99 protein-coding genes, 1 other RNA gene and 4 pseudogenes (2 of these 104 only partly in view) are annotated in these 112114 nt (G+C 70.1%); 57 read left to right on the forward strand and 47 right to left on the reverse strand.

The window, feature by feature from the left end; all coding sequences use genetic code 11:
• Together ACZ7OO_RS08670 and ACZ7OO_RS08675 are read left to right on the forward strand one after the other, a co-directional pair.
• On the forward strand, positions 1 to 218 hold the 3' end of the coding sequence (locus ACZ7OO_RS08670) for an MFS transporter (RefSeq protein ID WP_471502879.1). Its footprint begins 1054 nt before the window's first position; the window shows 218 of its 1272 coding nt (coding positions 1055-1272); its start codon lies off the left edge, out of view; its stop codon occupies positions 216 to 218.
• Positions 215 to 1234: a TolB family protein gene (locus ACZ7OO_RS08675; protein ID WP_471502881.1), complete on the forward strand. Its 1020-nt coding sequence runs from the start codon at positions 215 to 217 to the stop codon at positions 1232 to 1234. Before ACZ7OO_RS08670 ends, ACZ7OO_RS08675 begins: the two co-directional genes overlap by 4 nt.
• 75 nt (positions 1235 to 1309) lie before the next feature.
• Here the strand turns inward: ACZ7OO_RS08675 and ACZ7OO_RS08680 are convergent, their stop codons facing one another.
• Positions 1310 to 2671 (reverse strand): glutamine synthetase family protein, encoded by a 1362-nt coding sequence (locus ACZ7OO_RS08680; RefSeq protein ID WP_352223282.1) that lies wholly within the window; start codon positions 2669 to 2671, stop codon positions 1310 to 1312.
• Between the two features lie 417 nt (positions 2672 to 3088).
• Here ACZ7OO_RS08680 and ACZ7OO_RS08685 point away from each other — a divergent pair, with 417 nt between their 5' ends.
• From ACZ7OO_RS08685 to ACZ7OO_RS08695, 3 genes are all read left to right on the forward strand, one after another.
• Positions 3089 to 3751: a DUF3105 domain-containing protein gene (locus tag ACZ7OO_RS08685; protein WP_471502883.1), complete on the forward strand. Its 663-nt coding sequence runs from the start codon at positions 3089 to 3091 to the stop codon at positions 3749 to 3751.
• Positions 3751 to 4374 carry a DUF305 domain-containing protein gene (locus tag ACZ7OO_RS08690; protein ID WP_471502885.1) on the forward strand — a complete coding sequence of 208 codons (624 nt, stop codon included), beginning with the start codon at positions 3751 to 3753 and terminating at the stop codon, positions 4372 to 4374. Before ACZ7OO_RS08685 ends, ACZ7OO_RS08690 begins: the two co-directional genes overlap by 1 nt.
• A 324-nt stretch (positions 4375 to 4698) precedes the next feature.
• Positions 4699 to 6606, forward strand: a complete 1908-nt coding sequence (locus ACZ7OO_RS08695) for a S53 family peptidase (RefSeq protein ID WP_471503396.1) — start codon at positions 4699 to 4701, stop codon at positions 6604 to 6606.
• Positions 6607 to 6762: 156 nt separating this feature from the next.
• Here the strand turns inward: ACZ7OO_RS08695 and ACZ7OO_RS08700 are convergent, their stop codons facing one another.
• The 3 genes from ACZ7OO_RS08700 to ACZ7OO_RS08710 all read right to left on the reverse strand — a co-directional run bounded on the left by ACZ7OO_RS08700 (position 6763) and on the right by ACZ7OO_RS08710 (position 8776).
• Positions 6763 to 7578: an SAM-dependent methyltransferase gene (locus tag ACZ7OO_RS08700; protein ID WP_471502887.1), complete on the reverse strand. Its 816-nt coding sequence runs from the start codon at positions 7576 to 7578 to the stop codon at positions 6763 to 6765.
• An 83-nt stretch (positions 7579 to 7661) separates the two neighbouring features.
• On the reverse strand, positions 7662 to 7880 hold the full coding sequence (locus tag ACZ7OO_RS08705) for a DUF397 domain-containing protein (RefSeq protein WP_471503398.1): 219 nt from the start codon (positions 7878 to 7880) through the stop codon (positions 7662 to 7664).
• A 29-nt stretch (positions 7881 to 7909) separates the two neighbouring features.
• Positions 7910 to 8776 (reverse strand): helix-turn-helix domain-containing protein, encoded by an 867-nt coding sequence (locus tag ACZ7OO_RS08710; RefSeq protein WP_471502889.1) that lies wholly within the window; start codon positions 8774 to 8776, stop codon positions 7910 to 7912.
• Positions 8777 to 9139: 363 nt separating this feature from the next.
• Here ACZ7OO_RS08710 and ACZ7OO_RS08715 point away from each other — a divergent pair, with 363 nt between their 5' ends.
• The gene (locus ACZ7OO_RS08715; protein WP_471502891.1) at positions 9140 to 9544 is read left to right on the forward strand and encodes an ATP-binding protein; all 405 of its coding nucleotides are present in this window, start codon (positions 9140 to 9142) and stop codon (positions 9542 to 9544) included.
• Between the two features lie 84 nt (positions 9545 to 9628).
• A complete protein-coding gene (locus ACZ7OO_RS08720; RefSeq protein ID WP_471502893.1) occupies positions 9629 to 10009 on the forward strand; it encodes a hypothetical protein in 381 nt (126 codons plus the stop codon).
• Positions 10010 to 10120: 111 nt separating this feature from the next.
• Here the strand turns inward: ACZ7OO_RS08720 and ACZ7OO_RS08725 are convergent, their stop codons facing one another.
• The 4 genes from ACZ7OO_RS08725 to ACZ7OO_RS08740 all read right to left on the reverse strand — a co-directional run bounded on the left by ACZ7OO_RS08725 (position 10121) and on the right by ACZ7OO_RS08740 (position 15084).
• Positions 10121 to 11344 (reverse strand): MFS transporter, encoded by a 1224-nt coding sequence (locus ACZ7OO_RS08725; RefSeq protein ID WP_471502895.1) that lies wholly within the window; start codon positions 11342 to 11344, stop codon positions 10121 to 10123.
• Positions 11345 to 11497: 153 nt separating this feature from the next.
• Positions 11498 to 12550, reverse strand: a complete 1053-nt coding sequence (locus ACZ7OO_RS08730) for an endonuclease/exonuclease/phosphatase family protein (RefSeq protein WP_471502897.1) — start codon at positions 12548 to 12550, stop codon at positions 11498 to 11500.
• 197 nt (positions 12551 to 12747) lie between these two features.
• Complete coding sequence (locus tag ACZ7OO_RS08735) at positions 12748 to 13401, reverse strand: TetR/AcrR family transcriptional regulator (protein WP_471502899.1); 654 nt, start codon at positions 13399 to 13401, stop codon at positions 12748 to 12750.
• 84 nt (positions 13402 to 13485) lie between these two features.
• Complete coding sequence (locus ACZ7OO_RS08740; protein ID WP_471502901.1) at positions 13486 to 15084, reverse strand: MFS transporter; 1599 nt, start codon at positions 15082 to 15084, stop codon at positions 13486 to 13488.
• 232 nt (positions 15085 to 15316) lie between these two features.
• Here ACZ7OO_RS08740 and panB point away from each other — a divergent pair, with 232 nt between their 5' ends.
• On the forward strand, positions 15317 to 16192 hold the full coding sequence (gene panB / locus ACZ7OO_RS08745; protein WP_471502903.1) for a 3-methyl-2-oxobutanoate hydroxymethyltransferase: 876 nt from the start codon (positions 15317 to 15319) through the stop codon (positions 16190 to 16192).
• A gap of 119 nt (positions 16193 to 16311) precedes the next feature.
• Here panB and ACZ7OO_RS08750 read toward each other — a convergent pair whose 3' ends face one another.
• Positions 16312 to 16854 carry a GNAT family N-acetyltransferase gene (locus ACZ7OO_RS08750; RefSeq protein ID WP_471502905.1) on the reverse strand — a complete coding sequence of 181 codons (543 nt, stop codon included), beginning with the start codon at positions 16852 to 16854 and terminating at the stop codon, positions 16312 to 16314.
• Positions 16855 to 16949: 95 nt separating this feature from the next.
• Here ACZ7OO_RS08750 and ACZ7OO_RS08755 point away from each other — a divergent pair, with 95 nt between their 5' ends.
• Both ACZ7OO_RS08755 and ACZ7OO_RS08760 read left to right on the forward strand, forming a co-directional pair.
• Complete coding sequence (locus tag ACZ7OO_RS08755; protein WP_471502907.1) at positions 16950 to 17957, forward strand: ATP-binding cassette domain-containing protein; 1008 nt, start codon at positions 16950 to 16952, stop codon at positions 17955 to 17957.
• Positions 17954 to 18766, forward strand: coding sequence for an ABC transporter permease (locus ACZ7OO_RS08760; protein ID WP_471502909.1), 813 nt, complete (start codon positions 17954 to 17956; stop codon positions 18764 to 18766). Before ACZ7OO_RS08755 ends, ACZ7OO_RS08760 begins: the two co-directional genes overlap by 4 nt.
• Before the next feature lie 16 nt (positions 18767 to 18782).
• On the opposite strand, the gene ACZ7OO_RS08765 is transcribed toward ACZ7OO_RS08760, so the two are convergent.
• Together ACZ7OO_RS08765 and ACZ7OO_RS08770 are read right to left on the reverse strand one after the other, a co-directional pair.
• Positions 18783 to 22049 carry an AfsR/SARP family transcriptional regulator gene (locus ACZ7OO_RS08765; protein ID WP_471502911.1) on the reverse strand — a complete coding sequence of 1089 codons (3267 nt, stop codon included), beginning with the start codon at positions 22047 to 22049 and terminating at the stop codon, positions 18783 to 18785.
• Between the two features lie 35 nt (positions 22050 to 22084).
• A complete protein-coding gene (locus ACZ7OO_RS08770; RefSeq protein ID WP_471502913.1) occupies positions 22085 to 22264 on the reverse strand; it encodes a hypothetical protein in 180 nt (59 codons plus the stop codon).
• A gap of 348 nt (positions 22265 to 22612) precedes the next feature.
• On the opposite strand from ACZ7OO_RS08770, the gene ACZ7OO_RS08775 reads away from it, so the two are divergent.
• Entirely contained in the window at positions 22613 to 23413 is an 801-nt protein-coding gene (locus ACZ7OO_RS08775; protein ID WP_471502915.1) for a site-2 protease family protein, read from the forward strand.
• Between the two features lie 3 nt (positions 23414 to 23416).
• Here the strand turns inward: ACZ7OO_RS08775 and ACZ7OO_RS08780 are convergent, their stop codons facing one another.
• Together ACZ7OO_RS08780 and map are read right to left on the reverse strand one after the other, a co-directional pair.
• Complete coding sequence (locus ACZ7OO_RS08780) at positions 23417 to 24064, reverse strand: biliverdin-producing heme oxygenase (protein WP_471502917.1); 648 nt, start codon at positions 24062 to 24064, stop codon at positions 23417 to 23419.
• 154 nt (positions 24065 to 24218) lie between these two features.
• Positions 24219 to 25076, reverse strand: coding sequence for a type I methionyl aminopeptidase (gene map, locus ACZ7OO_RS08785; RefSeq protein ID WP_471502919.1), 858 nt, complete (start codon positions 25074 to 25076; stop codon positions 24219 to 24221).
• 58 nt (positions 25077 to 25134) lie between these two features.
• Here map and ACZ7OO_RS08790 point away from each other — a divergent pair, with 58 nt between their 5' ends.
• A complete protein-coding gene (locus tag ACZ7OO_RS08790) occupies positions 25135 to 25368 on the forward strand; it encodes a hypothetical protein (RefSeq protein ID WP_471502921.1) in 234 nt (77 codons plus the stop codon).
• A 16-nt stretch (positions 25369 to 25384) separates the two neighbouring features.
• On the opposite strand, the gene ACZ7OO_RS08795 is transcribed toward ACZ7OO_RS08790, so the two are convergent.
• Both ACZ7OO_RS08795 and ACZ7OO_RS08800 read right to left on the reverse strand, forming a co-directional pair.
• A complete protein-coding gene (locus tag ACZ7OO_RS08795; RefSeq protein ID WP_471502923.1) occupies positions 25385 to 26653 on the reverse strand; it encodes an MFS transporter in 1269 nt (422 codons plus the stop codon).
• 247 nt (positions 26654 to 26900) lie between these two features.
• Complete coding sequence (locus tag ACZ7OO_RS08800) at positions 26901 to 27500, reverse strand: hypothetical protein (protein WP_471502925.1); 600 nt, start codon at positions 27498 to 27500, stop codon at positions 26901 to 26903.
• Between the two features lie 80 nt (positions 27501 to 27580).
• Between ACZ7OO_RS08800 and ACZ7OO_RS08805 the strand changes: the two genes are divergently transcribed.
• From ACZ7OO_RS08805 to ACZ7OO_RS08815, 3 genes are all read left to right on the forward strand, one after another.
• Positions 27581 to 28660, forward strand: coding sequence for a sialidase family protein (locus ACZ7OO_RS08805; RefSeq protein WP_471502927.1), 1080 nt, complete (start codon positions 27581 to 27583; stop codon positions 28658 to 28660).
• A gap of 37 nt (positions 28661 to 28697) precedes the next feature.
• Positions 28698 to 29426 carry an NADPH-dependent F420 reductase gene (gene npdG, locus ACZ7OO_RS08810; protein ID WP_471502929.1) on the forward strand — a complete coding sequence of 243 codons (729 nt, stop codon included), beginning with the start codon at positions 28698 to 28700 and terminating at the stop codon, positions 29424 to 29426.
• A gap of 67 nt (positions 29427 to 29493) precedes the next feature.
• Positions 29494 to 29676: a hypothetical protein gene (locus ACZ7OO_RS08815; RefSeq protein WP_352225409.1), complete on the forward strand. Its 183-nt coding sequence runs from the start codon at positions 29494 to 29496 to the stop codon at positions 29674 to 29676.
• On the opposite strand, the gene ACZ7OO_RS08820 is transcribed toward ACZ7OO_RS08815, so the two are convergent.
• Positions 29669 to 30337 (reverse strand): PhzF family phenazine biosynthesis protein, encoded by a 669-nt coding sequence (locus tag ACZ7OO_RS08820; RefSeq protein ID WP_471502931.1) that lies wholly within the window; start codon positions 30335 to 30337, stop codon positions 29669 to 29671. The genes ACZ7OO_RS08815 and ACZ7OO_RS08820 overlap by 8 nt on opposite strands.
• A 130-nt stretch (positions 30338 to 30467) precedes the next feature.
• Here ACZ7OO_RS08820 and efeO point away from each other — a divergent pair, with 130 nt between their 5' ends.
• The 4 genes from efeO to ACZ7OO_RS08840 are packed head-to-tail and all read left to right on the forward strand — an operon-like array spanning position 30468 to position 34699.
• On the forward strand, positions 30468 to 31604 hold the full coding sequence (efeO, locus tag ACZ7OO_RS08825) for an iron uptake system protein EfeO (protein WP_471502933.1): 1137 nt from the start codon (positions 30468 to 30470) through the stop codon (positions 31602 to 31604).
• A 10-nt stretch (positions 31605 to 31614) separates the two neighbouring features.
• On the forward strand, positions 31615 to 32853 hold the full coding sequence (efeB, locus tag ACZ7OO_RS08830) for an iron uptake transporter deferrochelatase/peroxidase subunit (protein WP_471502935.1): 1239 nt from the start codon (positions 31615 to 31617) through the stop codon (positions 32851 to 32853).
• Between the two features lie 3 nt (positions 32854 to 32856).
• A complete protein-coding gene (gene efeU, locus ACZ7OO_RS08835) occupies positions 32857 to 33750 on the forward strand; it encodes an iron uptake transporter permease EfeU (protein WP_471502937.1) in 894 nt (297 codons plus the stop codon).
• Entirely contained in the window at positions 33689 to 34699 is a 1011-nt protein-coding gene (locus ACZ7OO_RS08840) for an SCO2278 family lipoprotein (protein ID WP_471502939.1), read from the forward strand. Before efeU ends, ACZ7OO_RS08840 begins: the two co-directional genes overlap by 62 nt.
• On the opposite strand, the gene ACZ7OO_RS08845 is transcribed toward ACZ7OO_RS08840, so the two are convergent.
• The 4 genes from ACZ7OO_RS08845 to ACZ7OO_RS08860 all read right to left on the reverse strand — a co-directional run bounded on the left by ACZ7OO_RS08845 (position 34696) and on the right by ACZ7OO_RS08860 (position 39130).
• Positions 34696 to 35439, reverse strand: coding sequence for a bifunctional DNA primase/polymerase (locus ACZ7OO_RS08845; protein ID WP_471502941.1), 744 nt, complete (start codon positions 35437 to 35439; stop codon positions 34696 to 34698). The two genes, ACZ7OO_RS08840 and ACZ7OO_RS08845, sit on opposite strands and share 4 nt — an antisense overlap.
• A 92-nt stretch (positions 35440 to 35531) precedes the next feature.
• Complete coding sequence (locus ACZ7OO_RS08850) at positions 35532 to 36518, reverse strand: small ribosomal subunit Rsm22 family protein (protein ID WP_471502943.1); 987 nt, start codon at positions 36516 to 36518, stop codon at positions 35532 to 35534.
• Positions 36519 to 36641: 123 nt separating this feature from the next.
• A complete protein-coding gene (locus tag ACZ7OO_RS08855) occupies positions 36642 to 37784 on the reverse strand; it encodes a serine hydrolase domain-containing protein (protein ID WP_471503400.1) in 1143 nt (380 codons plus the stop codon).
• Positions 37781 to 39130, reverse strand: a complete 1350-nt coding sequence (locus ACZ7OO_RS08860) for a multidrug effflux MFS transporter (protein ID WP_471503402.1) — start codon at positions 39128 to 39130, stop codon at positions 37781 to 37783. Before ACZ7OO_RS08860 ends, ACZ7OO_RS08855 begins: the two co-directional genes overlap by 4 nt.
• Before the next feature lie 144 nt (positions 39131 to 39274).
• Here ACZ7OO_RS08860 and ACZ7OO_RS08865 point away from each other — a divergent pair, with 144 nt between their 5' ends.
• Positions 39275 to 40273 (forward strand): Gfo/Idh/MocA family protein, encoded by a 999-nt coding sequence (locus tag ACZ7OO_RS08865; protein ID WP_471502945.1) that lies wholly within the window; start codon positions 39275 to 39277, stop codon positions 40271 to 40273.
• 247 nt (positions 40274 to 40520) lie between these two features.
• On the forward strand, positions 40521 to 41279 hold the full coding sequence (locus ACZ7OO_RS08870; RefSeq protein WP_471502947.1) for an SDR family oxidoreductase: 759 nt from the start codon (positions 40521 to 40523) through the stop codon (positions 41277 to 41279).
• 237 nt (positions 41280 to 41516) lie between these two features.
• Here ACZ7OO_RS08870 and ACZ7OO_RS08875 read toward each other — a convergent pair whose 3' ends face one another.
• Positions 41517 to 42695 (reverse strand): D-alanyl-D-alanine carboxypeptidase family protein, encoded by a 1179-nt coding sequence (locus ACZ7OO_RS08875; protein WP_471502949.1) that lies wholly within the window; start codon positions 42693 to 42695, stop codon positions 41517 to 41519.
• Positions 42696 to 42894: 199 nt separating this feature from the next.
• Here ACZ7OO_RS08875 and ACZ7OO_RS08880 point away from each other — a divergent pair, with 199 nt between their 5' ends.
• Both ACZ7OO_RS08880 and ACZ7OO_RS08885 read left to right on the forward strand, forming a co-directional pair.
• The gene (locus tag ACZ7OO_RS08880; RefSeq protein ID WP_471502951.1) at positions 42895 to 44358 is read left to right on the forward strand and encodes an ABC transporter permease; all 1464 of its coding nucleotides are present in this window, start codon (positions 42895 to 42897) and stop codon (positions 44356 to 44358) included.
• Positions 44359 to 44444: 86 nt separating this feature from the next.
• Positions 44445 to 45116, forward strand: a pseudogene (locus ACZ7OO_RS08885) (ABC transporter ATP-binding protein); the annotation flags it as partial.
• 258 nt (positions 45117 to 45374) lie between these two features.
• On the opposite strand, the gene ACZ7OO_RS08890 reads toward ACZ7OO_RS08885, so the two are convergent.
• Both ACZ7OO_RS08890 and ACZ7OO_RS08895 read right to left on the reverse strand, forming a co-directional pair.
• Entirely contained in the window at positions 45375 to 46361 is a 987-nt protein-coding gene (locus ACZ7OO_RS08890; protein WP_471502953.1) for an aldo/keto reductase, read from the reverse strand.
• Positions 46362 to 46452: 91 nt separating this feature from the next.
• Complete coding sequence (locus ACZ7OO_RS08895; RefSeq protein WP_471502955.1) at positions 46453 to 46779, reverse strand: nuclear transport factor 2 family protein; 327 nt, start codon at positions 46777 to 46779, stop codon at positions 46453 to 46455.
• Positions 46780 to 46898: 119 nt separating this feature from the next.
• Here ACZ7OO_RS08895 and ACZ7OO_RS08900 point away from each other — a divergent pair, with 119 nt between their 5' ends.
• The 6 genes from ACZ7OO_RS08900 (at position 46899) to ACZ7OO_RS08925 (ending at position 50085) form a co-directional block, all read left to right on the forward strand.
• Positions 46899 to 47444: a DoxX family membrane protein gene (locus ACZ7OO_RS08900; protein ID WP_471502957.1), complete on the forward strand. Its 546-nt coding sequence runs from the start codon at positions 46899 to 46901 to the stop codon at positions 47442 to 47444.
• Positions 47445 to 47499: 55 nt separating this feature from the next.
• Entirely contained in the window at positions 47500 to 47841 is a 342-nt protein-coding gene (locus tag ACZ7OO_RS08905) for a MazG-like family protein (RefSeq protein WP_471502959.1), read from the forward strand.
• A 157-nt stretch (positions 47842 to 47998) separates the two neighbouring features.
• Complete coding sequence (locus ACZ7OO_RS08910) at positions 47999 to 48457, forward strand: hypothetical protein (RefSeq protein WP_471503404.1); 459 nt, start codon at positions 47999 to 48001, stop codon at positions 48455 to 48457.
• Between the two features lie 7 nt (positions 48458 to 48464).
• Entirely contained in the window at positions 48465 to 48701 is a 237-nt protein-coding gene (locus tag ACZ7OO_RS08915) for a hypothetical protein (protein ID WP_471502961.1), read from the forward strand.
• A 285-nt stretch (positions 48702 to 48986) separates the two neighbouring features.
• Positions 48987 to 49619 (forward strand): DUF1345 domain-containing protein, encoded by a 633-nt coding sequence (locus ACZ7OO_RS08920; protein WP_471502963.1) that lies wholly within the window; start codon positions 48987 to 48989, stop codon positions 49617 to 49619.
• Positions 49620 to 49824: 205 nt separating this feature from the next.
• On the forward strand, positions 49825 to 50085 hold the full coding sequence (locus ACZ7OO_RS08925; protein WP_471502965.1) for a hypothetical protein: 261 nt from the start codon (positions 49825 to 49827) through the stop codon (positions 50083 to 50085).
• Between the two features lie 106 nt (positions 50086 to 50191).
• Here ACZ7OO_RS08925 and ACZ7OO_RS08930 read toward each other — a convergent pair whose 3' ends face one another.
• Both ACZ7OO_RS08930 and ACZ7OO_RS08935 read right to left on the reverse strand, forming a co-directional pair.
• Positions 50192 to 50512: a hypothetical protein gene (locus tag ACZ7OO_RS08930; RefSeq protein WP_471502967.1), complete on the reverse strand. Its 321-nt coding sequence runs from the start codon at positions 50510 to 50512 to the stop codon at positions 50192 to 50194.
• Between the two features lie 194 nt (positions 50513 to 50706).
• Entirely contained in the window at positions 50707 to 56910 is a 6204-nt protein-coding gene (locus ACZ7OO_RS08935; RefSeq protein WP_471503406.1) for a DNRLRE domain-containing protein, read from the reverse strand.
• Positions 56911 to 57461: 551 nt separating this feature from the next.
• Between ACZ7OO_RS08935 and ACZ7OO_RS08940 the strand changes: the two genes are divergently transcribed.
• Positions 57462 to 59684 carry an N-acetylmuramoyl-L-alanine amidase gene (locus ACZ7OO_RS08940; RefSeq protein WP_471502969.1) on the forward strand — a complete coding sequence of 741 codons (2223 nt, stop codon included), beginning with the start codon at positions 57462 to 57464 and terminating at the stop codon, positions 59682 to 59684.
• A gap of 435 nt (positions 59685 to 60119) precedes the next feature.
• Here the strand turns inward: ACZ7OO_RS08940 and ACZ7OO_RS08945 are convergent, their stop codons facing one another.
• Both ACZ7OO_RS08945 and ACZ7OO_RS08950 read right to left on the reverse strand, forming a co-directional pair.
• On the reverse strand, positions 60120 to 60311 hold the full coding sequence (locus tag ACZ7OO_RS08945) for a hypothetical protein (protein WP_471502971.1): 192 nt from the start codon (positions 60309 to 60311) through the stop codon (positions 60120 to 60122).
• A gap of 679 nt (positions 60312 to 60990) precedes the next feature.
• On the reverse strand, positions 60991 to 61236 hold the full coding sequence (locus tag ACZ7OO_RS08950) for a hypothetical protein (protein ID WP_471502973.1): 246 nt from the start codon (positions 61234 to 61236) through the stop codon (positions 60991 to 60993).
• A 62-nt stretch (positions 61237 to 61298) separates the two neighbouring features.
• Here ACZ7OO_RS08950 and ACZ7OO_RS08955 point away from each other — a divergent pair, with 62 nt between their 5' ends.
• Positions 61299 to 61649 carry an antitoxin VbhA family protein gene (locus ACZ7OO_RS08955; RefSeq protein WP_392402499.1) on the forward strand — a complete coding sequence of 117 codons (351 nt, stop codon included), beginning with the start codon at positions 61299 to 61301 and terminating at the stop codon, positions 61647 to 61649.
• Positions 61646 to 62218, forward strand: a complete 573-nt coding sequence (locus ACZ7OO_RS08960; RefSeq protein ID WP_471502975.1) for a Fic/DOC family protein — start codon at positions 61646 to 61648, stop codon at positions 62216 to 62218. Before ACZ7OO_RS08955 ends, ACZ7OO_RS08960 begins: the two co-directional genes overlap by 4 nt.
• Positions 62219 to 62351: 133 nt before the next feature.
• Here the strand turns inward: ACZ7OO_RS08960 and ACZ7OO_RS08965 are convergent, their stop codons facing one another.
• Complete coding sequence (locus ACZ7OO_RS08965) at positions 62352 to 64046, reverse strand: TIGR04141 family sporadically distributed protein (protein ID WP_471502977.1); 1695 nt, start codon at positions 64044 to 64046, stop codon at positions 62352 to 62354.
• 190 nt (positions 64047 to 64236) lie between these two features.
• Between ACZ7OO_RS08965 and ACZ7OO_RS08970 the strand changes: the two genes are divergently transcribed.
• The 7 genes from ACZ7OO_RS08970 (at position 64237) to ACZ7OO_RS09000 (ending at position 74800) form a co-directional block, all read left to right on the forward strand.
• A complete protein-coding gene (locus tag ACZ7OO_RS08970; RefSeq protein WP_471502979.1) occupies positions 64237 to 66360 on the forward strand; it encodes an N-6 DNA methylase in 2124 nt (707 codons plus the stop codon).
• A gap of 78 nt (positions 66361 to 66438) precedes the next feature.
• Positions 66439 to 68505: a type I restriction-modification system subunit M gene (locus tag ACZ7OO_RS08975; protein WP_471502981.1), complete on the forward strand. Its 2067-nt coding sequence runs from the start codon at positions 66439 to 66441 to the stop codon at positions 68503 to 68505.
• A 374-nt stretch (positions 68506 to 68879) separates the two neighbouring features.
• Entirely contained in the window at positions 68880 to 69728 is an 849-nt protein-coding gene (locus ACZ7OO_RS08980) for a restriction endonuclease subunit S domain-containing protein (protein WP_471502983.1), read from the forward strand.
• A 7-nt stretch (positions 69729 to 69735) separates the two neighbouring features.
• Complete coding sequence (locus ACZ7OO_RS08985; RefSeq protein ID WP_471502985.1) at positions 69736 to 70839, forward strand: AAA family ATPase; 1104 nt, start codon at positions 69736 to 69738, stop codon at positions 70837 to 70839.
• Positions 70836 to 70979, forward strand: a complete 144-nt coding sequence (locus tag ACZ7OO_RS08990; protein ID WP_471502987.1) for a hypothetical protein — start codon at positions 70836 to 70838, stop codon at positions 70977 to 70979. Before ACZ7OO_RS08985 ends, ACZ7OO_RS08990 begins: the two co-directional genes overlap by 4 nt.
• A complete protein-coding gene (locus ACZ7OO_RS08995; RefSeq protein ID WP_471502989.1) occupies positions 70976 to 71590 on the forward strand; it encodes a DUF4276 family protein in 615 nt (204 codons plus the stop codon). The genes ACZ7OO_RS08990 and ACZ7OO_RS08995 overlap by 4 nt, the downstream gene beginning before the upstream one ends.
• A gap of 6 nt (positions 71591 to 71596) precedes the next feature.
• A complete protein-coding gene (locus ACZ7OO_RS09000; protein ID WP_471502991.1) occupies positions 71597 to 74800 on the forward strand; it encodes a type I restriction endonuclease subunit R in 3204 nt (1067 codons plus the stop codon).
• A gap of 44 nt (positions 74801 to 74844) precedes the next feature.
• On the opposite strand, the gene ACZ7OO_RS09005 is transcribed toward ACZ7OO_RS09000, so the two are convergent.
• Positions 74845 to 75258, reverse strand: a complete 414-nt coding sequence (locus ACZ7OO_RS09005; protein ID WP_471502993.1) for an ATP-binding protein — start codon at positions 75256 to 75258, stop codon at positions 74845 to 74847.
• Between the two features lie 252 nt (positions 75259 to 75510).
• Between ACZ7OO_RS09005 and ACZ7OO_RS09010 the strand changes: the two genes are divergently transcribed.
• The 3 genes from ACZ7OO_RS09010 to ACZ7OO_RS09020 all read left to right on the forward strand — a co-directional run bounded on the left by ACZ7OO_RS09010 (position 75511) and on the right by ACZ7OO_RS09020 (position 78259).
• Complete coding sequence (locus tag ACZ7OO_RS09010) at positions 75511 to 76359, forward strand: helix-turn-helix domain-containing protein (protein ID WP_471502995.1); 849 nt, start codon at positions 75511 to 75513, stop codon at positions 76357 to 76359.
• Between the two features lie 12 nt (positions 76360 to 76371).
• Positions 76372 to 76563, forward strand: a complete 192-nt coding sequence (locus ACZ7OO_RS09015) for a hypothetical protein (protein ID WP_471502997.1) — start codon at positions 76372 to 76374, stop codon at positions 76561 to 76563.
• Between the two features lie 79 nt (positions 76564 to 76642).
• Positions 76643 to 78259, forward strand: a complete 1617-nt coding sequence (locus ACZ7OO_RS09020; RefSeq protein ID WP_471502999.1) for a serine/threonine-protein kinase — start codon at positions 76643 to 76645, stop codon at positions 78257 to 78259.
• A gap of 27 nt (positions 78260 to 78286) precedes the next feature.
• Here ACZ7OO_RS09020 and ACZ7OO_RS09025 read toward each other — a convergent pair whose 3' ends face one another.
• The 6 genes and pseudogenes from ACZ7OO_RS09025 to ACZ7OO_RS09050 all read right to left on the reverse strand — a co-directional run bounded on the left by ACZ7OO_RS09025 (position 78287) and on the right by ACZ7OO_RS09050 (position 84969).
• Positions 78287 to 80398 carry an AIPR family protein gene (locus ACZ7OO_RS09025; RefSeq protein WP_471503001.1) on the reverse strand — a complete coding sequence of 704 codons (2112 nt, stop codon included), beginning with the start codon at positions 80396 to 80398 and terminating at the stop codon, positions 78287 to 78289.
• Between the two features lie 23 nt (positions 80399 to 80421).
• Positions 80422 to 81786: a hypothetical protein gene (locus ACZ7OO_RS09030; RefSeq protein ID WP_471503002.1), complete on the reverse strand. Its 1365-nt coding sequence runs from the start codon at positions 81784 to 81786 to the stop codon at positions 80422 to 80424.
• Positions 81787 to 82258: 472 nt separating this feature from the next.
• An RNA gene (rnpB, locus tag ACZ7OO_RS09035) (RNase P RNA component class A) lies at positions 82259 to 82664 on the reverse strand.
• Positions 82665 to 82682: 18 nt separating this feature from the next.
• Positions 82683 to 83645 (reverse strand): DMT family transporter, encoded by a 963-nt coding sequence (locus ACZ7OO_RS09040; RefSeq protein WP_471503004.1) that lies wholly within the window; start codon positions 83643 to 83645, stop codon positions 82683 to 82685.
• A 16-nt stretch (positions 83646 to 83661) separates the two neighbouring features.
• The gene (locus ACZ7OO_RS09045) at positions 83662 to 84492 is read right to left on the reverse strand and encodes an AraC family transcriptional regulator (protein ID WP_471503006.1); all 831 of its coding nucleotides are present in this window, start codon (positions 84490 to 84492) and stop codon (positions 83662 to 83664) included.
• A gap of 38 nt (positions 84493 to 84530) precedes the next feature.
• Positions 84531 to 84969: pseudogene (locus tag ACZ7OO_RS09050) on the reverse strand (helix-turn-helix domain-containing protein).
• An 86-nt stretch (positions 84970 to 85055) separates the two neighbouring features.
• Here ACZ7OO_RS09050 and ACZ7OO_RS09055 point away from each other — a divergent pair.
• Together ACZ7OO_RS09055 and ACZ7OO_RS09060 are read left to right on the forward strand one after the other, a co-directional pair.
• Positions 85056 to 86208 (forward strand): annotated as a pseudogene (locus tag ACZ7OO_RS09055) (FAD-dependent monooxygenase); the annotation flags it as partial.
• 53 nt (positions 86209 to 86261) lie between these two features.
• Positions 86262 to 86480: pseudogene (locus tag ACZ7OO_RS09060) on the forward strand (MerR family transcriptional regulator); the annotation flags it as partial.
• A 63-nt stretch (positions 86481 to 86543) separates the two neighbouring features.
• On the opposite strand, the gene ACZ7OO_RS09065 reads toward ACZ7OO_RS09060, so the two are convergent.
• Positions 86544 to 87980 (reverse strand): RNB domain-containing ribonuclease, encoded by a 1437-nt coding sequence (locus ACZ7OO_RS09065; RefSeq protein ID WP_471503008.1) that lies wholly within the window; start codon positions 87978 to 87980, stop codon positions 86544 to 86546.
• A 100-nt stretch (positions 87981 to 88080) separates the two neighbouring features.
• Between ACZ7OO_RS09065 and yaaA the strand changes: the two genes are divergently transcribed.
• Entirely contained in the window at positions 88081 to 88863 is a 783-nt protein-coding gene (yaaA, locus tag ACZ7OO_RS09070) for a peroxide stress protein YaaA (RefSeq protein WP_471503010.1), read from the forward strand.
• A gap of 72 nt (positions 88864 to 88935) precedes the next feature.
• The gene (locus ACZ7OO_RS09075; protein WP_471503012.1) at positions 88936 to 89586 is read left to right on the forward strand and encodes a bifunctional 4-hydroxy-2-oxoglutarate aldolase/2-dehydro-3-deoxy-phosphogluconate aldolase; all 651 of its coding nucleotides are present in this window, start codon (positions 88936 to 88938) and stop codon (positions 89584 to 89586) included.
• Here ACZ7OO_RS09075 and ACZ7OO_RS09080 read toward each other — a convergent pair.
• The 3 genes from ACZ7OO_RS09080 to ACZ7OO_RS09090 are packed head-to-tail and all read right to left on the reverse strand — an operon-like array spanning position 89558 to position 92436.
• A complete protein-coding gene (locus ACZ7OO_RS09080; RefSeq protein WP_471503014.1) occupies positions 89558 to 90832 on the reverse strand; it encodes a bifunctional RNase H/acid phosphatase in 1275 nt (424 codons plus the stop codon). The two genes, ACZ7OO_RS09075 and ACZ7OO_RS09080, sit on opposite strands and share 29 nt — an antisense overlap.
• 24 nt (positions 90833 to 90856) lie before the next feature.
• Entirely contained in the window at positions 90857 to 91600 is a 744-nt protein-coding gene (locus ACZ7OO_RS09085; RefSeq protein WP_471503408.1) for a zinc ribbon domain-containing protein, read from the reverse strand.
• Positions 91597 to 92436, reverse strand: coding sequence for a Nif3-like dinuclear metal center hexameric protein (locus tag ACZ7OO_RS09090; RefSeq protein ID WP_471503016.1), 840 nt, complete (start codon positions 92434 to 92436; stop codon positions 91597 to 91599). Before ACZ7OO_RS09090 ends, ACZ7OO_RS09085 begins: the two co-directional genes overlap by 4 nt.
• Before the next feature lie 187 nt (positions 92437 to 92623).
• On the opposite strand from ACZ7OO_RS09090, the gene ACZ7OO_RS09095 reads away from it, so the two are divergent.
• Positions 92624 to 93904, forward strand: coding sequence for a hypothetical protein (locus tag ACZ7OO_RS09095; RefSeq protein ID WP_471503018.1), 1281 nt, complete (start codon positions 92624 to 92626; stop codon positions 93902 to 93904).
• A gap of 117 nt (positions 93905 to 94021) precedes the next feature.
• Positions 94022 to 94174 (forward strand): hypothetical protein, encoded by a 153-nt coding sequence (locus tag ACZ7OO_RS09100; protein ID WP_352218582.1) that lies wholly within the window; start codon positions 94022 to 94024, stop codon positions 94172 to 94174.
• 99 nt (positions 94175 to 94273) lie between these two features.
• Here ACZ7OO_RS09100 and ACZ7OO_RS09105 read toward each other — a convergent pair whose 3' ends face one another.
• The 3 genes from ACZ7OO_RS09105 to ACZ7OO_RS09115 are packed head-to-tail and all read right to left on the reverse strand — an operon-like array spanning position 94274 to position 97275.
• The gene (locus tag ACZ7OO_RS09105; protein ID WP_471503020.1) at positions 94274 to 95278 is read right to left on the reverse strand and encodes a 3-oxoacyl-ACP reductase; all 1005 of its coding nucleotides are present in this window, start codon (positions 95276 to 95278) and stop codon (positions 94274 to 94276) included.
• 11 nt (positions 95279 to 95289) lie between these two features.
• Positions 95290 to 96366 carry a Zn-dependent alcohol dehydrogenase gene (locus tag ACZ7OO_RS09110; RefSeq protein ID WP_471503022.1) on the reverse strand — a complete coding sequence of 359 codons (1077 nt, stop codon included), beginning with the start codon at positions 96364 to 96366 and terminating at the stop codon, positions 95290 to 95292.
• 51 nt (positions 96367 to 96417) lie between these two features.
• Positions 96418 to 97275 (reverse strand): MaoC/PaaZ C-terminal domain-containing protein, encoded by an 858-nt coding sequence (locus tag ACZ7OO_RS09115; protein ID WP_471503024.1) that lies wholly within the window; start codon positions 97273 to 97275, stop codon positions 96418 to 96420.
• 250 nt (positions 97276 to 97525) lie between these two features.
• Here ACZ7OO_RS09115 and ACZ7OO_RS09120 point away from each other — a divergent pair, with 250 nt between their 5' ends.
• The 3 genes from ACZ7OO_RS09120 to ACZ7OO_RS09130 are packed head-to-tail and all read left to right on the forward strand — an operon-like array spanning position 97526 to position 100544.
• On the forward strand, positions 97526 to 98533 hold the full coding sequence (locus ACZ7OO_RS09120) for an ABC transporter ATP-binding protein (RefSeq protein ID WP_471503026.1): 1008 nt from the start codon (positions 97526 to 97528) through the stop codon (positions 98531 to 98533).
• On the forward strand, positions 98533 to 99249 hold the full coding sequence (locus ACZ7OO_RS09125) for an ABC transporter permease (protein ID WP_471503028.1): 717 nt from the start codon (positions 98533 to 98535) through the stop codon (positions 99247 to 99249). The genes ACZ7OO_RS09120 and ACZ7OO_RS09125 overlap by 1 nt, the downstream gene beginning before the upstream one ends.
• 17 nt (positions 99250 to 99266) lie before the next feature.
• Positions 99267 to 100544 (forward strand): sensor histidine kinase, encoded by a 1278-nt coding sequence (locus ACZ7OO_RS09130; protein ID WP_471503030.1) that lies wholly within the window; start codon positions 99267 to 99269, stop codon positions 100542 to 100544.
• On the opposite strand, the gene ACZ7OO_RS09135 is transcribed toward ACZ7OO_RS09130, so the two are convergent.
• Positions 100522 to 102075, reverse strand: coding sequence for an alpha-L-arabinofuranosidase B (locus ACZ7OO_RS09135; protein ID WP_471503410.1), 1554 nt, complete (start codon positions 102073 to 102075; stop codon positions 100522 to 100524). The genes ACZ7OO_RS09130 and ACZ7OO_RS09135 overlap by 23 nt on opposite strands.
• A gap of 275 nt (positions 102076 to 102350) precedes the next feature.
• On the opposite strand from ACZ7OO_RS09135, the gene ACZ7OO_RS09140 reads away from it, so the two are divergent.
• Positions 102351 to 102983, forward strand: a complete 633-nt coding sequence (locus ACZ7OO_RS09140) for a response regulator (protein ID WP_471503412.1) — start codon at positions 102351 to 102353, stop codon at positions 102981 to 102983.
• Positions 102984 to 103008: 25 nt separating this feature from the next.
• On the opposite strand, the gene ACZ7OO_RS09145 is transcribed toward ACZ7OO_RS09140, so the two are convergent.
• From ACZ7OO_RS09145 to ACZ7OO_RS09160, 4 genes are all read right to left on the reverse strand, one after another.
• Entirely contained in the window at positions 103009 to 103830 is an 822-nt protein-coding gene (locus ACZ7OO_RS09145; RefSeq protein WP_471503032.1) for a hypothetical protein, read from the reverse strand.
• Complete coding sequence (locus ACZ7OO_RS09150; protein WP_471503034.1) at positions 103830 to 104369, reverse strand: SigE family RNA polymerase sigma factor; 540 nt, start codon at positions 104367 to 104369, stop codon at positions 103830 to 103832. Before ACZ7OO_RS09150 ends, ACZ7OO_RS09145 begins: the two co-directional genes overlap by 1 nt.
• A gap of 51 nt (positions 104370 to 104420) precedes the next feature.
• Entirely contained in the window at positions 104421 to 105056 is a 636-nt protein-coding gene (locus ACZ7OO_RS09155) for an MFS transporter (protein WP_471503036.1), read from the reverse strand.
• Positions 105057 to 105194: 138 nt separating this feature from the next.
• Positions 105195 to 106442: a lipid-transfer protein gene (locus ACZ7OO_RS09160; RefSeq protein ID WP_471503038.1), complete on the reverse strand. Its 1248-nt coding sequence runs from the start codon at positions 106440 to 106442 to the stop codon at positions 105195 to 105197.
• A 167-nt stretch (positions 106443 to 106609) separates the two neighbouring features.
• Here ACZ7OO_RS09160 and ACZ7OO_RS09165 point away from each other — a divergent pair, with 167 nt between their 5' ends.
• The 5 genes from ACZ7OO_RS09165 to ACZ7OO_RS09185 all read left to right on the forward strand — a co-directional run.
• On the forward strand, positions 106610 to 108364 hold the full coding sequence (locus ACZ7OO_RS09165; RefSeq protein WP_471503040.1) for an MFS transporter: 1755 nt from the start codon (positions 106610 to 106612) through the stop codon (positions 108362 to 108364).
• A 189-nt stretch (positions 108365 to 108553) separates the two neighbouring features.
• Positions 108554 to 109207, forward strand: a complete 654-nt coding sequence (locus ACZ7OO_RS09170) for a class I SAM-dependent methyltransferase (protein WP_471503042.1) — start codon at positions 108554 to 108556, stop codon at positions 109205 to 109207.
• A gap of 22 nt (positions 109208 to 109229) precedes the next feature.
• On the forward strand, positions 109230 to 110147 hold the full coding sequence (locus tag ACZ7OO_RS09175; protein ID WP_471503044.1) for an N-acetylmuramoyl-L-alanine amidase: 918 nt from the start codon (positions 109230 to 109232) through the stop codon (positions 110145 to 110147).
• Positions 110148 to 110291: 144 nt separating this feature from the next.
• Positions 110292 to 111095 (forward strand): hypothetical protein, encoded by an 804-nt coding sequence (locus ACZ7OO_RS09180; RefSeq protein ID WP_471503046.1) that lies wholly within the window; start codon positions 110292 to 110294, stop codon positions 111093 to 111095.
• A 104-nt stretch (positions 111096 to 111199) separates the two neighbouring features.
• Positions 111200 to 112114, forward strand: the 5' portion of a protein-coding gene (locus ACZ7OO_RS09185; RefSeq protein WP_471503048.1) for an LLM class F420-dependent oxidoreductase. Its footprint extends 96 nt past the window's final position; the window shows 915 of its 1011 coding nt (coding positions 1-915); it begins with the start codon at positions 111200 to 111202; its stop codon lies beyond the right edge, outside the window.

Consider the following 112114-nt stretch of genomic DNA (forward strand, 5'->3'; position numbering starts at 1 on the left):
CGGCCGCGTCGGACAGCGTCCCGGAGGCACTGCGCTCGTCGGGCCTTGCGCTGGTCCAGACGGGCCAGGCGGGAGCACGTTTCGCCTGCTCACTGGCGTTCGGCGCGGCGTGGACGCTGTGGGGCGACCGTACGGCGCTGAGCGTGTCGGCGGTGGCCCTGGCGGTGTGCGCGGCGTACGCCCTCACCCTCCGTCCCTTCCGGAAGGCAGCCGCATGACCCTGCGTTCCCGCATCCTGATCCTGCTGTCGGCGCTGGCGGTCCTGGCGGCCGTGGCGCTGGCCTCCGTGCTGCACGCGTCGGCACGGGCGGAGCGCCGCGACCAGACCCAGGCGGGCGGCCCCGAGGTCACCGGAGGGACGGTCACCCTGACCACCCCCGGTCGCATGGTCTTCCGCAACATGGCATGGGGCCCGCACCGGGACGAGCTGACGACGGTCCCGGTGACCGACCCGGCCGGCCCGCGCACCGCGTCGGGCGTGAAGTGCCTGCGGTTCTACGCCGCTTCGGGCACGGGGGTGTGTCTCCAGGCGGTCCACGGCCCGGTCTCGGACACCTACCGCGCCCTGATCCTGGACGCGAAACTCCACACGAAGGCCCACTACGACGTCCCCGGCATCCCGTCCCGCGCGCGCGTCTCTCCCACGGGCCACTACGCCGCCTGGACGGCGTTCGTGGGCGGCGACTCGTACGCGGGCACGAACTTCTCCACTCGTACGGCGATCGTCGACACCCGCACGGGCTCGCTGATCCCCTCCCTGGAGACGTTCCGCGTCCTGAAGGACGGCCGTGTCCTCCACTCGGCGGACACCAACTTCTGGGGCGTGACGTTCGCGTCGGACGACCACACCTTCTACGCCACGCTGGCGACGAAGGGCTCGACGTACCTGGTCCGGGGCGACCTGCGTACCCGTACGGTCACCACCCTCCACACGAACGTCGAATGCCCGTCCCTCTCCCCCGACGGCACCCGCGTCGCGTACAAGAAGCGGGTCAAGGGCCTCCCCAAGGACGCCCCCTGGCGCCTGTACGTCCTGAACCTGACGACGATGCGCGAAACCCCGCTGGCCGAGACCCGCAGCGTGGACGACCAGGCGGTATGGAAGGACGGCCGCACGATCGTCTACGCGCTGCCGGGCGACTACGGGGCGGACCTGTACGAGGTACCGGCGGACGGCACGGGCAAGCCGCGGCGGATCAGCGCGTCGGCGGTGTCTCCGGCGTACGTCGGCTGATCCTCCCCCGACGCCACGGCCCCGGGGTACAGGACGTACCCCGGGGCCCCGTCTGTGCCGCCGTACCGCGAGTGCCTACAGCACCGGCAGGTTCTTCCGCAGTTCGAAGGCGGTGACCTCGCTGCGGTACTCCTCCCACTCCTGGCGCTTGTTGCGCAGGAAGAAATCGAAGACGTGTTCGCCGAGGGTGTCGGCGACCAGGTCGCTGTTCTCCATGAGGGTCAGGGCCTCGCCGAGGTTCTGCGGGAGCGGCTCGATGCCCATGGCCCGCCGCTCGGCGTTGGAGAGGGCCCAGACGTCGTCCTCGGCGCCCGGCGGAAGTTCGTAGCCCTCCTCGATGCCCTTGAGGCCGGCCGCCAGCAGGACGGCGTAGGCCAGGTACGGGTTCGATCCGGAGTCGATGGAGCGGACCTCGACGCGCGCCGAGCCCGTCTTGCCGGGCTTGTACATCGGGACACGGACCAGCGCACTGCGGTTGTTGTGGCCCCAGCAGATGTACGACGGGGCCTCGCCGCCGGCGCCCGCGGTGCGCTCCGAGCCGCCCCAGATGCGCTTGTAGGAGTTCACCCACTGGTTGGTGACCGCCGAGATCTCCGCGGCGTGCTTGAGCAGGCCCGCGATGAAGGAACGGCCGACCTTGGAGAGCTGGAACTCCGCGCCCGACTCGTAGAACGCGTTCCGGTCGCCCTCGAAGAGGGAGAGGTGCGTGTGCATGCCCGAGCCGGGGTGCTCGGAGAAGGGCTTCGGCATGAAGGTCGCATGCACGCCCTGCTCCAGCGCCACCTGCTTCATGACCAGGCGGAACGTCATGATGTTGTCGGCCGTCGACAGGGCGTCCGCATAGCGCAGGTCGATCTCCTGCTGGCCCGGCGCGCCCTCGTGGTGGGAGAACTCGACCGAGATGCCCATCGACTCCAGCATGGTGATCGCCTGGCGGCGGAAGTCCATGCCGACGTTGGTGGGGGTGTGGTCGAAGTAGCCCGAGTTGTCGGCCGGGATGGGGCGGGAGCCGTCCAGCGGGCGGTCCTTCAGCAGGAAGAACTCGATCTCCGGGTGGGTGTAGAAGGTGAAGCCCAGGTCGGAGGTGCGGGCCAGGGCACGCTTGAGGACGTAGCGCGGGTCCGCGAAGGACGGGGAGCCGTCCGGCATGAGGATGTCGCAGAACATACGGGCCGTGCCGGGGGTCTCCGCGCGCCACGGGAGGACCTGGAAGGTGGAGGGGTCCGGCTTGGCGATCATGTCGGACTCGTAGACCCGGGCGAAGCCCTCGATCGCGGAGCCGTCGAAGCCGATGCCCTCGTCGAAGGCCTGTTCCAGCTCGGCCGGGGCCACGGCGACGGACTTGAGGAAGCCCAGCACGTCCGTGAACCACAGGCGTACGAACCGGATGTCGCGCTCCTCCAAGGTCCGGAGCACGAACTCCTGCTGCTTGTCCATCTTCCGCTTCCCCATCCTTGCTGGTCAGGCCGCCTGCTCCCGGTCCCACAGGAAGGCGGTCGGGCACCTGAGCATCACACCACAACAGCATTTCATGCGCGTTGCAGACCTTGATCGCCCCGGCGTCCTCGGCCTGAACGGCTCCCGTACGGCAGGTGTACTGCCCTGACGCCCATCTTGCCTGCTCGCACCGACATCCGTAATGGCCGATTCGATTCCGGCGCGAGTCACCTCTTGCACATGAACATGAATATCAGGTGCAAACCCCCCGTGGCCGTGCGTTCCGGTTATCGGTTTCCTGTCGAACACCGGCATTTCCAGGTCTTTCCTGTGTCCTCGCTACGACTGGCCCCATCTCCCCCATTACGATCAGCGGGCCCCACCTTCCACGTCCCATTCCCCAGAAGGACACACCCCATGGGTTCCGCGAAGAAGAGCAGCAGTGCCGAGCGCAAGGCGCGTATAGAGGAGATGCGGCGCGCCGAGCAGGCGCGTGAGCGCCGGGGCCGGATCCTCACGATCGCCGCCGGCGTGGTGGTCGTCCTCGGTCTCGTCGCCGGCGGTGTGGCGCTCGCGAAGAACCGGTCCGGTGACGACACCGCGGCGGCCGACGCGAAGAGCTCGGGACACTTCGTGACCGGCGCGGACGGGGTGAGGACCTGGAAGGGCACGCTGGGCCGGACGCATGTGACGACCACCGTGCACTACCCGACCGAGCCCCCCGTGGGCGGCAACCACAACCCGGTCTGGCAGAACTGCAACGGTGACGTCTACACCGAGGCGCTCGACAACATGAACGCCGTGCACTCGCTGGAGCACGGCGCGGTCTGGGTGACGTACAACAGCAAGGCGAAGAAGGCCGACGTCGACGCGCTCGCGGCGAAGGTGAAGCAGACGCCGTACACGCTGATGAGCCCGGACGACAAGCAGAAGGACCCGATCATGATGACGGCGTGGGCGCACCAGCGCACCGTGACCGGGGCCGACGACCCCAACGTGGGCAAGTTCTTCCAGGAGTTCGTGCAGGGCAAGCAGACGCCCGAGCCGGGTGCCGCGTGCACGGGAGGCAAGAGCCAGTGATGCGGACGGTGCTCATCGCGGGCTCCGCGGTGGCGGCACTGGTCGCGGCCGGTGCGATCAGCTACGCGGTCGCGAGCGAGGACGGCGGCAGCAGCAGTACGGTCCCGAGTGCCGGCTCGGCGGACGCGGGGTTCGCGCGGGACATGGCGGTCCATCACCAGCAGGCCGTCGAAATGTCGTACATCGTGCGCGACCGCACGAAGGACACCGACGTACGGCGCCTCGCCTACGACATCGCGCAGACGCAGGCCAACCAGCGCGGCATGCTGCTGGGCTGGCTGGATCTGTGGGGGCTGCCGAAGGTGTCGGCCGATCCGCCGATGACCTGGATGGGCATGGGTGACATGGCCTCCGGCAAGGACGGTTCGCTGATGCCGGGCATGGCGACCAACACCGAGATGAAGAAGCTGGGGACGCTGAACGGCAGGCAGGCGGAGATCTTCTATCTGCAGCTGATGACGGCCCATCACAAGGGCGGTATCCACATGGCCGAGGGGTGTGTGGCCAAGTGCACCGTCGAGGTGGAGAAGAACCTCGCCCAGGGCATGGCGGACGCGCAGCAGTCGGAGTTGACGACGATGGCGCAGATGCTGAAGGAGCGGGGCGCGAAGCCACGCACCTGAACGGGCATACGGTGTGGGCGATTTGTCGACTTAACCGCACCGCAAGGGCTTACCGACAATCGCAATCGATCCGTAACGTTCGGCACGACATCGAAATCCGACCAAAAGCCCCTAATCAACGCTCACTTGGGGTTTCCTTGGCCTTTTCATTCCCCTGGCATGAACAGTTCACCGCAAGAGTGACCCCCATCGTGTGATCCATTCACGGGCCGTTCCGCCGCCGGCCTCCTGGTGATCACGGTTGACCGACCACTCCATGCGTCGAACCGCATAGCAGGGGGCAGTATGAGATCGAACCGTGCCAAGGTGCGGGCCAGCGTGAGCATGGCAGCGACACTGCCGATGATCGCCGGCGCGCTCGCACTCGGCATACCCGCGGCCCACGCCGCGGACAGCCCGGCCCGTGACACCCTGAAGGGCACCAAGCCCACCTGGGCCACGGCCAAGGCGGACAAGGGCGCGACCTCCAACAGCGCGCAGGTCAAGGCCCGGGTCTACCTGGCCGGCCGGAACGCCAACGGCCTCGCGGCCTACGCGAAGGCGGTGTCCGACCCCAGCTCACCGCTCTACGGCAAGTACCTCAGCGCCAAGCAGGTGCAGGCCCGCTTCGGCGCCACCGCGGCCCAGGTGAAGGCCGTCAAGTCCTGGCTGACCGCGTCCGGCCTGAAGGTCACCGAGGTCACCCAGCACTACATAGCCGTCTCCGGCGACGTCTCCGCCGCCGAGCAGGCGTTCGGCACCCAGCTGCACAACTACGCCAAGGGCTCGAAGACCTACCGCGCCCCGGAGAAGACGGCGACCGTGCCGGCCTCCGTCAGCGATGCCGTCCTGACCGTCACCGGCCTGGACAACGCGCCGCACAAGGCGACCCACGACGACACGCTGCCGCCCCCGGCCACCGTGTTCAAGAACTCCGGGCCGTTCTCGTCGTACTACGGCTCCAACATCGCGACCACGCTGCCGGACGCGTACGGCTCGAAGGTCCCGTACGCCGTCGAGGGCTACACCGGCAAGCAACTGCGGGCCGCCTACGGCGCCGGCAAGTACACCGGCAAGCACGTGCGCGTCGCGATCACCGACGCGTTCGCCTCGCCGACCATCGCCTACGACGCCGGCACCTACGCCAAGGCGCACGGCGACGCCACGTGGAAGACGAGCCAGCTGCACCAGGCGCTGCCCTCGAACTTCACGAACACCGGCGCCGACGAGTGCGACGCCTCCGGCTGGTACGGCGAGGAGACCCTCGACGTCGAGGCCGTGCACGCGGTCGCGCCGGACGCCGACGTCACCTACGTGGGCGCCGCGTCCTGCATGGACAACGACCTGCTGGACGCGCTCAGCAAGGTCGTCGACAACCACCTCGCCGACATCGTCTCCAACTCCTGGGGCGACATCGAGGCCAACGAGACCCCGGACGTCCAGGCCGCCTACGACCAGGTCTTCCAGCTGGGCGCGGTCCAGGGCATCGGCTTCTACTTCTCCTCCGGCGACAACGGCGACGAGGTCGCCAACACCAAGACGAAGCAGGTCGACACCCCGGCCAACTCGGCCTGGGTGACCGCGGTCGGCGGCACCTCGCTCGCCGTCGGCAAGGGCGACAAGTACCTGTGGGAGACCGGCTGGGGCACCGAGAAGGCCTCGCTGTCGGCCGACGGCAAGAGCTGGAACGGCTTCCCCGGCCCGTTCACCTCGGGCGCGGGCGGTGGCACCAGCAAGACGGTCACCGAGCCGTACTACCAGAAGGGCGTCGTCCCGGACTCCCTCGCGAAGGCCAACAGCACCACCGGCAACCGCGTGGTCCCGGACATCTCCGCGATCGCCGACCCCAACACCGGTTTCAAGGTCGGCCAGACGCAGACCCAGGCGGACGGCACCGAGGCGTACAGCGAGTACCGCATCGGCGGCACGTCGCTGGCCGCGCCGGTGATCGCCGCCGTCCAGGCCCTCGCCCAGGAGGCGGGCGGCGGCAAGGCGATCGGCTTCGCCAACCCGCTGATCTACTCCAAGTTCGGCACGAAGGCCTACCACGACGTCACGGACAAGCCGACCGGGAAGGACCTCGCGGTCGCCCGCGTCGACTTCGCCAACGGCTACGACGCCACCGCCGGCCTGCTGACCTCGGTCCGCAGCCTCGGCAAGGACAGCTCCCTGTCCGCGGTGAAGGGCTACGACGACGTGACGGGCGTGGGCTCGCCGGCGAGCGGCTACGTGGAGTCGTACCGCAAGCACTGACGCGCTGCGCTGCTTGAGCAAAGGGGCGTGAGGTCTTGAGAGACCTCACGCCCCTTTGCGTCAGGCGGACTCGAGCGAGGAAGACAGACACTGAGGAGGTTTTCGTACCTGCCGCCCTTCGGGCGGACCCCCTGAGAGGGGGTTGGCCTGCCTCGGTCAGTGTTTGATGCCTACGCCCGCCAAGAGGCCGATCTGGGCGTCCGTGGGCTCCGTCCCGTCGGCGGGTCCTTCGGGCCGCCAGCGGTGGCAGCAGACGAGGCCGGGCTCGATCAGGTCGAGCCCGTCGAAGAAGCGGCTGATGTCCTTGCGCGAACGGAACTGCACGGGAGTCCCGGAGTTGGTGTAGACCTCCGCGACCTTGTTCCAGGTGGGGGGGTCGAAGTCGGGCGTGCAGTGGTTCATGGCGAGGGCACTGCCGGCCGGCAGTGAGTCGAGCAGCCGGCGGACGATGTCGTACGGGTCGTGCGGGGCGGTGATGAAGTGCACGAGCGCGTTGAGGGAGAGGGCGATGGGCTGGTCGAAGTCGAGGACTTCCGAAGCCTGCACGGCGGTCATCAGCGCATCGGGGTCCCTGACGTCGGCCTCGATGTAGGTCGTGCGTCCCTGCCTCGTGCTGCGCATGAGGCGTTCGGCGTACCTGAGAACGAGGGGGTCGTTGTCGGCGTAGACGACGCGGGCCTCGGGCACCAGGGACTGGGCGACCTGGTGCAGGTTGGGTTCGGTCGGGATGCCGGTGCCGATGTCGAGCCACTGGCGGATGCCGTGCTCCTGCGCCAGGACACGGGTGGCCCGGTGCATGAACGCCCGGTTCTCGCGGGCGGTCACGAAGATGCCGGGGTGGGCCTTGGCGGCGACCACGGCCGCCTGCTGGTCGATCTCGAAGTGGTCCTTGCCACCGAGGAAGTAGTCGTACATCCGGGCCGAGTGCGGCCTGCTCGTGTCGAGGTCCCGGCCGGCCTGACTGGTGCTCATCTTCTCCCCTTCACAGGTGTGTGTGTCTGTCGGCCCGCAGGCCGGGAACGGGACCGGTGTCGTCACTCCCGCTCGCAGTCGTCTCATCCGGTGGCCAGATGATCGGCCAGGCCCTGTTTGACCCCGCGGACGAAGGCGGCGATCTCCTCGGGCGGGTAGATCAACGCGGGTCCGGCCGGGTCGGTCGACTGCCGTACGGCCACGCGGCCGTCGGCGAGCTGTTTCGCCTCCACGCACTGACCGCCGTTCGGCCCGCTCCACGGGCGCTCCCAGCCGCGCTCGCCGAGATCGCGGGCCGGCATCCCGTTGTACACGCCCTCGTCGGTGATCGTCACGAGTACTCCTTGCGCATGCGGTTCAAGAGCACCCTGCTGTCCTCCGCCGACGTCAGCAGCGCCATTCGGGAGTGCGCCTCGAGATGCGCGACGACGTCCGCGCGCTGATCCAGATAGACGGAGGCGGACAGGAGTTCGCTGTAGACGATGTCCGGCAGCTCGGGTTCCTCGAACCGGAAATAGGTGAAGGGGGCGCACGCCCCGACATGGGCACCCGCGGCGAACGGGACGATGTCGATGCTGATGTGCGCGAGCTCGGACATGTCCAGGAGCCGCTCGATCTGCTCCCGCATCACGTCAGGGCTGCCCACCGCCCGGTGCAGGACGGCTTCCTCCATGACCACCCACAGCGTGGGGGCGTCCTCCCGTTCCAGCAGGCTCTGGCGGCGCAGCCGCAGCTCCACGCGGCGCTCGAGCTCCTCCTCGTTGCCCTTCGGCAACCCGCCGCGCAGCACGGCGCGGGCGTAGTCGGGAGTCTGCAGAAGGCCGGGGACGTACTGGGGTTCGTAGGTGCGCAGGGTCTTGGCGCCGGTCTCCAGGCTCACGTAGGCGGTGAACCAGCTGGGAACGGCGTCGCGGTAGGAGTGCCACCAGCCGGGCTCGTTGGCCTGCTCGGCCAGGTTGACGAACTCGTCGATCTCCTGGCGGTCCGCGCCGAAGGTCTCCAGGAGCTTCTCCACGTAGAGAGGCTTCAGCGCGACCTCGGCCTTTTCCAGCCGGCGGATCGTCAGGGTCTTCACGCGCAGTGCTTTTGCCGCGTCCTCCAGCGAGGCACCGGCGCCGAGCCGCATGTCCTGCAGCCGGCGGCCGAGGATCATGCGCAGGACCGTCGGCGCGCTGGCACTGGACCGGGCCTCACTCACGCCCAACCTCCTGAGGGATCATCAACGACGCCATTCTGTCAGCCCCTTGATGGCGACGCCAGGGTGATACCCGACCGCTGAAATTATCAGGGAGTCGGTTGCAGCGTGAGCGCGATCACCCGCATAGTTGACGTGTGAGCGGTCAGGTCACAGCTCTGACGCAGCATCCGGCCCGGACGGGAGGCGTGATGCTGATGTCGTCGTCGGCACCCCACCGCAGGGCGCCTGCCTCGGCACCCGCATCTCACCGCTCGAGCCCCGACCCCCCACACCGCGCCCGCCCCCGGAAGGCACTGGAAGGCGACATCCGTGACTCTGCCCACGCCCTCAGCCCCGGTCCTGACCCCCGCCTCAGTCACGACCGTGCCTCGTCGGGAGTACTGGTTCAGCCTGCCCGCCCTGCCCACCAGCCCGAGAGCCGCCCGCGAGACCGTGCGCGACCGGCTCCGTGTCTGGAAGGTCCCCGGCGACGCATTGTCCGACGCGGTGCTGCTGGTCTCCGAGCTGACCACGAATGCCGTACTCCACACCGACAGCGGTCATGTCCTGTGTGGGCTCACGCTGACCGGCGACGAGCGGTGCCTGCGTATCGAACTCCACGACGACGGCCACACCCCGGTCCGCCCGCCCGAGTACCACGCCGGCCCCGGCCAGGAGAACGGGCGAGGCCTGTTCCTCGTCCAGCAACTCGCGGACCGCTGGGGCTCCGCACGCTCGACGCGGGCCGAAGGCAAGGTCGTCTGGGCAGAGCTGACGGCTCGCCCCTGACGCCATGAGCGGACCCGTTCCCCCGTCCGTCCCCTTCGCGCGGCGAGGAATCCGTTCTCCCCGATCCGCCTACAGAAGGCGCCCATGACCCCCCACCGTGAAACCGCTTCTCCCGTCGTGCTGTACGTATGCGCCGACCGAGCCCGTGGCACGGGCGGGGCGGCCACGCAGTGCGCGCGGACAGAAGGCCACGCGTTCGCCCAGGAGCGCGGACTGACGATCGCCGAGGTCGTCACCGACACCTACGGTGAGCCCGACCCGGCCCGGCGCAGAGGGTGGCAGCGTGTGAGACAGCTGGTACAGACAGGTCACGTCACTGCGGTGCTCGTCCGCTGGCCCAGCGCCATCGCCCCGGAGTCCGCGCACGAACTCCGGCACCGCGAGACCGCCTGGCTCCACGACCACGGCGTGCGCGTCCGGTACACCTGGGCGCCTTTGTCGTCGAGGAGCGACGAGACCCAGTGATCCGATCCCGCCCGGGGATACAGCTGATCACGGTCTTGAATCGCATCCGGGATCCTCGTCCAGCGGGTGGCCGCCCGCTGGACGAGACCGGAGCACGTGAGTGACGACAAGTCATGAGTGGACCGGCTCCGTCGGGTCCGGGAGGTGCGACGCCACCACCCGTTCCCGGGCGCCCGTCGGCAGGACATCCCGGCGACGGTCCACCGCGAACGCCACGCTCGCGACGCCCAGGCCCAGCACCGCCAGCGCCGCGCCCGTCACCGCCGGGGACGTCACGCCGAAGCCCGCGGCGAGCGCGACGCCGCCGATCCAGGCGCCACCCGCGTTCGCGAGGTTGAAGGCCGCCTGGTTGGCGGAGGAGGCGAGGGAGGGGCCTGCCGCCGCGCGTTCCATGACCATCAACTGGAGGGGCGAGCCGGTGATGAACGCGGCCACGCCGAGCAGGGTCACCGCCAGGGCCGCGCTCCACTCCGCCCGCATCAGGACCGGGAACAGGAGCAGCACCGCCACCATGGAGGCCAGGCCGCCGAACAGCGTGCCGCGCATCGCGTGGTCGGCGAGGCGGCCGCCGATCAGGTTGCCGGCGGTGGCGCCGACGCCGAAGAGGGCCAGCAGCAGGGTCACGTCCGAATCGGCGTACCCGGCGGAGTCGGTCAGCATCGGCGTGATGTAGCTGTACGCGGAGAAGAGGGCGCCGAAGCCGACGACCGTCGTGGCGAGGGCCAGCCAGACCGGGAGGGAGCGGAGGGCGGTCAACTCGCCGCGCAGGCCGGAGACCGGGGCCGGGGTGTCCGCCACGCGGATCAGCAGAGCGACCGCCGCCATCGCCGCCACGCCGATCAGGCTCACGCCCAGGAAGGTCGCGCGCCAGCCCAGGTGCTGGCCCGTCAGCGTGGCGACCGGGACGCCCGCGATGTTGGCGACCGTCAGGCCCATGAACATCAGGGAGACCGAACGGGCCTTGCGCTCCGGTGCCACCAGGTCGGTGGCGACCACCGCGCCCACGCCGAAGAACGCGCCGTGCGGCAGGCCGCTCAGGAAGCGGGCAGCCAGGAGGGAGTCGTAGCCGGGGGCGAGGGCCGAGAGCGCGTTGCCCGCCACGAACAGGGCCATCAGGGAGATGAGCACCCTGCGGCGGGGCATGCGCGCGGTCAGCGCGGCGAGGAGCGGGGCGCCTATGACGACGCCCAGCGCGTACGCCGAGACCAGGTGCCCGGCGGTGGGGATCGATATGTGCAGGTCGTCGGCGACGTCGGGCAGCAGGCCCATCATCACGAACTCGGTGGTGCCGAGACCAAAAGCGCCGACGGCCAGGGCGAGCAGGGCCAGGGGCATGGAGGGCTTTGCCTTTCGGGGAGCGGGGTTCCGTGCGGATGTCTTTAAGTTCAGCTACGGAACAAAGCATGCCCGGTCCGGTGTTCCAGCAGGTTACAGCGCGGTGTCCGATTGTCCTTACAAAGAGAACAACACTGGCCTGACCAGGTGCTTTTACGAACCCGATGTGGTCAGGTTCACACGCGCGGCGACGGGGAGGTGGTCGCTGCCCGTCCTCGGCAGGGTCCAGGAGCTGTCCGGCTCCACGCCCTTCACCATGATCTGGTCGATGCGGGCCATCGGGAACGCGGCCGGCCAGCTGAACCCGAAGCCGCTGCCCGCCGCGCCCTGCGTGGAGCGCATCTGCGAGGTGACGCCGTTGAGGGAGCGGTCGTTCATCGTGCCGTTGAGGTCGCCGAGGAGGATCACCCGCGGCAGGCTCTCGTCGGCGATGGCCTCGCCCAGCGCGTCCGCGCTCTTGTCCCGCTGCCGGGCGGTGAACCCGGCGTTCATCTTCACCCGCACAGAGGGGAGGTGGGCGACGTAGACCGCGAGGGAACCCTCCGGCGTGGCGACCGTGGCCCGCATCGCGCGCGTCCAGCCGAGCTTGATGTCGACGGCCTTCACCCCGGTCAGCCGGTACTTGCTCCACAGCCCCACGGTGCCTTCGACCGCGTGGTACTTGTACGTCGACGCCAGCGCCTTCTCGTACGTCGGTACGGCCGACGCGTTCAGCTCCTCCAGGGCCACCACATCGGCGCCGGACGCGGCGAGTCGGTCGGCGGTACCGGTCGGGTCGGGGTTCCCGGCGTTCACGTTGTGCGTGGCGACCGTGAAGTCGCCGCCGGTGCCGGACTTGTCGGTGAGCAGGCCGCCGAACATGTTCAGCCAGACGATCACCGGGAGAAGGACGGCGATGAGCGCGGTCGCCGACTTGCGCAGCACGCCGAGCAGCAACAGCACCGGGATCAGCAGGCCCAGCCAGGGCAGGAACGTCTCTGTGAGACTGCCGAGGTTGCCGATGGCGTTGGGGATGCGGGCGTGCATCAGCATCACACCGGCCAGCAGCAGCGCGATGAAGGCGAGGACGACACCCCGGCGCCAGATGCGCGGGTCGTCGCGCCAGCCCGCCAGCAGGCGGTTCACCAGGCGCCGGAACCGGTCTCCCCGACGCTCGGGACCCGAGCCGCCGTTGTCCGTCTCCGTCAAGTACGCCTGCTGCGCCATACCGTCTGCCTCACAACCTGCCGTGCACCGTCGTCCCCCGGATACGACCCTAGGGGATGATCGGCTCCGATCCCGCCGTCACATGACGGCCGTACGGAATACGGGACGAACACACCGGCCGAAGGGGTTCCGGTTACCGGCCGGTCGGGGTGCACTGTGACGAAACGTGCACATTCCGCCGACGGCGACGACAGCTCTTACGGCTGCGGCTCCGGGCTCGGTTCCGGTACCGGTGAGCTGACGGGCTGTAGGCCGGCCAGTACCGAGTCGACGATCTGTTCGGCCAGGCCCTCGGGGAGTTCCGCGTCCGAGCGCAGGATGGCCCTGAGCAGCATCGGGCCGGTGAACATGTCGTTGGCCAGATCGATGTCGACGTCCGCGCGGAGTTCGCCGTTCTGCTGGCCGCGGCGCAGCACCTCCTTGCCGAGTTCGCGCCGCGGGTTGACGACGTTGGCGTGGTACGCGTCCCAGATCCGGGGGCTGCTCTTCATCTGGGCGAAGACGTTGTGCAGGATCGCTGACGAACGGTTCATCAGCCCCCGCTGGCGCAGCGCTTCGAGCATCACGACGAGGTCGTCGCGCATGGAGGTGCCGGGGAGTTCGGGGTCGGGGGGCTCGGCGGCGCGCATGACGTCGACGAAGAGCTCCTCCTTGCCGTTCCAGCGGCGGTAGATGGTGGCCTTGCCGACGCCGGCGGTCCGGGCGATCCGCTCGATGGACAGCTCGGCGAGCGGAACACCGTCCTCCAGGAGCTTCATCACCCCTTCGAGGATGGCGCTCTCCACCGCCTCGCTGCGCGGACGGCCCCGGGCGGGACCCACGGACCGCGGCCGACTGTCGGCAAGCCTCACGTCATACCGTCCTCTCACTGGCTGCGGGAATTCTCCCGCAGCCCAAGCCTCCCCCCGTGGCTCCGCGCCGTACCGTGTGCCCGGTCACTCCGCGGCGGCGACCAACTCCTGTTCCCGCTCGCCCCGCTGACCGGCCGGCGGCCTGCCCGGCAGGAAGAGGGCCGTGACCACGGCGCCGAGCAGCGCGACGCCCACACCGCACAGGGCGGTCATGTGCATGGCGTGCAGGAAGGCGTCGTTGGCGGGCGTGACCAGGGCCTTGCCCTGTACCCCGAGCTTCTGGGCGACACCCAGCGTGGCCTCGATGGACTCGCCGGCGGTCTCGCGCAGCCCGGGCGGCAGGGCGCCGAGCTTGCCCTCGATGCCGTTGCGGTACGACGTCGACAGCACCGAGCCGAGGACGGCGATACCGAGGGCGCCGCCGACCTGGCGGAAGGTGTTGCTGAGCGCGGAGGCGGAACCGGCCTTCTCCCGGGGCAGGGCCTGCATGATGACGACCGAGGTCGGCGTCATGATGTGCGCCATGCCGGTGCCCATCAGGAAGAAGACGACCTCGAGGAGCCAGATCGGGGTGTCGGCCTCGAAGGTGGCGAACATGCCCAGCATCGCCGCGATCAGCACCAGGCCGCCCGCGGTCGTGGCCTTGTTGCCGATCCGGTTCACGACCAGCCGGGCCCGCGGCGCGAAGATCAGCTGGGCGACGGCCAGCGGGAGCAGCAGCAGACCGGACTGCAACGGCGAGTAGCCGCGCACGCTCTGGGTGTAGAAGACGGAGAAGAAGGTCACGCCCATCAGTGCGAAGAAGACCAGCGCGATGGCGGCCATGGCGGCCGAGAAGACCTTGTTCTTGAAGTAGGTGACATCCAGGGACGGGTGGTCGGTGCGCATCTCGTAGATCACGAAGCCGGCGAGCACCACGACACCGGCGGCGATGGTCGCGAGCACCTTGGCGTCGGTGAAGTCGGCCAGTTCGCCGCCCTTGATGATGCCGTAGACCAGCAGGACCAGCCCGACGACGGAGAGCACCACGCCGACGGGGTCGAGCCGGCCCGGGCGCGGGTCGCGCGAGTCGGGCACCAGCCACACCATCAGCGCGAGCGCGGCGATCACGATCGGTACGTTGACGAGGAAGACCGAGCCCCACCAGAAGTGGTCGAGCAGCACACCGCCGGTGATCGGGCCGATCGCGATGGCGAGGCCGACGCCGCCGGCCCAGATGCCGATGGCCTTGGGCTGTTCCTGACGCTCGAAGACGTTCATCAGGACGGCGAGGGTGGCGGGCATCACGAAGGCGGCGCCGAGGGCCATCAGGCCGCGGTAGGCGATCAGCTGGTCCGGGGAGCCGGACTCCGCGGCCAGGGCCGAGCCGATGCCGAACACGACGAGGCCGCCGATCAGCACCTTCTTGCGGCCGAGCCGGTCGCCTACGAGGCCGGCGGTGAACAGCAGGCCCGCGAAGACCAGGGTGTAGGCGTTGATCGCCCACTCCAGCTGGCTCTGGGTGGCACCGAGGCCGGTCGGGGCCGGGGTGGAGATGGTCTTGATGGCGACGTTCAGGATCGAGTTGTCGAGCACCACGATCAGCAGGCTCAGCATGAGCACGCCGAGGATCGCCCAGCGGCGCCGGTGCACCTCCTCGGATATGCGCGGGCCGGATGGAGCGCGGTCGGCAGGAGTTGTCATGACGACGAGCCTAGGACCATTTCAATACGGCCCCGTCTCGTATCTTAATTCCTTTACCCAGACCTTACACAACGCGTCATGGCGAGGCGCTCCCAACGCTTTCACGGCCGGTGGCCGATGACCGATGGATCACATGGCGGTCCCCTGGCCGAGGACGGCACGAAGTGCCACCATGGAAGCGATCCGGGGACACCGTCAGGGTGCCTCGAGATGAATTGAAGGAGCCGTTGCCATGACGCAGCTCTCGGCTGCCCAGCCTGCGCAGAACAGCCCCTCCGACGGCAGCAGGACGCTGTACGGGGGGAAGGGCACCCGCCGCATCACGGTCCGCGACATCGCCCTCGCCAAGGAACGCGGCGAGAAGTGGCCCATGCTCACCGCGTACGACGCGATGACCGCCTCCGTCTTCGACGAGTCCGGGATCCCGGTGCTCCTGGTCGGCGACTCGGCGGGCAACTGCCACCTCGGGTACGAGACGACCGTGCCCGTCACCCTGGACGAGATGACGATGCTGTCGGCGGCCGTGGTGCGCGGCACCCAGCGTGCCCTCATCGTCGGCGACCTCCCCTTCGGCTCCTACCAGGAGGGCCCTGTGCAGGCCCTGCGCTCGGCGACCCGGCTGGTGAAGGAGGCGGGTGTCGGCGCGGTCAAGCTGGAGGGCGGCGAGCGCTCGCACGACCAGATCCGGCTGCTCGTCGAGTCCGGCATCCCGGTGATGGCGCACATCGGCCTGACCCCGCAGTCCGTCAACGCGATGGGCTACCGCGTGCAGGGCCGCGGCGAGGAGGCGGCCCAGCAGCTGCTGCGCGACGCCAAGTCGGTCCAGGACGCGGGCGCGTTCGCGGTCGTACTCGAACTGGTCCCGGCGGAGCTGGCGGCCGAGGTGACCCGGGTGCTGCACATCCCGACGGTCGGCATCGGCGCCGGTTCCGAGACCGACGCCCAGGTCCTGGTCTGGACGGACATGCTGGGCCTGACCTCGGGCCGGGTGCCGAAGTTCGTGAAGAAGTACGCGGACCTGCGCGAGGTCATGGGCAACGCGGCCCGCTCCTACGCCGAGGACGTCGTCGGCGGAACGTTCCCGCTGGAGGAGCACTCCGTCCACTAGAGCCACTGCGGTAACACCCAAGGACAGCCCGCCGATCGTCCCCCGTCGGCGGGCTGTCCGGGTTTTGCGCCTGAACCGGCGCCGCTCTCGCGGAGGTGGTTGCTCACCGTGGGGGTTGCTCAATCGATGGTCGCGGTGGTGGGTGGGGGCTCATCACTCAGGTTCACCCGCAGGTGCCAGCGGATCTCGCCGTCGTGTCGTTCGTCGGTGGGGGTGAGTCCTGCGGCCCTGGCGACGGCGGCCGAGGCGCTGTGGTCGGGGTGGATGTGGGCGATGACGGTGTGCACCGGCTGCCGGGTCAGCCAGTCGACGAGTCCGCGGGCCGCCTCGGCGGCGACGCCTCGCCCCTGCCAGGGGGTCCCCACCACCCACGCGATCTCGGCGACCGGTCCGGCGACCGTCGCCTGCACGGTGCCGGTCAGGCACGACTCGGCGCGGAGCCGGATCACCCAGTTCAGCCAGGAGACGGCCGGGTCGGGAGAGCCCGCGGTGAGGCGCCGGTAGCGCGAGCGCAGGGCTCCGGGGGCCTGCGGGGTGCCCCCGATGAAGGTGTGCAGGGCCGGGTCGGACAGCACCGCGGCCATCTCCTCGGCATGCCCGATGCGCAGCGGCAGCAGCTCCAGGCGCTCGGTGTCGATGGGCTGAGCAGCGAGGACGGTCATGGCTTGCACGGTACGCCGCCCCGTGTCGGCGGAGTTTCCGCTGGTGTCGGCGGCCTGTCGGTGTTTTGTCGGTGGGGCCTGGCACGGTTCTTCCCATGACGCGAATCGACAACACCGCCGTGACCGTACGGGGGCTGGTGAAGCACTACGGCGACACCAAGGCTCTCGACGGAGTTGATCTGGACGTCCGCGAGGGCACCGTGATGGGTGTCCTCGGGCCGAACGGGGCCGGAAAGACGACCATCGTACGGATTCTGTCCACACTGCTGAAGCCCGACGCCGGGCAGGCGACCGTCGCCGGCTACGACGTCCTGCGCCAGCCCCGCCAGCTGCGCCGGGTGATCGGCCTGACGGGGCAGTACGCCTCGGTCGACGAGAAGCTGCCGGGCTGGGAGAACCTCTACATGATCGGGCGGCTGCTCGACCTGTCCCGGAAGGACGCCCGGGCCCGGGCCGACCAGCTCCTTGAGCGGTTCTCGCTGACCGACGCCGCCAAGCGGCCGGCCGGTACCTACTCAGGCGGTATGCGCCGCCGGCTGGACCTCGCCGCCTCGATGATCGGGCATCCCCAGGTGCTGTTCCTGGACGAGCCGACCACCGGTCTCGACCCGCGCACCCGCAACGAGGTGTGGGACGAGGTCAAGGCGATGGTCGGCGAGGGCGTGACCGTGCTGCTGACCACCCAGTACATGGAGGAGGCCGAGCAGCTCGCCTCCGAGCTGACCGTCGTGGACCGCGGGAAGGTCATCGCCGGCGGCAGGGTGGAGGAACTGAAGGCCAAGGTCGGCGGGCGGACGCTGCGCGTGAAGCCGGTCGATCCGCTCCAGGCGCGGCCGCTCGCCGCCATGATCGACGAGCTGGGGATCACCGGGCTCGCGACCACGACCGTGGACGCCGAGAGCGGCACCCTGCTGGTGCCGATCCTCAGCGACGAGCAGCTGACCGCCGTGGTCGGCGCCGTCACCGCGCGCGGTATCACCATCAGCTCCATCGTCACCGAACTGCCGAGCCTGGACGAGGTGTTCCTGTCCCTCACCGGCCACCGCGCCAGTGCCCCGCAGGACGCCACGCCCGCAGAAGACCGCGAGGAGGTCGCCGTATGAGCGCCGTCGCCACCACCCCGGCCGCCGACGTCCGGATCCCGCTGCGCGGGCATCTGCGCCACACCGGGGCCCTGATCCGCCGCAACCTGCTGTGGATCAGGCAGGACCCCGAGTCCATGTTCGACGCGCTGCTGATGCCGGTCGTCTTCACGCTGCTGTTCGTGTACGTCTTCGGCGGCTCGATCGGGCAGGCGCTCGGCGGCGGCCAGGACGGCTACGTCCAGTACGTCATCCCGGGCATGATCGCGATGATGAGCATGACGCTCTCGCAGGGCGTCGGCACCGGGTTCAGCCAGGACTTCAACTCCGGTGTGATGGACCGGTTCCGGTCGCTGCCGATCGGGCGCGGCTCGGTGCTGTTCGCGAAGATCTCCGTCGAGCTGGTGCGGATGCTGTTCGCGACCGCCGTGCTGATGATCGTCGCCGTGCTGGTCGGGTTCCACATCACCCACTGGGGCGGGCTGTTCGCCGCCGTGGGCCTGTCCGCGGTGTTCGCCTCCTCGATCATGTGGGTGTTCCTCACCCTGGGCGTGATCCTGAAGAGCGCTCAGTCCGTGCAGGCGATGGGGTTCCTGGTGCTGTTCCCGCTGCAGTTCGGCTCGTCGATCTTCGCGCCGACGAAGTCGATGCCGGGCTGGCTGCAGGCCTTCACCGACTACAACCCGCTGTCCACGCTGGCCGACGCGGCACGCGGACTGATGGTCGGCGGCCCGGTCGCGCACGACCTGTGGATCACGCTGGGCTGGTCGGTGGGGATCACGGCGCTGGCGGCGCCCTACGCGATCTACAGGTTCCGCACCAAGAGCTGAAGTTCGGCAGCCCGGGTCAGATCAGGGCGGTGGCCTCCGCGAGGGAGAGGCCACCGCCCTCGGCGTACGCGGACTCGTAGGCGGCGTCGTCGCCGAGGGCGGCACGCACCTGGGCCTCGGTGCGGGCGCGCATCGTGCGTTCCATGCCGGAGCGGATGTGGCCGGGCGGCAGCATGGCGTCGGCGGCGCCCAGACAGCGGGCGGCGTCCCGGGCGCGGGTGCCGCCGTCCGCACCGGGCAGCGCCTGGGCGGCGACGGTCAGGACGGAGGAGACGCTGTGCGGGGTCATGGCCTGGGTCATCGGGTCGGCGGAGTGATGTATCGCCTCGCGCAGCTTGGCCAGGGCCTCCGTGTGGAGGCCGTCGAGGGCGTCCACCCACGCCTCCTGGGTGAGGATCAGGGCGTCGAAGACGATGAAGTGCGCGATCTTGAACTGGGTGCGCAGCAGCCGCAGTTGCTCGCGGGCCTCGGCGATCCGGTCGGTCAGCAGCAGCCACATGGTGAGGAAGAGCCGAGCGACGGGCATCGCCTCGTTGTGGCTGCCGTCATGGTCGGCGATGACCTGGCGCAGCAGCCGTTCACCCCGCTCGGTCTCGCCCAGTTCGAGCAGCGCCATGCCGAGACGGGCGTTGAGCACGGCGACCTGGGAGTGGGCGCCCAGCCGTTCGGCGCGTTCGATGGCGGCCTCGTAGTCGGCGGCGGCCGCTCGGTACTCCCCCTTGCGTTCCCGGGACTCGGCGCGCGCGGAGAAGGCCTCCGCGGCACCCCAGTCGTCCCCGAGGCGCCGGAAGAGCTCCAGGGACTCGTCGGCGTCGCGGATGGCGGCAGCGGCCGAGGCGGCGAAGTTGGCGAGCACGTTGGCGCGCAGTTGAAGGGCACCGGCGAGCTCCCACTCGTAGCCGGGCGTACGACGGCACGTCTCGACGCCGGCGTCGACGATGGTGCGCAGCTGCTCCAGGCCGCCGGTCAGCATCACGGCGAAGAACCAGAACATGCCGGGGGCCCGGCAGGTCTGCGGCAGTCCGGGCTCGTAGGCCTGGGTGACGGCGCGCATCTTGGCCTGCGCTTCGGGTGTCTGCCAGACCTCCAACTCGGTGTCCATACAAGCCAGATGGGCCAGATGGACCCCGCGCCGGGCCTCGACGAGGGTCTCTCCGGTGTACGGCGGCGGGGCGTCGGTCACGCGCTGCCACACCGGTTCCGCTCGGCGGACCGGCTCGGCGAAGGGGTCCGGGCCCAGGGCCATGATGTCGGCGCACCAGGTGCGGGTCTCGACGCGCTTGTCACGCAGCTGCCAGTACCAGACCAGGGAGTGGGCCAGGCACAGCGCCTCCTGCTCGTCCTTCGTGGCGATGGCGTGGCGTACGGCGGTGCGCAGGTTCTCGTACTCCAGCTCCAGCCGTGCCACGGCGGCACGCTGGCCGGAGCCGCGCAGCAACGGGTCGGTGGTGCGGGCGAGTTCGCGGTAGTACGTCAGATGGGCGCGCTCGGCGGCGGGGCGCTCGCCGCTCTCGTCGAGGCGTTCGCGGGCGTACTCGGCGACGGTCTCCAGGAGCCGGTAGCGCATCCCGTGCCCTTCCGAAGGGGCGGCGACGACAAGGGACTTGTCGACCAGGGAGGCGAGCGTTTCGAGGGTGGCGGGGCCGCAGACGGCCTCGGCGGCGGCCAGGTCGCAGCCGCCCGCGAAGACGGAGAGCCGGCCGAGGACGTCCCGTTCGCCGGCGTCGAGCAGGTCCCAGGACCAGTCGACGACCGCGCGCAGGGTCTGCTGGCGGGGCAGCACGGTACGACTGCCGGAGGTGAGCAGCCGGAAGCGGTCGTCGAGCCGGTCGGCGATCTGGCGGGGCGTGAGCATCCGCAGCCGGGCGGCGGCCAGCTCGATGGCGAGGGGCAGTCCGTCCAGGCGGCGGCAGATCTCGGCGCAGGCCGCCGCGGTCTCCTCGTCGGCGTCGACCGTGAACCCGGGCCGGGCCGCACTGCCCCGGTCGGCGAGCAGCCGCAGCGCCACCGGCTCGGGCAGCGGCTCCACCGGGCGCAGCAACTCCCCCGGGACGCCGAGGGGTTCACGGCTGGTGGCCAGGATCGTCAGGTCCGGGCAGCGTTCAAGGAGCCGGGCCGACAGGTCGGCCGCCGCGTCGACGACATGCTCGCAGTTGTCGAGGACGATCAGCATCCGGCGCCGGGCGCAGTGGTCGACGAGCCGCTCGACCGGGTCGTCGTGCCGGTCGGCGGCGGCCCGCATGCCCTCGGCGCCGGCGCCGTAGAGCACGGTCTCGCGGGCGCCGAGCGCGCTGAGCACGGCCTCGGGGACGTCGGCGGGGTCGTCGACGGGGGCCAGCTCGGCCAGCCACACCCCGTCCCGGGCGGCGTACCGCACGGTCTCGGCGGCCTCCTGGGACAGCCGGGTCTTGCCGGCCCCGCCGGGCCCGAGCAGGGTGACCAGGCGGGCGGCGGCGAGGTCCCCCCGGATGGCCTCCAGGTCGGCCTCGCGTCCGACGAAGGAGGTGAGCCGGGCACGCAGGTTGCCGGGCCGGGACGGCTCCTCGGGCGCCGGTGCCGGGTCGAGCAACTCGGCATGCAGGGCGCGCAGTTCGGGCCCCGGGTCGGAGCCGAGGCGGTCGGCGAGCAGGTGCCGTACGTCGTCGTAGGCGGCCAGCGCCTCGGCGGTGCGGCCACAGCTGTGCAGGGCGCGCAGCCGCAGCGTCTGCAGGGGCTCGTCCAGGGGGTGGGCGTCGCACAGGGCGGTCAGCTCGGGCAGGGCCTGTTCGGCGTGGCCGAGGGCGAGGGCCGCGGTGTGACGGGCGCGCAGCGCGTCCAGGCGGCGGACGTCGACGCGGGCCGCCTCGGCGGTGCGGTCGGGCAGGTCGGCCAGGGCCGGGCCCTGCCACAGGGCGAGGGCATCGTCGAGGACGGTCGCCGCCTTGGCGGGATCGCCGTCGGCGAGCGCGCGCAGGGCTTCGCCGGTGAGCCGCTCGAAGCGGTGCAGGTCGATGTCGTCGGGGGCGGCCGCGAGCCGGTAGCCGCCGTCGGTGGACTCGATCGCGTCCGCGCCGAGCGCCCGCCGCAGCCGGCCGACCAGTGCCTGCAGGGCGCCGCCGGCGTCGGCGGGCGGGTCGGCGCCCCACACCTCGTCGACGAGCAGCCCGGCCGGCACCCCGCGCCCGGGGCGCAGCGCCAGCACGGTCAGCAGGGCCCGCAGCCGCGCCCCGCCCACGGGGACGGCCGTGCCGTCGGGGCGGAGGGCCTGGGTGGTGCCAAGAATCCGGTAGCGCACGGGGTCCATTGTCCCTGGGGACGCCCGGCCTCCGCCTCAGGGTTTCAGATGCGCATGAACTGGGAGGAGTCGAGGGTGAGGGTCTGGTCGGCGACGGGGATCTCGATCCGGTCACCGAAGACGCCGGACTCGTTGTGCTGGTACTCACCGCTCTCGGGGCGGGTGAGCAGGGTCCAGCGAGCGGAGAGCCGGTTGCGGCTCTCCGGGGAGACGACCTCGACCACGAAGGGCAGCAGCTTCTCATTGACCTCGCTGTCGCCCGAGCGAACCTGATCCAGAGGCAGCGCCGCGGCATCGGGCTCGGGCTTGCACCCCTCACGTGTGCGCGTGGGTGGCCGGTACCAACGTCAGGCCGTTGCCGTCAGTCGAAGGCGCGCGCTGCGCGGGATCTCGATCCGGTCCTGGACCAGTTCGACCCATCCTCTGCGATCGTCATGCGCGCCTCCTCCTTCGACTCGATATCAACGTAACGACTACCTGGAACCCTGAGCCCTCCGCATGACGTTGTTCTCACGTCACCTGTACGGTCGACCCCGCACGCCCCCGCCGCCGCGCCCCAGGAGTCCCGACCCATGACCGCCACCACCACCCGCCACAGCGACCGGCGGATCAGTCCCGTCTTCGTCGGGATCCTGGCCGTCACCGCCGTCACCGGGTGGGCGACCTGGTCCGGGTTCGCCGAGCAGCCCGGGGTCGCCGTGTTCCTGTTCGTGACGGCGGCCTGGATCGTCTCGCTGTGCCTGCACGAGTACGCGCACGCGCGCACCGCCCTGCACAGCGGTGACATCACGGTGGGCGCGAAGGGCTATCTGACCCTGAACCCGCTGAAGTACACCCACGCCCTGCTGAGCATCGTGCTCCCGGTGCTGTTCGTGATCATGGGCGGGATCGGTCTGCCGGGCGGTGCGGTCTTCATCGAGCGCAGCCGGATCCGCGGCCGGTGGCGGCACAGCCTCATCTCGGCGGCCGGCCCGCTGACGAACGTGCTCTTCGCCGCCGTCTGCACCGCCCCGTTCTGGCTGCACTCCCTGGACGGCGTGCCGCGCGACTTCCGTTACGCCCTCGCCTTCCTCGCCCTGCTCCAGGTGACGGCCGCGATCCTGAACTTCCTGCCGGTGCCGGGGCTGGACGGCTACGGCGTGATCGAGCCCTGGCTGTCCTACGACATCAAACGCCAGGTGGAGCCGTTCGCCCCCTTCGGCCTGCTCTTCGTCTTCGCGCTGCTGTGGGTGCCGTCGATCAACAGCGCCTTCTTCGACGTGATCGACGCGCTGCTGCGCGGCCTTGGCGTGGACGACGTGAACCGTTACTGCGGTCAGGAGCTGTACCGCTTCTGGCAGGGGTCGAACGAGTACTGCTCCATCGCCCCGTAGCCGTCACGCCGAGAGCCGGAACTCCTCGCCCAGTGCCTGGAACACCCCCGCGTTCAGGGCGAAGGCGCGCTTGCACTCGGTCACGATGCGCTGCTTCTCCAGGTCGTCGGCGTTCACCGCGTCGAGGAGTTCGCGGTAACCCCGCTTGAAGGCGGCGGGGTTGGCGATGTCCTCGAAGACGTAGAAGCGGACGCCGTCGCCCTTCTTCTCGAAGCCCCAGGTCCGCTCCGCGCGGTCGCGGATGATCTGGCCGCCGGAGAGGTCGCCGAGGTAGCGGGTGTAGTGGTGGGCGACATAGCCGGCCGGCCAGCGCTCGGCGCACTCCCGCACCCGGGCCGCGTACTCCTCGGTGGCCGGCAGCGCGGTGAGCCCGGTCCGCCACCCGGCGCCGCGCAGATGCGCGAGGTCCCGCTCCAGCGCCGCCAGCCGGAACAGCTCGGGCCGTACGAACGGCCCGGCCACCGGGTCCGGCGCCAGCCGCGCGGCTCCGCTCTCCAGCGCGTCGTACACGAACCACAGCTGCTCGGTGTAGCGCGCGTACGCCGCCACGCCCAGCCGGCCGCCCAGGAGATCGCTCATGAACGTCGAGGTCTCCGCCGCCACGTGCTGCTCGTGGGACGCGGTGCGGATGAGTGTCGAGAAGGAGTCCATGAGCAACATCCTCTAAGGTAAGCCTTACCTAAGTCAATGTATTGCCGACGCCCTGTCGGCAAAGTTACCGACATCATGTCGGTAAAAGCGTACCCGAAAAAGGCCCGCCCTCCGAGTGGAGGACGGGCCCAGCAGAACGGCGGGCTACGTCGGGCTACGGCAGGGTGAGGATCTCCGCGCCGCTGTCGGTCACCACCAGGGTGTGCTCGAACTGGGCGGTCCGCCGGCGGTCCTTGGTGACGACCGTCCAGCCGTCGTCCCACATGTCGTACTCGTACGTCCCGAGCGTCAGCATCGGCTCGATCGTGAAGGTCATCCCGGGCTGCATCACGGTCGTCGCGTGCGGGCTGTCGTAGTGCGGGATGATCAGTCCGGAGTGGAAGGAGGAGTTGATGCCGTGGCCGGTGAAGTCACGGACCACTCCGTACCCGAAGCGCTTGGCGTACGACTCGATGACCCGGCCGATGATGTTGATCTGCCGGCCGGGCTTGACCGCCTTGATCGCCCGGTCGAGGGACTCCCGGGTCCGCTCGACCAGCAGCCGGCTCTCCTCGTCGACCTCCCCGACCAGATAGGTCGCGTTGTTGTCGCCGTGCACCCCGCCGATGTACGCCGTCACGTCGAGGTTGACGATGTCACCGTCCTGGAGGACCGTCGAGTCCGGAATGCCGTGGCAGATGACCTCGTTGACGCTGGTGCACAGGGACTTGGGGAAGCCGCGGTAGCCGAGCGTGGACGGGTAGGCCCCGTGGTCGCACATGTAGGCATGCGCGACCTTGTCGAGCTCGTCCGTGGTCACCCCCGGCGCGATGATCTTCGCTGCCTCCGCCATCGCCTGGGCGGCGATACGGCCGGCGATCCGCATCGCCTCGATGGTCTCCGGGGTCTGCACCTCGGGCCCGGTGTACGGGGTCGGCGCGGGTTTGCCGACGTACTCGGGGCGGCGGATGTTTCCGGGTACCGGACGGGTGGGGGAGAGCTCCCCTGGTACGAGCAGCGACTGGCCAGACATGACTGCGAGTCTAACCAGCGGGCATGGGGGAACATGTGGAGGGCGAAAGGAGCCGGTCATGGCCCTGTTCAAGAAGCGGACCGTCGGCAAGCCGGGCGAGTGGTACTACTGCCTGGAGGACAAGAAGGTCGAGGAGGGCCCCGAGTGCCCCGGCAAGGACCGTTTCGGCCCCTACGCCTCGCGGCAGGAGGCCGAGCACGCGATGGAGATCGCGCGGGAGCGCAACCTCCAGTGGGAGAACGACCCGCGCTGGCACGACGCACCGGCCGGTGACGCCCCGGAGGAGGACTGATCAGGGTCGGGGCTGATCAGAGCTGGGTCGGTGCGGCCGTGCGTTGAGCGCGCAGCCGTACGGCGTGCTCATTGGTCCGTGCGTCGTACGACATCAGGGCGGGCAGGCACAGGGCCAGCAGGCCGACCGTGCCGGCGCACAGCAGGCCGCCCACGCCGACGGACGCGCGGACGCCCAGCCATCCGGCCATGCCACCGGCCCTCACCTGGCCGAGGGTCGGGCCCACGGAGTACGACAGCAGCTCGATCCCGGCGAGACGGCCGCGCAGCTCGTCGGGGATCGTCTGGTTCCACATGGCGCCCCGGAAGATCCCGCTGACCATGTCGCAGCCGCCGGCGACGGCCAGGAGGAGCAGGACCAGCCATACGTTGCCGGCGGCGCCGGCGGCCGCGATCGCCAGACCCCACAGGGCGGCCGACAGCACCACCATCCGCCCGTGCCGGCGCACCCGCGAGGTCCAGCCGCTGACGACACTCACCAGGAGTGACCCGGCCGGGATGCTCGCGTACATCAGCCCGAGCGACCACTTCGCGTCCAACTCGTCGGCCAGGAACGGGAGGACGGCGAGCGGCATCGCCAGGAACATCGCGGCGAGGTCGACGGCGTAGGTGCCGAGGAGTTCCTTGCGGCCCCAGGCGTAGCGGGCGCCCTCCGCGATGGAGCGCAGGGAGGGTTTCGCGGCCTCGTGGGAGGCGGGGGACGCGGCGATCGGGAGGATCAGGACGACCGAGACGGCGAAGGTGACGAGGTCGGCGCCGTACGCCCAGCCGAGGCCCGCGTACGCCACGACCAGGCCGGCGACGGCGGGGCCCGCGACGCCGCCGACTGTCCAGCGGAACGAGTTGAGGGCCGCCGCGGCCGGGAGGTCGTCGTGGGCGACGATCCTGGGCCAGAGGGAGTCCAGGGCGGGGCGCTGGACCGATCCCAGCGCGGAGGAGAGCGCGGCGACGGCGTACAGCGGCCAGACGGCCGGGTGCGGCAGCAGGGCGTTGAGCAGCAGGGCCGCGCTGAGCAGGCCCTGACCTGCCTCGGTCCAGAGGATGAGCAGACGCTTGTCGAGGGCGTCGGCGAGGGCGCCGCCGTAGAGGCCGAAGAGGATGAGCGGGAGCAGCTCGACAGCGCCGACGGCACCGACGGCGGCCGCGCTTCCGGTGAGGTCCTTGATCTGCACCGGGAGTGCGACGAACGTCAGGAACGTCCCGAAGTTGCTGATCAGACCGGAGGCCCACAGCCGCCGGAAGTCGACGGAGGCCCGCCAGGGGGCGAGGTCGGGAAGCACGCTCACGCTGAGCCATCCTGAACGGCGCGGTGCGCCACATCAACCGCTTTTCCCACCCACCCGTCTCGGTCGGCAGCGAGGCGAGGTGAAAAGTTGAGCGAGAGGGGCTGCTCGGTCGGCCGAGGGCGTCCGCGCCGGCCGCCCGGCGGTGGGGCGCGCCGGTGGCATCCCGCCCCGTCTCGGTCGGCGTCTCCGCTTCTCCTCGGTGCTGCGGCAGGCAGACAGCCAACAGAGTCGGTGGCTGGGCGGGGAACTACCAGGGGGTCGAAGGCGGCGCCGTTACCGTTTCCGCCAGTCTCGACAGGCGGTCTCTGAAGCGGCGGCGGGCCCTTGGGGACGGGCCGTTCTCGCCTGTCGCCGCGCTGACCAGGTGCTGGACCGTGTCCAGGTCCAGTCCCGCGCCCTCCGGGACCGTGAGGGTCTCGTGGGCCATCGCCGTCAGCGCGTCGTCGGCCGTGGTGGACAGGGCCAGTACCGTCACCCCGGCCCGGCGGGCGGTGTGGACGTGGTCCAGGAGGGGTGCCGACTCGCCCGGCGCCACCACCAGCAGCGTCTCGCCCCGGCGGGCCGCCTCGATACGGCCGAGGCCGACGGCGAGATGGGCCGGGTCGGTGGGGCGGCCCCCGTGCCGTACCAGCGTCGGCGCCAGTTCCGGCGTACCGGACCACGCGGCCTCGTCCACCAGGTGCGCGGCGAGATGCCACGGCTCGTACTCCGGGGTGCCCAGCAGGAGCAGTCCGCCGCCGTGTGTCACCACCGAGCCCCGCAGCGCGCCCGCGAATCTCCGCGTCGCCCCCAACCACTCGGTTCCGGCGAGCACTTCGCGCAGCAATGCGACCCGTACGGCGTCCATGCCCCCGCATACTGCCGCAATCGGGCACTCGTGACGCGGAGTTCACCGCGAGTTCGCCCAATCCGGGGAGAAGGCGGCCCATGAGCGACGTAGAAGCAAGCATTCCCTTTCGCGCGGGTACCGAGGGCTACGCCAGTTTCCGGATCCCGGCCGTGGTGGTCTCCCGGGCGGCCACCGTGCTCGCCTTCTGCGAGGGGAGGGTCGACTCCGCCGCGGACTACGGGCATATCGACGTGGTGCTGAAGAGGTCCGGGGACGGCGGCCGTACCTGGGGGGCGCTCCAGGTCGCCGCCGCCAACGGCACCGACCTCGCCGGCAACCCCGCCCCCGTCGTTCTCGACACCGGCCGGATCCTGCTCGTCCACGTCCGCAGCGCCGCCTCCGCCACCGAGGACGCCATCCTGCGCGGGCAGGTGTCGGACGCGGACGGGCGGCGGGTGTGGGTGCAGCACAGCGACGACGACGGGGTGACGTGGTCCGCTCCGAAGGAGATCACCAAGACGGTGAAGAAGGCCGGTTGGCGGTGGTACGCCACCACCCCCGGGCACGCCGTCCAACTGCGCTCGGGGCGGGTCGTCGTAGCCGCGAACCACACCGTTGCGCCCACCGGGACCGACAACGGCACCGAGGGCAAGTACAACAGCGGCCACTGCCTGCTCAGCGACGACCGGGGCGAGACCTGGTACCTCGGCTACGTCGACGAGAACACCAACGGGTACGTCAACGTCAACGAGACCACCGCCGCCGAACTCCCCGACGGACGCGTCTACTTCAACACCCGCAACGACTCGCCGTCCCCGGGCAACCGGGCCGACGCGCACTCGACGGACGGCGGGAAGACGCTGGTGAAGCCGTTCCGGCCGCAGGCCGGGCTCACCGCGCCGGTCTGCGAGGCCTCCGTACTGCAGCTGCGGGACCCGGATCTGCTGCTCTATTCGGGCCCCGCCGACCCCGCCGCCCGGGCGCTGATGACGATCCGCGCCTCCGGCGACGGCGGTACCACCTGGCGCCCCGCCTACACGGTCGACGGTCTGCCCGCCGCCTACTCCGACCTGACCCGGGTCGACGCGGCCACCGTCGGACTGCTGTACGAGACCGGGGACTTCGGCGCATACGAGACGATCACGTTCCGGCGGGTGCCCGTGAACCGGCTCACCTGACCGGGTGCGGCCGCCGCCACGGACGTAGAGTCGGTCCATGACCTCTTCCGACACTTCCGACAGTGCACAGCAGCCGGCGGCCGAGAAGGCCGCCGGCAAGGATCCCTGGGACCTGCCCGACGTCTCCGGCCTGGTCGTGGGTGTACTCGGCGGCACCGGCCCGCAGGGCAAGGGCCTCGCCTACCGGCTGGCCCGGGCCGGACAGAAGGTGATCATCGGTTCGCGGGCCGCCGAGCGCGCGCAGGCCGCCGCCGACGAGATCGGTCACGGTGTCGAGGGCGCGGACAACGCCGAGTGCGCGCGCCGCAGTGACCTCGTGATCGTCGCCGTACCGTGGGACGGACACGGCAAGACGCTGGAGTCGCTGCGCGCGGAACTGACCGGGAAGCTGGTCGTGGACTGCGTCAACCCGCTCGGCTTCGACAAGAAGGGCGCCTACGCGCTCAGGCCGGAGGAGGGCAGCGCGGCGGAGCAGGCCGCGGCGCTGCTGCCGGACTCCCGGGTCGCGGCGGCCTTCCACCATCTGTCGGCGGTACTGCTCCAGGACCCGGAGGTCGAGGAGATCGACACCGATGTGATGGTGCTGGGCGAGGCACGGGCGGACGTGGAGATCGTGCAGGCGCTGGCCGGGCGCATCCCGGGGATGCGGGGCATCTTCGCGGGGCGGCTGCGCAACGCCCACCAGGTGGAGTCGCTGGTCGCCAACCTGATCTCGGTCAACCGCCGCTACAAGGCACACGCCGGGCTCCGCGTCACGGACGTCTGAGCGGATGGGGGACACTGGTGGCTCCCACCGGTGTCCCCCGACCGACCGATCCGAAAGCGACTCCGACATGCCCCGCCTCGCCCTCTACGCCCTGGTCGTCTGCGTCCTCGCCGTCGCCGCCGCCGTCATCTCGTTCGTGCAGGGCAGCTGGCTGATGGGCGTCGTCTGGGTGCTGCTGACGGGTCTGTCGTCGAACATGACCTGGTACTACGCGAGGCGCGGCCGCGACGACAAGCCGGCCGCTAGCTGAGACCCGGCTGCCTCTCGGCCCCCTCCAGGAGGACCCGCCCGCCGATCTCCACCCAGCCGTACGGCTGCGGTGCCGTGAGGATCTGTGAGCCCCTGCCCTGGGTGATGTTCAGGGCCCGGCCCAGCCGGTCGGTGAGCAGCAGCGCGGCCGCCCCGGTCGCCTCGTCCTCGTCGATCCCGTCACCGCGCCCGGGAAAGCCGCGGGCCCTTACCCGCCCGGCCGACTCGTCCTCCCACGCCCAGGCGTACACCCACTCCCCCGAAGGCGGCACCGGCAGGGCGTCCACCTCGGCGGCCGTGGCGTACTGGCGCAGGGTGCGCGGCGGGGCCCACTCCGGGCGTGCCTCGATCCAGCTGAACTCCCCGTCCAGCCGGGCACCGACCACGCCGGCCGGTGTGACCAGTTCGGGTACGTCCAGCAGCCAGGCCGTGCCGACGCAGGGGTGGCCGGCGAACGGCAGGCGCAGGGTGGGGGTGTAGATGTCGACGACCCCGCGCTCGGGGTCGTCCACGAACACGGTCTCGCTGAACCCGAGCTTCGCCGCCAGCGCCTGCCGGTCCTCCCGCGCGGGCAGCACCGTGCCGTCGCGGACGACGCCGAGCTCGTTGCCGTAGCCGCCGTTCGCCGCGCAGAAGACACGCAGCACGTCGTATTCAGTCACTCCGGCATTCAAGCACTCAGGTCTCCGTGATCCTTCTGTGTCCGGTGAATCACACCCCGCATGGGTAAGAGTGAGGTAAGCCTCGGGTAAGTTAGGGAAGCCTCACCACACCACCTCGCTTGGAGCCTGCATGCGTGCCGTCCGACTCACCGTCACCGCCGCCGCCACCGCGGCTGCTCTGACCGCTCTCTCGGCCTGCACGGCGAAGAGCGACGCCAAGGGCGGTGACGCGATTCAGGTCACCGCGGCCGACTCCAGGTGCGAGACGTCGACCAAGTCCGTGCCCGCCGGGCACGTCACGCTCGCCATCGAGAACACCGGGTCCAAGGCCACCGAGGTCGAGATCCTCTTCCCGGACGACCGGATCGTCTCGGAGAAGGAGAACATCGGGCCGGGGACGAAGTACACGCTCACCGCCGAGGTGAAGCAGGGGTCGTACGAAATAGCCTGCCGGCCCGGGATGAAGGGGCACGGTGTCCGGCAGAAGCTGACCGTCACCGGCTCCGGTGCGGTCGCCAAGCGCAACCCGACGCTCGACAAGGCCGTCGCCGACTACCGCGAGTACGCCCAGGAGCAGGCCGACGCGACGATCCCGAAGGTGGAGACGTTCGCCGCCGCCATCAAGGCCGGCGACCTGGAAGCCGCGAAGAACGCCTACGCCCCCTCCCGGGTCGGCTGGGAGCGCACCGAGCCGATCGCCGAGTCCTTCGGGGACATCGACCCCAAGACGGACACGCGCGCCGACGGCCTGGAGAAGGGCCAGAAGTGGACCGGCTGGCACGCGCTGGAGAAGGCGCTGTGGCAGGACAAGAAGATCGGCGCCGAGCAGAAGACCCTGGCCGCCGGGCTGGTCACCGATCTGAAGGACTGGCAGAAGCGGGTCGGCAAGGCCGAGATCACCCCGACCTCCATGGCCAACGGCGCCAAGGAACTCCTCGACGAGGTCGCCACCGGCAAGGTCACCGGCGAGGAGGACCGTTACGCCCACACCGACCTCAGCGACTTCAAGGCCAACGTCGAGGGTGCGCAGAAGGCGTACGAGCTGCTGAAGCCGGTCGCCCGGAAGAACGACGCGGCCTTGACCACCGAGCTGGACAAGCAGTTCACCGCGCTGAACGCGCTGCTCGACAAGTACCGCACCACCTCCACCTCGGACGGCTTCGTGTCGTACGACAAGGTCACCAAGTCCCAGCAGAAGGAGCTGTCCGACGCGGTCAACGCCCTCGCGGAGCCGCTGTCCAAGCTCGCCGCGGCCGTCGTCAAGTAAGGGGCGGGAGATGGCCGAGAAAACCAGTCCGTCGCGTCGTGCGGTCATCGGCTGGGGCGGGGCCGGGCTCGCGCTCGGCGCCGCCGTGGCCGGGGGCGCGGTGGCCGTGGCCGAGTCCGGCGACGACGCCGGCCCCACGACCGCCGTCCCGTTCCACGGCGCCCACCAGGCCGGTATCACCACCCCCGTCCAGGACCGGCTGCACTTCGCCGCGTTCGACGTGAAGACCGAGGACCGGGCCGAGTTCGTCCAGCTGCTGAAGGACTGGACGGCCGCGGCCCGGCGACTGACCGCCGGGAAGGCGATCGGCGACGGGGCGTACGGCGGGCTCGCCGAGGCGCCCCCGGACGACACCGGCGAGGCGCTCGGGCTCAAGCCGTCCCGGCTGACGCTGACGATCGGCTTCGGGCCGTCGTTCTTCGAGAAGTTCGGGCTCAGGGACAACCGCCCGGACGCCCTGGTCGATCTGCCGCAGTTCCCGGGCGACAACTTCGACTCCGCCCGCACCGGCGGCGACCTGTGCGTCCAGGCCTGCGCCGACGACCCCCAGGTCGCCGTGCACGCCATCCGCAACCTCGCCCGGATCGGCTTCGGCAAGGTCGCCGTCCGCTGGTCCCAGCTCGGTTTCGGGAAGACCTCGTCCACGACCCCGGATGCCCAGACCCCGCGCAACCTCATGGGGTTCAAGGACGGCACCCGCAACATCGCGGGGACCGAGACCGACCGCCTGAAGAAGTTCGTGTGGGTGGGCGACGGCGACGGTCCCGGGTGGATGCGCGGGGGGTCGTATCTCGTCGCCCGGCGCATCCGGATGAACATCGAGACCTGGGACCGGACCTCGCTCCAGGAGCAGGAGGACGTCTTCGGGCGGGACAAGGGCGAGGGCGCCCCCGTCGGCAAGGCCAAGGAGCACGACGCGCCGTTCCTCAAGGCGATGAAGCCGGACGCCCATGTGCGGCTCGCGCACCCCGACTCCAACGGCGGGATCACCATCCTGCGCCGGGGTTATTCGTTCACCGACGGGACGGACGGGCTCGGACGGCTCGACGCGGGCCTGTTCTTCCTGGCCTACCAGCGTGACGTACGCAAGGGGTTCATCCCGCTGCAGCGCAGGCTGTCGGCGTCCGACGCACTCAACGAGTACATCCAGCACGTGGGTTCGGCGGTCTTCGCGGTCCCGCCCGGCGTCCGGGACAAGGACGACTGGTGGGGCCGGACGCTGTTCTCCGAGTCCTCCAAGGGGGCGTGATCCGTGTTCTCCAACTATCTGATCGGGCTGCGCGAAGGCCTTGAGGCCTCGCTCGTCGTCTGCATCCTCATCGCCTACCTGGTCAAGACCGGGCGCAGGGACGCCCTGAGGCCGGTCTGGATCGGCATCAGCGTGGCGGTGCTCATCGCCATGGGCTTCGGCTGCGCCCTCGAATTCGGCTCCCAGGAGCTGACGTTCGAGGCGCAGGAGGCGCTCGGCGGGTCCCTGTCCGTCGTCGCGGTGGGCCTGGTGACCTGGATGGTGTTCTGGATGCGGCGCACCGCCCGGCACCTGAAGTCCGAGCTGCACGGCAAGCTCGACGCGGCCCTCGCGATGGGCACCGGCGCGCTGGTCGCCACCGCCTTCCTCGCCGTGGGCCGGGAGGGACTTGAGACCGCCCTGTTCGTCTGGGCGTCCGTGCACGCGGCCGGGGACGGCACCCCGCGCCCCCTGATCGGCGTCGTCCTCGGCCTCGCCACCGCGGTCCTGCTCGGCTGGCTCTTCTACCGCGGCGCCCTGCGGATCAACCTCGCCAGGTTCTTCACCTGGACCGGCGGCATGCTGGTGGTCGTCGCGGCGGGCGTGCTGGCGTACGGCTTCCACGACCTCCAGGAGGCCGACTGGATCCCGGGCCTGACCGACCAGGCCTTCGACATCAGCGGCGCCATCCCGCCGGACAGCTGGTACGGCACCCTCCTCAAGGGCGTCTTCAACTTCCAGCCCGACCCGACCGTGCTCCAGGTCACGGTGTGGCTGCTGTACCTGATCCCGACACTCGTACTCTTCTTCGCCCCGGTAGGGTTCGCCTCCGGGAAGGGGAAGGTGAAGGCACCTGATGACGCACCTGACGACCAGGGATCGCGGACCTCGGCGGCTCCGCGGACTCCGCGGGCGTGAGCGCAGGGCGCTCATGGCGGTCGCGCTGACCGCCGTGTCACTGACGGCGAGCGGATGCGTGGTGGTGCACGGGGAGCGCGAGGTGCTCCCCACCACCACCCGCGCCGAGGCCGCCAAGGCGCTGAAGCAGTTCACGGACGCGTACAACAAGGCCGACAAGGCCTACGACGGGTCCCTGGACGCCGACTACACGACCGGCGCCCTCGCCGACATCGACTCCGCGCGTCTGAAGGCCGGGCACGTCAACAGCCCGAGCGGCAACTCCGGCCATTCGGCGCTGGAGTTCGACGACGTCACGTACACCATCCCCAAGAAGGCCGGCTGGCCGCGCTGGTTCCTCGCCGACGCGCACGGCAACAAGGGCGGCGACGACCGCTGGCTGCTGGTCTTCACCCGTAACAGCCTCTCCGCGCCGTTCCAGGTGGCGTATCTGACGCTGGTCGCGCCGGACGCCGTACCGAAGTTCACGACCGACAAGGACGGCTGGGCCGAGGCCGTGCCGGCCAACATCGCCCAACTGGCCGTCTCCCCCGCTGACCTGGGCCAGGACTACGCCACCTACCTGAAGAGCGGCGGCAGCGTCTTCGCGGACGGCGCGCACACCAGCGGCTGGCGCACGGACCGCAGGAAGTCGACCAAGCCGGGCCTCGCGACCCAGTACATCGACGTGCCGCTGACCAACGGCGACTACGCGCCGCTCGCCCTGCGCACCACCGACGGCGGCGCGATGGTGTTCTTCACCACCCGCTACTACGCCAAGGAGACCGCGGCCGCGGGCACTTCGGTGCCGACGCCGAACCAGGACGTCAAGGCCCTCACCAAGGGCGAGATCAAGCAGTCGCTGACCATGCAGTTCGTCTCCAACCAGGTCGCGCTGGACCCGGCGGGCACCGGAAAGGTCTCGGTCCTGGGACGCATCCAGGGGCTGACGTCCGCCGAGGGTTCCTAACGGCGGACCGGCCAGGCGGCGCTCGCCTCACCGGACTCCGCGTCGGCGTGCCGGGCGCCGGCGTCGGTGAGGATCTCCAGGAGGGTCAGCGGGTCGGGCAGCGGGTGCTCGGGACCGCGCACCCAGTGCACGCTGCGGCCGTCGTCACCGGGCAGCCTGGCGGGCGGCACGAGGACGTACGACCCCCGGCAGTGCCAGCGCAGGCCCGGATGCTCGTCCATGGTCTCGGGGTGGCAGTCCAGCTCGCACGGCCACCACTCGTCCTCGTCCTCGGGGGTGCCGCGGGTGAGGGTGAAGAACAGCATGCGGCCGTCGTCGCTCTCGGCGACCGGACCCACCTCGACGCCGTTCGCGAGCAGCCGCTCCAGCGCCTGCCGGCCGGCCTCCAGGGGGACGTCCAGGACGTCGTGGGTCATCCCGGTCGCGGTGATGAAGTTGGCCTGCGGCTGGTGCCGGGCCCAGCGCTCGATCTGGGCGCGGTCGGTGGTGGACTGCGTCTGCCACGCGAACGACACCGGGTGCCGGGCCGGGGTGGGACAGCCGACGCGGTCGCAGGAGCAGCCGTAGCCGGGGGCGGGATACGCGGCGGGGGCCAGCGGGAGGCCCGCCTCGGCGGCGGCGAGCAGCAGGGCCGCACGGCCGTCACCGTCGGTGGCGGCGGCTTCCTTGGGCCTCCGTCCGAGCAGCCACTGGGAGAGTCTGCCCTGCCGGCCGCTGCGGCCACCGAACGTCCCGCTCATGTATCGCCTCGCCTCCGTGTGGTGCGGACAGCATGCCTTATGGTCCCATCCGGGTGCGAAGCGGGGTGCCGGGGGCGTATCACCACGACGTGTCACCGCGGCGGCCAGGCATCTCCCCAGTCCGCGTCCCGCGCCGCCCGGTACAGGTCGCCGTGGCGTTTGGTGATCGTCGTCCGGCGCAGCTGTTCGTCGGTCTCGCACAGGTCGAGCAGGACCTGGCCCTTGCGGATCTGCGGCCGCCGCACCACCCGGGCCGGCGCGGGGGCCACGGGGAAGCGGGTGGCCGCCACGTAGCTGAACTTCTCGTCCTCGTAGGCCAGCGATCCGCCCTTGACCTGGCGGTGCAGGGAGGAGCGGCTGACCCGGGCCGAGAAGTGGCACCAGTCCGTGCCGGGGACGATCGGGCAGGCGGCGCTGTGCGGGCAGGGCGCGGCGACCTGGAAGCCGGCGGCGATCAGGCGGTCGCGGGCCTCGATGACCCGGGCATAGCCCGCCGGGGTGCCGGCCTCCACGATGACGACGGCCTGCGCGGCGGTCGCGGCGGCGTCGACGAGGGCGGCACGGGCGGCCTCGTCGAGTTCGTTGAGGACGTACGACACCGTGACGAGATCAGTGCTCTCGATGGTGAGCGCTGCTCCGATCCGAGAGCGCTGCCAGGACGCCTCCCGCAGCGCCGGGTTCGCCGCGGCGATCTCCCGGCCCAGGGCGAGCGCCGGCTCGGCCCAGTCGAGGACCGTCACCGGCCGGACCCCGGCCCAGGTGTCGGTCACCGCCCAGGTCGCCGCGCCCGTCCCGCCGCCGACATCCACATGGCTCCCCGGCACCCAGCCCTCCGGCACCGCGTCGGCGAACGCCGCCAGCGCCGCCCGTACCGCCTCGAAGGTCGCCGGCATCCGGTACGCCGCGTAGGCCACCACGTCCGCGCGGTCCCGCAGGATCGGCGCGTGGGTCGGGGTGACGCCCCGGTAGCTGGCGATCAGTCGCTCGACGGCTCCGGCGGCCTGCTTCGGGGGAAGGCCGTCGAGGAGGTCGGAGAGCGTGACACGGAGCTGGTCGGCCGGGGATGCGGGGTGGTTCACCCGGTGATTGTAGGGGCGCCGGGCATCACGCCGGACGCCTCCGGGTTGGTGCCGGAACACGCGGCGCGCCGAGGGCGGGAACCAGCGGACGGCGACTCGCTCGAAGTCCGGGCCGCCGCCGCGTCACACCCCCGACGGGCTGAGAAAGACCGCCCTCGCCAGCCGGGTCGCCGCCGCCGCTCTCGGGGCGCTGTCGCCCGGGCGCCGCCGGGGGTGCACGGTGTTGGCCAGCAGGACCAGGAAGGTGTCGGTCGCCCGGTCCAGGACGAGGCTCGTCCCCGTGAACCCGGTGTGCCCGGCCGCGCCCCGGCCCGCCAGTTCGCCCATGAACCACGGCTGGTCCACCAGGAACCCCAGACCGGGCGGGTTCAGCAGCAGGTCCACGAAGTCGGGACCGAGGATGCGCGCCGGGCCGTACGCACCGCCCGCCAGCAGCGTCCGGCAGAAGACGGCCAGGTCCCGGGCCGTGGAGAACAGGCCCGCGTGCCCGGCCACCCCGCCCAGCGCCCAGGCGTTCTCGTCGTGCACGACACCCCGCAGCATCCCCCGGTCCGCCTTGGCCCACGGCCGCCGCTGGTCCTCGGTGGCCGCCGCGCCGGGGCAGGGGCCGAAGTCGGTGGCGGTCATCCCGAGCGGGCGGGTGATGCCCTCGTGGACGAGGACGTCGAGGGCAAGACCGGTGCTCCGCTCCAGGACGTACTGGAGGAGGAGCATGTTGAGGTCCGAGTAGCGGTACGTGCCGGGCGGGCTGCTCGGGGCCTCGGCGCGGAGCAGGTCGAGGCGGGCCGCGTCGTCGGGGCAGTCGTGCAGAGGGAGTTCGGGGCGCAGGCCCGAGGTGTGGGTGAGGAGCTGGCGGACGGTGATGCCGTGGACGGCGGCCGCCCGGAAGTCGGGGAGGTAGGCGCCGACGCGGGCGTCGATGCCGAGGGTGCCGCGTTCGAGTTGCTGCACGGCGGCGACCGCGGTGAAGAGTTTGGTGAGGGAGGCCAGGTCGAAGGGGGTGTCGACGGTCATCGGGACCCGGGCGGCGGGCGGCAGTTCGACACCGGCGTCGGCCCCGGGGTCGTACGCGGACCAGCGCACCGCCCAGCCGGCCGCCTGCTGGACGGCGATCACGGGACCGCGTCCGGCGACCACGACGGCGCCGGCCGCCCAGGGCCGCTCACCTGCGGTGAGGGCATGCACTTCGCGCACGAGGTGCCTGAGTTCCGCGGGGTCGAGCCCGGCCCGTTCCGGTGTCTCGACGCGCAGTCTCGGTACGCTCAGCTCTCCTCCCCCTCTCTCGACTTCGCTCGAATGGGGGCACCCCCATCCTCCGTCCCCGCACGTGTGTTCCCACGCACGGTCCAGGGACGGCACATTCCCACGAAGCAGGCCAGTGCCACCAGTGCCCCCGCCAGTTGGACGATCGCCATGGGCACGGCGGTTCTCTCCCCGGCGATCCCGACCAGCGGTGAGGCGACCGCGCCCACCAGGAACGAGGAGGTCCCGAGCAGCGCGGACGCCGATCCGGCGGTGTGCCGGGTGCGCAGCAGGGCGAGGGACTGGGCGTTGGGGAGGGTGAAGCCCATCGCGGACATCAGCACGAACAGGGCGGTGGCCACGGGGGCGAGGCCGACCGGGCCGAAGGCCCCGGTCGACATGAGAAGCAGGGCTGTCGCGGCGAGGACGGTCACGGCCAGGCCGGTGCCCAGCACCCTGTCCAGGCTGACCCGGCCGACCAGCACCTTGCCGTTGACCTGCCCGGCGATCACCAGCCCGACCGAGTTGAGCCCGAAGAGCAGGCTGAAGGTCTGCGGGGAGGCGCCGTAGATCTCCTGGATGACGAACGGGGACGCGGATATGTAGGCGAAGAGGGCCGCGAAGGCGAAGCCGCCCGCGAGCATGTAGCCGGTGAAGGGGAGGTCGGCGAGCAGGGTGCGCATGGCGCGTACGGCGGCGGCCGCTCCCCCGGCGTGCCGGTCGGCGGCCGGCAGGGTCTCCGGGAGTTTCGCCCACACCACGGCCGCGAGGACCGCGCCGACGACCGTCAGGACGACGAACACGCCCCGCCAGTCCGTCACCCGCAGGATCTGCCCGCCGATCAGCGGGGCGACGATCGGGGCCACCCCGGAGACCAGCATCAGGGTGGAGAAGAAGCGGGCCATGGCGACACCGTCGTAGAGGTCGCGTACGACGGCCCGGGCGATGACTATGCCGGCCGCGCCCGCGAGGCCCTGGGCGAGGCGGAAGGCGACCAGGGTCTCGACGTTCGGCGCGACGGCGCACAGGGCGGTGGCGGCGACGTAGACGGCGAGGCCGGCCAGCAGCGGACGGCGGCGGCCCCAGCGGTCGCTCATCGGGCCGACGACCAGCTGGCCGAGGGCCATGCCGGCGAGACAGGCGGTGAGGGTGAGCTGCACGGTCGCGGCGGGGGCATGGAGGGAGCGGGTGACCTCCGGCAGGGACGGGAGGTACATGTCCATCGCCAGCGGCGGCGTCGCGGTGAGCGCGCCGAGGACCAGCACCAGGAGGAGACCCGCACGGCGGGCGGCGCGGGTACCGGGGGCGGTTCCGGAGGGTACGGCGGTGTCCTGGGCGTCCGGTGTCGGCGGTGCCGGCCGCTCTGGCATCTGGCGCATGTGTCCCCCCGCTCCTTCGGTTCACTGCTGGTCTCGCCCTACGGGTCCACTCTTGGTGGACCCCGATGGCCCCGGCCTATGCTCTCAGCTCGTACAGACTGCCTGGAAAACATGAGCGAGGGTGGGGCGGCCGGGATGGCTGAGCAGAGTGTGCGGTGGGGGATCCTGGCGACGGGCGGGATCGCGGCCGCGTTCGCGGCGGACCTGGTGGATCTGCCGGACGCGGAGATCGCGGCGGTGGCCTCACGGTCCCCGGAGTCGGCGGAGGCGTTCGCGGAGCGGTTCGGGATCGGGCGGGCGTACGGCGACTGGGAGTCGCTGGCCCGGGACGAGGACATCGACGTCGTGTACGTCGCCACTCCGCACTCGGCGCACCGGGCGGCCGCCGGGCTGTGCCTGGCGGCGGGGCGGAACGTGCTGTGCGAGAAGCCGTTCACGATCGGCGTCCGCGAGGCCGAGGAACTGGTGGCGCTGGCGAAGGAGCACGACCGCTTCCTGATGGAGGCGATGTGGATGTACTGCAACCCGCTGGTGCGACGGCTGAAGGCGCTGGTCGCGGACGGGGCGATCGGTGAGGTGCGGACCCTGCAGGCGGACTTCGGGCTGGAGGGCCCGTTCCCGCCGGCGCACCGGCTGCGGGATCCGGTGCTGGGCGGGGGCGCGCTGCTCGACCTGGGGGTGTACCCGGTGTCGTTCGCGCATCTGCTGCTCGGCGAGCCGGACGGGCTGTCGGCGCGAGCGGTGCTCTCGGACGAGGGCGTCGATCTCCAGACGGGTGCGCTGCTCTCCTGGGAGAGCGGTGCTCTCGCGGCGGTGCACTGCTCCATAGTGGGCGGCACCGGCACCACCGCCTCGGTCACCGGCTCACGCGGCCGGATCGACATCCCGGACGGCTTCTTCCACCCCGAGCGCTTCGTACTGCACCGCGACGGCCGCGACCCGGAGGAGTTCGCCCTGGACCCGGCCGACGGCCCGCGCACCAGCTTGCGCCACGAGGCCCGGGAGGTCATGCGCGCGCTGCGGGCCGGTGAGACCGAGTCCCCGCTCGTCCCGCTCGACGGCACCCTCGCGGTCATGCGCACCCTGGACACGCTCCGCGAACTGATCGGCGTCCGCTACCCCGGGGAGTCGTGACCCGGGCGCGCCCGGGGCTGGGGGGGCGCCCGGCGGGGCACGACCCGAACGCCGCGACCCCGGGCGGGAACACCCCCGGCGGGGCGTGAACCCCTGAACGCCGCGACCCCGGGCAGGAGCACCCCCGGCGGGGCACGACCCGAACGCCGCCACCCCGGGCGGGAGCACGCCCGGCGGGGCGTGACCCCTGAGGGCCGCGCCCGGCGGGGCGTGACCTGAGGGGCCGGGCTCCCTAGGCTGCCGCCCTATGAATGCCAAGCAATCGAAGATCGCGGTGGTCACCGGCGCCGGTTCCGGTATCGGGCGGGCCGTGGCCGTGGAGCTGCTGCGGGCCGGCTGGTCGGTGGCGCTGGCGGGGCGGCGCCCGGAGAAGCTGGAGAAGACGGCGGCGCTGGTGCCCGAGGGCGACCGTCTCGTCGTACGCACGGATGTGGCGCAACCGGAGGACGTCGCCGGGCTGTTCGCGGCGACCGTGGAGCGGTTCGGGCGGGTGGACCTGCTGTTCAACAACGCGGGGACGTTCGGGCCCGGCGGGGTGCCCGTGGAGGATCTCGCCTACGAGGCGTGGCGGCATGTGGTGGACACCAACCTCAACGGGGCGTTCCTGTGCGCGCAGGCGGCGTTCCGGCAGATGAAGGAGCAGGAGCCGCAGGGCGGCCGGATCATCAACAACGGGTCCATCTCGGCGCACACGCCCCGCCCGCACTCCGCCCCCTACACCGCGACCAAGCACGCGCTGACCGGCCTCACCAAGTCGCTGTCCCTGGACGGGCGGCCGTACGGCATCGCGGTCGGGCAGATCGACATCGGCAACGCGGCCACGGACATGACGGCCCGGATGCAGACCGGCGCCCTGCAGGCGAGCGGGGAGATCGCCCCGGAACCCGTGATGGAAGTGGCGGATGTGGCGCGCACCGTGCGGCACATGGCCGAGCTGCCGCTGGAGGCGAACGTGCAGTTCGCGACGGTGCTGGCGACGGCGATGCCGTACGTGGGCCGGGGCTGAACCACCGTTCAGCCAGGACCTTCGCAACTTGCACAACCGGAATTCAAACGTCCGCGGTATTGCCGCCGGTAACGCGCCTATGCTCAACTCTTCTCCACCAGAGCTTCACAGTTGAGGCTCTGGTGTTCCGCCGACCACACCGAGGGGGAGGCGGCAGCCGTCCCACCACACCGGGTGGGGGTGGACCCGTGCGGGACGCGGGTACGCACCGGTGGGTGGGACGGCTGCCGCATGACGTCAACTCGCCGGTGTGTCACGCGAGTCGGCGGTGGCCGCCCGGCGGCGCCGACGCAGCGTCAACGCCCCCGCGCCCAGCAGCGCGAGAGTTCCCGCGCCGCCCTCCGCGAGCCGCCACTGCGACGGTCCGGACGACCCCGAACCGGCCGCCGCTCCCTTCCCGGCCGCACCCGCGGCGCCCTTCGCCGTCGTGGGCGACGGGCTCGCGCTCGCCCCGCCCTCGCTCAGCGGATCGACCAGCGCGCCCACCGCCTGCGCCGAACTCCCCTCCTCGAAGCCCCAGTCGAGCAGTGCGGCGGCCTCCTCGTACACGGCGTTGCTGCCGCTGTCGGGATGCATCACGGTGACCAGCAGGGTGCGGCCGCCCCGGGTGGCGCCACCGGTGAAGGTGTTGCCGGCGTGGCTGGTGTAGCCGTTCTTGACGCCGAACAGGCCCTTGTAGGTGCCCAGTCCCCAGGAGCCGGTGAGCAGTCGGTCCGTGTTCTGGATCTGGAAGGTCTTCTTGCCGCCCGCCGGGAAGTTCGCGGTCCTGGTCCCGCAGTAGCCCCGGAAGTCGTCGTCCTTCAGCCCGTGCCGGGCGAAGAGGGTCAGGTCGTAGGCGGAGGACAGCTGGCCGGGGTGGTCGAAGCCGTCCGGGCTGACCACATGGGTGTCGAGGGCCTGGAGGTCGGCCGCCTTGGCCTGCATCTCGGCGACGGTCTGTGCGATACCGCCGTTCATGTGGGCGAGGACGTGCACGGCGTCGTTGCCGGAACGCAGGAAGACGCCCTGCCACAGCTGCTCGACGGTGTAGGTGATGCCTGGCTTGATGCCGACCAGGCTGGAGCCGGCCGGGACGTCGGAGATGTCGGTGTCCTTGACCCGGTAGCGCTCGGTCCGCTCGAACTTCTTCAGCACGGTGTCCGCGAACAGCATCTTCAGGGTGGAAGCGGGCGCCAGGCGCCGGTGCGCGTCGAAGGAGGCCAGCACCTCACCGCTCTCGCAGTCGGCGAGCAGCCAGGCGCGGGCGGTGATCTTCCTGGGGAGGCCGGTGGCGCCGCGCACCTGGACGCCGCCGCGGGCCAGGCGCTCGCCGCCTATGACGGTGGCCGCGGAGGCAGGGGTCGCCGCGGAGAGGGGAAGAGCGGCGGCCGTCAGTCCGAGGACGGCACGCCTGGTCAGCAGAGAGGAATCGCGCACTCCGGGACCGTACACGCATGGAACAGCGGGTTCCTTGGAGGGCCCCCTCGCCTCAATAGGAATTTGCTGTCTTATGAAAGTTTGATAAGAGTACGAGCTTTCTCAGCTCTGACACATCTTTTACCCAGTGTGACTCAAAGGTTTCTCCCTAGCTTGAGGCAGCGCCCACAGCGGGCGCCAAGAACCTTCGAGGAACGGGATGTTTGGCATCTATCTCAAGCGCGAGCTGGGCCGTAGAAAGAAGGCGGCCCTGGTCATCGCACTGGGTCTGGCGCTCGGAATCGCCCTGGTGACCACGGTCAACTCTGTGTCGGCCGGTATGACCCAGGCGCAGGACAAGGTCCTCAAGTCGCTTTACGGCCTCGGTACCGACATGACGGTCACCAAGGCCCGTACGGCACCGACTTCGGGCAGCTCCGGCGGCCCGAACTTCAAGTTCGGCGCCAAGTCCAGCAGCAGCTCCACGCAGAGTTCGGACCGGGTGCAGACGCAGGGAGGTCAGGCCCTGAAGTCGACCCTGGTCACCGAGGTCGCCGCGCAGAAGGGCGTGGACAGCGCGGTCGGAGCGCTCTCCCTGAACGTCACCAAGGTCGACGGCTCCTTCACCCAGGGCAAGGCACAGAGCTCCAGCGGCAGCAGCAACAGCGGGGGCGGCCAGGGCCAGCCGGGCGGTGGCACCTCCACCGGCCAGCCGCAGGTCCAGGGCGGCGGCGCCAACTTCAACGTCAACAGCTACTCCGTCGTCGGCGTCGACGTGGCCCACCAGGGCCTCGGCCCGCTGGCCTCGATGAAGATCACCTCGGGCAGGACCTTCACCTCGGCGCAGACCAGCGCCAAGGTCGCGGTGGTCAGCAAGTCGTACGCCAAGGAGAAGAAGTACAAGGTCGGCTCGACCTTCAAGATCTCCGGCACCAAGTTCACGGTCATCGGGATCGCCACCCCGGACAGCAGCGAGTCCGACACCGACCTCTACATCCCGCTGAAGCCTGCGCAGACCCTCGGCGACGCCAAGAACCAGGTCACCACGATCTACGTCAAGGCGACCGACTCCAAGCAGATCTCCACCGTGAAGGAGGAGATCCAGTCCAACATCTCCGGTACGACGGTCACCACCTCCGCCGACCTGGCGTCCACCGTCTCCGGTTCCCTCTCCACCGCCTCCAGCCTGGCGACCAGTGTCGGCAAGTGGCTGTCCATCGCCGTCCTGGTGGCGGCCTTCCTGGTGGCGGCGCTGCTGACCTCCTCCGCGGTGTCCCGCCGGGTGCGTGAGTTCGGCACCCTGAAGGCGCTGGGCTGGCCCTCGCGCAACGTCACCCGGCAGGTCGTCGGCGAGTCCATGGTGAACGGCCTCATCGGCGGCGCCCTCGGTATCGCCCTCGGCGTCGGCGCGGCCTACGCGGTCACCGCGATCAGCCCCAAGCTGACGGCCCAGCTGGGCAACACCACCGGCGGCGGTGGCATGGGCGGTCGCCCGGGCGGCGGCGGCCCCGGCCAGCAGTCCACCCAGAACACCCTGGAGATCGCGCTGACCGCGCCCGTCTCCCTCACCACCATCGCGCTCGCCGTCGGCCTCGCGGTCACCGGCGGTCTGATCGCCGGCGCGATGGGCGGCTGGCGCGCCTCCCGGATGCGCCCGGCCGACGCCCTGCGCAGCGTCTCGTAACCCCCCGCCCCCCCTGAACCGGGGCGCCGCTTCCGATCCCCCCGGGATGCGGCGCCCCACCCCACTCACCACCCAGTGGAGAACCCATGTACAGACTCACCGGAGTCACCAAGCGCTACACGCGGGGCAAGGAGACGGTCGAGGCGCTGCGCGGCGTCGACCTGACCATCGAGGACGGCGACCAGCTCGTCATCCAGGGCCCGACCGGCGGCGGCAAGTCGACCCTGCTCCAGATGATCGGCGGCCTGGACCGCCCGACCGAGGGCAGCGTCGAACTGGACGGCGTCGACCTCGCGCGCATCAGCGAGACCAAGCTGACCCGGGTGCGCGCCGAGAACATCGGCATCATCTTCCAGGCGTTCAACCTCATCCCCACGCTCACCGCCCAGGAGAACGTCGAGACGGCCCTGGTGCCGCTCGGCGTGAAGCCGGCCGAGCGGCGCGAGCGGGCGGCGGAGGCGCTGCGCTCGGTGGGCCTGGGCGAACGGCTCACCCACGCCCCCTCGGAGCTCTCCGGCGGCCAGCAGCAGCGGGTCGCCATCGCCCGTGCGCTGGTGAAGAAGCCGAAGGTGCTGCTCGCCGACGAGCCCACCGGCAACCTCGACGAGGGCACCCGGGACGACATCATGGGCCTGCTGGAAGGCCTGTGGCACGAGTACCGGCTGACCTTCATCATGGTCACCCACGACTCCTCGATCGCCCGCCGCGCCCCGCGCCTGGCCACCATCAAGGCCGGCCAGATCACCCTCACCGAGCAGGGCGGCGGACAGCGGTACGCGCAGCAGGCGGCGGGTGCGGGGCACGGCGGCGGGCCGCAGCAGGCGGGCTACGGCCAGCAGCCCCAGGAGTACGGCCAGCAGCCTTACGTGCAGCAGCAGTACGGCGGCGGACCGGGCTACTGACCCACCCGCGGGAATCCGCCCGCAGGGATCCGCCCGCAGGGATCCGCCCGCAGGGATCCGCCCGCAGGGATCCGCCCGCAGGAGCCCACCGCAGGAGCCCACCGCAGGGGCCGTTCAGCGCCCGAGCAGCCGGTCGATCTCGGCCAGCTGCCCGGCGGTGAGCGGCCCCTTCGCCATCGCCCCGGCGTTGTCCTCGGCCTGGGCGACGGACCGGAACCCGGGGATGGGGACCGTGCGCGGGCTGCGGGCCCAGATCCAGCCGAGGGCACCCTGCGCCAGGGTCCGGCCACCGCTGGTGAGGACGGCCCGCAGCGCGTCGATCCGCGCGACCCACTCGGGATCGGCCCCCTCCCCGTCCCCGAACCCGGGCAGCCAGGCCGGCGGCCTGCTCCGGATGTCCCCCGCACCGGCCGCCTGCCGCCGCCCGCCGAGCAACCCCATCGCGAGCGGGCTGCGGTTGACGGCGGCAAGACCCAAGTCGTCTGCCACTCGCAGGAGTTCGGGCGCGTCCTGGAGCACGTTGAGGGTGTGCTGTACGGCCGTACAGTGCGGGCCCTCGGCGAAGACGGCGGCGCGGGCCGGGTCGTCGGTGCTCCAGCCGTAGGCGCGGATGAGCCCCTCCGCCACCAACTCCTCGCAGACGTCGCGCAGTTCGGCGGCACGGGACGGGACGGCGTCGGAGAGGTGCAGCTGGTAGAGGTCGACGTGGTCGGCGCCGAGGCGGCGCAGCGACGCGGTGAGGGCGCGGCGGACGTACGCCGGGGAGTCGTCGCTGCCGGTGAGTGTGCGGGTCTTTTCGTCGAAGACGTTGCCCCACTTGGTGGCGACGACGACCTCGTCCCGGCGCTTGCCGAGGGCGCGGCCGAGGACGCGCTCGCTGTGCCCGGCGCCGTAGGTGTCGGCGGTGTCGAAGAAGGTGACGCCGAGGTCGAGGGCGCGCTGGACCGCCCGTACGGACTCCTCGTCGTCGACCCTGCCCCAGCCGAGCGGCTGACCGGCGGCGTCCTGCCACTCGCCGCCGATGGCCCAGCAGCCGAAGCCGAGCGCGCTGACCTCGATACCGGAACGTCCCAGGGTCCTGGTGGTGCTGTAGCTGTCCATGCCCGAGGACGCTAGGACTTGAAGTGCACGCGAGGACAAGGGGCGGACCAGGACGGCAAGGTGCCGGACAAAGGGACGGCCGAGGAGGCGGTCAGGCCTGCCCGGTCTCGAAGTGGGAGATACGGCCGTCGTCCTCGACGGTGAAGGCCCACCTGGTGCGCATCTCGCCCCAGGTGTCGTTGCGGTAGCCGGCGACCAGGGAGCGGCCGTCGCGGGACTCGCTGTCGACGTCCAGGTGACCGTGGGAGGAGAAGATCTCGCGGTCGATCCACTCGGTGAGGTCCCGGTCGGAGCCGTCGTCGGCCATGGTCGCGTCCGGGGTTAGCAGTCCGAGAAGGCTCGCGCGGTCACCGGCGTTGACGGCGCCGACGAAGGCACGGACGGCCGGGTCGCTGAGTCTGTCTGGGTGAATCGTCATGTCAGTCAGCGTCACACCGCTGCCGGGGGCCCGCCACCCAAACGGCGCCGAGGACGGGCCGGTCGGGTGTCCCGGTGCGACCGTGGAGACCTGATCGCACCCCGGCCGGAGGAGCCACCGTGACCTGCTACGACCGACGTGATGTGGGCCTGCTGCTGCTCCGGCTGGGGACCGGCGGGGTGCTGGCGGCGCACGGCGCGCAGAAGCTGTTCGGCTGGTTCGGCGGGGGCGGGATCGAGGGCACGGGCCAGTACTTCGAATCCGTCGGGTACGCGCCCGGACGGCAGAGCGCGCTGGCGGCGGGGCTGGCGGAGGCGGGCGGCGGCACGCTGCTGGCGCTGGGCCTGGCGACCCCGGCGGCGGGGGGCGCCGCGGCCGGCGCGATGGCGGGCGCGGCCGCACTGCACATGCCGAACGGGTTCTTCGCGGCGGAGGGCGGCTATGAGTACGCGGCGAGCCTGGGCCTGGCCGCCGCGGGCCTGGCGGTCTCGGGCCCCGGCCGGCTCTCCCTTGACCACACGTTCGGGCATGTCTTCGACCGGGGCTGGATGGTCCCGGTGGCGCTGGGAGTGACGGCGGCGGTCACGGCGGCGGTGATCGGGGCCCGCAACCGGCGGTTGCAGCGGCAGCGCGCGGGCGAGCAGGAGGCGTTGTTCGAGGAGTGACCGCGGGGGCGATCGCGGGGTGACCGCGGGGTGGGGCATGGCAGGCTACGGGGTCATGACGGATCAGCCGGCCCCGCCCACCGACGTATGGGCCGCCATCGACGACCTCTGGACCTGGCTGGAAACCCACCGCGTGCACGACGGCGACACCGGCCTCGTCCTGCGGATGCTGAAGCTCACCGAGGAGGTCGGCGAGGTCGCCCAGGCGGTGATCGGCGCGACCGGCCAGAATCCCCGCAAAGGCGTCAGCCACACCTGGGACGACGTACAGGGCGAGCTGTGCGACGTGGTGATCACGGCGCTGGTGGCGCTGCGCACACTGACACCGGACACACGGCAGGTGTTCGAGCGGCATCTGGCGCGGGTGACGGAAAGATCGCTCAGGCCCTCGGTCTGAGGAGTGCCAGCACTCCTAAAAGGCCTCCGTCACGTCAGTCTGCTTGTTTCATGATCACCCCATCGCGCTAAATCAAGCGGATTCCAGCAACTGCCCATCACCAGGTCTGGTTGTCCCAGGTGCTCGTCAGGAGAACGCCGAAGGGACTGCCTTGCGCCTGCAATACCTCACCCGCTTCGCCACGGCTCTGGCCGCAACAGGAGCTCTCGTCCTCGCTGCGCCCATGGCCGCGCACGCAACCTCGATCGGCACAACTCCCGTGCGTACCTTCGAATATGGCGTCGGCGGCGTGACGATGAAGATCCCGACCGGATGCATGTTCACGCACATCATCCGCGGCGGCGGCCGACGTATCACCTATCAGAACGCCGGCGTCGACTGTGCCTTTGTCGCGGCCCTCAGCAGCGGCTTCTGCAACTGGCGCATCGACTTCACCTACGCCGACACCAACAACCGGACCTACCGCACGTCCCGCGGGAGGACACACGCCGAATGCAAGATCGATCCAATGCGGAACAACTCTCCGCAGCTGCTGCCTCGTTATGGGAAGGCGTGCGCTCATCTCTTCGTCAACGGAGTGCGCCGCGTGAGTCAGTGTCACCACATCACGAAGTGAGCCCTTCATGGTCGAGCAGCAACAGAGGAACAACTCGGGCCGAGACCGGGGGACGCATCGGCGCAGAGCCGGGATCGCCGCATTTCTCGTAGGGCTCGTCGCCACGCTCGCCTTCTTCGCCTTCTTCCCCGGACTGCCGCACGTCATCGACGGGGGGGCGATCCTCGCGGCCGTGGCCGTGGGCGTGCTCACCCGCTGGGCCTGCCAGTCCTGGATGACGAGAACGGCATGCAAGAAGCGTTGAGGCCCGGGATCACCGCCTCGGCGTAACCGACTCGGAGCTCAATCCCACGCGCCCCGCCCAAGCCTGCCGGCCGACCCCGACATGGTCCCCGCACACGGTCGTCCTCTTCCCATGCTCGGTGATCCACGCTGACCGAGATGTTCGGGCGGCATCTGGCAGGCGTTACGGAACGGTCGCTGGGGCCGTCGGCGGCACTCACCCCCCGGGCGGAGCCGCGCCGCGTCGTGTCGATCAGACGTCGTGAAAAGGCGCTGACCGGCGGCGACGCCACTACCGTGATGCCGCATGAGACGCTCGTTGCCCCTGGATGCCGTGCCGCGCCTCATCATCGCGGCGGTCGTCGGAGCGGTGGTCGGGGTGGCCGTGGCGCTGGCGACCGACGGAGCACTGGGCGCACTGGCCGCGATCGCCACGACGGAACTGCCCTTCGTCGTGGCGGGCTGGGCGGTGCTGTGGCAGATGGACGCGACGGCCACCCACCGCAATGCAGGGCGTGAGGACTTCCGTCCCGTGACCGATGAACTCGTGGTGGTCGCGGTGGCCCTGTGCGGACTGGCCGCCATCGTGCTGCTCCTCCTGCGCGGCAAGTCCGGCCCCGGCCATGTGGCGGCGGCGACCGCCCTGTGCGGCGTCTTCACGGCCTGGGCCGCGCTGCATCTGATGTACGCCGCCCGTTACGCCTACGTGTATTACGAGTCCGCGGGCGGAATCGACTTCAATTCGGACGACCCTCCCGCGTGCCGGGACTTCTTCTACTTCAGCTACAACCTCGGCATGACCTATCAGGTGTCCGACACCGACGTGTCGAGTTCGGCGATCCGGGCGATCGTGCTGCGTCACACACTGCTTTCCTACGTCTTCGGCACCGGCATTCTCGCCACCGCCATCAATCTCGTCGTGGGAATCGTCAGCGGCTGAGGTGGCGGCTCCGGGGCAGGGTCGGGCCGGTGCGGCCCTACGGCGTGAGCCGGTGGGTCCGGGGTAGGGAAGGATCATCGTGCTGACGTGGCCGGCCGGCGGTCAGGCGGAGCGGGAAGGCAGGGGTGGGCCATGACGTCGGAGCAGGCCGCCGGGATTCCGTTCTCGGTCCCACAACTGATCGCCGAGCTTGTTCTGTCGCAGGGTGACGGCGAGCAGTTGCTGCGCCACCAGATGGCGCGGTTCGGGCGGCGGGACTCAGGAAGACGTCCTCACCGAGCTCCCGGAGCGGTTCGAAGTCGACGAGTGGATGCCGATGTCCAGCGCCGACGAGCAGCACTACCGAGCGGCTGTCATCGAAGGCAACTTCATGGCCATGCGCCAGGCCGCGCTGGGAGCTCGAACTCGCCGGCTCGCCGCCGAGACGGTGCCCGCCTGTGCAGTCCCAACGGCTACCGCCTGCTGATCACCGTCCGCCTCTGCAGCCCCGTGCGCCGGAGAGCAGGATCGAACGCCTGCTCTCACACATTGCCGTGAACTGACCCACCCGCTGACAACCCATGAAGTCGGCGTCACGCTTCGTCGCGAAACGTGATGCTCCCGTCGACGAACAGCCAGTAACGGCTGTGGTCACTCGAACGCCAGGTTTCGCTGGCCATGAGGGCGCGGTCCATCCATTCGCCGAGTTGAGGCAGCGCATGCGTCCGCAAAGCGGCGCGCGCATCAGCTCTATCACCCTTCGCTACCGGGATGACATCGATGCGGAATCCGGCCGCATCAGGGTGGGTTCCGCGCCCGTAGTTGAAAGGCTGCGCAGCAACCCATTCAACGCCGATGACATCGCCAGTATCGCTCTTTTCCGAGAGAAATCTGAGATCGCTGACGTGTGACATTCTGCCACCGAGTGCCTCGCTGACATCTGTGGCAGTAAGCGGCCAGGAGCGATCGCGAGGAAGTCGATTATTTCGTGAAGTCATAGATGAAGTATGCCATGTTCAATGGTATGCGGACACTGGATTTAAGGCCTCGCCCGTCACGAGGAGCCGGTAGGCGGCCGGAACATACCGGCCGCCTACCGAAAAACCTACTACTTCCGGGTCAGATGCTTCTTGATTTTCTTCCATTCGTGACCATTCCGACGCTCCTGCTTCGTCGGGTTGCGGCCGTAATGTTCGCGGAATATTCGGTCGACTGCTTCATCAATGCTCTCACCAGCCTTCCTCCCCTTCCCTCTGGCCCAGGAGGGAATATCGCTGGCGCTTTCCTTTCCGGACTTCTTGCTGGCCTTGGCCCACAGAATTCGGACCTTGTGGATCGCCCAGCTCTTTCCGTACCACCAGATCAGGGCGATGATCGCCACGACGGCTGCGACGCCGATGATGGTGAGTACCGTGCTGGCGCTCACTCCGCCCACGGCGAGACCGACGAGGGCGATCGCGGCCATGCGTCCGTCGAGGTCGACCATGTTGACCGGGTCGCCGCAGACGTAGTCGTAGCTGTTGCAGCTGCCGCCGGCGACCGGGTCGACCTGGAGGAACCGGCCGGTGTTCGGGTTGTACAGACGGACGCCCATCAGGGTGAGGCCGGTGACGGTCTCGGACGAACGCTGCTTGCCGCCCAGCCAGTCGTAGCGGGTCGCCGCCTGGCCCGCTCGCGGGTTGCCGTACTCGTCGGCGTCGAGGACGGTCGGCGCCACACTGGTGTCGACCGGCAGCGCGAGGGTGACGTCGCTGTGCAGGTTCGCCAGCAGGAGGACCGTGTCGCCGGTCTTGCTGGTGGTGGCGGCGAGATCGCCGTCGGGTCCGTCGACGTTGCGGCTGAGGGCCCCGCCGGCGGTGTCCTCCACGATCCAGCGCGGGTTGTCCCCGTCGGAGTCGTAGTGGTTGAGCTTGGATCCGGTCTGGGTCCAGGTGCCGGAGGCGTTGGACTCGGTGGTCCAGGAGCGGAACCGCAGGCCGGAGTCGAGGGTCCAGGTCTGACGCTGGGTGCCGGCGGTCTGCTGCTGGACGAGGTCGTTGGCGAAGTAGGCCAGCGTGCTGCCCGGCAGTGCGGTGGTGCGGCCGAAGGCGTCGTAGGTGTAGCCGGCGTTCACCAGCCGGTTGGCGCTGTCGTAGGTGTAGGAGGTGCTCGTACCGCCGGTCGTGGTGCAGTCGGTGCCCGGGGTCGCGGCGGCGGTCGCGAGCGTGTTGCGGTTGCTGTTCTTGTCGAAGGTGTAGGAGCGGGTGGTGCAGACCGCGTCGGCGCCGGTGTCCTGCACCTGGGTGAGGCGGCCCGCGTTGTCGTAGGCGTAGGCCTGGGAGGCTGTCACGCCGGGCGTACCGGTGTGGGTGGCCACCTGGCCCTGCACGGTCGCGGTGACGCTGTCGGACACCAGCACGGTGCCGTCGCTGTTGCGGGTGTAGGTGCGTGCGACGGGACGTCCGGTCGGGTCCAGGTCCTGCTGCATGGTGTAGCCACCGGGCAGGCCCTGGCTCGCCACCGTGCCGTCGGCGTCGTAGCGGGCGGAGAAGGTGCCGGCGACGGAGTCGGTCACCGAAGTGGCCAGCCCCCGCGGGTCGATGGTGGTGTCGTAGGTGTAGGTGGTGGTCGACGGCACGCTGTCGGTGACGACGGTGGGCCTGTCGAGCGTGTCGTACTGGGTGCTGGTGGTACCGCCGTCGGCGTCCGTGTAGGACATCTGACGGCCGAGCTGGTCGAACGTCTTGGTGATGGTGCCGCCGGCCGTGGACGTCCGCTTGATCTCGTCGCCGGTGGCGGGGTCGTACGACGTGGTCGTGGCCGGGACGGCTGCCCCGACCCCGCCGGAGACGGTGACCGTGGTGGGCCGGCCGGCTGTGTCGTAACCGTTCGCGGTGGTGCGGGTGACGCTGTTGGCGGTCTCGGTGATCTTGGTGGTCTGCCCGAACGTGCCGTATTCGAGGGTCTTGACGGGCAACTGCGTCGGGTTGGAGCCGCCGCCGGTGATGGCCGCGGCGGGGCCGGTCTGGCAGACCGCGCCGGCCCATTCGGGCCTGCCGCCGCAGGTGCCGGTGCCGTCGCCGGTGTAGTAGCTGGTCAGGGTGGTTCCGGCGTCGGTGCCGGTGGAGGCGGGCAGCTGGGTCTTGGTGACGCGTCCCTGGCTGTCGTAGGTGGTGGTCGTGGTCAGCGCCAGCCCGCCCGGATCGGCGGTGGTGCTGTTGGCCACGCCCTTGGCCCAGTCGTAGCCGATGGCCGTGACCTTGGGGTCGGCGGTCAGCGTGGGCCAGGCCCGCAGCTGGGCGCCCACGGTCTGCTTTGTGACCTGGTCCTGCACCGCCGCGGTGCCGTCGGTGGGCCGGCCGTTGTCGTACTCCTTGAGGGTCTGGGAACGGGCGATGACCGTGCTGCCGGACTGAGCGACCGTGGCCGTGCCGTTCAGCAGCTTGGCGGCGAGGACGACCTGGTGCAGCGGCCCGTCCTCTTCGAGTTCGCGGGTGCCGGTGTCGTTGTAGAGGGTGCTGGTCGACAGCAGCTGGGCGCGTTCGGCGGAGGACAGGTTGATGATGCCGAGCGCGGTCAGCCGGGTCCGCTGGTCGGCGGTGGTGCCCAGGGCCAGTTCACGGTTGCCCGCGCTCAGGCTGCGGACGGTGTTGCCGAACTGGTCGTAGTCGGTGGCGGTGATGTGGTGGCCCGGAGTGGCCTCGTCGACCTCACGGCCGGAGGAGTCCAGGTAGTGGATGTCCGCTCGGGTGTACGCGGCCGCGGTCAGGGCGCTGCCGTCGTTGCCCGCGGGCACCTGGTCTGCGGGGAACACCGCGGTGGCGTCGCTGGGCTTGTCGGTCTGACCCCATGAGTCCGTCGCGGTGGAGCCGAGATCCTCCGGGGCGGTCGTCGTGCCGCTCAGCGGGACGCCGTAGACGACGCTGGTGGCGGCGGTGCCGTTGGTCTGGCTCGCGCTGCCCGGCGTCAGCGTCGGACGCGAGGCCTTCAGCAGCATGCCGTCACCGGCCGCCGGGTTGGTTCCGGCCTGCCCGTAGGTGAACGTCCACGGCAGCTGTCCGGGCGGGGTCAGCGTGCTGACGCGACCGGAGCCGTCGTAGGTGTAGGCGGTCTTCAGCGCAGGGCTGATCCGCGGGTCCCACTGCTCGCGCAGCCGCCCGCTGCTGTCGTACGCGTACTGCGCGACGGTCTGCGCGGTGGCGGCGGAGGCGCCCGGCGCGGTCGACCACAGCCTGATCGACGACACCTGGTCCTTCACGTCGCCCAGCGCCGACGAGGTCGCGGTGGTGGCCGTCGCGTAGCCGAACTCCAGTACGCGGCACCCCTTGGTGGACGGCGTCGTCACACAGGTCGACGCGGAGACCGCCGACGTCGGCGCGATGATCATCTTGGGGCGCGAGGTCTTGTACTCGCCCAATGTCACCGGCTCGCTGACCGTGGTCGTCGTGGTGTCGGACAGGCCGTCCAGGTAGGAGGAGGCGGCGCTGTAGAGCGTCGAGCTGCCGCTGACGGGGGTGAAGGTGGTGACCTCGCCGTCGGAGGTCTTCAGCGTGAAGGTCCCGCCGAAGCTGCCGGTGAGGTCGTAGTCCTCGGAGCCCACCTCGGGGATCCAGCCGGTCTTCGCGGCGTTCTGGGTGAAGTCCAGGTGGGTGTCGTCACCGGCCGCGAACACGCTCACCGACGTCGGCGAGGTCTTCGACATGCCCGACCACGGCGTGGAGGTCTGCTCGCTGGAGGCGCCGTAGAGCCATTCCTTGCCGAAGATCGGCGCCTGCTGCCCGTCGCCGCCGCCCGCCTGCGGGGAGCGCGACGACGCGGTGCGGTCGACCGAGAGGCCGAAGAACGAGGCGTCGTTGCCGGAGAGGGTGTAGTCGCCGTTCAGCAGGTTCAGCGAACCCGGACCCACCTCCTCGGTGGCGGCGCCGTCCGCGGTGCGGTCCACGACCGCGTCGACCGGGTCGGAGGACGCGGTCGCGCTGTTCGGGCCGGTGAAGTCGGCGCGGATCTGCACGGCGCCGTCGGGGTTGACGGTGCTGGTGGCGTTCCAGGTGATCTTGGGACTCTTGCCCGAGGTCAGCGCGACGGGCCAGGCCGTCAGCGGCTGACCGCCCACCGTCACGTCGGCGGCCGGGACACTCGCCCACGTGTCCGCGTCACCACGGCGCCAGGAGAACGTCACGTGGTCGTACTTGGCGCCGTCGGCCTCCGCGGTGAGCGGGAGCCGGGCGGCGGTGCGGGTGCCCTCGTCGGGGCTGGTGACGCCGCCGGGGCCGACGTGGAAGGTGTAGGACACCGGCTCGGACTTGTTGTCCGCGCGGTCCGTCGCCCGGACCTGAAGGGTGTTGGTGCCCGCCCTGGCCGGCTTGACGGTGATGTTGACCGGGGTCGTTCCGCTGGTGGCTGCCTTGGTCCAGGTGGTGCCGTCCAGCGACCACTCGACGCCGTTCTGGTCACCGGACGGCGGCGTCACCTTGAACACGCCCGCCTGGCCGACGCCCTTGACCCACGCGTTCGAGGGGTAGTCCGTGGAGGTCACCGCCGTGGGCGCGGAGGGCGCCGAGGTGTCCACGGTGAACGTGGCGAACGCCGACCAGCCCAGGTTGTAGTGGGTGCCGTCGTAGGAGTTGGTGCGGAACTTGTACGTCTTGCCGTTGGTGAGCAGTCCGGAGGGGACCGTCACCGACGCCGGCTGGCCACTGGGCACGTACGGAGAGACCAGGTAGTTGCCGACCTGCGTGCCGGTGGTGGCGTCGTCGATCTCGAAGGTGCCGTCGACCTTGTCGTTGTTGACGTCGACGAAGGTGTCCCGCAGCGTCGGTGTGGTCGTGTTCACGAACCACGCCCCCGACCCGTCCTGGAAGAACGGCGGGCCGGCCTGCTGGTCGGTACCCGTCTTGGGCCGGTAGTTGTAGGTGACGGTCAGCTTCGGCACGTTGGACGACGCGTTGGCCGAGTTGAACCGTTTCCACTGCATGACCGACGACGCCGACGTCTCGTCCGGGGCCTGCAGACCCATCCCGGACGTGGTGTTCTTCGCGGAGGCCCAGGTCTGGACGAGGTCGGTGACATCCGCGTTCGCCCAGCCGTCCGGCGCCGAGGCGCAGCCGGGGTTGCCCTTGGTCTCCGTGGACGTGGCTTTCTTCTGGTTCCACGCGGGCTGTGAGCTCCACCGCGTGGCGGTCGACGCCTTGCCCGCGTCCCACACGTCCCAGGGATAGGCCTTGCAGTCGGTGTTGCCGGAGTGGAAGTTCCACAGCGACAGCTTGGCGTTCGACACCAGCGAGTCACTGATGGGTGCGGTGTTCCACGTGATGAACGACCGCGCGATCCGTGCGGTGCCGTCGGCGTTCTTCGTCCCCGGGTTGCCGACGTCCAGCTCCACATCGCTGGACCAGTCGACGGTCTCACCCTGCTGGACGTAGGTGTCGAAGACGTTCGACAGCGCGGACGTCGACGGGTCCACCGTGACCGGGAACTTCGTCTCCGGGTCCGCCAGGAACTTCGCGTCCGGCGTGAAGACCAGGCTGATCGTGCCCTTGGACCGCCGCACGGTGAGCTTCACCGGCGCCCGGTGGGTGTGCTCACCCGAGGCCGGGTCGACGCGCGCGTCCCACATCAGTGGCGCGGGCATGACAGCCCGTTTCTTGCCCTTTCCGTCGGTGAAGAGCAGGCTGCCGTCCTTCTGCTGGACGACCTTGAGACCCTTCTCCCTCAACGGCAGCGTGTACGAGTAACCCCCGCCCTGTGGACGGGTGTTGACGTTCACGAACTGCTCGAACCCGGTACGTGTCGCCTCCACGACCACGTCACCGCCGGGCACCGCACCACGGTAGGTGGCCCGGTTGCCCTTCAGGTGCGGCTTGGGCAGGTCACCCTTCCACTGCAAGGCGATCTGCTGGTCACCTTCACCCAAGGTGACCAGATCCGTCGACGGGCCCGAACGCCCGCTGTCCGCGGACGCCTTGAACCCGGACCGGCCACCGGCCAGCCGCAGCCCCCGAGGATGCGCCTTCGGCGCCACGGAGCCATCGCTCGCCTGCAGATCCAGGTCGACGGCACGCCAGTCGTTCCCGTCACGGAAGCGCACCGGGCCCGCCGACAGTTCCGTGGTCAGTGAACCGTTCGGGTTCACCCAGGTCGTCGACGTCTCCGTACGCTCCCCGAGCGCCTCGACCCGCTTGCCCGACAACCGTGCCAGCACCCGCGCCGACGCCAGGTCCGCGGCCGACGACGGATAGTGCTTACCGCGCTGCGACGAAGCCGACTTGGCCTTCTGCCCAGCCGCCCCGGCGGCGAACGCCGGTGCCGTGTCCGCAAACGCCGTCACGGCCAGAGCCAGAGCGAGCGAGCCGGCTATGCCCCGGCCCCACCCTCGCCCGGACTTCAGCAGGCCGGGTCTACGCCCGACCCACACTCTCTTCCCCACTCAAGCTCCTTGTTCACAGAAGTCCCACAGATTGCGGGGCGCCGTGAAACATATCGGAGCTCAAAGCGAAACAAACAAGATCAAATTCCCCTGACGTAGAGATAAACCAGTAAATCATTGGTAAAGAAAAAACCCAAAGCAGGAAAAAGACCCGATCCGGCAAACCTTCGCAATCGGGATCTACGGGCAGAAATTCCTGCCAGAGCGAAGTCCGCCCACTTCGGAGAAAATGCGCTGCAACCTTCCAGGCTGAATCAAGCCACGCGGAGCGAGACGTGACGGAAAATGAGCCTTCCTGAATCCTGGTGACTGGGCATCCGGCATTCAGTAGGGGACGGAATTCGCCGCCGCTGATTGCGTGATTTTCCCGCTGTCATGCTTCCATTGCCCCGGCACACATCGGTTGAGGAGTGCTCCCGATGTGAGATGCCGTAAGCCATGAGGGGGCGTCGAAAGACATGAAGAGACGTGTGTGGGGCACCGCTGCCGCCATGGTGGCCGCGACGGTGACCGGCGTCATCGTGTTCCAGGGGGTTCATGGGACCGCCGGAGGGCCGGACGGTAAGAGCACCACACCGGTGACCGGGCCGGTCAGCACCACGGTGCACACCACGGCGGTGAAGGCCGAGGGCGACCGGGCCGAGGTGCCCGAGCGCGCCACCGATGGGTTCAGCCTGATCGGTCTGTCGTGGACCAAGCCGTCCGCGCAACTGCCGGGCACCGTGCAGGTGCGGACTCGTAACGCCCGCACCGGCGCGTGGGGATCGTGGGTCACCCTGGACACCGGTGGCAACGGCGCCGCGGCGGAGGAGAGTCGGCGCGGCGCGACCGACCCGGCCTGGGTAGGCCCGTCCAACGGTGTCCAGGCCCGCGTGGACGGACACGGCGCGCCCCTTCCGGCCGGCATGCGGCTGGAGATGGTCGACCCGGGTGTGGGCCGTTCCGCGGTGGACGCCGATCCAGTCGCGTTCAAGGTTGACGAGCCCACGGCAACGCCAGGCGACGAGACGAGTGAGCCGGCGGACGCGAGCACGGGCACGGATGCACCGCCGGTGGTCGAGCCGAGCCCCTCGCCGAGCACCCCGTCGCCGAGCGACTCGCCGACCACGGGCACCGTCTCCCCGTCTCCGACACCGAGCGGATCGACCAACCCCACCCTGCCGCCGGCCCCGGTGTCGAATGCGCCCGAACCGCCGATCGTCACCCGCGCCCAGTGGGGGGCTGACGAGTCGCTGAACAGTGAAGCACCCGAGTACGGCACCGAGGTCAAAGCGGTCTTCGTCCACCACACCGTAAACGCCAACGACTACTCCTGCGCGGACTCCGCTGCCATGGTCCGCGCCATCCGCACGTACCACATCCAGTCCAACGGCTGGAAGGACATCGGTTACAACTTCCTCGTCGACAAGTGCGGAACGGTCTTCGAAGGGCGCAAGGGAGGTGTGGACCGGCCGGTGATCGGCGCCCACACCCCGGGCTTCAACACCAACACCGTCGGCGTCGCGGTCCTGGGTGAGTACTCCTCGATCGACGCATCCTCCGCAGCCAAAGCCTCCGTGGCACGCCTGGCCGCCTGGAAGCTCGGCCAGTACGGCCACGACCCCGCCGGCAAGGTCGATCTGACCGCCGGTCTGGACAACGGCAAGTTCAAGCTCGGGCAGACGGCGAGCTTCTACCGGATCTCCGGGCACCGTGACGGTTACTCCACCGAGTGCCCCGGCGACAAGCTCTACGCCTCCCTCGCCGGCATCCGCACCCTCGCCGGCGGGCCCGTCACCGGACTCGCACTCAAGCCCTTCGGTCAGGCCGGTGTCGTCGGCACCACCGCGTACACCAAGGGCCCCCTCACGGTGAACTGGGCCATCACCTCGCCGGCATCACTTGTCAAGCGCTACGAGGTGCTCGTCGACGGCAAGGTCGCAGCCACCGCCGGCCCGACCGCCACCTCCGCCCCTGTGACCCTGGGGGCGGGCCCCCACACCGTCGCCGTGCGAGCGGTACACGTCTCGGGCCGCACCGCGGTGACACCCGACGCCACCGTCATCGCCGACACCACCGCACCCACTTTCACCACCAAGCCCTCGGTGACACTGAACACCGGCACCGTCAACCCCACCGCCGTTCCGGTCGCCCTGGGCTGGAAGGCAACCGACACCGCAGCGCTGAAGGAGGTGCGCCTGACGGTGCCGTCCGCGCACACCTACGGCCCGGCCACCTACACGACTGCGCTGACCTCGAACTCCGGTACCGCCACAACCTGGTCGATGACGGCTCGCGACCAGGCCGGTAACACCACCACCGCGACCACCACGGCCACCCCGGTCATCCTCCAGGAGACCTCGGCCGGCCGGACCGGCACCTGGACCACCAAGTCCTCCAGCAGTTACCTGGGCGGCAAGTCCTACACCTCCGGTTCCAAGAACGCCTCGCTCACCTGGAAGTTCACCGGCCGCTCGGCAGCCTGGGTGGTCTCGCGTGCCGGCACCTCCGGACAGGCGTACGTCTACGTCGACGGCGTCAAGACGGCCACCGTCGACCTGAAGTCCACCGTCACCAAGTACCGAGACGTGGCGTGGACCAAGAACTGGTCCACCAGTGCCGCCCACACCGTCAAGATCGTCGTCGTGGGCACTTCCGGACGCCCGACCATCACCACCGACGGACTCGTCTACCTGAAGTAACCGCCCCAGGTCTCCCCCGTACCCTCCCACGGGCCCGGTCGTCCACACTCGATGACCGGGCCCACCTCTCTCGCGATCCGGGGCCGGGCTTCCTGGAGAGATTGAGACCCGAGACACCGCCGCGACATCCTCGCGAGTCCGGCCCGCTCTTCGTGCGGCCACCGCCCGCAGCCGAAGGGCCTCCACCCACTCTTGGGGCGGCTGACGAACCGTGCCCGGCACGTCAAGAGATGAGCCGGGCACGGATGCAGCGAACCGGCTGCGGCCGAGGTCTCCAGGAGGGCCGACATGTTTTGATTGGCCGCCAGGACGTTTCCAGGAGGCGCCCCGCCGACATTCTTCCGGCTCGAGACGGGCTGCGCCGTCATACAAGTCACCGATCAACGCAGCAACGGCTCATTCGGTGGGCCGCCACGATGAACCGGAGGCCCAAGGTCACACGCCGCTCGCCGTCACATCCGCGGAGTAGACCAGCGCGACGCGGTGACCATAGTGGACTGTGTACATCTGTTCGGCGCCGATGACGACTGCCCCGGGCATGAAGTAGTCGTCGGTGTTGGCCGACGGTCGGGTGGCGACGTATGCCTGACCGGCAGGGACGGTGTAGTGGCTGATGGGTGCCTGCATCGAGGGGGACAGCCGAGCGGGGTACTCCGCCCGGTCAGGGTAGCCGGAGCCGTGGACCGCCACCGGTGTGGCGACCGCCCGACCCGCTGCAACCGGGACTTCGCAGAGATTTTCCGCCGCCTAACGCGGCAAGCCCCCGAAAGACCGGAAAGAGCCTCCGACGCAGGTCAGAGGCCCTTTCCGGGGCAAAGCGGCAGGTGGCGGCAGACGAGTCGGGCTGTACGCCGGGGAGAATTACCGCAGCGCTATGACCTTCGCAAACGTTCAGGGCGGACGCTTCCGTGGCTACCTCGATGGCTACGCAAGAAGGCGCCCCCGCGCCGGAGCGGTCCGGACGGAGGCTTCGTCGTTATCGGAGTTCAGAGGGTCTGCTCGATGCACTCGAGGATGACCGAGTCCGTCTCCTGCTGCCGGGTCGTCCGTCCAGCTTCTTGCCGATGAATCCCGAGTTCAGCCGGTCGGCCAGACCAAGCACCGTCTCCGCGTACTGCACGACCTGATCGCTGTCACCCCGATGGGCCCCGAGGACGGCAAGGTCGCTCAATACCGGCTGCGCGACGGCGCAGGGACAGCGGTTGGGCGAGGGCTGCGGTGAGGGCATCTTCCGCGAGGTCGGGACGGCCGAGCTGGAGATAGCAGGCCCCCGTTCCTCGAGGAGGCGGGAAGCGTCGAAGCGGAGTCAGCCGCCATTGTGGGAGTGGCCGTCGAGGGAGTGCACCTTCTCGGCTTCGTCGAGGGCCCGGGCGCAGCCGTCGATGTCGCCCATGGCCGCGCACATCTGCAGATGCTGGCCGAAGACTCCGTACTCCAGGACCGTGTTACGGCCGGCGCGTACGTCGTACGAGCTCTGGGGCGGAAGGTTTGCGCCACCTCGTTCAATGGATGCGGCGGCGCGCCGGGGGCGGCGGGCGGGTATGACCGGCATCCCACCAGAATCCGTACTAGAATCCGTACAGAAACAAGACTCTATATGGGTACGGTGACAGCATGGAGATCCCCGAGGTCGTGACCGTCAGCGACGCGCGCGCCAGACTGTCGCGAATCCTGACCGACCTGTCGGAGTCCGGTGCGGATGCCGACCCGGTCCTGATCGGCGCCCACCGCAAACCCCAGGGCGTCCTCCTGTCCGTCGAGGCCTTCGAGGCGCTGAGCGGCCGAGCCGCACGGCGTGCGGCCGTCGCCTCGGCCACCGGCTCCATCGAGGCCGAGGGGCTCCACGCCTCCGAGGCATCCGACCGCGACACCGAGGCGTACGTAAAGGGCGACCTCGACGCGGACACCCTGGTCGCCCGCGCGATCGCCCGCCACGGACAGACTTCGGAGCGGCGGGCAGGGTGAACGATCCGTACGCCATGGCCAACGGCGTGCTGCGCAACAAGCTCGGCATCACCGACCATCAGCTGCTCGATGCAGCGGAGGCGGACATCACCCGGGCGCGCCTCGTCATGCTCACCGAACGCCCCCTGCCCGGCGCGTACGACCTCGACCATCTCCAGGCGTTCCATGCCGCAATCTTCGGCGACATCTATCCGTGGGCAGGCGAGTTACGCACCGTGAACATCGCCAAGCGCACACCGTTCTGCCCGGCGAGAAACCTGGTGTCCTACGCCGGAGAGGTCTTCGGCCGTCTCGCCTCCTCCGGTCATCTGCGGGATCTCCTCAGGCAGAAATTCGTCATCCGACTGGCCGAGCTGTACGGCGACATGAACGTCCTCCACCCGTTCCGCGAGGGCAACGGCCGTGCCCAGCGGGCGTTCCTGGCCCAGCTCAGCGCCGATGCGGGATACGACCTGAACTGGTCGGGCATGGACCCCCAGCGCAACGAGGACGCCTCGGTGAAGAGCTTCCTCGGCGACAACAGCCTGTTGGAGCAGGTACTCGACGAGCTCATCACCACCACGGGGTGACGCCTCTGTCTCCCGACCGGCAGGCGCGGCGCCTGTTGTCTGGCACGTGTCAGGCCGAAGAGGTGGATCCCCCAGGGGACGAGTGGCTCGTGCGGGTGAACTTAGTTACCCATGGACGTGTCAGACGGGCCCGCTACGCGGCCAGGCGGCGGATTCCCGCCCGGCTCGGAGTCGCCGTCGCGGCCTGGATCCCGGTGACCTCGACCGCGACACCCCACGCCTCAAGGAGCTTGGCCGTCTGTACGAGGGTGATCTGCGAAAACGGGAAGAGCGTGTCGGCGGTGAGGTCGGTTCCGTTCTTCAGCAGGATCGCGAAAGTGACCTTCGAAGGCCGGAAGCCTTCCGCCAGCGCCCTGCCGGGCCGGGCCATGGCCACCTTGCGAGCGAACCCGTCCATGGCCTCCGGCGAGTGCAGCACGGTCTGCACGGCGACCACGGCCTGGCCGAACAGATGGCTCAGCGCGTCGGACCCCTTGGCCCGCTTCACCATGACCAGGACGTCGTCCGGGCTCAGCAGGTCGCAGATCTCCACGCCGTTGCCGCGGTGCAGCGCCGTCCGGACGTTGTCACGGTCGAAGCAGACGTACCCGGGCCGCAGGTCGGGCACCGACTCGTTGTACGTCCGCTCCGTGTCCCCGAGCACCCAGGACGGAAGGTCGACCGAGGGCGTGCCGGTGATGAGCCGCTCGACCTGCGAACGGATCGCCGCCAGGTACGCCTCGCCGATCTCGTACCACTGCCCGTCCAGCAGGAAGAACCGGCGGGCGCCGAGCGCCACCTCCGCCTCGATCCAGCGCAGCACGTGCGAGGTCCAGATGACGTCGTCCTTCGCAGCCCGGGAGTGCGAGTAGAGGGTGACCGTGCCGTCCCGGAGCGCGGCGAAGCGCGTTCCCGGCCTCTGCACGCGGGCCCGGTTGAGGACGTACTCCAGGCTGAAGTCGTCGGTGAGGTAGGCGTCCTTGCTGTGCACCTTGATGGCGAACGACTGGGCGGCGACGTAGTCGTCCCAGTGGTCGGACGGGACGGCCACGGCGATACGTCCGTCCGGCTGCTCGCCGAGCATGTCGTCGAGCCGCTCCTCAAGCCGCGTGACGAGGTCGTCGTCCTTGACCGGGACGATGTGCTCGACGAATTCCAGTGCCGGGCTCGGGGTCTCGTCCCGGAGGACACCGGCGATGGCCCGGATGTCCGCGACCAGGTCCGCGGCGTCGACGCCGAGCCGCATCCGCAGACCGGTACCGCCCTCGACGCTGGAGATCTTCGTACGGTTGTCCTGGCCGATCGTGAGCCGCATCCCGTCCAGCCGGCCGCCCAGCCGACGCACGATCTGCGCGTGCTCCTGAACGCCCAGGCTCCAGACCGGGGTGCCTCCGGGCACCAGGGTGATGTCGGTCCGTCCGCCGCCCGGCGTATGGGCGACCAGGTCACGGATCTGCGCGGGGTCCACTCTGCGGATCACGAACCCCAGTCCGAACCGGCGGTCCTTGACGCGATCGGGCACCAGGCGGAATCCCTGGTCGTAGCCGATGGCGTACACCTCGCCGTCGACCGCGAGCATCAGCAGCCCGGCCGACCGGTTCACCGGCCGCGACACCTCGCACCCGGTCGTGCGGTTGATCTCGCCGCACCAACTCGCGACCGGCTGCTCGAAGCTGCCCGTGACCAGCAGCGCCGGAACCCCCAGCCACTCCTCCGGGAACTGCAGTTCCGCGTCGACGGCTTCGAGCTGCTCAGGGGAAAGAACATCGAACATCGCGTCGACCGTGGGAGCGACACCCGTGAGCCGGTACAGGGTGCGCTTGGAGGTACTGGATGTACTGGTTGCCATGACGCCGCTCCATCCAAAGGAGTTGTGGGCAGGGGGAGGCCTGAGAGTCCCGGGGAAGCCGGGAGGCCGAGTGAAAGCACACCCAGTACAGCTCTAGCTGAAAGCACTGTCAAACACTTCACGCCAGTGAGGCGCTGGTATAGAGTGGGGCCGTCCAGCCCGCCCGTCCCCACGTCACCGGCAGGAGCCCATGAACCAGCAGGCCAGTGCCCTCGTGACCGCCGCCGAGATCTCCCGGCTGGCCGGGGTCACCCGTGCCACGGTGAGCAACTGGCGCCGTCGGCACCCGGACTTTCCCGCACCGGCCGGAGGCACGGACACCAGCCCCACCTACGATGTCGACGCCGTACGCGCCTGGCTCTCCGCCCGTGGCCAGCTCCCCGACGACACACCGGCGGACGAACTCCGCACCGCGCTGCGCACCCACCCCGGCGATGGCGAACTGGCCCTGCACCTGCTCCCCGCGCTGCTCGCAGCCGCCCGGCTGGGCCGGAAGGAACGCGAAGGTCTCCCCGAACTACGTGACGACAGGCTGCTGCGGTGGGCCCGGTCGGCCACGGCCGACGAAGCGGACGACGTTCCCGGAATCGAGGGCCCCGCATACCGCGCCGACGCGGTCGGACCGCTGAGGGCCTTGGTGCGGTGCGTCGCGACGGACGGCGCCGAGGCAGCGATGGACGTCCTGGCCGAACGCCTGCTTGAGGACACCGGGGGAACCGGCACCTACCGCACGCCACGCCCCTTGGCCGACCTCATGGCCCGACTTCTGACCGACAGCGCGGGCGACTTCCCGACGAGCGTTCTCGACCCCGCGTGCGGCACCGGATCCCTGCTCGCCGCGGCGGCATCCGCAGGGGCGACCGAACTGCGCGGCCAGGACATCCTGGTCGCCCAGGCCGCCCAGGCCGCCGTGCGGCTCCGGCTCAGCGCTCCCGAGGCGGCGATCTCCGTACATGCCGGGGACAGCCTGCGTTCCGACGCCTTCAAGGGCCTGACCACGCTCGCCGTCCTGTGCAATCCGCCGTACGGCGTCCGTGACTGGGGGCACGAGGATCTGGCGTACGACCAACGCTGGGCCTACGGCGTGCCGCCCAAGGGCGAGCCCGAACTCGCCTGGGTCCAGCACTCCCTGGCCCACCTCGCGCCCGGCGGCCGTGCCGTACTCCTGATGCCGCCCGCCGTCGCGGAACGCACCGCCGGCCGGCGTATCCGGGCGCAGCTCGTACGTGACGGAGCCCTCCGTGCGGTCGTCTCGCTTCCCCAGGGCGTGGCCACCCCGCTCCACATCGGCCTGCACCTGTGGGTGCTCGAACGGCCCGATCCGCAGGCCGAACCTCCGGGGACTGTTCTCCTCGTCGACACCGCCGCTTCCGGGAACCGGGATCCCGACTGGGCCGCCATCGACGACACCGTGCTCTCGGCGTGGCGGCATTACCGCGCCGACCGCAACGGCTTCACAGGAACCCCGGGCATCGCCGGCGCCGTACCGATCACGGACCTCCTCACGGAGGCCGTGGACCTGACCCCGGCCCGCCACATCCGAACCGCTTCCCGACAAGCTCTGCGCCCCGCCCTGCTGGCCCGACAGGCATCGGAGCTGTACGGCCAACTCCACCAAGCCGCGCAGGACCTGACCGACCTCAGCGCCCAAGGCGACTGGCCACCGGCCGACGACCGCCCCCGCGACTGGCGGACAGCGACGGTCGCGGATCTGCTGCGCGGCGGCGCTCTCAGCCTGCTTCGCACCGCGCCCCCGGGCCGCCGAACCCGTAGCGGCGAACCGCTACCGCAACCCGAACCAGAACTCGGCGGACGACCGACGCTCACGGCAACCGACGTAGTGCAGAACCGACCCGCCTCCGGAACGACAGCGGAGCTTCCCACCGACGCCCCCCTCCCCTTGATCCAGGGAAGCGACGTGCTGCTCACGGAGACACTACGCGTGGGGCACAGTGTCGTGGCCCGGGTCGTCGAGCCGGGCGAGACAGGCTGCTTCCTCGGACCCCATCTGCTGCTCTTCCGTCCGGACCAACGTCGGCTCGACCCCTGGTTCCTGGCCGGGTTCCTGGCGGCGGAACAGAACGTCAACGCCGCGGCCACCGGCACATCCATCGTTCGGGTGGACCCCCGACGACTCCGCGTTCCCTTGCTCCCACTCGCCGAACAGCAGCGCTACGGCGCCGCGTTCCGCCGCCTGCACGAGCTGCGTACCGCCGCCCACCGAGCCGACCGGGCCGCCGAGGACGTCACACGGCTCCTCAGCACCGGACTCACCGGCGGCGCGCTGTTGCCGAACGGTCACGGATCGGCGTGATACGTGCGGCCCGGCACCGCGAAATACCAGACTTGACGTCTCCGTCCCGCTGGGACGGCGAACACCGGAAGGACTCCGTTGAACAGCAGTAAGCACACGGAACTGGCGAACCACGCGTGGTCGGTCGCCGACCTCCTGCGCGGCGACTACAAGCAGTCCGACTACGGCAAGGTGATCCTGCCGTTCACCGTCCTGCGACGCCTGGAGTGTGTCCTCGCCCCGACCAAGGACAAGGTCCTGGAGGTCGCCGCCCGCTACGAGAACCAGGACATCAACCCCGACCGCTTCCTGCGCAAGGCGTCCGGCCACAGCTTCTACAACACCAGCACCTACACGCTGAAGGCCATCGCCGGCGACGCCTCGCACGCGGCGAAGTACCTCAACGAGTACTACGGCGCCTTCTCCCCCAACGCGCGTGAAGTCCTGGAGCGGTACGACTTCGCTCAGCAGATCAAGCGGCTGGACGCGGCGGACCTGCTGTACCAGGTGGTCGGGCGGTTCGCCGATCTCGACCTGCGGCCGGTGAAGAGGGACGAAGACGGCGATGTCGTGCTCGGCGAAGACGGCAAGCCGATCGAGATCGTCACCAACCACCAAATGGGTTACATCTTCGAGGAGTTGATCAGGCGCTTCGCAGAGCAGTCCAACGAGACGGCCGGTGAACACTTCACGCCCCGGGAAGTCATCCGGCTGATGGTCAACCTGCTCGTCGCACCGGACAGCGATGCCCTCGCCCTGCCGGGCACCGTCCGCACGGTCATGGACCCGGCCTGCGGAACCGGCGGCATGCTCAGCGCGGCCGAGGAGCACATCACTGCCCTCAACCCGGACGCCACCGTCAAGGTCTTCGGCCAGGAACTCAACCCCGAGTCCTGGGCGATCTGCCGGTCGGACATGATGATCAAGGGCCAGGACCCGGAGAACATCAAGTTCGGCAACTCGTTCAGCGACGACGGCCACGCCGGAGCCACCTTCGACTACCTGCTGGCCAACCCGCCGTTCGGCGTGGAGTGGAAGAAGGTCAAGGACGCGGTCGAGTACGAACACGAACACCTCGGTGAGAGCGGGCGGTTCGGGGCCGGCCTGCCGCGTATCAACGATGGCTCGCTGCTCTTCCTCCAGCACATGATCTCGAAGATGAAGCCGGTGGACGCGTCGGGGGCGGGCGGCAGCCGGATCGCGATCGTCTTCAACGGCTCCCCGCTGTTCACGGGGGCGGCGGAGTCAGGTGAGTCCAAGATCCGTCAGTGGATCCTGGAGAACGACTGGCTGGAGGGCATCGTCGCCCTGCCCGACCAGCTCTTCTACAACACCGGCATCTCCACCTACTTCTGGGTGCTCAGCAACCGCAAGGCCAGGGACAGGCGCGGCAAGGTCGTCCTGCTGGACGCGCGCGACTACTGGCGCAAGATGCGGAAGTCGCTCGGCGACAAGCGCAAGGAACTGGGCGAGCAGCACATCTCCGAGATCACCAGGCTCTACACGGAGGCGCTGGCGGTCCTCGACGCGGCGGAGAGGGGCGGCGGCCACGACCTGGCCGACCGGGCCGGGAAGATCAAGGTCTTCCGCAACGAGGACTTCGGGTATCACCGGATCACCGTCGAACGGCCGTTGAAGCTCCGCTTCGAGGTTACGGAGGAGACGCTGACGGCCCTCACCGCGTCCAAGCCGATGGGAAGGGTCACGGACGTCGAGGCGTTCGTAGTGGCGCTGCGCCCGTTGGTCGGCAAGTCCTGGACGACGAAGTCCGACGCGTGGATCGACTTGAAGGACGCGGTCGTCGCGGCCGGCCTGTTGTGGCCGACGGGCGCGCCGTTCGGCAAGGCGCTGCGGGAGGTTGTCGGTGTGCGGGACCCGGGGGGTGAGGTCCAGCGCATCAAGGGTGAGCCAGAGCCGGATCCGGAGCTGCGGGACTACGAGAACGTGCCGCTAGGAGAGGACGTGGAGGAGCACCTACGGCGCGAGGTGCTGCCACATGTCCCGGACGCGTGGATCGACCACAGCAAGACGAAGGTTGGCTACGAGATCCCGTTCACGCGGCATTTCTACGTGTACAAGCCGCCGCGGCCATTGGGGGAAATCGACAGGGAGTTGAAGGGGCTTGAGGCCGAAATCCAGGCGTTGCTTGGGAAGGTGACGCGATGACTATCGTGCGTCTGCGGCACCTCGCTGAAGTCAATCCATTGACACCAGCTTTCAACCGCCTCGGGAACGAGGAGGAGCTCACTTTCCTTCCCATGGAAGCCGTGTGGCCCGGAGAAAGACTAGATACCTCGCGACGTCGGACCAAATCCTCTGTTGCGACCGGATATACACGCTTTCAGGACGGCGACGTACTTGTACCAAAAATCACACCTACGTTCGAGGCCGGACGAGCTGTACTAGTCCACGGGCTCGATCGAGGTTTGGGAACCGGGAGCACAGAACTTCACGTACTTCGCCCTGGACCACTCATTGACCCACGGTTCCTTTTGTACGTGGTGAATACTCACAGCTTCCTCAAAAAGGGAGAAGCCGAGATGTACGGCGTCGCAGGACAACAGCGTGTGCCAGACACGTTCCTGCGTGACCTAACAGTGGACCTACCAACGTTGACGGAACAGCGTCGCATCACCAACTTCCTCGACGCCGAAACCGCCCATATCGACCGCTTGCTGGAATTCCGGTCTGCACAGCTGAACCTCCTCAGAGAACACGAGCGGGCGATGCTGGATCACTCGTTCCAAAAAACGCAATCGGGCGCTCTGACACGACTCAAGTACCTGTTTTCTGTGCGCCCACGCTACGGTGTCCTGGTTCCGGTTTTTGTAGACGACGGCGTCCCATTCATCCGAGTCAATGATCTCCTCGACTTGGAAGGTCGGGCCGATGGATTGCGCAATATTCCGAGCGAGCTCTCAGCGCAATACCCCAGAAGTATCGTCCAGCCCGGTGATCTACTGATGAGCGTTGTGGGAACACTGGGACGCACAGCGATCGCCCCCGCAAGTTTGGCTGGTGCAAACATCGCGCGAGCCGTGTGTTCGATGCGTTTCATGCCCGACGTAGAGGTGCAACTCGTCGAAGCCTGGCTCGGTACGAGCTCCTTCCACAAGCAGGCCCTTGTCGCTACAAGCACAGATACGGCTCAGCCGACGCTCGGCATGGAAGACCTGGGCAACTTCTCACTGACTTGGCCCTCAGACCCGCAGGAACGGAAACACATGGTTCGCGAAATTGTCCGTATCCAGGGCTCCATGAAAGAGCTAAGCGACAAACTGGAACGTCAGAAATCGGTTCTCGCCGAACGCCGCCAAGCCCTGATCACCGCCGCCGTCACCGGCCAGATAGACGTGTCCACCGCCAGTGGACGAGGGATCGAGGAATGATCGCACCATGAGTCCCGCCGCGCCTCACCTCCCGATGCCGCTCATTACCCGTGTCCGCGTCGACAACTACAAGTCCATCGCCCATTGCGACGTGGCTCTCGGCCCGTTCACCGTGTTGCTCGGACTGAACGCAGCAGGCAAGTCGAACTTCCTGGACGCCTTGCGCTTCGTCCGCGACGCGCTCTTGGACGGTCCGGCCGAGGCTGTGGCGGCGCGTGGCGGGTGGCAGGAGGTTGTGCGCCGGGTCCCTGAGCCGGCGACCTCCTGCACGATCGGTCTGGAGTTTTACCTGCCAGCGTTCCCTCCCCATGACCGGAAGCCATGGGTGGGGTCGTACGAGATCACTTTCGCGCCGGCGGCCGCCGCCAGGTCGGGCCGAGACGCAGGATCTGGTTTCCGTATCCAGCGTGAGTTCTGCGAAATGCACCGCCCTGGCGACCAGAGCGGGGCTGGCCCCGAGCGATTCGTGGTGCGAGACCGCCCGGAAACGGGACATCGTAAGAGTCGGTTGGAGCTTGCACGAGTGGCTGACACAGAGCCGTTCTTCAAACTTCAAGGGACGCTCGCGGATATGTTCTTCTACAGCCCTGACCTGTCCAGCCTCCGTGCGGTCCGTCCCAACACGCCAACCGCCGGGATGCTGAAGGAGGACGGCATCGGCCTCGGCCCGGCACTGGCCGCGCTCGGCGAGCGGCAGCGGGAGCGCATCTCGCAGTACCTCGGGGCGATCGTGCCCGGAGTCGTAGAGGTCGGCCCCACAGACCCATCCGCCGACTACATCGCGGCGCGGATCAGCTTCGCCGCTGACGGCGACACCGAACCGCACATCTTCAGGGCCGAGTCCATGTCGGAGGGGACTATCCGAGCCATCGGCCTATTGACCGCACTCTTCCAGCACGACGCTCGCGACGGCTGGGTTCCGCTTATCGCCGTCGAGGAACCCGAACTCGCCCTCACCCACTCGCGGCCGGAGCCCTCTACGACGCGCTCACGGAAGCCAGCGAGCAGGTACAGGTCCTCGCCACCACACAGAGCGCGGAGCTGTTCGACCGTAAGGAAGCCGACCTGTCGGCCATCCGCGTGGTCGCCGCCGAGCACGGGGTCACGGTGATCGGCGAAGTCGACCCGGTGAGTCGGTCGATCGTGGCCGACGGCCTGGCCACCACGGCCGAGCTGCTGCGCTCCGACCAACTACGCCCAGTCGTCAAGCCCCCAGCCCAACCGGACGAGCAACCGGAGGGTGAGGAGTGAACCAGCCGAGAGTCACGATCGCCTCCGTCGTGGAGGGCGAGGGCGAGATCGGCGCGCTGCCGGTCCTTCTCCGGCGGCTGATGTACAAGGCTGAGATCTGGGACGCCGACATCCAGCCGCCCTTCCTGGTCGACCGTGGCCGACTCGTCAGGCCAGGCGGCGTGGAAAACGCCGTAGAGGCCCAGGCTCGACGCGTACCAGCCGACCACCCGGGCGGCATCCTGGTCGTGATCGACGCCGACGACGACTGCCCGGCCAGCCTCGAGCCTTCGCTGCTCGCGAGGGCCGAAGCCACCCGCCCGGATCGCCGGACGGCCGTCGTGCTGGCGAACCGGGAGTTCGAGGCCTGGTTCCTCGCGTCCGCACCCTCCCTCGGCGGCCAGGCGGGGCTCGCCGAAAATCTGGAGGTTCCGGCCGACAGCGCGACGCGACGCGACTGCAAGGGCTGGCTGACCCACCACCGGCGCGACGGGGTGCGGTACCGCCCCCGCGTGGACCAGCCGGCACTGACCCAGGACATGGATCTCGACCAGGCCCGCGCCAACTCACCGTCCTTCGACAAGTTCTGCCGCGACATCACCTACCTGGTCACTGGAAAGCGGGGGGAATAGCCGCTCATGTCCGTCCACGACGAAGCAGCCTTCGGAAACGCCATAGTCGCCGCCTTGTTGGAGCGCGGTTGGAGTGAGGGAAACAAGCAGGACTACCAACCCCAACTCGGTCTGGACACCGCCCAACTCTTCGAGTTCATCGGCAAGACCCAAGCCGACGCCTGGGCCGAACTGATCGGCCTCTACGGCGACGACGCCAACGCCGCCCAGGCCGGGTTCGCCAAGCGCGTGGACCAGGCGATCGGAACCGATGGTGTGCTGGACGTACTCCGCAAGGGCGTGAAGGACCACGGGGTCCTGATCAAACTCGCGTACTTCAAGCCGTCACTCGTCACCTCGGACGCTGTCCTCGACGACTATCGGGCGAACCGGCTCACCTTCGTAAAGGAATTGCAGTACGCGACGAAGCAGGCGGACAAAGGCAACGAGCTGGACCTCACCCTGTTCCTCAACGGAATCCCGCTGGCGACCGCCGAGTTGAAGAACGCCCTCACACGGCAGGGGGCGGAGCACGCCAAAGAGCAGTACCGAATCAAACGGGACCCCACTGAGCTGATCTTCACGCGCCGCGTCGTCGCGAACTTCGCCATCGACACCGACGTGGTCTACGTCGCGCCCGAACTGCGCGGCAAGCTGACGCGGTTCCTGCCGTTCAACACCGGCTCGGAAGGCCCGGGGAAGCCCGGCGGTGCAGGGAATCCGGCGCCCACAGTCCCCGGGACGTACGCGACTTCCTACCTCTGGGAGCAGATCTGGGATCGGGACACCTGGCTGGACCTGATCGAGCGGTTCGTGCACCTCAGCAAGGAGAAGGGCCCGGACGGGCGGACGCGGAAGAAGCTGATCTTCCCGCGCTACCACCAGTGGGACATCGTCAAGAAGCTCGCCGCCCACGCGGCCCGCCACGGCGCCGGTCACAACTACCTGGGGATGGCCTCCGCCGGCTCGGGCAAGTCGAACACCATCGGGTGGCTGGCGCACCGCCTGTCGTCACTGCACACGCCCACCGACCCCGACGAGATCGACCCCGATGCCCTGGCCGCCGGACTCAAGCCCGGTGCGCCCGTCTTCGACAAGGTCGTGATCATCACCGACCGCCGCAATCTCGACGCGCAACTGCGCGAAACCGTAGGCAGTTTCGAGAAGACGGCCGGTCTGGTCGTGAAGATCGATGAGAAGCACGGCGCGAAGTCCGACCAGCTCGCCAAGGCGTTGTCCCGCGAGACCGGGAAGATCATCACCGTCACGCTGCACACCTTCCCGGCCCTCATCGACTACCTGCGCCGCAACCCGACCGAGATACAGGGCCACAACTTCGCGATCATCGTGGACGAGGCGCATTCCTCGCAGTCCGGCGACGCGGCCACGGCCGTACGCGCGGCGCTGCGTGAGCTAGGGCTGGACTCGGACTCCGACGAGGCCGGGGCAATCGAGGTGGAGGCGGCGGCTGCCACCACTGAGGCCAAGCTCATCCGCAAGGCCATCCAGCGCAGCAAGGCCTCCAATCTCTCCTACTTCGCGTTCACCGCCACGCCCAAGGCCAAGACGCTCGAACTCTTCGGCACCCTGGACACCGTCAACGGCAAGCCGGCGTACGTCCCCTTCCACACGTACTCGATGCGCCAGGCCATCGAGGAAGGCTTCATCCTCGATCCTCTGCGCACCTACGTCACTTACGACACGTACTGGAAGCTGGTGAACAAGAACCCGGCCGAGCGCGAGGTGGACCCGTCCAAGGCGAATCCCCTGCTCGCCCGGTACGCGCTCACGCACGACTCCACCGTGACACAGCAGGCGCAGGTGATCGTCGAGCACTTCCGCACGCACACCACCGGCCGGATCGGCGGAGGTGCCAAGGCCATGGTGGTGACGGCTTCCCGGCACAGCGCCGTGCAGATGGCCCGTGCCATCAGAAAGTACGTCGGCGACAACGCGTACGCCGACCCCGGCGTCCTGGTCGCGTTCTCCGGGAGCCTGACGTACGACGGCGAGGAGACGACCGAGCCGAAGGAGAACGGCGGCCTCGCGGAGTCCGCGCTGCCGAAGGCGTTCGCGTACACGCGCAAGGACGACAAGGCCGTGCGCACCGGCGGGAGGTCGGTTCAGCGCGAGTACCGCATCCTGGTCGTCGCCGAGAAGTACCAGACCGGCTTCGACCAGCCGCTGCTCACCACGATGTACGTGAACAAGAAGCTCGCGGGCATCAGCGCCGTCCAGACCCTCTCCCGTCTGAACCGCACCGCCGACCGCAAGTCGCAGGCGGACCTGGCCGTCCTGGACTTCGTCAACGACGCCGAGGACGTCAAGGAGTCCTTCCGCCCGTACTTCGAGGAGGCGAACACCCTTCCCTCCGACCCCAACCTCCTCTACACCGCGCAGAGCCAGGTCATGCAGCCCGACATCCTCGTCGAGGAGGAGATGCGGAAGTTCGCGGATGCCTATCTGGCAGCCGAGGAGAAGGCGGCTGGCTCGGCCGCCCGCTGGGAGAAGCTGCACGCGGAGCTGTACCGGCATCTGGACCCCGCCGTCAAACGGTTCACCGAGCTGCTGGACCGCAAGGACGAGGCGGGCGACCCTGACGAGGACGCCGCCGAGGCCGCCGAGCAGTTCCGTGCGGATCTCAACGACTACGTACGGAAGTACGGCTTCCTCGCGCAGATCGTGCCCTACCGCGACGCCGACCTCGAATGCCTCTACCTCTACGGCCGCCACCTGCTCAACCGTCTGCCGCGACGCGGAGACGGCGGCGTGGACATAGGTGACGTCGACCTCAGTCACCTGCGCATCCAGAAGACCGGAGAGCACGACCTCGCGCTGACCGCCGAGGGAGCGGCGGAACTGCGCGGTTTCGGTGAAGGTGGGGGTGGTGCCAAGGAGCAGGAGAAGTCGCTGCTGTCGGAGCTGATCGAGAAGTTCAACGACAAGTTCGGCACCGACTTCACCGATCAGGACGTCATCACGCCGTTCTCGGAGGCGAAGGCGGACCCGAAGGTCCGCGCCGCCGCCGTCAACGACGAGGAGAACTTCGGTCTCGTCTTCGACGAGGTCTTCGAGGACAAGATGGCCGAACACATCGACACCATCGCCGACATGGGACGGCAGTACTTCAGCCACGACGACAGCTTCAAGCAGTCGCTCAACCAGAGCGCGCGCCGGGCGGCCTGGCGGATGATCCGCCGGGAGGAGAACATCGACGACGAGGGGGCCTGACCCGCCCGGCCTTCCGTCCCCTCCCTGCCGACCGCTCCCCCTGGTCAGCCTCCCTGGTGGAGCGAGATCCCCGCGATCACGGACGTTCCGCGCGTGGGGCGGGGCCGGACGGTCCAGGCGGTGGCGAGGTTCTCGACGAGGATCAGGCCCCGGCCGCTCTCGGAGTGGGCGTCCGGGTGCGCCAGTTCGGGTTTGCCGGTACCCGGGTCGGAGACGGCGAGCCAGTAGTGTCCGTCGGCGGGCCACAGGACGAGTTCGACGACGTCCCCGTCCTTCCCGCAGGCGCCGTGACGGATGGCATTGGTGAGCAACTCCGAGGTCAACAGGCAAAGGTCGTCGCCGAGTTGGGGACGGGAGGCGTCCGGCAGCGATTCGGCGACGGCGTGCCGGGCCCGCCGTACGGAGGCGGGATGGGCAGGGAAGCGCCAGTGGGCAGGGACGAGGGGGATCTCGGGCATGGCGAACTCCACGACTCTGTGAGGGGTTTGGGGCCGCCGGTGGCCTACCGCCCTGGTCGCGGGCACACCCGTCCCAGGGCGGACGGGCATGCTCGCGCGGTGCGCTTCCGGCATTGCGGTGTGTAACTTGCGCGATACTGACAGTAGATCAGTCGGTGGTAAATTTTCCACGTGCTCAAGAGAATTCACCACAGAGGGGTGAGAACGTCTCCGAGTGCGACCGAGCGACCTCCGCCGGATGGAAGGAACCCCATGCCCCCGAGGACGACTCCCACGGAACGGCAGAAGCGACTGGGAAGTGAGCTGCGGCGTATCCGTACTGCGGCAGGCGTGTCCGCAGAGTTCGCAGCGGGCCTACTGGGCGTGGACAGAGGCAAGATCTCCAACATCGAGTCCGGAGTCCGGGGCATCAGCGCCGACCGCCTGCGCACACTGGCCTGCAACTGCGATGTGACCGATGAGACGTACATCGAGGCGCTGGTCGAGATGACTCAGGCGAGTACGGGCTGGTGGGAGCGCTACCGAGGCGTCCTGCCCCAAGGCTTGCTGGACATCGCGGAAACGGAGAGCAACGCCGTGCGCATGCGCGGTGCCAACACCGTGCATGTGCCAGGCGTACTCCAGACATCGGAACAGGCGATGGCCGTCTTCCGGGCCGCGGTTCCTGCCTTGCCCGAGCACGAGGTTGCTCTGCGACTCGCGCTGCGTGCGGAACGCCAGCAGGTGATCACCGGCGACAGAGCGGTCCCGTACGTCGCCGTCATCCACGAAGCCGCACTCCGGATGCAGTTCGGCGGTATCGACGTGGCCCGTGCCCAGTTGGAGTACCTGCTGGAGGTCTCCGAGCGGGACAACGTCACCGTGCTCGTCCTCCCCTTTACCCACGGCGCCTTCCCTGGTGCAGGACAAACGGTCGTCCACATCGAAGGGCCCGTACCGCAGCTCGATACGGTGCAAGTTGACAGCTCACACGGGCCCACCTTTCTCCACGCCGAAGGCCAGTTGGCGAAATACCGGGCACAACTCGATCTGTTGGAAAGTCTGGCTCTGCCGCCAGAGCAGTCCCACGACTTCATCCGTCAGATCGCCCAACAGCTATGAGGAGAAGCCAAGATGGCTGACATTACCTGGGAAGCCCCGTTCTGCGCCGAGGGCAGCTCCTGCTTCCGCCTCGGTACGGACGCCGACGGCAACGGCTACATAGCCCTCAACGGCCAAGAGGACCAATACCTCACCGACTCCCTCGAAGCCCTGCGCACCCTCATCACCGACATCAAGGCCGGCAAGGCCGACCACCTGCTGTAACCCCTGCCGCGCGCCCCTCCAATAGGTACCGTGTACAGCGATCGACTGACGTGGCATCAGGACGACGGGGGCGCAACGCGTGTCGCAGGCCAGGAGAATCGGCGAGCAGGGCCGCTATGAGCTGATCGAGGAGATCGAGTCCGGCGGCATGGGCACGGTCTGGCGGGGCTACGACGCCGTCCTCGACCGGGAGATCGCGGTCAAGCTCATCCGGCCCGACGTCGTCGCATCGGCCGCGCAGGCAGAGGAGTTCGCCCGCCGCTTCGAACGCGAGGCGCGCGTCACCGCTCGGATCGGGCATCACGGTGTGCCGCAGGTGTTCGACGCGGTACTCGACGAGGCGTCGTACGACCGGCTGTACCTGGTGATGGAGTACGTGCGCGGGATCTCCCTGCGCAGGGTGCTGGCCGGCGCGGAAGACGGAGCGGCGGCCCAGCTTCCGGTGAGCTGGGCCGCGTCGATCGCAGCGCAGATCTGCACCGTCCTGTCGTACGCGCACGCCATCCCGGTCGTGCACCGCGACCTGAAGCCGGACAACGTCCTGATCGCCTCGGACGGCACGGTCAAGGTGCTGGACTTCGGCATCGCGAAGCTGCTGCACACGGACGTCACCCGGCTCACGGCCACCGGCAGCCGGATCGGTACCAGCCGGTACATGCCACCCGAGCAGATCGACGGCGCGCAAATCACACCGCTGAGCGACCTCTACGCGCTCGGCTGCGTGCTGCACGAACTCCTCGCCGGAGAGCCGGTCTTCAGCGGCGACAACGACTACCAGCTCCTGCACCAGCACATGGACGTGCCGCCGAAACCGCTGCGCACTCTGCGGCCCGAGGTACCGGAGGATCTGGAAGCGCTGACCCTGGACCTGCTGGCCAAGGTGCCCGAGCAGCGTCCGGCCGACGCGTACGCGGTGTACGAACGCCTGTCACCGCACCTGCCGAAACCGGGATCGGCAGCCGAACCCGTGGCCCTCGCCCACGGCGGCCCCCCTTCTGAAGTTCCCGACCCGACGGTGGTCTACCGACAGCCGAACGCACCCCTGCGGCGGACTGCGACACCGGCGCCCTCACCCGAGCCGACGGCTCCGGTGCCGGTCCCGGCACGCGTCGACACCGCCCTCCGGGACGCGATCCGGGACGCCTACGCCCGGTCTGCGGACCTCGCCGAAAGCGGACGGTTCGCCCAGGCCGCAGACGTCCTCAAAGCGGTGATCGCCACGGCGGCCACCGCCCTCGGTGCACACAACCCCCGTGTGCTCGGTCTGCGGCGGCAGCGCGCCGCGGTCCTCATGGCCGGCGAGGACTTCCGGCGCGCCTTGCCAGAGTTCGACGCGCTGGCCGCCGTCTACGCCCGTACCTCGGGAGCGTCCAGCGAGAGCGCGCTGGAGTGCCGTCGGCACGCCGCCCACTGCCGGGCCAACCTCGGCCAGGCCACCGCAGCCCTGCAGGAGTTCCAGGAGGTCCTGGAAGTCGTGTCCGACGCGGCCGGAGACGCCTCCGAGACCGCTCTCGACCTGCGCCGCAGCATCGGCCTCCTCCTCTTCTCCGAGGGCCGCCGCACCGAGGCCGAAGGCGTCCTCGACGCCCTCCACGAGGACATGTGCGTCCTCCTCGGCGAGGACGACGAGGAGACCCGCGAGATCGCCGATCTCCTAGCCCGGCTGCGCGGCCCCGAGGGACCTCGCCCCTACTGACGTCCTGCCGGTGCGGTGTACACGCCGTCAGACCTCGTCCTCGGCCTCGTCCTCTTCGCTGTGGATGCGCCGAGCCAGATCCCACAGGCTCAGGCCATCCGACTGGAACCAGCGAGCCGTTCCCTGATTGGCAACGGGGCGCTCGCCCCAGTCGGCGTCCGCCCACATCTTCGACACCAGCCCGGACGGCGAGTACTGCTGCTCGTCGTATGCCCACAGGATCGACTTGGTCCGATGATTGACCCAGGTCGCCTGGCGCCGCCGTTCGTCTTGGACAAGCCACTCCTCCATGGCGTCGCGCTCGGGCTCGTTCAGAGCCACGTACCGGAGAGGGGCTCCGTCCTTGATGACACGGCGGTCGACCAGGAGCGGCACGGTGTTCGGGCGACGCGGCTTGCGCTCCTTCACAGGAGGTGCGGGAACGGCGACGCCATCGGCCAGGTCGCCGAGGACATGCTTCGCGAGCTCCCGGCACGTCTCCGTGGTCTGGAAGGCAGTCCTGATCTGGGGACGCGACCCGTGAAGAGTGACGATCTGGTGCGTCAGCCGGCGCACCAGGTCCGGTACGAGGGCGGGGATCTTCTCCAGGACCTCGCTGTCCCAGTCGAAGTCGGGGTCATCGATGCTCGTGCCCCCGAGATGCTGAAAGAGCAGGTGGGTGACGAGAAAGCCACCATGCTCGGTGGTCGCGGCCTCGCGGCTGTTCTGACCACTGCCCAGTTCGTAGACCGCGCTCCGTGCCGCGCGCAGCGTGAGCACGGAGCGCCACACCTTCTGCGGCGAGGGTTCGCGTTTGAACAACAGGGTGTGGCTGCCCTTGGGGCCCTGCTCCCAGAGGTTCTCCGTCGAACTGGCGGCCCGGGCGGCCTGTTCCGCATCCGGGTGCAGGCACGCGAGGGCGAGAGCGAGTTCGTCCAGTGAACAACCGGTCTCGGGCGCGGCGACCGGCTCACCGCGCTTGATCACGTACTGCTTGCGCAGTTCGGCGCGCAGGTTGGCCTTGATCGCCTGGTGCACCGGTTCCAGCGCGATGTGATCGCGCTGCTCGATGGCGTTCTGCCGGTTCGCCGCCTGCGAGACCTGGACGCCGAACTCCCGGTCTTCGTGCGTGTTGATGACCTTGATGCTCAGGGTGGCGTTGGCCGCGGCCTCACCGTCGTCATGCATGGCCCTGGCGACAGCCCGTACCGTCTGAGCGCCGTTGACGATGCTCGCCCCCGTCACGGTGAGAGTGGTCGGCCTGCTCTGCGGTGCCTTGGCGCTGTCGTTCTTCGCCGTGAGCGAGTCGCAGATCATGGTGATGCCGTTGTTCAGGTGCCAGAATCTGGTGGGATCGGAGGTAAGGGTCAGCCCGATCTCCGCATTGGTGACGGTGGTCCCGAGCGGGGCCCGGAGATTCTGCTCGAACAGGCCGGTACCGTGCGTCTCGTACCACTCGGCGACACTCTCGGCGGAGACCGTGCCCTGATAGGCCTCGAGTGGTCCCTTCTGCTGGTACCAGTCGTCAAGGCGTACGTCCAGACAGATCGGCTCCGGCCGAAGATCCGCGTGGATCTGGTCATGGAAGTCTGCGGCGTACAGCACCTCGACGCTCATGCGGGCGCCATGTTTGTTGAACTCGTCGAGAGCGTTGTCGAGAACCTCGCGTGCGGGTGGAGAGGGCTCCACAGTGCCCATCAGCGCGATGACCAAAGTGGCTCTCTCGTTGACGATGAACGGCCTGGCCTCCAGGGCGAGCGCGCCGGCACGCTGGTTGAACTGGTCGTACAGCTCGTTCTCGATACGGTTCAGGCCGTCCACCATCGCCTTGGCTGCGCCCACGTCGAAGGTCGCCGTGCCCTTGTCGCTCCACTTCGCCTGGACGAGCAGAGCCCGTCGGCTGTCTGGCAGGGGGGCGATGGCGTCCATTCCCTGGTCCGCGATGCCGTCCGTGACGAACCGGGCCGCCTCGGCCACGCTGCACTTGGCCACGCGTCGTACCGCGAGGGCGGCGAGGGCACGAGAGAGGAAGCGCTGCTCGTAGTTGTCCCCTCGGAAGTGGGCGATGTCGCTGTCGTCTATCACCCCGTCGAATGTCTCGTGCAGTTGCTCGCGGACCTGCGTTACCTGGCGAGGCGTGTCCGCCCCCGAGCTGGCCATGGTTGGTTGCCTTCCTGGTGGCGTCATGCGATGCCCTGAGCCCGCATCCCGATCCCTGAGCCGTTGCCACGCGGCCGACTGCTGAAGTCGACGAACACCAAGGCGACACCAGCCGTTTCAACAGTGGCCTCCACCCAGTCCAGGGCGACCCCGAAGGGCACGTCGCGCGCACCGAACCAACCGTCGCGCACCAAGCCGGCGAAGCCGGTCGGCACCATGTGGCGGGTGAGCATGTCGGTGGAAAGACATGGGAGACCATGCACCGCGGCGGCCGAAACCGCTGCCGCAATCTGGCCGTAGGGGTAGATCGCGCCGGGGCTCGTCCGGTGCAGAGCAGCGGTGAAGGGCACCTGCTCGTGAATGCGGAGAAAGAGAGGGTCGTTCAGCAAGCCGTAATCGTCTGCGCTGCGTTGGGCGGGTCTCGGCAGGCGGTGAACACGGCCGAGGAAATCGTCCAGACTGTGCCGGGCGTCGGACGACAAGAGCTCGTTCGGGTCAGGACACAGGTAGCGCAGTACGACGAGCGTCCGGGTGTCGACGTGGTAGTAGTGGGCGTCGAGGGTGCCCTCCCCACCATCGACCACCCACCGATCGGTTATCGACGTGACCTCGAAGTCATAGCTTTGGCGGCCTCCGCCGCTCACGAATGCCCGGGCTACGGTCTCACCGACATCGCTGAACCTCTCAGCTGCCCGCCCACGAATGTCGTCGAGCATCGGCTGAACCGGTGTCCCGGTGAGCCCGCTCAGGAAGCCTGCCCGGGCGGCCGTCCTGTCCCAGCCGCGTACCAACGCGAAGTCCTTCGGGTCCAACCCGGCTATCCTGGCGAAGAGCAGCAGAGCGTCACGCTCATCGCGCCAGCGGAGCTCCCGGTCGCTCCAGCCTTCGCCGTCGTCGAGCAACGGCAACAGCCTCTGGACTTCCCTCTCGACATCAGGGGAGATGCGCCGGAGATTGGCGAACACCATGTCCGCGCCGACAGTGACAGGACCGCTCTCCGGTAACGACCTCGCGAGTGCACCGTCCCGCTCGCCGCCGGCGCACCAGAGCCCCGAGAAAGGCACCAGGCCCCGAAGCCTTCGCGCACAGGTGACGACGACCTTCCGGTCCCGGTCGGTCTCATGAGCGGGGCGCACGATACTTAGCCCCCAGATCCGCTCCGGTTGCTCCCCGCCATCTTCGTCATCCTGCTGATCGGCAGGGGCAAGCAGGATCGCGAGGTGTGACTTGACCTCGGGCCAGTCACGGCAGGATTGGGAATAGGACCTTTCCTTGGTGTGGTCGCCATCGAGCAGGCGAAGTAAGCCATCGTCAGGGCGCAGAATCGCCAGCCGCGGCGATCGCGCCGAAGACGGGAAACCTACCCGCCTTGGTTGTGCGAATGTCATCCACTCCCCCGAACAGCCTGCCACCACGCCGAGCCAGAAACAGAGGAATGGTAGCGCGCCAGCTCAAGCTTCCGGCTTGCACGTCCCCAGGTCGCTGCCCCGCCAACTCCGTTACGTCTTCTTCCAGTTCCTCAAAGACCAAGCCTACGGACCCACCGATTGCCTGACGTCCGATCAACGGCGCGCGCAGGTCGTTGTCCCCCGCATAAAATGGCCCACCCTGGAAATTGCAGCCGTCCGCTGATGGCGGGTGCCTTGCATTCGGGCAAGCCGGGCAGTAGTGCACAGAGAATCACCGCAGCCCAGTGATCAGGGCAAGTGCCCACAAGGGCCACGTGGGTGGCTACCTTCGTGGCTACGCTCGTAACCGTGAGGTCCGGCTTGAACCGGTACGGACCGGGGTTCGATCAAGCTCCTGACCGGCCAAAAGGGCCCCTGACCAGCATGTTCCCTGGTCAGGGACCCTCAGCGGCAGACGAGTCGGGCTGTACGCCGGGTTCTGTTCCCCGGTCCCTCGCGGGTGCCGGGGTGACGGCCATCCATCTAGGGCCGGTGTTGCCACCGGCCTCGTGCGGTCTACCCGGGGGCTCGGGCGGGCAGCCCTCGAACGTCCCCGCAGGGCCGCCTGTTACGGCGGCCCCTCTTGACCTTGCTCCGGGTGGGGTTTACCTAGCTGCCCAGGTCGCCCTGGGCACTGGTGGTCTCTTACACCACCGTTTCACCCTTACCGAGGACCGAGGTCCCCGGCGGTCTGCTTTCTGTGGCACTGTCCCGCGAGTCGCCTCGGGTGGCCGTTAGCCACCACCCTGCCCTGTGGAGCCCGGACGTTCCTCGGGAAGCCCCCGGAGGGAACTCCACGCGGCCGTCCGCCCGGCTCGTCTGCCGTGTCCACCATGTTACCGGGCGCCGGCCTCGTCTCGTTCCGGCCGGGGGGCCGGGGCCGGTCCGCGGCGGAGCCACTGTCGGGCGGGACGCACCGGAACCGGGTCTGCCGACTCCTTCGGTGCCGAGGCCATCGTCGCCAGCACCGACCCCGCCAGGATCAGCGCGAAGGAGACCGCGATCGTGGCGGTGAAGCGCTCGTCCAGGAAGAGGGCCCCGGCCGCCACCGCCACCGCCGGGTTGACGTACGTGATCACCGTCGAGCGGGTCGGGCCTATCTCCTTGATGAGCTCCAAGAAGGCGACGAAGGCCACCGCGGTGCACAGGACGCCCAGGGCGAGGAGGGAGAGGAGAGCCCCGGAAGAGGGCATCGAGGTGGGCCAGGTCGCGGCCGCCGCGGGGGCGTAGACGATCGTCGCCAGGGTCAGGCACGGCGCTATCAGCTGCAGCGTCGGGACGTCCTTCAGGCGGCGGGCCGCTATCAGGGGCGCTGTCGCGTAGCCGATCACCGTGAGCAGGACCTCGCCCAGGGAGCGGGCGTCGCCGCCGGTGAGGTGGGGGACGGTCAGGACGCCCACGCCGGCCAGGCCGATCAGGAGGCCCGTCACCCGTCGTACTCCCAGGTGTTCCGTGTCGCCGAAGTAGCGAGCCGCGACCACGCCCACGATCGGTACGCCCGCTATCAGCAGGCCCGCCGTGGAGCTGGACAGGTGGCGTTCGGCGTCCGTGAGCGTGAACCAGGGGCCCATGATCTCTATGCATGCGAAGGCCAGCATCGGGCGCCAGTGGGTGCGGATCGTCAGCCACAGGCCTCCCTGGCGGATCGCCAGCGGGAGGAGGAGCAGGGCGCCCACAGCACAACGCGCGAACACCACCATCGACGGGGACACCTCGTCCACCGCCACCTTGATCATCAGATAGGGGATGCCCCAGATCACTCCCATGAGGGAGAAGAGAAGCCAGCCTCGTGCAGTCATGCGCACAGCATCGGTGTCATGACCGTGCCGCGTCTTGAACGCTGTTGCGGTACGCCGCCGGGGTCACCCCCAGCACCCTGCGGAACCAGCGGGTGAGGTGGGCCTGGTCGGCGAAGCCCACCAGTGTCGCCACCTCCGCCGGGCGCAGGCCCGAGTCCAGGAGGGCGCGGGCCCGGGTCACCCGGTACTGGGCCAGCCAGGCGTACGGCGGGACTCCCATCGTCGTACGGAAGGCCCTGAGGAGCTGGTAGCGGGAGAGACCCAGGTCTGCGGCCAGGGCGGAGAGTGAGGGTGGGGCCGTCAGTTCGTCGGCCAGTCGGTCTCGGACCTGGAGGGATATCCCCTGCGCCCCGGGGACGTGGTCCCTCGCCGGGCGGGCCGTGGAGTGGCGGCGGGACAGGGCCGTCAGCAGCCAGGGGAGGCGGGATTCCGCTTCCAGCGGGTCGGGGCAGGTGGCCAGGTCGGTGTGGGCCTGGCGGAGGGCCGCGGCCAGTTCCGGGTCGTCCAGTACCGGCTCGCGGAAGTGCGGTGTGCCGGCGCCCAGGGTGCCCTCCGCCAACAGGGACGGGTCCGCGTACAGGGCACGGTAGGCGTAGCCGTCGGTCGTGGTGGCCGGGCGCCCCGTGTGCATTTCGCCCGGCGCCAGGACGACGATCGAGCCGGGACCGTTGTAGACGCGGCCGCCTCGGTAGTCGATCACCTCGGAGCCACCCACGCACACCCCGATGGTGAACTCGGCGTGTGCGTGCGGGGCGTAAATGTGGCGTTCGAAATGCGCCGTCAGCAGGTCCAGCGGCGGCCCGCAGCTGCCCAGCTGAGCCCTCGTCCACCGTGCTTGTTCCGCCACCTTCGGCACCCCCCCTGTGAGCTAAGGGTGCAACGCCTTCAGGCACCGGTTCCATGCCCCATCCGCTCCAGCGTGTCGAACGCCGCTCCCATCCGCGCCCGGTGGTCCTCGACGACCTCCGCGAACGGGTGGCCCGCGAGCTGGCGCCGTACGGAGGTGACACACACCGAGCGGTACGCGGCGACGGTCACCGCCGCCACCAGTTCCGCGTCCGTGACCCCGGCTTTGGCGAGCGCTCCGGCCAGTGCCCGTTCCACCTCCTCGGCCGCCTCACGGGCGCGTGCCAGCAGCGCCGGTGACTCGGCGACGACCGGCCAGAAGCCCTCGAAGCCCTCCCCCACCCCGCCCTTCCGGGATGCGGTCGAGGAACAGGTCCTCCTTGCGCGGGAAGTAGTTGAAGACGGTCATCGCCGAGACACCGGCCGCCCGCGCGACCTCCGCGACCGTCACCTGGTCGAAGCCGTGCTCCCGGAACATCACCGTCGCGACGTTCGAGATCCGCTGCCGCGTCTCCCGCTTCTTGCGCTCCCGAAGGGACTCCCCTGGCCTGTTCTCATCTCGGTGTCCCGCAGGCCGACCTGGAGCGGATCCTGGCCGCCCGCGCCGAACGGCTCGGCGTCGAGGTCCGCCGGGGCGTGGAGCTGACCGGCTTCGACGCCGAGGAGGACGGGGTCACCGTACGGCTGGGCGCCTCCGAGGCGGTCCGGGCCGGCCGGCTCGTCGGGTGCGACGGCGGGCGGAGTACCGTCCGCAAGCTCGCCGGGATCGACTTCTCCGGTACCGAACCGGAGATCACCGGCTATCAGGCCGTCGTCGAGATGAGCGGAGGCGAGCGGCTGGGGACCGGGTGGAACACCACCGACGTCGGGACGTACGTCAACGGGCCCTTCCCCGGCCGGATCCTCACCGTCGAGTTCGACGGGCCGCCAGCCGACCGTTCCGCGCCCATCACCGCCGAGGAACTCCAGGCCGCCCTGCGCCGGGTGTCGGGTGCCCGAGGTGACCATCCACCAGGTGCACTCGTCGACCCGGTTCACCGACAACGCCCGGCAGGCGACCACCTACCGCAAGGGCCGGGTGCTGCTCGCCGGGGACGCGGCGCATGTGCACTCGCCGTTCGGCGGACAGGGGCTCAACCTCGGGCTCGGCGACGCCCTGAACCTCGGCTGGAAGCTCGCCGCCGTCGCACGCGGCACGGCCCCGGAAGCCCTCCTCGACAGCTACTCCGCCGAACGGCACCCGATCGGCGCCTGGGTGCTGGACTGGACCCGCGCCCAGATCGCCGTGATGCGGCCCGACCGGCACGCCCGCGCGCTGCGCCGGGTGCTCACCGATCTCGCGCAGACCAAGAACGGGACGACGTACCTCGTCAAGCGGATCTCCGGTGTCTGGCAGCGGTACGACCTGCCCGGGGAGCACCCGCTGACCGGGCGGAGCGCCCCTGACCTGGAGTTCTCCGACGGCACCCGGCTCGGCGACCGGCTGCACGGCGGCCGGGCGGTTCTGTTCGACCTCGCGGACGACCCGAAGCTGCGTGCCCGGGCGGAGGGGTACGGCGACCGGGTGGACGTCGTCGGTGCGGTCTGCCCGGGGCGGCCGGAGCTGACCGGTCTCCTCGTGCGGCCCGACGGTTTCGTGGCCTGGGCCGCGGACGGGGACGACGACCGGGGAGACGACCTCGACGACGCTCTGACCCGCTGGTTCGTCACCGCCTGAGGCTGCGGCTGCTCGGTTGACCCCGCCACGACGTCAACGTCCGTACCGGTGGTGTGCGGATCGGAGAACTCGCCGCCGGCGTCGGCGTCACCACGCGCGCGGTGCGGCACTACCACCACCTGAGCCTGCCGCCCGAGCCCGCGCGGCTCTCCGACGTCGCCCGCTCTCGGCTTCGCCGGAGCGGGCGGGCCCCCGTCCGGGACCACGCCCGCCGCCATGCCGTGGTCCTCGCCCGGATCCGGCGGCTGACCGAGCCGGGGCTCGGACGGGCCGCCGACGCGAGGTGAGCGTCGTGCGGTTCCACGCCGACGACGCCACCGGTCTCGTACGACAGGTCACGCGGGCGCGAACCGCACCTTCGCCGTCCCCGGATCGGCCTGGGTCAGCCGCACCGGCAACCGCTCGCCCAGCGGAAGAGGCGCGCCGCCCTCGATTCGGCCAATGACGGCGGGCTGCTGCAACAGCACCTTCCCCACGGCCGGCTGACGCGGCTCGACCTCCACCACGCACCCGTCGAAGACCTCCCCGACCCGGTCCTTGAGCAAGGCCGCCTCGACGATGTCGACGCACTCCCGCTCCACCGTGCCCGCGCGCCGCGAGCCCTCGGCCATCTCCTTGGGGAGCAGGTGCAACGCCATCAGCACCCAGTCGGGCGGAGTCTCGCCGGCCGCCGCCGCCAGGCACAGCTCCGAGGCGTAGCGGTCGGCCAGGCGGCGCAGGGGCGCGGTGCAGTGCGCGTAGGGGGCGGCCACGGCCGCGTGGGTCGTGACCGCGGGCACCACGCCGTCCCGGAAGACGGTGTAGCCCGCGCCGCGCAGCAACGTGGTGCACTCCTGGAGGAAGGCCGCGTGGCGGGGGCGGCGGGGGTTCAGGGAGCGGATCAGCGCGGCGTACGAGACATGGTGCGGCCAGTCGATGTGCAGGGCGGTGGCGGTTCGGCGCAGTCGCGCCACCGCGCCGTCGGGGGCGGTGGGCAGGGTGCGCAGTACGCCGGTGCCGTGGGCCAGCATCAGATCGGCGGCGGCCATGCCGGTGAGCAGGGAGATCTGGGCGTTCCAGGCCTCGGCGGGCAGCGGGGTTCGGTAGCTGAGCTGGTAGGTGTGGTCGTACTCGACGATCTCCTGCTCCGGCACGTTGAGCGAGATGCCGCCGCGCTCCACCTCCAGCCGCTCGCGTGCCTCGCCGATCTCCTTGAGCAGGGCGAGGGGTTCCTCGGCGGTCCCGTCGTCGATGTGCTGCTGCACGTCCGCGTAGTCCAGCTTGGCCCGGCTGCGGACGAGGGACCGGCGGACGTCGGCGGTCAGCATCCGGCCGTCTTCGTCCAGGTCGATGGTCCACAGGACGGCCGGGCAGGTCTGCCCGGCGAGCAGGCTGGCCGCGCCCTCGCTCAGTACGTCGGGGTGCAGCGGGACCCGCCCGTCCGGGAAGTAGAGCGTGTTCACGCGGTGGTGCGCCTCGGAGTCCAGCGCGCCGCCGGGCACGACGAAGGCGGCGACGTCGGCGATGGCGTACCGGACGCGGTAGCCGCCGTGGTGCCGGGCGAGGTGCATCGCCTGGTCGAGGTCGTTAGCGGTGGGCGGGTCGATCGTGAAGAAGGGGAGGTCGGTCGCGTCGTGGGCGGGCACGGCCGGGTATCTGGCGGCGCCCTCGGCCTCCGCGGTCACCTCGGGCCGGAAGGCGTCCGGTACGCCGAGGTCGGACCGGAGCGCGGCGAGCGCGGCCCGGAGGGGGGCCTCGGGGGCGCCCTTGACACGGATGTGGCGGCTGGGCATACGACGAGCGTAGTCACATCGCGCCGCTGTGGCGCTTTACGCTGGCGCGAAGCGTTGATGACGAAATTGATGTTGGACTTGACGGTGAAGAGGAGTACGTGTGCTGGTCCTGCTGCCGCCCTCGGAAGGCAAGGCGTCCTCAGGCCGTGGTGCCCCGCTGAAGCCGGAGTCGCTGTCCCTGCCGGGGCTCGCGGACGCCCGAGAGGCCGTGCTCGCCGAGCTGGTCGACCTGTGCGCCGGTGACGAGGAGAAGGCGCGCGAGGTCCTCGGGCTGAGCGAGGGGCTGCGCGGTGAGGTCGCCAAGAACGCGGGGCTGCGGACGGCGGGCGCGCGGCCGGCCGGGGAGATCTACACGGGGGTGCTGTACGACGCTCTCGGCCTGGCCTCTCTGGACGCGGCCGCGAAGAGGCGGGCCGCGCGGTCGCTGCTGGTGTTCTCGGGGTTGTGGGGCGCCGTCCGGGTGACGGACCGGATCCCGTCGTACCGCTGCTCGATGGGGGTGAGGCTGCCTGGGCTCGGCGCGCTGGGGACGCACTGGCGGAAGCCGATGGCGGAGGTGCTGCCGGAGGCGGCCGGGGCGGGGCTGGTGCTGGATCTGCGGTCGGCGGCGTACTCGTCCGCGTGGAAGCCGAAGGGGGAGGTGGCCTCGCGGACGGCGACCGTGCGGGTGCTGCATGCGCCGACACGCAAGGTGGTGAGCCACTTCAACAAGGCGACGAAGGGGCGGATCGTACGGTGCCTGCTGGCCGCCGGGATCGCGCCGGGTGGCCCGGGCGAGCTGGTGGAGGCCTTGCGGGACCTGGGGTACGAGGTGGAGGCCGTGGCGCCGGGGAAGGCTGGGCAGGCGTGGGCGCTGGACGTGCTGGTGGAGGAGGTTCACTAGGGGCGACACTGCGCATTGCAGCATGCGCAACGCGCTTTGCGCGGTGCGCATCACCCCGGCAGGATGTCGGCCATGCCCACCTCCATGCCCACCTCCGTGCTGGACCTCGCCCCCGTCGTCCCCGTCGTCGTGATCGAGGACGCCGGCGATGCCGTGCCGCTCGCGCGGGCGCTGGTGGCCGGGGGGCTGCCCGCGATCGAGGTGACCCTGCGGACCCCGGCGGCGCTCGACGCGATCCGGGCGATCGCCGACGCCGTGCCGGACGCGGTGGTCGGGGCGGGGACCGTACTGACGCCCGGGCAGGTCACGGAGTGCGTGGCGGCCGGGGCGCGGTTTCTGGTGAGCCCGGGGTGGACGGACGGGCTGCTCGGGGCGATGGTGGCGTCCGGGGTGCCGTTCCTGCCGGGCGTGTCGACCGCCTCGGAGGTGATCGCGCTGCTCGAACACGGGGTGCGGGAGATGAAGTTCTTCCCGGCGCAGGCCGCCGGCGGCACTGCCTATCTGAAGTCCCTTGCGGGTCCGCTCCCGCAGGCCCGCTTCTGCCCGACCGGAGGGATCGGCGCGGACAACGCCCCGGAGTACCTCGCCCTCCCCAACGTCGGCTGCGTGGGCGGCACTTGGATGCTCCCGACGGACGCCGTGGCCGCCCGGGACTGGGCCCGCGTCGAGTCGCTGGCGCGGGCCGCGGCGGCCCTCAGGGACGCAGGTGGGACGTGTCGTTGAAGAGCCGTACGCTCGCGTTGCCGTCCGCGTAGTACGCCACCGCCGACAGCGAGGCCGCCGACAGTTCCATGCGGAACAGGGACTTGGCCGGGGCGCCGAGGGCGAGCCGCACGAACGTCTTGATCGGCGTGACGTGGGTGACCAGGAGGACCGTGCGGCCCGCGTAGGCGGCGACCAGCTTGTCCCTGGTGGCCGCGATGCGGGTCGCCGTCTCGGCGAAGCTCTCGCCGCCGCCGGTGGGGTGGGCCTCCGGGTCGGCGAGCCAGGCGTTCAGGTCGTCCGGGTAGCGCTCGCGGACCTCGCCGAAGGTGAGGCCCTCCCAGGCGCCGAAGTCCGTCTCCTTGAGCCCCTCCTCGATCGTGACGTCGAGACCGAGGCGGTTGGCCACGGCGGCGGCGGTCTGGCGGGTGCGGGTGAGCGGGGAGGCGAGGATCGCCTCGATCGTGCCGCGCCGGGCGAGGGCCTCGGCGGCGCGCCGCGCCTGCTCCTGGCCTGCGTCGGAGAGGGCGGGGTCGGTGCCGCCGCTGCCGGAGAAGCGTTTCTGGGGGGTGAGGGGGGTCTCGCCGTGGCGCAGGAGGACGAAGGTGGCGGGGGCGCCCATGTCTGGCGACGCCCAGCCGGAGGTTGGCTGAGGAGCCGTCGCCACGTTGCGCGCGGCGCGGGTGTCGGGGGCTACGGCTTCGGCAGTCGTCACAGTGCGAGCCGGTGGGGGCTGGTCGCGCCCACGCGGCGGAGCCGCACATGTCTCAGCCCCGCGCCCCTCACGGGGCACTGCAGCCGCCGCGGATCGAACGTCAAGCTCCGCCGTCGACGCCGAAGCCGACCACCGCTCGCCCCGCTTCCCCGCGTCCATCGCCTCGTTCGCCAGGCGGTCGGCGTGCTTGTTCTGCTCCCGTGGGATCCACTCGTACGTCACCTGCCCCGCCGGGAACACCCGTGCCGCCTCCGCCGCCAGCGGCTTCATGTCGGGGTGCTTGATCTTCCAGCGGCCCGTCATCTGCTCGACGACCAGCTTGGAGTCCATGCGGACGTGGACGACGGCGGTCGGATCCAGGTCGTGCGCCGAGCGCAGGCCCGCGAGGAGGCCGCGGTACTCGGCGACGTTGTTGGTGGTGACGCCGAGGTACTCGGCGACCTCCGCCAGCGTCTCGCCGGTCACCGCGTCGATGACCACCGCGCCGTAGCCGGCGGGGCCCGGGTTGCCCCGGGAGCCGCCGTCCGCCTCGACGATGAACTCCCTTGCCACGTAAGCCCCTTACTACTGTCCGGACTACAGGCCGGACTCGGCCGTGCGGACCAGGATGCGGCGGCAGTTCTCGCAGCGCACCACCGTGTCGGGCGCGGCGGCGCGGATCTCGTTCAGCTCGGTGATGGCGAGCTCCTGCCGGCAGCCCTGGCAGCTGCGGGCGTACAGCTTGGCCGCGCCGATGCCGCCCTGCTGCTCGCGCAGCTTGTCGTAGAGCTTCAGCAGGTCCGCCGGGACCGAGCCCGCGATGACCTCGCGCTCCTTGGTGACCGTGGCCGCCTCGGCCTCGAGTTCCCCGGAGGCGGCGTTCCGGCGGGCGGTGACCTCGTCGATCCGGCCCTGGACGGCGCCGACCCGCTCGGTCAGTTCGGCGACCCGCTCCTGGGCGGACTCGCGGCGTTCCATGACCTCCAGGACGACGTCCTCCAGGTCGCCCTGGCGCTTGGCGAGGGAGACGATCTCCTTCTGGAGGTTCTCCAGGTCCTTCGGGGAGGTGACCGCGCCGGAGTCCAGGCGCTGCTGGTCGCGGGTGGCGCGCTGGCGCACCTGGTCCACGTCCTGCTCGGCCTTGGTCTGCTCGCGGGCGGTGTCGCTCTCCTCGGTCTGCGCGGCCACGAGCAGGTCGCGCAGCTGGGTGAGGTCCTTCGTCAGCGACTCGATCTCGGCGTGTTCGGGCAGCGACTTCCGCTTGTGCGCCAACTGCTGGAGGCGGACGTCCAGGGCCTGGACGTCGAGGAGTCGGATCTGGTCGGCGGGCGCGGCGTTCAGTTGGGGGCTCCAAGGGACGGTGAGTGGCTGGTCCAGGGATCGGTGACCGTCTTGGAGACGTGCACGCGAAGGTCCCAGCCGTGGCGGTCGGAGATTTCGTCGAGCTGGGCTGCGGCCAGCTCGCACCAGGGCCATTCGGTGGCCCAGTGCGCCGCGTCGAGCAGCGCGAGGGGACTGTGGGCCACGGCTTCGGAGGCCGGGTGGTGGCGCAGGTCCGCCGTGAGGAAGGCGTCCACCCCGGCGGCGCGTACGACGTCGAAGAGGCTGTCACCGCTGCCGCCGCTGACGGCGATCGTACGGACGACGGCCTCGGGGTCGCCGGCGACGCGGATGCCCTGCGCGGTGGCGGGCAGCCGGGCGGCAGCCCGTTCGGCGAGGTCGCGGACGGTCACCGGGTGGTCCAGTTCGCAGACGCGGCCCAGGCCCCGGCGGCCCTCCGGGTCGGTGGGGTCCGGGACGAGGGGCCGTACCACCCTCAGGTCAAGGGCCCCCGCGAGCGCGTCGGAGACGCCCGGGTCGGCGGTGTCGGCGTTGGTGTGGGCGACGTGCAGCGCGATGTCGTTCTTGATGAGGGTGTGGACCACCCGGCCCTTGAAGTGGGTCGCCGCGACCGTCGTCGTACCGCGCAGATAGAGGGGGTGGTGGGTGACCAGCAGGTCGGCGCCCAGCTTCACCGCCTCGTCGACGATGTCCTGCACGGGGTCGACAGCGAAGAGGACCCGGATGACCTCCTGCCCGGGGTCGCCCACGACGGTGCCGACCGCGTCCCAGGACTCGGCCCGCTCCGGGGGCCACAGGCTCTCCAGCGCGGCGATGACTTCTGACAGACGGGGCACGAGGAAAGGCTACCTGCCTGTCCCGCGGTGCCGTACCTGCTCGCCCACGGGAGGCTACGCGCAGCACACCCGTCCCCGTTTCCTCAGGCGAATCGCCGAGTGTGCACCCGTATGTGTGAAGACGTCGGCGGCCGGTCCCCCGTCTGTGCGTGCGAAAACTAGCTTCGTTGCTGGAGGTGACCGAGCGATGACGATCTGTGCGATCGAACCCTCGGCTGCGGACGAGGACGACAGCGCGCCGAGAGCGGGCTGCACCATCACGGCGGACGGGGCTTACGCGGCCCGGCTGGCCCAGTGGGAGGGTTCCTGGTTCCCGGAGCGGTGGACGCTGGACGGCCCCGAGCCGTACGCGGTGCCGCTGCCCGGCAACCAGCCCGAGGAGCCGGGCACGGAGGTGCAGCCGATGGGTGACGGGCGGGTGCTCATCCACCGGCTGGTGGACGGCCGCCACCACTTCGCCCTGCTCTATCCGACCGGACCCGGCACCGGCGAGCTACCGCTGGGCGCGGTGGAGTGCCCGGATCCGGGTGCTTCGCTACGACTGCTGCCGCCCGCGCCGGGAGGTGTGCGGGCCTACGCGCTCGCCGTTGAGCCGCGCTCCTCCACCGTGTGGCTGGTGGCGGGCGGGGCGTTCGGGCCGGAGCGGCTCGCGGTGGTCCCGGGGCGCTGTTCGGGCGGCGTCTGGCTGGACCGGGACGGTCGGATGCTGGCCCTGGACCGGGAGCTGGGCGGGCGGACCAAGGCGGTCGTGGTCGATCTGGGGCGGGGCGGCGAGGTGTCGCCGCTGCTGCAGATCGCGGCGGACAGCGACGACCGGCTGCTGCTCGCCGACCCGGACAGCGGGCTGATCCTGGTCGGCTCGGACGCGCCCTCCCCCGGGCAGGAACGGTTGGGCTGGGGTGTCCTCGGCAGCACGCTGCCGGTGCGTTTCCCGGAGAGCCTGCGGCCGGCGGAGTGCGCGGTGACGCCGTTCGCGATCCAGCCGGGGCTGGTGCTGATGCCGGAGAGCTGCGGGGTGGCGCTGCGGATCGACGGTCCGCTCGGCAGCTGGGTGGGCGTCTGGCGGCCGAGGGAACGCGGGGTGTGCCATCTCCCGGCGCCGGAAGGGTGGTTGGCCGGCGCCGGGTTGTGGACGCGGGACGGGGTGCTGCGGCTGCCGTACGCCACGGGGGAGGTCCCGTGCGGTGTGGCGGCGGTCGCGGTGTCCTGGGGGGAGACGGGGAGTTCGACGGGGGGTTCGGGGGAGCGCGGGGGGCCGGGGGACGCGGGCCCGGGGGACGCGGGCCCGGGGGACGCGGGCCCGGGGGACGCGGGCCCGGGGGATCCGGTTCGGGACGGCACGGCTGCCGGGGCGTCGGGTACGCCGGATACGCCCGGGGAGTCGGCGGAACCGGATCCCCCGGAGCCTGTCGTGGCCCGGCCGGTGCCCCTGCAACAGGCTCCGCTGGGGCGGCTTGTAACGAAGTAGAGGTGGCTTGTAACGAAGTGGCAGCGGTCGGCGTGCCCGCCTGGATTCGCCCCGTGGTGGGCCGGTTACACTCGCCGCGCTGTTAGAAAGATCATGTTGACGGGGTGAATTCTTCCGATGAGCGACGCCAGCACGTACGAGCAGCTGTCCGCCGGCCTTCAGGAGACGGATGGCCACGGCAAACACCGTGGTGAGGTCTCGGCCCAGGACAGCGAGTCGGCCCCGAGCGGCCGGCACCGCAAGCCGGAGCCGGTCGAGTCGGCGGCCTGACGGTACGTCGACAGCGGCCCCGCCCCTTGGGGCGGGGCCGCTGTCGTTTGTCGCCTTCGGTGTGGGGCCGCTGTCGTTTGTCGCGTGTTGTGTGTCGTCCTACTGCCGCTTCAGCCCCAGCACCTCCGCCGCCGCGAAGGTCTCTCCCGGCGGCCGGTCTGCGTAGTGCGGGGTGAGCAGGGCGTCGAGTTCGTCGTAGCTGAAGGTGTCCTGCTTGCTGTCGAACTTGGCCTGGACCCGCGGCCGTTCGACGATCGCGACCATGCCTCCGTGGACGACCAGCAGCTGGCCGTTGATCCGCTCGGCGGCCGGGGACGCCAAGTAGCCGACGAGCGGGGCGACATGTTCGGGGGCGAGCGGGTCAAGGCCCTCGGTGGGCCGCTCGAACCCGGCGAAGACGTCCTCGGTCATCCGGGTGCGGGCGCGCGGGCAGATCACGTTGGCGGTCACGCCGTACTTGGCGAGGGCGAGAGCGGTGGAGGTGGTCAGGCCGACGATGCCGCCTTTCGCCGCCGCGTAGTTGGGCTGGCCCGCGGAACCGGCGAGGAAGGCCTCGGAGGAGGTGTTGACGATCCGGCCGTAGACCTTCCGGCCTCCCGCCGCCTTGGACCTCTCCCGCCAGTGCGCGGCCGCGAAGTGGGTGGTGTTGAAGTGGCCCTTGAGGTGGACCCGGATCACCGAGTCCCACTCGTCCTCGGTCATGGAGAAGACCATGCGGTCACGCAGGATGCCGGCGTTGTTGACGAGGATGTCCAACTTGCCGTAACGGGTCGTCGCGAGCGTGAGAAGGTCTCGCGCTTGTGAGAAGTCGGCGACATCCCCGGTGTGAGCGACCGCCTGGCCGCCCTCCGCGCGGATCTCCTCGGCGACCTGTTCGGCGGGACCGGTGGAGGCCTTGCCCGAGCCGTCCCGGCCCGGCTGACCGAAGTCGTTGACGACGACGGCCGCGCCCAGCCGGGCCAGTTCGAGTGCCTCGGCCCGGCCGAGCCCCCGGCCCGCGCCGGTGACGATCGCACTGAGCCCTTCGAGCGGCCTCTCCGACAGCGGCCCCTTCGACAGCGGTTTCTCCGACCCTGACGTCTCCGACACCGACCTCTCGGACATACGGCGGCCCCTCAGATCTCTATGCAGGTGCGCAGCGCGGTGCCGGTGCGCATCTGGTCCAGGGCCTCGTTGATCTCCGCCAGCGGCACCCGGTGGGTGATCAGGCCCTCCAGGTCGACGCGGCCTGCCCGCCAGAGGGCGATCGTGCGCTCGTAGGAGCGGACCACGTCCCCGCCGCCGTACATGGACGGCAGGATCCGCTTCTCGTCGAAGAACAGCTCGAACATGTTGAGCTGGAGGAAGTCGTCCATGGCGCCGGCGCCGACGACCACGAGGGTGCCGCCGCGCCGGGTGTTCTCGTACGCCGTGCGGGCGGTGGCGGACCTGCCGACGACCTCGAAGACGTAGTCGAAGCCCTCGCCGCCGGTGACCTCCTGTTTGGCGCCAAGCAGTTCGTCGGGCGGGACCGCCTTCGTCGCCCCGAACCTGAGCGCGGACTCGCGCCGGGACGCGACCGGGTCGACGGCGACGATCTCGGCCGCCCCCTTGAGCCGTGCCCCCTGGATCGCCGAGATCCCGACCCCTCCGCACCCGATCACGGCGACCGACGAACCGGCCTCCACGTCGGCCGTGTTGAGGGCCGCGCCGAGCCCGGTGGTCACCCCGCAGCCGATCAGCGCGGCGATGTCGAAGGGCACGTCGTCCGGGATCGGCACCGCGCACCCGGCGTCGACCACAACCTCCTCGGCGAAGGTGCCGGTGCCCGCGAAGCCGAAGACATCCCCGCCGTGGCGCTTGAAGTTGGGGGTGCCGGCGTTCATGAACCCGGCCAGGCACAGCTCCGTCTGCCCGCGTCGGCAGGCGGGGCACTCGCCGCAGGCCGGCAGCCAGCAGACGACCACCCGGTCGCCCGGTTTCACCCGGGTGACGCCCTCCCCCACCTCCAGGACCTCGCCCGCGCCCTCGTGGCCCGGCACGAACGGGGCCGGCTGCGGCAGCACCCCGTTCATCGCCGACAGGTCCGAGTGGCACAGCCCGGTGGCGCGCACCCGTATCCTCACCCTGCCGGGGCCGAACCCGACCGCCTCGACGTCGTCGAGGACCTCCAGCTTCTCCTGGCCTGTCTCCTGCAGTACGGCTGCGCGCATGGTGCGGCTCTCCCCTCAACTGCGTACGGGACCAAGCTGGCTCAAGCTTGATCAGGAGTGTTCGACGATCGTGTCGGCGAGGACGGGCGCGTCCTCCCGCTCGGCAGCGCTCACGGCGACCCGGGTGGACTCCGATGTGTGCCACATGCGGATCCGGAGCGTCTCCCCCGGGTACACCACGCCCGCGAACCGGGTGGTGTACGAGCGCACCCTGCTCACGTCCCCGCCGAGCTGGGTGTCCACGACCGCCTTGAGCGTCATGCCATAGGTGCACAGCCCGTGCAGGATGGGCCGGTCGAAGCCGGCGAGCTTGGCGAACTCCGGGTCGGCGTGCAACGGGTTGTAGTCGCCGGAGAGGCGGTAGAGCAGGGCCTGATCCTCACGGATCGGGCGCTCGACGGTCCGGTCCGGCTCGCCGTCGGGCGGGGCAAGCCGGGTGGAGGGGCCGCGGTCGCCGCCCCAGCCACCCTCCCCTCGTACGAAGATCTGTGCGTCGTTGGTCCACAGCGGGCCGTCGGCGTCCGCGACCTCGGTGCGCATCACCAGGACGGCCGCCTTGCCCTTGTCGTACACGGCGGCGATCCGGCCGGTGGCGGTGGCCGTGCCCTCGGCCGGGATGGGGCGGTACAGGGTGAGGGACTGGCCGCCGTGCAGCACCTTGGCGAGGTCGACGTCGACGCCGGGCATGGACAGTCCGCCGATCACCCCGGGCGAGCCGGCGCCCGCGACGGTGGCGAAGCTGGGCAGCACGTGCAGCCGGGTCTCCAGGGTGTAGCGCAGCTCGTCGGGATCGGTCGCGGGGCGGCCCGCGCCGATGCCGAGGTGGTAGAGCTGGACGTCCCGGCGGTCCCAGCGGATCTCCCCGGACCGGGGTTCGGCGGCGAGGGCCTTGGCTGCGTCGATGGGCATACGGCTCCTGAGGTGTCTCAAGACCCCGGCACGGCCGTCCGCACCGTCGGCCGCACCGAGGTCGTCACGGGCCGACCTAGAACGCGTTCCAGTCCGGCGCCCCTTGTATAGCCCAGCACCCGGCAGTTGGGAAGGCTCCTGACACTGTGTCAGATCTGCCGTCGATTCACCGACCGGTGACATTTGTCCTGCCCGAGTCCGTACAGGCGCATCTGCCGCGCCGGGGGCTCGGGTTCGTAGCGTCGTAGTCATGACACAGACAGGTGGGACAGCAGGCCGGGCAGAGCGTGCCGTGTCCTTCGCGGGGGCGGTCAAGACCTTCGGCGCGGTGCGCGCCGTGGACGGGGTGGACCTGGAGATCGGGCGCGGTGAGACGGTCGCACTGCTCGGCCGCAACGGCGCGGGCAAGTCGACGACGATCTCACTGCTGCTCGGGCTGAACACGCCCGACGCCGGCACGGTCGAACTGTTCGGCCTGCAGCCGGCGAAGGCCGTACGGAACGGGCTGGTCGGAGCGATGCTCCAGGAGGCACGGGCGGTGCCCCGGGTCACCGTCGGCGAGCTGGTCGCCTTCGTGGCCCGGCGCTATCCGATGCCGATGCCCGTCACGCAGGCCCTGGAGCTGGCCGGTATCGGTGAGCTGGCCGGCCGGCGGGTGGACCGCCTGTCGGGCGGGCAGACCCAGCGCGTGCGGTTCGCCGTGGCACTGGCCGGGAACCCCTCGCTGATCGTCCTGGACGAGCCGACCGCCGCCCTGGACCTGGAGGCACGGCACGCGTTCTGGCACTCGATGCGGGCCTTCGCCCGGCGCGGCCACACCGTCCTTTTCTCCACGCACTACCTGGAGGAGGCGGACACGCACGCCGACCGCATCCTCGTCGTCGACCGCGGCCGGATCGTCGCGGACGGCACCGGCGAGCAGCTCAAGCGGGCGGCCGGCGGCAGCCTCGTCTCCTTCGACCTGGCGGGCCGCTCCACAGAGGGCTTTTCCCGACTGCCCGGCGTACGGTCCCTCGAGGTGCGCGGCGACCGCGCTCTGCTGCGCACCGACGACTCGGACGCCACGGTGATCGCGCTGGCCGCCCGGAACGCGATCCGTGGCCTGGAGGTCACCCCCGCCTCCCTCGACGACGCCTTCCTGGCCCTGACGTCCGGCCCGCGGACCGCGGACGGCGCGCTGCCCGAACCGCTGCCTCCCGAAGCCGCCCCGAACGACACCTCCCCCGCCCGCACCGCCCCCGAGACGGAGACCGTCTGATGCTCGACTACCTGCGCCTCGAAGTACGCCGGACGCTGCGCGACGTCGGCTTCGTCATCGGCGGGGTCGCGATGCCCGTGATGATGTACCTGCTGTTCACCAACCTCGGCGGCGACGACAGCGGCTACCGGACCCAGGCCATGGTCGGCATGGCCGCCTACGGCGCGGTCGGCTCGGCCCTCAACACCGGCGGCGGGGTCGCCGAGGACCGGGCGATCGGCTGGCTGCGGCAGCTCCGGGTGACCCCGATGACCCCGCGTCAGGTCGTCCTCGGCCGGGCACTGACCGGCTCGGTGACCGTACTGCCCGCGATCCTCGCGGTGCTCGCGGCGGGCGGCCTGGTCAACGGGGTACGGCTGGACGCCTGGCAGTGGGCGGCGATCGCGCTGCTGCTGTGGCTGGGCTCGATCCCCTTCACCCTGCTCGGCCTCGCCAACGGCTACGGCCTGACCTCCCAGACCACCGGAGTGGCGAACATGGCCTGCAACCTGGGGCTCGCCGTGATCGGCGGCCTCTGGTTCCCGATCAGCCTGTTCCCCGGCTGGCTGCGCGCCGTCTCGGAGTACACCCCGACCAACCGCTTCGCCGAACTCGGCACCTCCGTCGCCGACGGGCACACCCCGGCACTCGGCGCGATCGTCGTCCTGACGGCTTGGCTGCTCGCGTTCGGTTCGTACGCTGTGATGGCGTACCGCCGGACCGGGCGGACCGCGTGATCGGGGGAGCGAGAGAGATGTCCTGGATGCGAGGGATCACCTGCCGGACACGCCGGCGGCGGGCGGCGCGGGCCGGGTGGAAGGCCGACATGGCGGAGTTCAGGGCCGCGCAGAAGGAGGCGCGCCGCAAGGGCGAGTGGCCCGAGCACCCGGGTCCGCCGCCGACCGGCTTCTCCCTGCTGCCGTGGCTGCTGATGGGGCTGGGTTCCTTCTCCAACCTCCTCCAGGGCAAGACCCCCAACCCCTGGATCGGCGGCCTGGGCCTGTTCGCCTTCAACTCCCTCTACATCTACGTCGTGTTCCGCTCCTTCGTGAGGGAGAAGCGCGAGGCGGTGTCGACGCGGGTGGCGCTCGGCGCCATGTGCGTGATCACCTGCGGTCTCGCCGCCGGCTACGGCGGCAGCTGGCTGTACTTCTTCCCGCTGCTCGGCCTCGCCACCGGGGCCTGCCTGCGCGGCCCGCGCCTCGGCCGGGTCGGCTTCTCGCTGACCGCCCTCGCGGCGGCGGTCTCCGTGTTCCGGGCGGGCTGGGACGCGATCAACGTCGCCTACGGCACCTTCCTGTCCACCATGGTGACCGCGGCGATCCTCTCCCTCTCCGAGGCGGTACGGGAGCTGCGCGCCGCCCGCGAGGAGCTGGCCCGGCAAGCGGTCGAGAAGGAGCGGCTGCGCTTCTCCCGGGATCTGCACGACCTGCTCGGCCACACCCTCTCGGTGATCGTCGTCAAGTCGGAGGCGGCCCGGCGCCTCGCCCCCCGCGACATGGACGCGGCCCTCTCCCAGATCTCCGACATCGAGTCGGTCGGCAGGCAGGCGCTCACCGAGATCCGCGAGGCGGTCACCGGCTACCGCGAGGGCAGCCTCGCGACCGAACTCGACCGGGCCCGCTCGGCCCTCACGGCGGCGGGCGTCGAGCCGGTGGTCCGGCAGAGCGGGACGCCGCTCGCCCCGCAGACCGAGACGCTGCTGGGCTGGGTGGTGCGCGAGGCGGTCACCAACGTGGTCCGGCACAGCGACGCCACCCGCTGCGAGATCACCGTCGGCAGCGGTGCCGAGCGGGTCCGGTTGACGGTCACCGACGACGGCACCGGCGCGAGCGCCGCCGAGCCCCGCCGGGAGGGCGTCGGCGGCACCGGTCTGAAGGGGCTGACCGAGCGCCTCGCGGCGGCGGGCGGCTCTCTCAGGGCCGGCCCGTCGCCACGCGGCGGCTTCACCGTCACCGCGGAACTCCCCACCGAGTCCGAGGAGTTGCTGACCACTATGGTTGTGGCGACTACGGCGCCCAGGGCGAGCTGACGACCCAGCTCACGTCGTCGGCCCAGGACGTGGCGCTGTCCCAGGCGTTGGAGCCGCCGTCGCTCGCTATGTACACGTTGTAGTTGTAGTGGCGCAGATATCGCGTCGGGTAGTTGTACGAGGCGAACGAGGTGCCCGTGCCGCTCTTGCCGGTCTCCGGGCAGAACGTGGCGTCGGCTCTGAACGTGGCGGTGCCGTCCATCGGCTGCCTCAGGAGCTTGAAGTTGTAGTGCCGCAGATAGTCGCCCGGGTAGTTCCTCGACTCGAAGGAGACACAGGAGCTACTGGCCAGTCCTCGGCGGACGATCCAGGTGGCGTCGCTCTTGTCCAGGGCGGAGCTGCTGGAGGTGATGGCGGAGAGCACGGCCGCGTTGGCCTGGTGACGGACATAGTCGGTGGTGCAGCAGGACGTCGTGGCCTTCAGGGAGATCTCCGAGGCGGGGCTGAGCGTGCCGGTGGAGCCGGTCGCACCGCCGTAGCCGACGGAGACGATGTTGGACTGGACGGCGTCGTCGGCGGCGTCGGTCGGGATGCCCGAGGTCATCACACCCTCGAAGAACGAGCCGATGGAGCCGTTGCTGTTGTCACCGCCGGTGCCGAGGACGATCGCACCCTCCTGGTGCATGGGCGAGTAACCGCTGGTGGTGGGCTCACCGCCGGAATACGTGGTGGTGAGTCCGCCGGACTGTGCGTTTCCCCATTTCAGTGCGAAATGGTTCTGCCCGTTGTTCTTCAGCAGCGCGGTGACGAAAGGTGTCGCTCCCGTGCCCGTGTTGGAGGAGTTTGTGCTGTAGCCGAGGTTGGACTGGAACAGGCCGTTCTCCAGGTCCGCCTGCACCCAGGGGCCCGAGCCGTAGCAGGGCGCGAACCAGCACTCGGTGCCGAAGTTGATGGCGTCCATGTGGCCGTTGCCGGTGTCCTTGTTGTTGGTCTCGGCGTTGCCGTAGTCGAAGCAGCAGGCGCCGTTGACATGGGTGCCGGAGGTGACCATGTACATCCCCTCGGCGGCGCCGTTGGTGGCGACACCGGAGGTGGAGTTGTCCCGGTAGCCCATGCCTGCCGAGATCTCCAGGCCGTAGACCTGGTGCCCGCCGACGGTCACCGGCAGCGCGTCCGCCGGCGCCCCGACGTCGGCCGCGCCGGCCCCGCCCGCGCCCTCGACGGTGAGGTCGTTGTGCTTGCTGGACTGGTCGTAGATCTTGGTGATGATGCAGGTCGTACCGGCGCAGAAGGAGTCCTGCGCGGCCGCGTTGGCGTATCCGCCGGTGGACAGCAGACCGATGTTCGCCGTGGCGCTGTCGGAGGCACGCTGCACCTGGTAGAGGGATCCGCTGTACGACGAGTACAGCGCCCGGACCATGCTGTGCGCGGCGACGCACGGCGTGCCGGCGGTGGCGTAGACGTCACAGGGCAGCGAACTCGCTGCGGCGGCCTGCGGGGTGCCGGCCCCGACGACGAGCGCGGCGACGGTCACGAAGGCCGCGAGCACGGACAGCGCGGCTCTCTTCACTCGGGGCGGACAGGAGCGCATGGCTCGTAGGGACACAGGGAGCACGGTGCACCTCTTCTTCGGTTCCTCGTAGGGCGGTGCGGGTTCTTGGTCGGTATACCGAACGTCGTTCGACCGAAATACCGAACCTATTCAGCGGTCGAAATACCGACCATTCAGCGGGAATTCAGGGAATTGCAGAGGTGATTGTTTGAGCACGGTCATCCGGCGTCAAGACCTGCGGCGCGGAAAAAGGACCACTCTTTAATGGCCGGACCCGGGGCTAGGCTTGGGCTGTGTACGAGCCTGCGAACGAGATGCCCCGGGACCACCGGCCCGCCAAGTCCATCAGGGTGCTGCTCGCCGAGGACCAGGGCATGATGCGCGGGGCCCTCGCCCTACTGCTCGGGATGGAGCCGGACATCGAGGTCGTCGCCCAGGTCGCGACGGGCGACGCGATCGTGGACGCGGCGCTGACCCACCGGCCCGACGTGGCCCTCCTCGACATCGAACTGCCGGGCCGCAGCGGCCTGGACGCGGCGGCGGAGCTGCAGGAGCAGGCGCCCGACTGCCGGGTGCTGATCCTGACCACCTTCGGCCGGCCCGGCTATCTGCGCCGGGCCATGGAGGCCGGGGCGGCCGGCTTCCTCGTCAAGGACGGTCCGGTCGAGGACCTGGCCCGCGCGATCCGGCGGGTGCTCACCGGGGAGACCGTGGTCGACCCGGCGCTCGCCGCGGCCGCGCTCAGCGCCGGGCCGAATCCGCTCACCGCCCGCGAGTGCGATGTGCTGAAGGCGTCGGTGGACGGCGCGACCGTCGCCGACATCGCGGCGAAGCTGCATCTGTCGGAGTCGACGGTCCGCAACTACCTCTCCGCAGCGATCGGCAAGACCGGCACCCGCAACCGCGCGGAGGCGGTGCGGGAGGCGCGGCAGCAGGGGTGGCTCTGAGCCGCCCGGCAAGCGCGCCGAGGAGTCACCGCGTCACCTTCACCTCCTTCGAGGTCTTGCCCCCGGGCGAGACGCACACGAACCAGCTGGCCCAAGGCGAGCCGGCGACCGGCCGGATCGCCGAGACGGGGTCGCCCGCGGTGTGGCCGGGCGACGGTCGGGCGACGGTCGAGGTGCCGTCCTTCCACTGGCAGGTGACCTCCCGGGCGGTCGTGGCCACCTCGCCGACCACCAGTTGGCCCGAGCTCGCGGCGTCGGGCGTGAAGCGGGTGGCCATGGACTGGAGGTCCGTGCCGGTCAGTTGGTCCGGTGTGGCGACCGAGTCGAACATCAGCTGCTGCGGACGGCCGCCGCCATTGGCCCGGGTCAGGAAGTACGAGGTCTTTCCAACCAGTTCCGCGGGCTTGCCGACGGCCGGCTCGATGCCGAGCGCGGCCATCGCGTGCCACTGCCGGACCGCCTCCGCCCCGGTTCGCGGCGCGCCCCAGACCTGCACCGAGACATGCCACTGCGTGCCCTTGTAGACCCCCCTCGACACCTCGGTGATCTGCGGGTCGTACACATGCCGTGCCTCCGCCGACGCCGGCGGCTTCGCCACGTTCGCCCGCCGGTCCCCGTGTCCGTCGCCCGGCAGCCCGGTCACCGCCAGGGTCGCTCCCGTCGATCCCGCCAGTACCGCCACCGCCGTGGCCATCGCCCAGCGCCGGGCCCGGCGCCGTCGGCCGCCGCGCATCACCGCCTGCACCGGGGCTATGCCGATCTGGACCTCGTCCGCCGCGTCCGCGAGGAGGAGGGCGATGTCCGTCTCCGTCTGTGTCATGCCGTGGTTCTCCCGGTTCGCGTTCATCAGCCACGCCCTCCCTGCGTCACCATCTCGGCCAGTCCCGGTATGGCACGGAGTTTCGCGATCCCCTTGGCCGCGTTGCTCTTGACCGTGCCGACCGAGCAGCCCATCGCCTCCGCCGCCTGGGTCTCCGTCAGGTCCTCCCAGTAGCGCAGCACAACCGCCTCCCGCTGCCGCGGCGGCAGTTGGGCGAGTGCCTTGAGCAGGGCGCTGCGGTCGTCGGCCTGGGCGATCCGGTCCCCCGTGTCGGGCACCTCGCGCACCAGGCCCGAGTCGTCCCTGGGCGCGAGGAACTCCTTGAGTTTCCTTCTGTGCCTGCGTGCGTGCGCGTTGATCATCACGCGCCGTACATACGCCTCCGGATCATCGGCCGAGCCGACCTTCCGCCAGGCCACGAAGACCTGTTCGAGCGTCGACTGGACCAGGTCCTCAGCGGCGTGCTGCTCCCCCGTGAGGAGAAATGCCGTACGCATCAGCCGCGGCCAGCGGCCGATCATGAAGCTCTGGAACTCCTCGTTCCGAGCGTTCTCCCGTTCCCCCATGGGCACCTCCTAGATGTAAAGAGGAGTCCACGAGCCGCCCGGACCGTTGCCTCATCCAGCAGGAGTCGGCGAAATTCTTCCCGGCAGCCACAGCGGCATCAGCACCGCCCCGGCCGGCAGCAGCCCCGTACTGGTGCGGAAGGCCGGCGCGTACCCCTCGGTCAGGGCCGCGGCCCCGCCACCCGTGCCGGTCCTGGCCGCCGCGATCGTCGACACCACCGCGAGCCCCAGCGAACCGCCCATCGTGCGCGAGGTGTTGATGAGTCCCGAGAGCAGCCCGGCCTCCGTCGGCGCCGCCCCGGACGTGGCCAGCGCGGCCAGCGGGGTCGCGGCCAGGCCCACGCCGAGCATCATCAGGATCCCGGGGAACATGATCGCCGTCGTACAGGCGCCGTGCGGGCCCATCGTCGACTGCCGGCCGAACCCGGTCACCGCGACCAGCGTGCCAGTCACCGCCACCCTCCGCGCTCCCGCCCGCCGCATCAGCCGGGGCGCCAGCTTGGAGCCGACGAGCACCGCGACCGAGCTGGGCACCAGGGCGGGGCCCGCCTCGATCGGGGAGTAGCCGAGGACGTTCTGGGCGTACAGCGTCATGAAGTACCACTTGCAGAACATCGCCGAACCGGACACCGGCATGGCCGCGTTGGCCGACGCCACCTGCCGTCGCCCCAGCAGGCCGAGCGACATCAGGGGGGCCGCCGTACGCGCCTCGACGGCCCAGGAACAGGCCGATCAGCGCGGGCCCAGCACCCAGCGCCAGGACAGCACGTCCACCAGCACCCCGCCGACCGCGCAGGTCACCGGCCCACATCACCGGCTCCGCCGTCACACCGTCCTGCGCAGCAGGGTCACCACCGCCGCCCCGCCCAGGCCGATGTTGTGTGCGAGCCCCACCTGCGCCCGCGCCACCTGCCGCTCTCCTGCCGTCCCCCGCAGCTGCCAGACCAGTTCGGCGGTCTGCGCGAGGCCGGTCGCGCCCAGCGGGTGCCCCTTGGAGATGAGCCCACCGGAGGGGTTGACCACCCAGCGTCCGCCGTACGTCGTCGCCCCGGACTCGACCAGCTTCCCCGACTCGCCCACCGGGCACATGCCGAGAGCCTCGTACGTCAGCAGCTCGTTGATCGAGAAACAGTCGTGCAGTTCCATGACGTCGACGTCCTCGATGCCGAGGCCGGAGCGGTCGTACACCTGGCGGGCCGCCGCCCGTGACATCGGCCGACCGACGACGTCGATGCACGAGCCCGACGCGAAGGACTCCTCGGTGTCCGTCGTCATCGCCTGCGCGACGATCTCGACGAGACCGGTGAGCCCACGCCGTTCGGCGAACCGTTCCGAGACGACCACGGCCGCCGCCGCGCCGTCGGAGGTGGGCGAGCACTGGAGTTTGGTGAGCGGGCGGTGGACGGTGCGCGCGGCGAGGATGCCGGCGACGTCGTACACGTCCTGGAACTGGGCGTACGGGTTGTGCGCGGAGTGCCGGTGGTTCTTGGCGGCCACGGCGGCGAGTTGCGCCTCGGTGGTGCCGTACAGCTCCATGTGCTCGCGGGCGGCGTCGCCGAAGATCTGCGCGGTGGGCGGGGTCGTCTCGAAGCCGTGCCGGGCCGCCATGACGCCGTAGTGACGGGCGACGGGTGAGGACGAGAAGTCGTTTCCGTCGGCTCCGCCGCCGAGCGCGCCCTTCTTCATCTTCTCGAAGCCGAGGGCGAGGACGCAGTCGGCCGCCCCGCCCTCGACGAGCTGCCGGGCCAGCATCAGGGTGGTTGCGCCGGTGGCGCAGTTGTTGTTGACGTTGTAGACGGGGACGCCGGTGAGACCCAGCTCATAGGCTGCGCGCTGGCCGGCGGTGGAGGGCTGGAAGCAGTAGCCGACAGGAACCTGTTCCACATCGCCGTACGAGATCCCCGCGTCGGCGAGAGCGGAGCCGCCCGCCTCCCGGACCATGTCCCAGTACTGCCAGTCACGCGTCTCGGGCTTCTCGAACCTGGTCATTCCGACCCCGGCGACATACGCCCTCGTAGCCCTCACGGCACTCATCGCGGCACTCATGGCGCGTGAGATTAGAACACGTTCCATAAATTGACCAGCGCCTGACGGCAGATCAGAAACCCATGGGGCGGTCAAGGATTCATTAGAAGCTCGAAGCAACGGAATAGTTGCCTGTGCATACGAGGTTTACCCGGCACTTATCCGATGCGGCTCCCTCACTTCCCGTCACTCTCTTGGCCCGGAGGCCTCACTCAATGACGCACACGACGACCGACCAGCCCGCCCGGGGCGCGAGCGGCGCGGTGGTCCCGGTCCTCGCCTTCGCGGGCATCGTGGTCGCGGTGATGCAGACCCTGCTCGTTCCGGTCATCAAGGACCTGCCGCAACTGCTGGGCACCGAGCCCAGCAACGCCACCTGGGTCCTGACCTCGACCCTCCTGTCCGGCGCCGTGGCCACTCCGATCATGGGCCGCCTCGGCGATCTGTACGGCAAGCGGCGGATGCTGATATTCAGCCTCTCCGTGATGGTGGTGGGCGCGCTGATCAGCGCACTCACCAGCGAGCTGCTCACGATGATCGCGGGCCGCACCCTCCAGGGCTTCGCCATGGGCGCGATCCCGCTGGGCATCGGCCTGATGCGCGACATGCTGCCGCGCGAGAAGCTCGCCTCGGCGATGGCCCTGATGAGCTCCTCCATCGGTGTCGGCGGCGGTCTCGCACTGCCCGCCGCCGCCCTGGTCGCGCAGCACGCCGACTGGCACGCCCTGTTCTACGGCGCCGCCGGCCTGGGTGTCATGGCCATCGTCCTCACCCTCTTCGCCGTACCGGAGTCCCCGGCACGCGCCGAGGGCACGTTCGACGTCCTGGGCGCGATCGGTCTCTCCGTGGGCCTGGTCCTCTTCCTCCTCCCGATCACCAAGGGCAGCGACTGGGGCTGGACCTCCGGCACCACGCTGGGCCTCTTCGCCGCCTCCGCCGTCGTCCTCCTCCTGTGGGGCGTGATGGAGCTGCGGGTCAAGGCCCCCCTGGTCGACCTGCGCACCACGGCCCGCCCGGCGGTGCTCTTCACCAACCTCGCCTCGATCATGGTCGGTGTCAGCTTCTACGTCGTCTCGCTGGTCCTGCCCCAGCTGCTCCAGCTCCCGAAGGCCACCGGCTACGGCCTCGGCCAGTCGATGGTCACCGCCGGTCTGCTGGTCGCCCCGCTGGGCCTGACGATGATGTTCACGGCCCCCGTCTACGCCCGGCTGTCCGCCAAGTACGGCCCCAAGACCACCCTGATCCTCGGCATGCTGATCATCGGCATCGGCTACGGCGGCGGGCTGGGCCTGATGAGCGCGGCCTGGCAGAGCCTGGTCATCGCGGTGATCCTGGGCGCGGGCATCGGCCTCGCGTACTCCTCCCTCCCGGCCCTGATCGTCGGCGCGGTCCCGGCGTCCGAGACGGGCGCGGCGAACGGTCTCAACACCCTGATGCGGTCCATCGGTACGTCCGTGTCCAGCGCCGTCATCGGCATGGTGCTGGCCAACACGGCGAACCACGTGGGCGGCGTCGCCATCCCGACCATGCACGGCTTCCGGGTCTCCTTCCTGATCGCGACGGGTGCGGTGGCCGTGGGCCTGGTCCTCGCCCTGCTGCTGCCGAAGCGGAGCCTGCCGGAGGCGGAGGCCGCCCAGCACACGCGGCTGCGGGCGAGCAGCGACGAGGACGCTGCGCTCGCCAACGCCGAGGAGGTGCTGCGGGGCTTCCGCGGACGCGTGCTCGACGCCGCGGGCGTTCCGGTGGCCCGCGCCAAGGTCACGCTGATCGACCGGCGGGGGCGGCAGGCGGGCGCCACGCTCTCCGGTGACGACGGTACGTACGCCTTGGCGGTGCCGGCCGAGGGGGCGTATGTGCTGGCCGCGAAGGCGGTGGGGCATGGGCCGTTGGCTTCTTCGGCGTCGCATGCGGGGGACGAGCGGGCGGTTGACCTGGACCTTTCGTTGCCTGGAGAGCCGGTGTCGGCGTAGCGGGTGCGTTGTCGGCTGCTGGTGCGTGGGGGCTGGTCCTCCCACGCGGCGGAGCCGCCATTGATACAGCCCCGCGCCCCTTTCACCCCTTTCAAACGAGGGCATTTTCACTCGCACCCCCTGTCCGGGCTCCGGCAGGGGGTGCGGCAGCATGGGCGGCCGGAATGTCGTACGACCGAAAGGATCCCCATGGCCTCGGCCGCACCCAAGCCCGAGATCCTCGCCGCGTTCGAGGCGGCCAAGGGGTTCATGCCCCTGCACGAGGGGCTGGCGCTCCACGCGGCCGCCGTCGAAGCCGGAACCCTGGGTCTCCCCCTCCTCGAGGTCGGGACGTACTGCGGCCGCTCCACCCTCCTCCTCGCCGACGCGGCCCGCACTACCGGTGTCACCGCTGTCACCGTCGACCATCACCGGGGCAGCGAGGAGCAGCAGCCGGGCTGGGACTACCACGACCCGGAGACGGTCGACCCGGAGCTCGGGTTGATGGACACGCTGCCCACCTTCCGGCGAACGCTGCACCGGGCCGGGCTCGAAGACCATGTCGTCGCCGTCGTCGGCCGTTCCCCGCAGGTCGCCGCGTTCTGGAACTCGCCCCTCGGGTTCGTCTTCATCGACGGCGGCCACACCGACGAGCACGCCACCGCCGACTACGAGGGCTGGGCCCCCCATGTGGCCCAAGGCGGGCTCCTCCTGATCCACGACGTCTTCCCGGACCCGAAAGACGAGTTCACCGGCCAGGCCCCTTACCGCGTCTACCTCCGCGCCCTGGATTCGGGCGCGTTCTCGGAGATCGCGGCCCAGGACTCGCTGCGCGTCCTGCGGCGAACGGGGGCGGGGATCTGAGCGCGCGGTTAGAGTCGCTGACGTGTCGTACAAAGGCCCGGAATTCGATTCCCCGCAACAGCGGCGCTCCCGGCGGGCGCCCATGGCCGTCGCTCTCGCCGCACTCGTGCCCGGTGCGCTGCTCGGGTGGGTGGTGTACGAGGGGGTGGGGAAGCCCGGTGGGAGTGGTGGAGGGCAGGCGGGCGTGACGACGCCCAGGTCGGCGCTCGCGTCGCCCGTGTCACCCGGTGATGACGCCAAGATGCCGAGCCCCGGTGCGGCTCCCTCCCTCAAAGGCAAGGTCGTCGTCATCGACCCGGGGCACAACCCGGGGAACTTCCAGCACGCGTCCGAGATCAACCAGAAGGTGGATATCGGGACGAACTGGAAGGAGTGCGACACGACGGGGACCTCCACCAACGCCGGTTACACGGAAGCCCGGTTCACGCTCGACGTCGCGCATCGGCTGCGGGCCCTCCTGGAGCGGCAGGGGGCCACCGTGAAGCTGACCCATGACGGGGACCGGCCCGCGTGGGGGCCGTGTGTGACCCGGCGCGCGCAGATCGGGAACGACGCGCATGCGGACGCGGCCATCTCCATCCACGCCGACGGGGCACCCGAGGGCGACCGCGGCTTCCATGTGATCCTCCCGGCCACCGTGCACTCCGGCGGCGCGGACACCCGCCCGATCGTCGGCCCCTCGCGCACCCTCGGTGAGCGCGTCGAGAGCGACTTCGCGAAGGTGACGGGCAGTTCTCCGTCCAACTACGTCGGCAACGGCACCGGTCTCGACGTGCGTAAGGATCTCGGCGGTCTCAATCTGTCAACGGTTCCCAAGGTGTTCATCGAGTGCGGCAACATGCGCGACAGCAAGGACGCGGCGCTGCTGACGAGCGGGGCCTGGCGACAGAAGGCGGCGCAGGGAATCTCTGAGGGAATCGTGAGTTTCCTGGGCGGGTAGGCACCGGCGGCCGGATCCGGGCGGACACCCTGATCGTTCGGACGATAGTGTCCCTCCTACGATTCCTACGATCGGTTCCTACGATGAGGGGCACATCCCCGCGACGCCTCCTCCGCCGACGAGACGACCTACGAAGGACCTGAAGTGAATATCCGCTCCCTCACTAGAGGCGACGGCGCGGTGATCGGAGCAGCGGTGTTGCTGTTGATCGCGTCGTTCCTCGACACGTTCGACAAGGCCGGTTCCCCGAACGCCTGGGACAATCTCGGCCTGGTGATGAGCATGTACGTCGGCGGTGTCGCCGGCGCGGTCCTGATCGTCCTCGCCCGCGCGTTGCCGCAGCCGCTGAAGTTCGTCGGACTCGACCTGGGCCAGATCGGCGTCGGTCTCACCGTGTTCGCCGTGTGGACCGCGTTCTGGTCGACCATCGACCCGCTGGGCGCGTTCGACAACTTCAACAGCCTCGACATCGGCGCCGGTTCCGGCCTGATCCTCGGTCTGATCGCAGCCCTCGTGCTGGCCGCGGCCGCGATCGCCACCCCGCTGGCCCCGGCCCTCCAGGCGGCCCTGGTACCGGCCCCCAAGCCCCAGGCCCCCCAGCCCTACGGCGCCCAGCCCCCCGGCGGATACGGCTACCCCGGTGCCGCCGCCCCGCAGCAGCCGTACGGCGCCCAGCCGCAGCCCGGTCAGCCGTTCGGTCAGCAGCAGCCGCCGGCCGCCGCACAGCAGCCGCCGGCCGCCGCCGCTCCCGACTTCTCGCCGTTCTGGTTCGCCGTCCCGGTGGCGCGGCCGCTGTTCGCGGAGGACGGCTCGGCCGCGCCGATCGCCGAACTGGCCCCCGGCACCTGGTACTTGGCGGTCGAGCAGCGCGGTCCCGTCCTGGTCGCGCAGACGCAGGACGGCCGCCGTGGCGTGCTGCAGGACACCTCCGGGATCCAGCGCGGCTGAGCCGAACCATCGAAGACCGCGTACGGCCCCTTGCCCTTTCGGGTGAGGGGCCGTTGTCGTAGAGTCGTCCACCCGATTGTCTGACGCTTCGTCAGGAGGCCTGCATGCTGCTCGGGTTGGCACTCGGATACTGGGGGCGATGGCCCTCTCCGGACCATGTGCCGCTGGCGCAGGAGGCGGAGCGGCTCGGGTATCACTCGGTGTGGACGGCGGAGTCCTGGGGCTCGGACGCCTTCACGCCGCTCACCTGGATCGCCGCGCAGACGTCAACGATCAGGTTGGGTACGGCCGTTGCCCAGATGGCGGCCCGCTCGCCGACCACCACCGCGATGCACGCGCTGACCCTGGACCATCTGTCGGGGGGCCGCGTGATGCTGGGGCTCGGCCTGTCCGGGCCCCAGGTCGTGGAGGGCTGGTACGGCCGCCCGTTCCCGAAGTCACCGCTGACGGCGACCAGGGAGTACGTGGACGTCGTACGGCAGGTGCTCCGGCGGGAGGGGCCGGTGGAGGCAGAGGGGCGCTTCCACTCCCATCCGTACCGTGGCTCTGACGCCACCGGGCTCGGCAAGCCGTTGAAGCCGATCACCCACCCCCTCCGGCCCGATCTGCCGATCCTGCTCGCGGCCGAGGGGCCGAAGAACGTCGCCCAGACGGTCCGGATCGCCGACGGGTGGCTGCCGCTGTACTGGGCGCCGAGCCGGCCCGAGGTGTACGGCCCCGCGGTGGCCGAGCTGCCGGAGGGCTTCCTGGTCGCGCCCATGGCCCAGGTGAAGGTCTGCGACGACGTCGCCGCCGGGCTGCTGCCCGTGAAGGCCATGCTCGGCTTCTACATCGGCGGGATGGGGCACGCGGCCCGCAATTTCCACGCCGATCTCATGGCACGCATGGGGTACGAGGAAGAGGCGCGGCGGATTCAGCGGCTGTTCCTGGAGGGCCGCCGCCAGGAGGCGGTCGAGGCCGTGCCGGACGCGTTCGCCGACGAGATCTCGCTGGTCGGCCCGCGCGAACGCATCGCCGAG

It is taken from the genome of Streptomyces sp. NPDC111744 (assembly GCF_055634995.1).

Excerpts from the sequence above, each read along its gene's own strand:
- ACZ7OO_RS08685 (WP_471502883.1), top strand. The coding sequence starts at position 3,089 with ATGGGTTCCGCGAAGAAGAGCAGCAGTGCCGAGCGCAAGGCGCGTATA.
- ACZ7OO_RS08765 (WP_471502911.1), bottom strand. The coding sequence starts at position 22,049 with ATGGACCCCGTGCGCTACCGGATTCTTGGCACCACCCAGGCCCTCCGC.
- ACZ7OO_RS08845 (WP_471502941.1), bottom strand. The coding sequence starts at position 35,439 with ATGAGCGGGACGTTCGGTGGCCGCAGCGGCCGGCAGGGCAGACTCTCC.
- ACZ7OO_RS08840 (WP_471502939.1), top strand. The coding sequence starts at position 33,689 with ATGACGCACCTGACGACCAGGGATCGCGGACCTCGGCGGCTCCGCGGA.
- ACZ7OO_RS09135 (WP_471503410.1), bottom strand. The coding sequence starts at position 102,075 with ATGCGCTCCTGTCCGCCCCGAGTGAAGAGAGCCGCGCTGTCCGTGCTC.
- npdG (WP_471502929.1), top strand. The coding sequence starts at position 28,698 with ATGACCTCTTCCGACACTTCCGACAGTGCACAGCAGCCGGCGGCCGAG.
- ACZ7OO_RS08815 (WP_352225409.1), top strand. The coding sequence starts at position 29,494 with ATGCCCCGCCTCGCCCTCTACGCCCTGGTCGTCTGCGTCCTCGCCGTC.
- map (WP_471502919.1), bottom strand. The coding sequence starts at position 25,076 with ATGTCTGGCCAGTCGCTGCTCGTACCAGGGGAGCTCTCCCCCACCCGT.
- ACZ7OO_RS09130 (WP_471503030.1), top strand. The coding sequence starts at position 99,267 with ATGTCCTGGATGCGAGGGATCACCTGCCGGACACGCCGGCGGCGGGCG.
- ACZ7OO_RS08675 (WP_471502881.1), top strand. The coding sequence starts at position 215 with ATGACCCTGCGTTCCCGCATCCTGATCCTGCTGTCGGCGCTGGCGGTC.
- ACZ7OO_RS08725 (WP_471502895.1), bottom strand. The coding sequence starts at position 11,344 with ATGCCCCTGGCCCTGCTCGCCCTGGCCGTCGGCGCTTTTGGTCTCGGC.
- ACZ7OO_RS09160 (WP_471503038.1), bottom strand. The coding sequence starts at position 106,442 with ATGGAACGTGTTCTAATCTCACGCGCCATGAGTGCCGCGATGAGTGCC.
- ACZ7OO_RS09115 (WP_471503024.1), bottom strand. The coding sequence starts at position 97,275 with ATGCCCATCGACGCAGCCAAGGCCCTCGCCGCCGAACCCCGGTCCGGG.
- ACZ7OO_RS09000 (WP_471502991.1), top strand. The coding sequence starts at position 71,597 with ATGTCCGTCCACGACGAAGCAGCCTTCGGAAACGCCATAGTCGCCGCC.
- ACZ7OO_RS08705 (WP_471503398.1), bottom strand. The coding sequence starts at position 7,880 with ATGCCGGCCCGCGATCTCGGCGAGCGCGGCTGGGAGCGCCCGTGGAGC.
- ACZ7OO_RS09030 (WP_471503002.1), bottom strand. The coding sequence starts at position 81,786 with ATGACATTCGCACAACCAAGGCGGGTAGGTTTCCCGTCTTCGGCGCGA.
- ACZ7OO_RS09120 (WP_471503026.1), top strand. The coding sequence starts at position 97,526 with ATGACACAGACAGGTGGGACAGCAGGCCGGGCAGAGCGTGCCGTGTCC.
- ACZ7OO_RS08940 (WP_471502969.1), top strand. The coding sequence starts at position 57,462 with ATGAAGAGACGTGTGTGGGGCACCGCTGCCGCCATGGTGGCCGCGACG.
- ACZ7OO_RS08730 (WP_471502897.1), bottom strand. The coding sequence starts at position 12,550 with ATGGCGCAGCAGGCGTACTTGACGGAGACGGACAACGGCGGCTCGGGT.
- ACZ7OO_RS08945 (WP_471502971.1), bottom strand. The coding sequence starts at position 60,311 with ATGCAGGCACCCATCAGCCACTACACCGTCCCTGCCGGTCAGGCATAC.
- ACZ7OO_RS09155 (WP_471503036.1), bottom strand. The coding sequence starts at position 105,056 with ATGTCGCTCGGCCTGCTGGGGCGACGGCAGGTGGCGTCGGCCAACGCG.
- ACZ7OO_RS08955 (WP_392402499.1), top strand. The coding sequence starts at position 61,299 with ATGGAGATCCCCGAGGTCGTGACCGTCAGCGACGCGCGCGCCAGACTG.
- ACZ7OO_RS08895 (WP_471502955.1), bottom strand. The coding sequence starts at position 46,779 with ATGACGATTCACCCAGACAGACTCAGCGACCCGGCCGTCCGTGCCTTC.
- ACZ7OO_RS09015 (WP_471502997.1), top strand. The coding sequence starts at position 76,372 with ATGGCTGACATTACCTGGGAAGCCCCGTTCTGCGCCGAGGGCAGCTCC.
- ACZ7OO_RS09075 (WP_471503012.1), top strand. The coding sequence starts at position 88,936 with ATGCCCACCTCCATGCCCACCTCCGTGCTGGACCTCGCCCCCGTCGTC.
- ACZ7OO_RS09040 (WP_471503004.1), bottom strand. The coding sequence starts at position 83,645 with ATGACTGCACGAGGCTGGCTTCTCTTCTCCCTCATGGGAGTGATCTGG.
- ACZ7OO_RS08890 (WP_471502953.1), bottom strand. The coding sequence starts at position 46,361 with ATGGACAGCTACAGCACCACCAGGACCCTGGGACGTTCCGGTATCGAG.
- ACZ7OO_RS09125 (WP_471503028.1), top strand. The coding sequence starts at position 98,533 with ATGCTCGACTACCTGCGCCTCGAAGTACGCCGGACGCTGCGCGACGTC.
- ACZ7OO_RS08985 (WP_471502985.1), top strand. The coding sequence starts at position 69,736 with ATGAGTCCCGCCGCGCCTCACCTCCCGATGCCGCTCATTACCCGTGTC.
- ACZ7OO_RS08695 (WP_471503396.1), top strand. The coding sequence starts at position 4,699 with ATGGCAGCGACACTGCCGATGATCGCCGGCGCGCTCGCACTCGGCATA.
- ACZ7OO_RS08880 (WP_471502951.1), top strand. The coding sequence starts at position 42,895 with ATGTTTGGCATCTATCTCAAGCGCGAGCTGGGCCGTAGAAAGAAGGCG.
- ACZ7OO_RS09110 (WP_471503022.1), bottom strand. The coding sequence starts at position 96,366 with ATGCGCGCAGCCGTACTGCAGGAGACAGGCCAGGAGAAGCTGGAGGTC.
- ACZ7OO_RS08700 (WP_471502887.1), bottom strand. The coding sequence starts at position 7,578 with ATGAGCACCAGTCAGGCCGGCCGGGACCTCGACACGAGCAGGCCGCAC.
- ACZ7OO_RS08950 (WP_471502973.1), bottom strand. The coding sequence starts at position 61,236 with ATGCCGGTCATACCCGCCCGCCGCCCCCGGCGCGCCGCCGCATCCATT.
- ACZ7OO_RS08800 (WP_471502925.1), bottom strand. The coding sequence starts at position 27,500 with ATGGACGCCGTACGGGTCGCATTGCTGCGCGAAGTGCTCGCCGGAACC.
- efeO (WP_471502933.1), top strand. The coding sequence starts at position 30,468 with ATGCGTGCCGTCCGACTCACCGTCACCGCCGCCGCCACCGCGGCTGCT.
- ACZ7OO_RS08860 (WP_471503402.1), bottom strand. The coding sequence starts at position 39,130 with ATGCCAGAGCGGCCGGCACCGCCGACACCGGACGCCCAGGACACCGCC.
- ACZ7OO_RS08870 (WP_471502947.1), top strand. The coding sequence starts at position 40,521 with ATGAATGCCAAGCAATCGAAGATCGCGGTGGTCACCGGCGCCGGTTCC.
- ACZ7OO_RS08740 (WP_471502901.1), bottom strand. The coding sequence starts at position 15,084 with ATGACAACTCCTGCCGACCGCGCTCCATCCGGCCCGCGCATATCCGAG.
- ACZ7OO_RS08865 (WP_471502945.1), top strand. The coding sequence starts at position 39,275 with ATGGCTGAGCAGAGTGTGCGGTGGGGGATCCTGGCGACGGGCGGGATC.
- ACZ7OO_RS08760 (WP_471502909.1), top strand. The coding sequence starts at position 17,954 with ATGAGCGCCGTCGCCACCACCCCGGCCGCCGACGTCCGGATCCCGCTG.
- ACZ7OO_RS09105 (WP_471503020.1), bottom strand. The coding sequence starts at position 95,278 with ATGTCCGAGAGGTCGGTGTCGGAGACGTCAGGGTCGGAGAAACCGCTG.
- ACZ7OO_RS09025 (WP_471503001.1), bottom strand. The coding sequence starts at position 80,398 with ATGGCCAGCTCGGGGGCGGACACGCCTCGCCAGGTAACGCAGGTCCGC.
- efeB (WP_471502935.1), top strand. The coding sequence starts at position 31,615 with ATGGCCGAGAAAACCAGTCCGTCGCGTCGTGCGGTCATCGGCTGGGGC.
- ACZ7OO_RS08790 (WP_471502921.1), top strand. The coding sequence starts at position 25,135 with ATGGCCCTGTTCAAGAAGCGGACCGTCGGCAAGCCGGGCGAGTGGTAC.
- ACZ7OO_RS08680 (WP_352223282.1), bottom strand. The coding sequence starts at position 2,671 with ATGGACAAGCAGCAGGAGTTCGTGCTCCGGACCTTGGAGGAGCGCGAC.
- ACZ7OO_RS08720 (WP_471502893.1), top strand. The coding sequence starts at position 9,629 with ATGACCCCCCACCGTGAAACCGCTTCTCCCGTCGTGCTGTACGTATGC.
- panB (WP_471502903.1), top strand. The coding sequence starts at position 15,317 with ATGACGCAGCTCTCGGCTGCCCAGCCTGCGCAGAACAGCCCCTCCGAC.
- ACZ7OO_RS09140 (WP_471503412.1), top strand. The coding sequence starts at position 102,351 with ATGCCCCGGGACCACCGGCCCGCCAAGTCCATCAGGGTGCTGCTCGCC.
- ACZ7OO_RS09005 (WP_471502993.1), bottom strand. The coding sequence starts at position 75,258 with ATGCCCGAGATCCCCCTCGTCCCTGCCCACTGGCGCTTCCCTGCCCAT.
- ACZ7OO_RS08755 (WP_471502907.1), top strand. The coding sequence starts at position 16,950 with ATGACGCGAATCGACAACACCGCCGTGACCGTACGGGGGCTGGTGAAG.
- ACZ7OO_RS08805 (WP_471502927.1), top strand. The coding sequence starts at position 27,581 with ATGAGCGACGTAGAAGCAAGCATTCCCTTTCGCGCGGGTACCGAGGGC.
- ACZ7OO_RS08780 (WP_471502917.1), bottom strand. The coding sequence starts at position 24,064 with ATGGACTCCTTCTCGACACTCATCCGCACCGCGTCCCACGAGCAGCAC.
- ACZ7OO_RS08750 (WP_471502905.1), bottom strand. The coding sequence starts at position 16,854 with ATGACCGTCCTCGCTGCTCAGCCCATCGACACCGAGCGCCTGGAGCTG.
- ACZ7OO_RS08915 (WP_471502961.1), top strand. The coding sequence starts at position 48,465 with ATGGTCGAGCAGCAACAGAGGAACAACTCGGGCCGAGACCGGGGGACG.
- ACZ7OO_RS09100 (WP_352218582.1), top strand. The coding sequence starts at position 94,022 with ATGAGCGACGCCAGCACGTACGAGCAGCTGTCCGCCGGCCTTCAGGAG.
- ACZ7OO_RS08920 (WP_471502963.1), top strand. The coding sequence starts at position 48,987 with ATGAGACGCTCGTTGCCCCTGGATGCCGTGCCGCGCCTCATCATCGCG.
- ACZ7OO_RS09145 (WP_471503032.1), bottom strand. The coding sequence starts at position 103,830 with ATGAACGCGAACCGGGAGAACCACGGCATGACACAGACGGAGACGGAC.
- ACZ7OO_RS08980 (WP_471502983.1), top strand. The coding sequence starts at position 68,880 with ATGTACGGCGTCGCAGGACAACAGCGTGTGCCAGACACGTTCCTGCGT.
- ACZ7OO_RS09170 (WP_471503042.1), top strand. The coding sequence starts at position 108,554 with ATGGCCTCGGCCGCACCCAAGCCCGAGATCCTCGCCGCGTTCGAGGCG.
- ACZ7OO_RS08965 (WP_471502977.1), bottom strand. The coding sequence starts at position 64,046 with ATGGCAACCAGTACATCCAGTACCTCCAAGCGCACCCTGTACCGGCTC.
- ACZ7OO_RS08930 (WP_471502967.1), bottom strand. The coding sequence starts at position 50,512 with ATGTCACACGTCAGCGATCTCAGATTTCTCTCGGAAAAGAGCGATACT.
- ACZ7OO_RS08690 (WP_471502885.1), top strand. The coding sequence starts at position 3,751 with ATGCGGACGGTGCTCATCGCGGGCTCCGCGGTGGCGGCACTGGTCGCG.
- ACZ7OO_RS09095 (WP_471503018.1), top strand. The coding sequence starts at position 92,624 with ATGACGATCTGTGCGATCGAACCCTCGGCTGCGGACGAGGACGACAGC.
- ACZ7OO_RS08905 (WP_471502959.1), top strand. The coding sequence starts at position 47,500 with ATGACGGATCAGCCGGCCCCGCCCACCGACGTATGGGCCGCCATCGAC.
- ACZ7OO_RS09010 (WP_471502995.1), top strand. The coding sequence starts at position 75,511 with ATGCCCCCGAGGACGACTCCCACGGAACGGCAGAAGCGACTGGGAAGT.
- ACZ7OO_RS09065 (WP_471503008.1), bottom strand. The coding sequence starts at position 87,980 with ATGCCCAGCCGCCACATCCGTGTCAAGGGCGCCCCCGAGGCCCCCCTC.
- ACZ7OO_RS08775 (WP_471502915.1), top strand. The coding sequence starts at position 22,613 with ATGACCGCCACCACCACCCGCCACAGCGACCGGCGGATCAGTCCCGTC.
- ACZ7OO_RS09150 (WP_471503034.1), bottom strand. The coding sequence starts at position 104,369 with ATGGGGGAACGGGAGAACGCTCGGAACGAGGAGTTCCAGAGCTTCATG.
- ACZ7OO_RS08970 (WP_471502979.1), top strand. The coding sequence starts at position 64,237 with ATGAACCAGCAGGCCAGTGCCCTCGTGACCGCCGCCGAGATCTCCCGG.
- ACZ7OO_RS09165 (WP_471503040.1), top strand. The coding sequence starts at position 106,610 with ATGACGCACACGACGACCGACCAGCCCGCCCGGGGCGCGAGCGGCGCG.